This is a genomic window from Serratia sp. L9, from assembly GCF_050632285.1.
GTDB lineage: Bacteria > Pseudomonadota > Gammaproteobacteria > Enterobacterales > Enterobacteriaceae > Chania.
The window spans coordinates 4,144,084-4,259,426 of record NZ_CP192591.1 but is presented as its reverse complement, the minus strand read 5'-3'; the positions used below and the strand labels follow the sequence as shown (position 1 = coordinate 4,259,426).

The window sequence follows — 115,343 nt, the reverse complement described above, 5'->3', positions numbered from 1 at the left end:
CACCGGGGGCGGTACTGAATAATGCTACAACAGTGGGCAAGTCACAGTTAGCCGGGCAGTTGAATGCCAATCCCAACCTGAAAGGCAAAGCAGCAGATCTTATCATCAACGAGGTCACTGGCAACGGTCGTTCAGAGTTGCAAGGTAAGCTTGAAGTATTTGGCAATAAGGCCAACGTGATCGTAGCAAACCCGAACGGGATCACCTGTGATGGCTGCGGATTTATCAATGCCCCAGGCGTGACGCTGACCACCGGCAAACCACAATTCGATAAGCAGGGCGCACTGGAAGCGCTGGAGGTGAAAAAAGGTACGGTCACCATCGGCGGTAAAGGCTTGGACGGCTATGGTGCCGACTATGTTGATATCATCAGCCGTGCTACCGAGCTAAACGGTAATATCAATGCTCAGAGCCTGTCACTGACCCAGGGGGTTAACCGTATCAGTTTTAAAGACGGCACCATCAAGCCGATTGCGGGTGAAGGTGCCAAACCGGTGCTCGCGGTGGACACCAAAGCCTTAGGTGGTATGTATGCCAACAAGATCCGCCTGGTGGCTAATGAGGATGGCGTCGGCGTTAACCTGAGAGACCTCATCACCAATCAACGGGATATCTCGTTAAGCGTCAACGGCAAAATCGCCCTGAACGGCACTACGCACAGCAAAACGGATCTGAACATCAGTGCTAAAGAGGTGACAGTTGCCCCCTGGACCTTCGTTAAGGCAGATCAGGATGTAACGCTGGCCAGTAATGAGTTGACCAACGCCTGGCAAATCAGCGCTAACCGAGATATCCGCGTCTTCAGTGATACGGTACGCAACGTCGGTGCCGATGCGAAAATTCATGCTAAGGATAACTTGTGGATTCAAAAAGATGCGCAAGGAAATAAAAGTAAGCAAGTTGAAAACCGTTCTGCGACCATTAAAACCGACAACGGTGATCTGATTATTCGTACTGATAAATTGGATAATGTGCGTAGTGAGTTTGTTGTAGGAGAACGAGCAGATAGGGCCGATGAAGAAGGTATGCGGCTATTCGGTGAGATTTACAATGCTCGAAAAACAGGCAATATTCGCGATCGAAATGATTATTACAATAATGACCTCGTCATAACCAAAGATTATTTTAAGATAGAATGCAACGATGGATGGGAATGTATTGCTGCTTTGTATACACCTAAAGACATCTGGATAAACAATGAAGTAAAAAGAACGTTTATTCAAAAAACATCGACACCAGGAAAAATTGATGCTGGTGCCAACTTGTATGTGAATGCAACCACTCTCAATAATAACCTGAGCGACATTCGTGCTCAAGAAGACATTTTTTAACTGGTGACAATCTAGTCATAAAGAGTCAAGCTATAGGGGCATTAAAGAGTTATATCCGTTTTACACCTGATAACGATGCCTATCAACAATACGCAAAAATAAATTGGATTCTTCCTCCAACGAGTTATATCCTTGCTGAAGGAAAATCTCAAACTTGGAGCAATGAAGGATATGTAAATTCTATTCTTGCTGCCGGCGGTAATCTGGTAGCCGATTTTAATAACAGCATAAACATCGATACGCCACTTCCTTATAACCCAAGCAAAACGTTGGAAGTGAGCAGCATTCCGCGTACCGACACCGTTACCGCCAACAACATCCTGTTACATGCCAACAATATATCACTAACGGATGGCGTTCGAGCGCGAACGGATCTGATGATTCAGGCAGAAAATCAGGTAAATTTAGACCAAGCGCAGTTGATCGCAGGTAGAGAGTTTTCAATAACAGCAATCAACAATATTGATGCTAAGCAGAGCAAACTACAAGGTGCGCAAGTTAATTTGATAAGCCGAATGGGAGATATCAAGAGCCATTCGACACTAGCAACCCGTTATTTCCATTCTGATGAAAATGTAGCATTTACCAATATTATCGCCAACGACCTAATGGTGAATGCAGGCAAAGATGTCACCCTCAATGATACAGAACTGCATATCGGTTGGAATATCACAGGGACAGCAGGGGGAAATTTTACGATATTCAATAACGAGCGATTACTTCCCCCTCCAACCTTACTCAATGATGGCCCTAAGCAGTCTGCGCAGCAACATTTTAATCGAGCATTTGCCGCGCCGGGAAAAGCAGAAGTAAGAGAAAACATCATTATTGCTGCTGGTGAAAATATCGACTTACCTGGAACCTATCTGAAAGCCGCCCTGGATATGGTGCTAAACGCAGGAAAAAGCGTGCTGTTGAACCTGCGGCCTATAGCGTCGGAATACAACCGTTATATAAGCTCCTTAAGAACACCAGAATTGCGTGCCAGCGTTAACGGCATGCGCAGCTTGCAAATTTCAGCCGGTATGGACATTGCCGGGCAAGGTGCTTATTTCTACTCGAATAATAACGCCACACTCTATGCAGGTCGTCACCTGTGGCTTGGCTCACAGGGTTATTCCTACCTGGATGCCGCCAATGACAATAACAAGGACGATCGGCATCTGACCGCTTTCGTGCATGCCGGAAAAAATTTAACGCTGGCAGCGAACGGTGAACTCTCTACCAGTGGTTCAGCTCTCTCCTCCAGGGGAGATATGGCATTGACCTCTGGCGGTAATATGCGTTTTGACGCAGTGCGAAATTATACCTATAGGGAAGGGGGTAATGAATTTACTGAAACCGTCTCTCAACAAGGGTCTGAACTGAATGCGGGCGGCGTACTAACGGTTATCTCCAACGACAGTATTCTATTCCAGGCCACCAAACTATTAGCCAAAGGGGCCATGGATGTCGCGGCCAAGGGGGTATCTCTACGCCCAGGCCATGGAGGAATCAAGCCATTACGAGAAAAAAGAGGTTAAGCGTAAATGGTGGGGTAAGAAGACCGAAGTTAAACAGGTACGGCATGACGTAACCAACAAGGTGACTGAATTTACTGCAGGTAAAGATATTAACCTGCTGAGCCGCGACGATAGCACCTACGAAGCCAGTAAGATTTCTGCCGGGCAAAATGCCCGACTGACCAGCACTCAAGGCAAGGTCAACTTCCGTGCAGTCAAAAACACCACCTTTGAACAGACCGTCACTTCGTCTAAAGGTTTCTACATTACCCAATCCAATAAGGGTTATGAAGAGAACAAGTGGGTACTGCCCAGTATTTATACCGGCGGTAAACTGACTGTTGATGCGGCACAGGGTATCAGTGCCGATGTGAAGGCAAAAAATGGCCAAACATTGCAAAATGCGGTGGCGGCATTGGGTAACGCGCCAGGAACTACCTGGCTGAAAGACCTTGATACCCGCAGCGATGTGCAGTGGAACGTGGTCAAAGATGCCTATGACAGTTGGGATTACAAAAGCCAGGCATTAAACCCTGCTGTAGCAGCAGTGATAGCCATCACCGCTGCGGCGGTAACCGCAGGAGCTGGCCTGGCCGCAGCAGCAGGCAATGGTGCTATTGCAGCAACGGGGGCCACCGGGAGTGCCGCTTCGGTAGTTTATGGTTCTACCTATGCTGGCATGACATCACTGGCTTCACAGGTCGCGGTAGCTTTGGTGGAAAACCAGGGAAATCTGTCAAAAACCCTGAAAACACTGGGCAGCAGCCAGGCGGTCAAAGTCACAGCTACGGCAATGGCAATAGGTGGGGCGTTGGCCGGTTTTGACCAACTGCTGGAAGCCAACGTAGCGGCAGATAAAGCACGCTTGCCAGCCCTGATAAAAGATCAGGACTGGAGCAAGATTACTCAACGTGTAGCGGGACAGTCGATAATCAGCTCCAGCCTGAATACGGCTATCAATGGCGGTAGTTTTAAAGACAACCTGACTAATGCCCTGCTGGCTAATATCAGTAGTCAGATTAATGCCGAAGGGGCCAAGCTGATTGGCGATAATGGTGAAGTGTTAGGCATTCCAGGTAAGATGTTGAGCCATGCTGTGGTGGCAGGAGTAGCAGCAGAGATTGGGCGCGGGAACAGCAAAGGCGCCGCCGCAGGGGCACTGGCGGCTGAACTGGCAGCCATTACATTAGGCGATGTATTTATTGAGCCATCAATACGAGACAACCAAATCCAGTCAGCAGGAAGGGTAATTGGCGCAATTATCGGCGCGGCAGTAACTAACTCATCCGCAGGGGCAAATAGTGGTGCGTCTGCAGCTGAAAGCGTTCTGCGATATAATTTCCTGATGCACGATGAACCAGCAAGAATGGCAAAGAAACTTACTGACTGTAAGGGAAGTTTCGACTGTGAAACTAGCGTTCGCAAGGAAATGACGTTGCTGTCCGTGCAAAATGAGACAAGATTTGAATCCTGCAGAACCTCGGGCAATGGAGATTGTATCAATGAGATGTTAGTGGGGATCTCCAATGCGAGTGGTTTCAGAGAGTTGGGCACCCAACTAGGGTTTGATATCTCCGGTCAATACCAGCAAATGGGGGAAAATGCCTATGATCGGTTTGATACCTGCGGATGGAGTGCGGGTACCGGATGCGCTTTAAAATTATGGGGAAAAGAAGCGGTAACTGAGGCTGCATTATGGGGTGCCGGTTGGGGGTTAGGTAAAGTTGTAGCTCCTGCTATTGGAAAATATTTCACTAATGTGGGTATCCTTTCACAGAATGGCGCATTTTCTAACATAAAAAGCGCTCAAATAGGCTTAAAAAACCCAGAACAGGTTGACGCCATAAAAGAATCAATGAAATCAAGTGGTTTCAATTTTAGCGAATCTAAAAATGTTATCGGTGGCTATGTAGATAAGAATGGTAAATATTACATACTTGAAGGCAATCACCGAGTGGTTGCAGCAAAAGAACTGTATCAAGAAACAGGAAATTCAAATTATGTTGATCAGTTGATAAAAAATGGTAGATGGACCTATGTTGAAAAGTACGTAGGAGACATATATTCTTTGCCGGTAAGAAAATAATAGGAACACTACTCCAGGGGAGAAACCCTGGAGTAAATGTAAATGGGGGACTCATGAAAAAAAATGATGTATACTTAGAAATATTACAAGTAGCACTTCCACATATACGGTCTGTTACTACATGGCGATTATTTTATCGAATCAGAGATAAGTCTTGCTTCTATGAGTCACAATTGATACATAGTTTTTATATTTTACTCGCATCAGAAGAGTTTGAGAATGCTGATTTTTGGTTTTTAAATCACCATGCTCGCAGTTACTATGAAGAGTGCAATTCCAATAAAAGTATGCTTTATAACGCGCAAGTGAAAAGTATAGCCAAAATTTTCGCATTGATACCAGAGCATCTTAGACATAAACTTGAGTGGAATGGGCCAGACATGTAAAATTAAAATAGCACAAATTTTATAAAAATATGGCATACCGAGTACACAATGAAACTTAGCTCATAGCTAGGAATATCAATTGTGTATTCTGAGGTTGCTTAACAATAAAATTAACCTTGCTATTCTCTGATTGTAGAGAAGGCCTCTATGACCTTTTCATAAAACTCAATCGACCGTGAGAAGCAGGTTGTTTTACGGGCCAGGCGCTTTATACAGGTTCTTAACGTCAGAATGTTACGTTCAATACGTTGAGTAAATATTTTGCCCGTCAGATATTTATCCTTCGGGACTTCCCGGCGATAACTACTCCAGTCATCACTGGTTATCATGCCGATATTGAACGGGGGTCAGTAAAGCAAGCAACTCGCGGTAAGTTTCATCCGTGCGGAGAAAAAATTATTATTTATTGATTTATTTAATGTTGTCTATTTAAAATGACCAGTAAACGGTGTTTCTGGTTCCGTTACTCCTCAAACCCGAATACCCGGACTTTAGGTGAAAGATAGCACCGATCCGGGAACAAGTTAGGATAACGATCTCAATAAAAAAGGAGCAAGGCAATCCAATGAAGGAACTGATGCAAAACCACCCGCTATTCAAGGATTTTCCAGTACGAAACTTCAAGGTTTTCCGGGAAAAATATCGCGAGGAGGGTTACCAGGGTACGCTTAAGGTATTAAGCCCGTTGGCTGCAGTGGTTTCGGTGTTACTCGTTATTCCTACGCTATTGGGGATAGGCCTGTCATTTTTAATGGCAATCGCTTATCAGGATAGCAGCGCAGCATCAGTTCCCTTACTGGTGTTCTGGATTTGGGGCTGCACCGCGTTAGTTATCAGTTTGGTGGTCATTGGTTTCTCCTGGCTACTCAAGACTCCCATGCGTGAGCAGCAGCGATACTATCAACAGGGGAATTTAAATCTGTTAGAAGACAGCAAGCGTCAGGCATTGCGTCTGGATATTGTGCAAACTTATTCACACGGTTTTTGGAGTGAGACGCTCGAACACTATCCAATTGCCGCGCGTCTGCAAAATCCCGCCAGGAAATTCCCATTGCTGGCTCCCTCACAGGCTAAAGATCATCTTAAAGGGCTGTGCGACGACTGGAACATCGTCGATGCCGGGCACTATCGTGAAGCGGTGAATAAGCTTTTGGCCGGTATGCACTCCCCTCATTTTGCTTTCGACATGCGCCATTCGGTCGATGACGATACCTGGGTAAGGAATCTGGCTGCATTAATTGAAGAACCTGTCGATTACATTAATAGCTGTATCGTTCCAGGCCAGGATCAACGCCCGCCAGCACTGATTTGGGCCTTCGATCTGTGGCGGGTGATACCCCTCAGCCGCTCATGTTTTTGTGCCGGTTTAATCACAGAACAAGAAGCCTGGGATAACATATTGAAAACGGCCGATATGGCATACGAACTCTTTGCCAGCTTTGACGAATTTAATAAAAACTACCGCCTCGGGCACGCCTTTTGGAGCAACGACTTCGCCCAGGTAAAAGACAGGCTGGCACAGCTCAACGACTATCAGCAGCACTGCCATTGGCCAATAAAGTCGTTGCACTGGCCAGCACGTCCCGGCATTGAGCTGAGCGCAGATGTCCTCAGTGGCTTTGCTCATCTACAACCTCAACAAACGTTCACCTCATCGATTAAGTCTGAAGACTACGTGGTGTAATGTACTTTGGTTCAGGACGTGGTATCACCTGCTACCAGAGTGTAGCTTACCGGGTTGTTGTCCGTGTCATGCAGTAGCGCCTTCCCTTTGGGAAGGCGTTTTCACTTGCGCGCCCGGTATGTTTACCTGGCATTATCACTCTTGTTACCCGGATCAACCCTACCGGCCAACAGGGATGACTGCGTATGGTTTTGCGCCTGTACAGCAATGGCAATAGGTGGGGCGTTGGCCGGTTTTGACCAACTGCTGGAAGCCAACGTAGCGGCAGATAAAGCACGCTTGCCAGCCCTGATAAAAGATCAGGAAATAGTTAAAAGCATTGTTAGTAAATCTAACGGTGCTATTACCCCTTCATCAATCAGGTTCAAAGACTAATGAAAAATGTTGGAATACATGCAGCAATGACTCTTGCAGAAATTGGGCCCGCCACTGATGTGGTGGCATTTTTCAATGTGGTCGTAGTGTAAGTATCCCGGCAAAACGAACCATTCACTTTTAGAGATCTTCCGACATACTGATTATGTCCCATTGAGGAGATCGCTATGCGCAAAGCTCGATTCACCGAACACCAGATCATCGCCGTTTTGAAGTCCGTTGAAGCCGGACGTACTGTCAAAGATGTCTGCCGTGAAGCAGGGATATCTGAGGCCTCGTACTACAATTGGAAAGCGAAATTTGGGGGTATGGAAGCGTCTGATATCAAAAAGATGAAAGATCTTGAAGACGAAAACCGGCGGCTGAAACAGATGTTTGCCGAGCTGAGTCTAGAGTGCCGGGCACTCAAAGATGTTATCGAAAAAAGCTTTAAGCCCAGCGATAAAGCGTGAGCTCGTCAGCTATCTGACGGCACAGTTTACGATGAGCATACGCCAGGCATGCAGGACGTTATCGCTGAGCAGGACGGTCTATTTTTATCAGCCCGATACCCGGCGCGATGAACCGGTGATCCAGGTGCTGACTGAGCTGGCAGAGCGCTACCCGCGATACGGTTTTAAGAAGCTGTTCCAGATGCTGCGCAGGCAGGGTAATGCCTGGAACCATAAACGCGTTCACCGGATTTACTGCCTGCTGAAACTGAATTTTCGCCGCAAGGGAAAGCAGCGTTTGCCAGTCCGTAACCCGGCACCACTGGTGACACCTGAGGCACTTAACCAGAGCTGGTCGATAGACTTTATGCATGATGCGCTGGTCTGTGGCAGACGCTTGCGGACCTTCAACGTGGTGGATGACTTTAACCGCGAAGCCCTCGCAATAGAAATCGATCTGAATATCCCGGCACAGCGGGTGGTCAGAGTACTGGACAGGATCGTGGCAAACCGGGGTTATCCACTGAAACTGCGGATGGACAACGGCCCGGAACTGGTCTCGCTGGCGCTGGCACAATGGGCAGAAGTTCATGGCGTGATGCTGGAATTTATCAAACCGGGAAAGCCAACACAGAATGCGTTTATCGAACGGTTTAACAGGACATACCGAACAGAAATACTGGATTTTTATCTGTTCAGAACCCTGAATGAAGTGCGGGAAATCACGGAGCGCTGGTTGAGTGAATATAACAGCGAGCGTCCGCATGAATCCTTGAATAACCTGACGCCGGAAGAATATCGGCTGATGGCTGAAAACCTGGAAATCTCAAAAAGTGTGTGGAACTAAAACGGGTGTGCTTACATAACCAGATCGCCCTCAGCCAGATCAGCAACGTAACCGTAGTGGTGACGTCATGAGTGAAACGAAATACCAACGCCTGATAACGTCCTATCACAAGCACAAACCGAAGTTTTACGACCACATCACCCTTATCACGCAGCCATTTATTGATATCCAGGCTGCGACAAGCCAGCAGGTCAACGACTTTGATCTAGACACCGCTATCGGCGTTCAGCTCGATGCAGTGGGGTTGTGAATTGGCATCAGGCGTACGATCAAGACACCCATAGAGGGCGTTTACTTTTCGCTTGATGTCGAGGGAATAGGGTTTGATCAGGGTGTTTGGCGAGGTGAATTCGACGCAGGCGGCCTTACCGTGCTTGACGATGACACCCATCGCACTATTTTGCGCGCCAAAATTGCAGCGAACCACTGGGACGGCACCACGGAAACCCTGAGTGATATCTACCAGGCAATATTTCCCGACCACAAAACGCGGATCTTCGCTGTCGATAACTTTGACATGACAATGGATGTTTTTATTATCGGCGAAACTGTATCTGCTGTCATGAAGGCCGTTATCGCCCAAGGCTATCTCAATGTGAAGCTGTCAACGGTAGGGATAAAAAGTTACATCATCACCAGTGAGCCGGGGCGGTTGTTCGGCTTTGATATCGATAATGACTTCATAGCCGGTTTTGACACTGGGTCTTGGGGCGTTCAACTTAATGGAGCAAATAATGGCTAAGAATGAGTTTTTACCGTTTGGTACAGCGTCTAATGCAAATGTATTAACCAATGCTGAATACACGGCGTTACCGGCGCGTACATCGGGTTTTACGGCAGGGGTAGCCAAGGCTAAAGACATGAATAAAGTCTGGCGGCAGGCATCCGTAATTGCTGCCGCCGTCGCCCAATTCATCGCTGATCAGAGCGAACAGGATGTACTTGATAATGGTGACATGGAGGCGTTAAAGGTTAATTTACAGAATGCTATCAAGGCGTATGCAAACAGTCATTTAACTACTGCAAGCACTACGGTAGCGGGTATCACCAAATTAAGCAGCGAAACCAATAGTACATCTGCAACACTTGCCGCGACCCCGGCGGCAGTAAAAACCGCGATGGATACCGCGAACGCGAAAGCAGATAAGAATACAGCATCAAAAAATACGTCTGGCTGGTGGAAATGCGCAAGCACCGGACTGATATATCAGTGGGGGACATTGCAAGGAAGTTCTCAGTATACTGTTGATTTTTTAATTCCTTTCCCGAACCAACTTTTAAATGGTTTTGCTAATTGCAATGGTTCGATAGAATCTATAGCTAACGAAAGAGCGTGGACTGAAGTGTATATTAATAATAACAAACTATATATTTCATGTGTTCGCCCTGGTTCATCAGGTGGTGCCGAGTTACGTATTAGGGCTGTGCATTGGTTTGCAATAGGGTTTTAAATGTGGTGGGGTGTCTCCCCACCGCCTTAATATTAATTCTCGATGGCTTCTCTTGTTTTTTTCTTTCTAAAAAAAGATATGGCAGGTTTTTCTATGTAAATGTGAATAAACACCCCGGCAACCGTACAGATAATGCAGGAGGCAATAACTGTAATGGCCAAAGGTAGTTGTTGTGTTCCGGGGATTACTTTCATAATAAACTTAATGACCCCTATTATTAAAAAATGGGATAAATATGTAACATATGAAGCACTACCAATTACCTCTACAACTTTTCTAATTGTGGATTTTTTAGAATATGGCGTATTGAAAAAAGATATAAAGATAATTAAAGCAGGGATTCCGAAGTAAATAAATCTAGTGTTGCTTCTAAGTTCGCTTGTGTCAAATCCGGCAATAAAGAAAAGATAATAGAGGGTGATAATAGCAATGACTACCAATACTCCTGATGTTAATGGTGCGATAGATGGTATGCTACTGGAGGTTTTAAATATAATACAGATGATCATGCCAACCAAAAATTCAATTGGCAAGGTCGTGAAAAAGTAGTTTGAAATATAGTTGTCTTGTTGTATAAGGCTGAGTGATGACCATGCAATTAACGCGACAGAAGTAACTACTAGCGCCATACGTCTGTTAAACAGCATTGCAATTGAAAAAATCGCATAAAAGGCAACCTCATAAGATAACGTCCATGCGACCGCTAATAATAATGTAACATCACCATTCGCCATTTTTGATGGTAAAAAGAGCAGGGATGAAAAAAGTAATTCAAAGCTTGATTTAAGGCTAAAAAACAACTGCGGCATCATGAAAAGAGCTAGCGCAGTTATAAGCGTAAATAATAAATACATAGGGTATATTCTAACAAATCTTTTTCTAATAAAACCCTTCACCCCTTGAGCGCCTCGACCAAAATCATTCCAGTGAGCATATGTTATTATAAAGCCACTGATTATGAAGAAAATATCAACGCCTATATTCGTTAAGATGACAAGCTTTGATATTTCATGATTAAAGGATAACAATGCAGAAGAATGCACAATTAGAACTACTGATGCGGCGATAGCCCTTAACGCTGTAATACCATGGAAATTATTTCTTATTTCGTTGGGTTTCATTATTTTTATAGACCAGTCAAATTATTTTTTATTGAAAACTATACATATTCATGTGGCAAATCATAGTCGCTTAGACCTCATCCATCAATCATTAACAACAACTATTTCGGAGAAAAAGTTATGTCAACAGAAGGATTACCAGTAAACAACGTTGTTGGAACTAACGTCGAGTTAGACCCACGCAGTACTGCCGATGCCGCAAACGCAGCCTCGAGCAGCCAAGCGGCGGATAGCGCAGCGGCTTCTGCTGACAGAGCTTGGAAATTTAGTAATGATGCAGCAACGAGTGCAGCAGCGGCAAAGACCAGCGAAACCAACGCAGCAGCCACGCTGACAAACGAACTCAGCAAGGTTACTACAGCAGAGCAAACTGTAGCCAGCCCAGTGAAGTTTAATAACGGAACAACGTCGCTCGGTGATAGTGTTCTACAGTCAAAGACCCCCGGCGCTAATGTTATTATCCGATTTAAAGATAATGATGCAGTTGAGCAGGGAGCACTTTATAACACGGTTGCTACTGGACAAATGACACGCAGGTGGGCAGGTACAGCATACAGTGCATTATTTAAACCTGATGGCACAGTAACGTTTCCATCAACTGTATATTCTGGTACAGCACGATTATTATCTGAAGCTACACAGTTAGGAACGCAGGATTTAAACACTGTTGTCGATGAGAAAAGATATTTCCAGAACTCGACCACAAACGCGACCCTTGCAAGAAATTATCCAGTAGCCCTGGCTGGTGTATTGGAGGTTATCAACTCTCACGCTCAAGCAAGCGGAAGAACAGGTGTTACGCAAAATTATTATGTGTGGAATGTTGTCGGTTATTATTACACTCGTACATATTTTGCGCTATCGGATACGTGGAGTGAATGGGACATTTATGAAGCGAGAACCAAAAGTGATGCGCGTTATCTACAAATTGGAGCCTATGGACTTGGTGCTGATTTTCGGCCATCGTTAACGGGATATACATTAGCATCCGATTATCGAATTAACGGTGCATTTTACGCTAATATCTCAGCGATGACCGATACATTTGATGCAGCGAATAATCATGTTCTAAACGTGTTCGGGTATTCAAATCACACTTACGGTTTTCAGATTGCATTTCCGTTTGGCGCAGACAAAATGGCATTCCGGCGCATTCAGAATAACGCATCTGGAGCATGGAAAGAAGTTTGGCATAACGGAAACACAACAGTAGACGTCAACGGTTTCCTGAAAAAAGCCTCTCCGATTGTTAAGTTGTTTGGCACTGGTGAGAGTGAGCTCAATGCAGAGAGCCAGGGCGTGATAACAGAGCGTATCGACATAGGTGTTTATCGCGTATCTGGTGTGCTCGGGTTTAATGGGGATGGGGCCTGGGGCGGTGCTAGTAACGGTATCGAGATTCCTGTTGATGACAATAAACGTGCGATAGTTTGGGTTGAATCAAAAGTATTACCAGACGGTGATATCGAAATCCGTACATATCACCGCACATATGAAACAGGTCCGTACTCCGCACGAAATATTGAAGCTATGGATACTGGAGAGGTTGATAAGAAGAAAAAACCTATCTATGTGCCAATGCCGGATGGCACTCCGATCGATATCCCTGTCGGACGTTGGATTGATCTGCGTGTGGAGATGCCCGCAGGTGAAGATTCGGTTGAAGAACCTATCATTGACGAGCCAGAGCTGGTGGAACATGAACAGCAGCCAGAAGAATTTAAGCCAGAGCCGGAAACTGAGCCTGAAACGCAGAAGGTAACAGGAGACGCAGAGGAAGAAGTTCAGCTTGATGATCCTGACGACTTGTCAGTCACTGAAGAACCCAAGGAGTAACAAAAAGTCCGGCAGAGATCCCGGCTCGATGGGAGTTTTTTGGTGACAGCTTTACGAATGTTGGGATCGTATGATATTGGGTTTAACCCTCGATTTCTTCTTTTCCAATTTGACAGGAACTTGGCATCATTAATACTTAAAACTCTACAAAAACACAGGAAGGAACACAATTATGAAGAAAGTCTTGTCAATTGCTGTGTTATCGGGCCTACTTTTTGCAATTAATGCTTCAGCCAATTTCACGGGGCCAAGCGTAACGGGCCAAACCAGTACTGTACAGCAAGCTATGAATGCTCGGGTAGGGAGTTATATTACTCTGACTGGCCACATTGTAGCGCACCAACGTGAGAACTATTTTACTTTCCGCGATGATTCTGGAACCCTGCGAGTCGAGATAGAGAATTCCGTCTGGGGCGGTCGGGAAGTGAGCCCACAAACCCGAGTCCGGTTGATGGGTGAAGTTGATACTGGCAGGGCAGGACGTTATCTGTGGGTAAAATCACTGGATGTAGTCAACTAGAGACATAGCTTTTTGAGCAGGCACAAAAAACCCGGCTCGGGGGCCGGGTTGGGGTTTAGTTAAGCTTTGGCGGCTCTGGCTTTTTAACCTGAGATAGTAGTGTTATAGAGTTGATTTGAGGAATTGATCCATCGCGAGCTTTAGACTCAATATATGCTGGGAATTTTGTTGGAAGGTATGATTGTTGCATCCACCGCCTGAATTCACCTAGGGCGTCGTCTGGATAGATCCACGCGTCTATCGGGCCTGCTTTGTGTTGGGGGAACCAATCAGGATAGGTGTGTGCGTGCTTAGCCCTGTCGCCATATTTTTGATTTAGTTCGTTTGCCACCCAGTGCTTACCCCAAAAAATACCCACACTTATATCGGGAACAGAAGTAGGGCCAAAATTGAATCCAGTATTTATCATTTTAAGGGACAAATCGGCCATCTCACTAAAAACTGAGAAAAAGCCAAATGGCACTTGTGAGTTAAGTTGCAGTCTGTCCTGAAATGCTTGCCATGCTCCGCGATGCGGGTTCTCTGGGTCAATCCCTACACTGAGATAAATAAAGCGCTTCAGGGTGCTTTCAGCTAATGCCCTGTAGTTTGCTTTTGCTGTTTCGTTATCAACCTGCTCGGCATCGAAGGCATAATACTCCAAAATTGCCATGCAAACCGAGGCTGGATAAGCACGAATATCGGTGCCATTTTTCTCTAGGTTCCAGAACAACTTTGTTAGTCGAAGTCCCTTTTTTACAAGAATTGCATCTACTTTTTGGCCTCTAGGCTTTTGCTTAACATCAAGCCATTCAGTTGTGAGTAGGTCAATCGCCTTGTGGCTTACCCCGCAAAGGCGAGATAAGCCCCGCATGGTGAGGTATGGCGTACCATCGTTCAGCACCCCCATTTGGATGCCGTCTACTTCCTTCTCCTTTACAGGAAAAAGAACAAGTTCGCCCTGGCGATCAGATGGCATGGATTCGTTGTTATCCATTTGATTTTCCTGGTTTATGTGTGGCGATCTGCCGCCACTTCCCTAGTAAAAAAATGATTATACGCACCAGTCTTTGCTGATTGCGTCTCCTTGTCCACCTACCCGGCCGCTAGTCCCCTACCCAAACGTCTCTTCCGGCCACTGGGCTAAACCAGCCTCATCTCAGCCATCCCTTCTGGGCACAGGGCTGCTCTGATAACTATATGATAAGGCGGATCCTCAAATGCTGCAGTTTCATTCAGTGGTTGCAACTATCTAGATTAGTGGGAGTTCTCGCGTTAATGATAGCGCACAGCCGAAATGATGACGGCGGAAGGGTAGGCAGTGGCTGCCCGTAAGCCACTTCCCAATCCCCGTCACGGCAAGCATATAGTTGCTCATTAAAGTAACGGGTAGAAGTCGCGTAAACCATGGTGTTAGAATAGCCAGTCCGTTATCGCGTCACACCATAGGTACATTTTGAATTGTGTACATATGAGTGTACATATTTGGCAGAGTGAAGCTGAATAGCGTAGATAACATCATGTAAGTAAACGATATTGTATTTCTATATGTGATCTGTCGTGTGGGTCACCACTGTGGATAAGGAATTATTAATGCCTGTTATTACTCTTCCTGACGGAAGTCAGCGTCATTACGACCACGCCGTTTCCCCTATGGATGTTGCCCGTGATATCGGCCCTGGCCTTGCCAAAGCCTGTGTTGCTGGCCGCGTAAACGGTGAATTGGTTGATGCCAGCGATCTGATCGAAACCGATGCGCAATTGGCTATCATCACCATGAAAGACGCCGAAGGCCTGGAAATCATGCGCCACTCTTGTGCGCACCTGCTAGGTCATGCGATCAAACAGCTGTGGCCTGACACCAAAATGGCAATCGGCCCGGTGATCGACAACGGTTTCTACTATGACGTTGACCTTGACCATACCCTGACGCAGGAAGATCTGGATCTGCTGGATAAGCGGATGCATGAATTGGCCGAAAAAGATTACGATGTCATCAAGAAAAAAGTGAGCTGGCAGGAAGCCCGCGACACCTTCGCTGCACGTGGTGAAAACTACAAAGTGGCGATTCTGGATGAAAATATCAGCCATGACGATCGCCCAGGTTTGTATCATCATGAAGAATATGTCGACATGTGTCGTGGCCCGCACGTACCTAATATGCGTTTCTGCCACCATTTCAAACTGCAGAAAACCTCGGGGGCTTACTGGCGTGGCGACAGCAAGAACAAAATGCTGCAACGTGTCTATGGCACCGCTTGGGCAGACAAGAAACAGCTGAATGCCTACCTGCAACGTCTGGAAGAAGCGGCCAAGCGTGACCACCGCAAGATCGGCAAGCAGCTCGACCTGTATCATATGCAGGAAGAAGCGCCAGGTATGGTGTTCTGGCACAACGACGGTTGGACCATCTTCCGTGAACTGGAAGCCTTTGTGCGCATGAAGCTCAAAGAATATCAGTATCAGGAAGTGAAAGGGCCGTTCATGATGGACCGTGTGCTGTGGGAAAAAACCGGGCACTGGGAAAACTACAAAGATGCGATGTTCACCACGTCGTCAGAAAACCGTGAATATTGTATCAAGCCGATGAACTGCCCAGGCCACGTGCAGATTTTCAATCAAGGCCTGAAGTCTTATCGCGATCTGCCGCTGCGTATGGGCGAATTTGGTAGCTGCCACCGCAATGAGCCATCAGGCTCGCTGCATGGTTTGATGCGTGTCCGTGGTTTCACCCAGGATGATGCCCATATCTTCTGTACCGAAGAGCAGGTTCGTGCAGAAGTGAATGACTGCATCAAGATGGTCTACGATATGTACGGCACCTTTGGTTTCGAAAAGATTGCGGTGAAGCTTTCCACCCGTCCAGAGAAGCGCATCGGAACCGACGAGATGTGGACCCGCGCTGAAGATGACCTGGCTGCCGCGCTGACTGAAAACGGGATTCCGTTTGAATATCAGCCGGGTGAGGGGGCCTTCTACGGACCAAAAATTGAATTTACCTTGCATGATTGTTTGGATCGCGCATGGCAATGTGGTACCGTGCAGCTCGATTTCTTCTTACCGGGCCGTTTAGGCGCGTCGTATGTTGGCGAAAACAACGACCGCGTGGTGCCGGTAATGATTCACCGTGCTATTCTTGGCTCCATGGAGCGCTTCATCGGTATTCTTACCGAAGAATATGCTGGTTTCTACCCAACCTGGATTGCTCCAGTGCAGGTAGTGGTGATGAATATCACCGACAGCCAGTCTGATTATGTTCAGCAATTGACCAAAAAACTGCAAGATGCAGGTATTCGGGCAAAAGCGGACTTGAGAAATGAGAAGATTGGCTTTAAAATTCGCGAACATACGTTGCGTCGAGTTCCATACATGTTAGTGTGCGGCGATAAAGAGGTCGAATCAGGCAAAGTTGCCGTTCGTACCCGCCGTGGCAAAGACCTGGGGAGCCTGGACGTCAACGAAGTCGTAGACAAGCTGCTGAAAGAAATTCGCAGCCGTAGTCTTCATCAACTGGAGGAATAAAGTATTAAAGGCGGAAAACGAGTTCAACCGGCGCGTCCAAATCGCATTAACAGAGAAATTCGCGCGCAAGAAGTTCGCCTAACCGGCGTCGATGGCGAGCAGATTGGTATTGTCAGTCTGAATGAAGCTCTTGAAAAAGCTGAGGAAGCGGGCGTCGATTTAGTAGAAATCAGCCCAAATGCCGAGCCGCCAGTTTGCCGGATCATGGATTACGGCAAATTCCTCTACGAGAAGAGCAAGTCGACCAAAGAACAGAAGAAGAAGCAAAAAGTTATCCAGGTCAAGGAAATCAAATTCCGTCCTGGCACCGATGATGGCGACTATCAGGTCAAACTACGCAACCTGATTCGCTTTCTGGAAGATGGCGATAAAGCCAAGATCACCCTGCGTTTCCGTGGGCGTGAAATGGCGCACCAGCAGATCGGTATGGAAGTGCTTAACCGCGTCCGTAAAGACCTGTGTGAAGATATTGATCTGGCAGTTGTCGAATCCTTCCCTACGAAGATCGAAGGCCGTCAGATGATTATGGTGCTCGCACCCAAGAAGAAACAGTAAGGCTTCCAAGTAATTGAACCTGCGCAGCGCTTGCGCTGTGTAGGTTTTGTTCGCCTCACTGATTCGTTGTTTAACAATGCGAAGTGGATTTAATTAACATGCCAAAGATTAAAACTGTACGTGGTGCAGCCAAACGCTTCAAAAAAACCGGCAGCGGTGGTTTTAAGCGTAAACATGCTAACCTGCGTCATATTCTGACCAAAAAAGCAACCAAGCGTAAACGTCACCTGCGTCCGAAAGGCATGGTGTCTAAAAACGATCTGGTCCTGGTTACTGCGTGCCTGCCGTACGCATAAGCCACATTTTTTGAATCAAGAATAAGACTTTAGGAGAGAGCATATGGCTCGCGTAAAACGTGGTGTAATTGCACGCGCACGTCACAAGAAAATTATGAAGCAGGCGAAAGGCTACTACGGTGCCCGTTCGCGCGTTTATCGTGTTGCCTTCCAGGCAGTAATCAAAGCAGGCCAGTATGCTTACCGTGACCGTCGTCAACGTAAGCGTCAGTTCCGTCAGCTGTGGATTGCACGTATCAACGCAGCTGCTCGTCAGAACGGCTTGTCTTACAGCAAGTTCATTAACGGCCTGAAAAAAGCCTCTATTGAAATTGACCGTAAGATCCTGGCTGACATCGCAGTATTCGACAAAGTGGCCTTTGGCGCATTGGTTGAAAAAGCGAAAGCAGCTCTGGCGTAAGAAAGTCAGAAGAGGGAGCTTGCTCCCTCTTTTAACCTTTGTTCCAGAAAGAAATATTGACTTTTATTGGCATCAGTTATAAGACTGGTCGTCAATCAATCGACAAGGTAATACAAGCATGCACGTAGTTATTTTCCGTTTCTTTTTTTACTTTAGCGCCTGACTTCAGGAGGCTTTGCGCGTAAGAAAAGAAACGGAAAATAGCGCCTAAGCCTCCCAATGTGGAGGCTTTTTTGTTTTTGGCCATCTTTGGTGCCTTTCGAGCTGTAACGTTATTAGTTGCAACTTGAAATTCTTTGGGGATGAGCTCAAAGGTGTTCGAACAATAAACAACAATTACTTAGCGGGCCACAAGGCCAGAGGAAGAGGAAAGCAATGTCACATCTCGCAGAGCTGGTTGCCAACGCCAAGGCAGCCGTAGAAGCTGCCCAGGATGTTGCCGCGTTGGATTTGGTGCGCGTCGAATATTTAGGCAAAAAAGGCCATTTCACCTTGCAGATGCAGTCACTGCGGGAAGTGCCAGCGGAAGAGCGCCCGGCAGCTGGGGCAGTGATAAACCAGGCTAAACAGGAAGTTCAGGATGCACTGAACGCGCGTAAGAACGCGTTGGAATCAGCCGTGCTGAATGCCCGACTGGCGGAGGAGACTATCGATGTCTCGCTGCCTGGCCGTCGCCTGGAGAACGGTGGTTTGCATCCGGTTACCCGCACTATCGATCGTATTGAAAAGTTCTTTGGCGAACTGGGTTTCTCGGTGGAAACCGGCCCGGAAATTGAAGACGACTATCATAACTTTGACGCACTGAATATTCCTAGCCATCACCCAGCGCGTGCCGATCACGATACCTTCTGGTTTGACGCTACGCGCCTGCTGCGTACTCAGACCTCTGGTGTGCAGATCCGCACCATGAAAAACCAGCAGCCGCCGATCCGCATCATCGCGCCGGGCCGCGTATATCGTAACGACTACGACCAGACTCATACCCCGATGTTCCATCAGATGGAAGGGTTGATTATCGATAAAGATATCAGCTTCACCAATCTAAAGGGCACGCTGCATGATTTCCTGAACAACTTCTTTGAAGAAGATTTGCAGGTTCGTTTCCGTCCTTCCTATTTCCCATTCACAGAGCCTTCCGCGGAAGTGGATGTCATGGGTAAAAACGGCAAGTGGCTGGAGGTGTTGGGCTGCGGTATGGTGCATCCAAACGTATTGCGCAATGTCGGGATAGATCCGGAAGTTTACTCCGGTTTTGCTTTCGGTATGGGCATGGAGCGCTTGACCATGTTGCGTTACGGTGTCACCGATTTGCGTGCGTTCTTCGAAAACGATCTGCGTTTCCTCAAACAGTTTAAGTAAGGCGGGAATATCTCATGAAATTCAGTGAACTCTGGTTGCGCGAGTGGGTAAACCCGGCCATCAGCAGCGAAGCATTATCCGATCAAATCACCATGGCTGGCCTGGAAGTGGACGGCGTTGAACCGGTTGCCGGTGTTTTCAGCGGTGTGGTGGTTGGCCATGTAGTTGAATGTGGTCAACACCCTAACGCCGATAAACTGCGCGTTACAAAAGTAGATGTGGGCGGCGATGGCCTGCTGGATATTGTTTGTGGTGCGCCAAACTGCCGTATCGGCTTGAAAGTTGCTGTGGCAACCGTTGGCGCTGTGCTGCCAGGCGATTTCAAAATCAAGGCGGCTAAACTGCGTGGTGAGCCTTCTGAAGGTATGCTGTGTTCGTTTTCCGAACTGGCGATTTCTGACGATCATGACGGCATTATTGAATTGCCGGAAGATGCGCAGATCGGAACCGATATCCGCGAATACCTCAGGCTTAATGATAGTGCGATCGAAATCAGCGTAACCCCGAACCGTGCCGATTGTCTGGGCATTATTGGCGTAGCACGCGACGTTGCCGTGCTGAACCAACTGCCACTCACCGAGCCAGACATGAGCCCGGTGGCTGCCACCATTACGGACACTCTGCCAATCCGTGTTGAAGCGCCACAGGCTTGCCCACGTTACCTTGGTCGCGTAGTGAAAGGCATCAACGTGAAGGCACCTTCACCGTTGTGGATGCGTGAGAAGCTACGTCGCAGTGGTATTCGTTCCATTGATGCTGTGGTTGACGTGACCAACTACGTGCTGATGGAACTCGGCCAACCGATGCATGCTTTCGATTTGAATCGCATTGAAGGGGGATCGTGGTGCGTATGGCAGGCGAAGGGGAAACGCTGCGCCTGCTGGATGGTAACGAAGCCAAATTGAATGCGGATACCCTGGTGATTGCCGATCATCAAAAAGCGCTGGCGATGGGCGGCATCTTTGGTGGTGAACATTCTGGCGTGAATGATGACACCCAGAACGTGCTGCTGGAATGTGCGTTTTTCAGCCCGTTGGCGATTACTGGCCGCGCGCGCCGACATGGCTTGCATACGGATGCTTCTCATCGCTATGAGCGAGGCGTAGATCCGGCATTGCAATATAAAGCGATGGAGCGGGCGACACGCTTGCTGATTGACATCTGTGGGGGGCAGGCTGGCCCAATCATTGATGTTACCGACGAAAGCACTTTGCCCAAGCCTGCGACCATCCAGCTGCGCCGTGAAAAACTTGACCGGCTGATTGGCCATGTGGTGGCAAGCGAGCAGGTCAGCGATATCCTGCGTCGTCTGGGTTGCCAGGTGACCGAGCAGGGCGACAACTGGTTGGCGGTGGCGCCAAGCTGGCGTTTCGATATGGAGATTGAAGAAGATCTGGTGGAAGAAGTGGCTCGAGTATACGGCTACAACAATATTCCAGACGTCCCGGTGCGCGCCGATCTGGTGATGACTAAACACCGCGAGTCCGATCTTGAACTGAAGCGTGTGAAAACCATGCTGGTTGACCTCGGCTTCCAGGAAGCGATTACCTACAGCTTTGTCGATCCGAAAGTGCAGGCATTGCTGCATCCGGGTGAAGAGGCATTGATCCTGCCAAGCCCCATCTCGGTTGAGATGTCCGCGATGCGCCTGTCGCTGTGGACTGGTCTGCTCTCCGCCGTGGTTTATAACCAGAATCGCCAGCAAGCGCGCGTGCGACTTTTTGAGAGTGGCCTGCGCTTTGTGCCTGATACTGCGGCGGATCTGGGTATCCGTCAGGATGTCATGCTAGCAGGTGTGATCGCCGGGCATACGCATGAAGAACATTGGGATCTGGCAAGAAAGCCGGTGGACTTCTATGATTTGAAAGGGGATCTGGAGTCTGTATTGGCACTGACGGGTAAATTATCCGAAATTCAGCTCAAGGCAGAAGCCAACCCAGCACTGCATCCAGGGCAAAGTGCGGCAATTTATTTGCAGGGTGAACGCATTGGTTTCATCGGTGTTATCCACCCAGAACTTGAGCGTAAACTGGATCTTAACGGCCGAACTGTGGTGTTTGAACTGGAGTGGAACAAGGTCGCAACCCGCGCTGTGCCTCAAGCGCGAGAGGTTTCTCGCTTCCCTGCAAACCGCCGTGATATTGCTGTTGTCGTGGCTGAAAACGTCGCCGCAGAAGATATTTTGGCAGAGTGTAAGAAAGTTGGCGTAAATCAGGTAGTTGGCGTAAACTTGTTTGATGTGTACCGTGGCAAGGGCGTAGCAGAGGGTTACAAGAGCCTGGCTATCAGTCTGGTATTGCAGGATACCGCTCGTACACTGGAAGAAGAGGAGATTGCCGCTACCGTTGCAAAATGTGTAGAGGCTCTAAAACAGCGATTCCAAGCATCCTTGAGGGATTGAACCTATGGCGCTTACTAAAGCTGAAATGTCAGAACACCTGTTTGAGAAGCTTGGGCTTAGCAAACGGGATGCCAAAGATCTGGTAGAACTGTTCTTTGAAGAGGTCCGTAGGGCTTTGGAAAATGGGGAACAGGTTAAACTGTCGGGTTTTGGCAATTTTGATTTGCGAGACAAGAACCAACGTCCGGGACGTAACCCGAAAACCGGTGAGGACATTCCGATAACGGCGCGCCGCGTGGTCACTTTCCGTCCAGGGCAGAAACTGAAAAGCCGGGTGGAGAACGCCAGCCCGAAAGAGTAAGTTGCGTAATACCAAAAAGGCCGCATTCGCGGCCTTTTTCTTATTGCCTAAGTCGACATTGATATGTCTTTCTAGTACTCCATTATTTACGCAGAAATTAAAAATCTGGGAATATATTCTCTTCGTTGGTAATTTCGGATTTATCCTGTTTTATTTGCGTTTAATTACAGACAATAAATAATTGCGTCCATAACCTGTGGCATTAGTAACTGCTGTTATAATGGCCATGGCCACCACCGCGTGGACCGCCACCATGGCCACCACCGCGTGGACCGCCACCATGGCCGCTATGCGGGCCGAAGCAGCAGGCGGTAAGGCTTGAGGAGAGGAAGGTAACCAGCAATAAAAACCCAATACGCTTTTTCATAAAAATACTCCCTGTTGAATTCCTGAGTATTATAAATAACGGTTGGTTAGCCGATGTGTCAGTTATTCGTTAAGTTCTGTGAGTACCTTTATTAATTAAATAGGAAAAATGACAATGTAGGGATCGTGTAAAGGGCTCGAAAACGATCTGAAAATAGGCTTTTAGGCAATAGGAGGTAAATAGTTGCACTGATATAACCATTCCAGCGTTATATAAAGGGAGAATCACCAATGAAAAAAATCCTGTTGCTAGTGTGTTTACCACTGTTGCTACCTGTGGCGGCGCAGGCCAATGTATCAATGGATATCAATGTACCTGGGGTTTCGCTGCATCTGGGTGATCAGGATAAACGTGGCAACTACTGGGATGGCTACGATTGGCGACCCGCGCAATGGTGGCATGCGCACCAGGGGCACGGTATTGGGGAGCGTAATGACCGCGGCTTATATTGGGATGGTGGCCGTTGGCAGCCTACCGCACCGCGTGTTAATCAAGAACGTGGTGGCAACCCTTTCCATGGCGATCGCCATGACAATGGCAATCATAGCGACAAAGGTAACCAGCACGACAATAACGGCCATGGTAATGATCGCGATGGTGGTAATAATAAGGGTAATTGGCAGGGTAAACCCTATCCGCAAAACAACAACGGCCCACAACGTTAACTGACCCAACGGCGGCTGTTATTGCCATCATCATATCGATGCCCGGCAGTGCCAGCCGCTGTTTTCCTTCATTAAGCCCGACGCAATGCTTCCCCTGACGGCGCTTACCCCTTACTATTTACCCTAAGTTATTACTATCAGGGCAAAATATGTCCTTCTGGGAACCCGTTCTCAATGCCAATCAGCCAAACCTTCACGAGATTACAGCAAAACCAGAACCGGAGGGACAAACGCTATTTATCCCTGTTGACGCTGGGTGTTGCTGTGGCTTTCGCCTTTAGTTTATCTGCCGGGGATATCTGGATCTGGCCGTCCCAATGGTTAAATGAATCTGCACAACTGTTTGTCTGGCAATTGCGCTTGCCGCGCGCGTTAGCGGTTATGCTGGTGGGAGCGAGCCTGGCAGTTTCTGGCGCGGCGATGCAGGCACTGTTTGAAAACCCGCTGGCAGAACCAGGGTTGCTTGGCGTAGCGAACGGGGCTGGTGTGGCGCTGGTGTTAACGGTGTTGTTTGGCCACGGATTGCTGCCGGTGGCACTGATGAGCCTGAGTGCGATCCTCGGTGCGTTAATCATGACCTTCCTGTTACTGAGTTTTGCTCGCCGCCGCCGTTTGAGCAACGCGCGTCTGCTGCTGGTGGGCGTCGCGTTGGGAATAGTATGCAGTGCCGTGATGACCTGGGCGGTCTATTTCAGCTCGAGCCTCGATCTGCGCCAGTTAATGTATTGGATGATGGGGGGCTTTGGCGGCGTGGACTGGCGGCAGAAATGGTTGTTGTTCCTGCTGTTGCCGGTGCTGTTGTTGGTCTGTGCCCAAGGCAACGTGCTGAATTTGATGGCCCTTGGCGAAATTCAGGCCCGGCAGTTGGGCCTTTCACTCCACGTCTGGCGTAATTTACTGGTGCTGGCCATTGGTTGGCTGGTTGGCGTGAGCGTGGCTTTAGCGGGGGTGATCGGCTTTATTGGGCTGGTGATCCCACATATTTTGCGGCTCAGTGGGTTGACCAACCAGCGGTTCCTGTTGCCTGGCTGTGCGCTGGCTGGAGCGGGGGTGTTACTGGTAGCGGATGTGGTGGCGCGGATTGCGCTTTTTTCTGCGGAATTACCGATCGGTGTAGTAACGGCAACGCTGGGAGCACCGCTATTTATCTGGTTACTGGCTCGGGCAAAAAGCGTAAGGTAGTCAGACTGCCGGTGTTAACCGGCCATCATTTTTCCGTATCACCTGCAAAAATAACAATAGGATGAGATCTGATGAGCAACTCCATTTATACCATTCCCCTGCAAACCATCGAAAACCAATCCACCACGCTAAATGCCTATGCCGGCAAGGTGCTGTTGGTGGTGAATGTGGCTTCAGAGTGTGGCCTGACCAAGCAATATGAAGGCTTGGAAAAACTTTATGAAACCTGGCATGAGCAAGGCTTTGAGGTGCTGGGCTTCCCATCCAATGAGTTTCTGGGCCAAGAGCCAGGGAGCAATGAAGAAATCCTGGCATTCTGCCGAGGTACCTTCGGCGTCAGATTCCCCATGTTTGCCAAAATAGAAGTGAATGGCGCCAATCGTCATCCGCTTTACCAGGCACTGATTGCAGCGCAGCCACAGGCAATCGCCCCTCAGGACAGCGGTTTTTTGGCGCGGATGAGCAGCAAAGGCCGGGCTCCTAAACGAACGGGCGATATCCTGTGGAATTTCGAGAAATTCTTGATTGGCCGTGATGGAACGGTGATCCAGCGTTTCTCTCCTGATATGACGCCAGAAGATCCGGCGGTATCAGAAGCCATCGAATTGGCCTTGGCTAAGTAAAGGAATCTATAACTATGCTGCAACTCAGTCAGGTTGGTGTAGAAGGGCGTTTGGCCCCATTTTCGGGGCAGATCGCGGCTGGGTTGCAGGTGCATCTGATTGGCCCCAATGGGGCGGGCAAAAGTACGCTGTTGGCTAGATTGTCAGGCATATTACCGGGGCTTGGCGAGATCCGTTTGGCAGGGCGCTTGCTTGAAGACTTCCCGGGCAATGAGCTGGCGCGGCACCGGGCTTATCTCTGCCAGCAGCAACCTCCGGTGGCGTTAATGCCGGTATTTCAATATCTCGCGTTACATCAGCCTATTGGGGTTGATGAAAACGAGCTGGAAAATACCATTTTTTATCTGGCGCAGTGCTTGAAACTCTCGGATAAGCTGACGCGTATGCTGACACAACTCTCTGGCGGCGAGTGGCAACGGGTTCGCCTGGCTGCTGTGCTGTTGCAAGTGTGGCCGACTGTCAACCCGCACAGCCAGTTACTGCTGTTGGATGAACCAACCAATAGCCTGGATGTTGCGCAAAAAGTGGCGCTTGACCGCCTGTTGAGTGAGTTTTGCCAAAGCGGGCGAAGCGCGTTGGTGTGTGCCCACGATCTGAACCATACGTTACAGCAGGCCGATCGGGTCTGGTTACTGCACGCAGGGCGCTTGGTTGCCGAGGGGGAGACGCTTGAAGTGATGGATCCCGGGTTATTGTCCAAGGTTTATGACGTCGATTTTCATCTGCAGGCGTTAGGGGAACAACGCTGGCTGATGACAAAAACGGCCTGAGGTTATAAATCAAATATAAACGCAAACTAAACGTGGATATTTTTAGTAACCCGCGTTGCGCCAATGAATTCCCTAACTTACTCATCAATATCTTGTTTTCAGGTTGGACACTGTTAGCGGCTAGTGCGCCAAAATGAAATCAAGCAAATAGACATCAATGCATAATCACATGATTTTATTGAGTATTTATATTCAATGCCTGGCGAGGTTTGTCAAAAGGTTTCACTAAAGCAAAAACTTCCTTAAGGTTTAGTTAAGCTTGCTAAAGTAAATTGGCACCTAATCCACCGAGAATCATTCTTTCTGGCGTTTAATATTCGTTAAATGAAAGAGTCTTACAGTGGCTTAAAGAAATTTGCGACGTTTGGGGCTTAACTATGGATCAATTCCTGCCTTTTTCACGCCCAGCAATTGGTGATGAAGAGATTGCAGCGCTAGAAAAGGTATTGCGTTCCGGTTGGATCACCACCGGGCCGCAAAATCAGCAGTTGGAAAGTGAGTTTTGCAAAACCTTTGGATGTAAGCATGCAGTTGCCGTATGTTCTGCGACCGCAGGTATGCATATCACTTTGATGGCATTGGGTATCGGGGCTGGTGATGAGGTGATAACACCATCCCAGACCTGGGTATCCACCCTCAATATGATCGAGTTGCTTGGCGCAAAGCCGGTGATGATCGATGTTGACCGCGATACGCTCATGGTCAGCGCAGCCGATGTCGAAGCTGCCATAACCCCTGATACCAAAGCGATTATTCCTGTTCACTATGCGGGTGCTCCATTGCCAATGGATGCGCTGCGTGAGGTGGCTAAACGCCACAATCTTCCCCTGATAGAAGATGCCGCCCATGCGGTTGGCGCTCGTTATAACGGCGAATGGGTTGGCGCACGCGGCACTGCTATTTTCTCTTTCCATGCGATAAAGAATCTGACCTGTGCAGAAGGCGGCCTGGTTGCCACTGACGATGACGAACTGGCCGATCGCGTGCGTTGTCTGAAATTCCACGGTCTGGGTGTTGATGCTTTTGACCGACAATTGCAGGGGCGCAAGCCACAGGCTGAAGTGGTGGAACCCGGCTATAAGTACAACCTTTCTGACATTCATGCGGCAATCGCTGTGGTGCAACTGGCACGGTTACCCGAGCTGAACGCGCGGCGCAAAGTGCTGGCAGAGCGTTATCTTCGCGCGCTGAAGGATTCTGCTTTCCAGCCATTGGGCTTGCCGGATTATCCGCACGATCACGCCTGGCACCTGTTTATGGTTCGTGTTGATGCACAGCGTTGCGGCATCGAACGTGACCAACTGATGGAACGTCTAAAAGAAGTGGGTATTGGCACCGGGCTGCATTTTCGTGCAGCACACACGCAAAAGTTTTATCGCGAACGTTACCCCGAACTTTCTCTGCCAAATACCGAATGGAATTCGGCGCGCTTATGCACGTTACCGCTTTTCCCAGATATGACCGAAGCGGATGTCGATCGCGTGGTCAATGCCTTGTCTTCTATCCTGGAGTCTTCACGTGTCTCGCGTTGAACCGATCAAGAAAGTATCGGTGGTGATCCCGGTTTTCAACGAGCAGGAAAGTTTGCCTGCTCTATTGGAACGCACCACCGCCGCGTGTAAAAAATTATTGCAACCTTATGAAATTATTCTGGTTGATGATGGTAGTAGCGACAACTCTGCCGAGATGCTGACGGCGGCGGCAGAACAACCAGGCAGCTGTATTATTGCCGTCTTGCTGAACCGTAACTATGGTCAACATTCGGCCATTATGGCTGGCTTTAATCAGGTCAGTGGCGATCTGGTGATCACACTGGATGCCGATCTGCAAAACCCGCCGGAAGAAATCCCAAGGTTGGTCAGCGTGGCCGAAGAAGGGTATGACGTAGTGGGCACCGTGCGTGCCAACCGTCAGGACTCCTGGTTCAGAAAGACCGCCTCACGCATGATTAATATGATGATCCAGCGCGCCACCGGTAAATCCATGGGCGACTATGGCTGCATGTTGCGTGCCTACCGGCGCCATATTATCGAAGCGATGCTGCATTGCCATGAGCGCAGCACCTTTATCCCGATCCTGGCGAATACCTTTGCCCGCCGCACCACGGAAATCGAAGTGCGTCACGCTGAGCGTGAGTTCGGTGATTCCAAATACAGCCTGATGAAGCTGATCAATCTGATGTATGACCTGATTACCTGCCTGACCACCACGCCACTGCGCTTGTTAAGCGTGGTTGGCAGTGTGATCGCGCTGTCCGGGTTCATATTGGCCGTACTGTTGATCGTGCTGCGTCTGATTTTAGGGCCTGAATGGGCCGCAGGTGGTGTGTTCACGCTGTTTGCGGTGCTGTTCACTTTTATTGGTGCCCAATTTGTCGGTATGGGGTTGTTGGGGGAGTACATCGGGCGGATTTACAACGATGTCCGCGCTCGCCCTCGTTATTTTGTTCAAAAAGTGGTCGGCGATAAGCAGGCCCAACATACTCAGGAAGAAGAATGATGAAAGCCATTGTATTTGCTTACCATGATATTGGCTGTGCTGGTTTGAAAGCACTGACAGAAGCAGGCTATGACGTGCAGGCCGTCTTTACGCATACCGACGATCCTGGTGAAAACAACTTCTTCTCTTCCGTGGCTCGCCAAGGGGCTGAGTTGGATTTGCCGGTGTTTGCACCGGAAGACGTAAATCACCCGCTGTGGGTAGAGCGTATTCGTGAACTGCAGCCAGATATCATTTTCTCTTTCTACTATCGCAATATGCTGAGTGAAGAGATCCTCTCCCTGGCGCCTCATGGCGGTTTTAACCTGCACGGGTCGCTATTACCACGCTATCGTGGCCGCGCACCGATTAACTGGGCGTTGCTGAACGGGGAAAGTGAAACCGGGGCAACTCTGCATAAAATGGTTAAACGCCCGGATGCCGGCGATATCGTTGGCCAGCAGAAAGTCGCCATTGCGGAAAACGACACCGCGTTAACGCTGCACAAGAAAGTGTTGGAAGCCGCCCAGGCATTGCTGAAAGCGCAATTGCCAAAGCTGAAGAATGGCAAGGCGACATTTACCGCTCAGGACGAGGCGGATGCCAGTTACTTTTGGCCGCCGCAGCGCAGCGGATGGTGAGATTCTATGGCATAAATCTGCACGCGAGATCAACAATCTGATCCGCGCAGTTACCGAACCTTATCCAGGCGCATTCAGCTATCTAGGTCAGCGCAAGCTGATCGTCTGGCGGGCGAAGGTGCTGGATACCCAGCATGACAAACAGCCAGGTACGGTACTGAGCACCTCGCCACTGGTAATTGCCTGTGGTGAGGGCGCGCTGGAAATCGTAGCTGGCCAAAGTGAATCCGGTTTATACGTGCAGGGGGGCCGATTGGCGCTGGAGATGGGGATCGTGACCGATGTCCATCTGGCACCAAAACCGAACGCAGTGATGGCCCGCAGAACCCGTGTTCTGATCCTGGGCGTCAACGGTTTTATCGGTAACCATCTGACCGAACGTTTGTTGCGTGAAGACCGTTATGATATCTACGGCCTGGATATCGGCTCTGATGCCATCAGCCGCTTCCTGGATAACCCACGTTTCCACTTTGTGGAAGGGGATATCAGCATTCACTCCGAGTGGATCGAGTATCACATCAAAAAATGCGACGTGGTATTGCCGCTGGTGGCGATCGCCACGCCGATTGAATACACCCGAAATCCACTGCGCGTATTTGAGTTGGATTTCGAAGAAAACCTGAAAATCGTTCGTGACTGCGTTAAGTACAACAAACGCATTATCTTCCCATCCACGTCTGAAGTTTATGGCATGTGTGATGATAAAGAGTTTGATGAAGACGGCTCACGTCTGATCGTCGGGCCAATCAACAAACAGCGTTGGATTTACTCGGTTTCCAAACAGTTGCTGGACCGAGTTATCTGGGCTTATGGTGCTAAAGAGGGCCTGAAGTTTACTCTGTTCCGTCCGTTTAACTGGATGGGTCCCCGCCTGGATAACCTGGATGCGGCCCGGATTGGCTCATCCCGTGCAATCACCCAGTTGATCCTCAATCTGGTCGAAGGTTCACCGATCAAACTGGTCGACGGCGGCGAGCAGAAACGTTGCTTTACTGACATCAATGACGGTATCGAAGCCCTGTATCGTATTATTGAAAACCGCGATGGCCAGTGCGATGGTCAGATTGTCAACATCGGTAATCCAACCAACGAAGCGAGCATTCGCGAACTGGCGGAAATGCTGTTGGCAAGCTTTAATGAACATCCGCTGCGCGGCAATTTCCCGCCGTTTGCCGGTTTCAAGGATGTGGAAAGCAGCAGTTACTATGGCAAAGGCTATCAGGACGTTGAGCACCGTACGCCAAGCATCAGAAATGCGCGCCGCCTGCTGGGCTGGCAGCCTACCATCGCCATGCAACAAACCGTTGCCGAGACGCTGGATTACTTCCTGCGTACTACGGTAAAGGAAGGGTAATGGTGCATGAAGAAAGTCGGCCTGCGAATTGATGTAGATACCTTCAGCGGGACCCGAGAAGGGGTTCCGCGTTTGCTGGAGTTGTTGGATAAATACCATATTCAAGCCAGCTTCTTCTTCAGCGTTGGGCCGGATAACATGGGGCGCCATTTATGGCGCCTGCTTCGCCCCCAATTCCTGTTGAAAATGCTGCGTTCAAACGCAGCCTCCCTGTATGGCTGGGACATCTTGCTGGCAGGCACCGCCTGGCCTGGGCGAAATATCTCCCAGGCGCTGGGGCCTCTGATGAAGCGCACCCTTGAGGCAGGCCACGAAGTGGGGCTGCACGCCTGGGATCATCAAGGCTGGCAGGCCCGTGTGGCACGCTGGTCGAAAGAGGAACTGACCCATCAGGTGCAGTTGGGGATCGACGCGCTGGAGGCTTGCACCGGGCAGCCCGTCAAATGCTCTGCGGTAGCCGGTTGGCGTGCCGATCAACGCGTGGTTGAAGTGAAGCAGGGCTTCGCTTTTCACTACAACAGCGATTGCCGTGGTATCCACCCGTTCCGCCCATTATTAGAGAATGGCCAGCCAGGGACGGTACAAATTCCCGTCACGCTCCCCACCTTTGATGAAGTGATTGGCAGTGAAGTCAGCCTGGCCGACTTTAATGATTATATTTTGCGTGCTATCGAAAACGATCGGGGTGTGCCGGTGTATACCATTCACACTGAGGTGGAGGGGATGTCTCAGTCGACCATGTTCGAACAGCTATTGCAGCGTGCACAGCAGCGGGGGATTGAGTTTTGTCCGCTGAGCGCATTGCTGCCGCAAGACACGGCATCACTGCCACTGGGCCGCATCGTGCGCGCGCCGTTTCCTGGCCGTGAGGGCTGGTTAGGTTGTCAAACCGAGATAAAGGGAAAAGACGTTTAAATGAAAGCGCTGAAAGGAACCTGGGCCATCGTATTGGCCATTTTCTTTGCTCTGGTCTATCTGATCCCACTGAATGGGCGTTTGTTGTGGCAGCCGGATGAAACCCGTTATGCCGAGATTAGCCGTGAGATGCTGGCGAAGGGCGATTGGGTGGTACCGAATCTGCTAGGTCTGCGTTATTTTGAAAAACCGGTCGCCGGCTACTGGTTCAATAACATCAGCCAATGGCTGTTTGGCGATAACAATTTTGCTGTCCGCTTTGCTTCGGTATTCAGCACTGGCCTAACAGCGTTACTGGTCTTTGCCCTGGCCTGGCTGATGTGGAAAAATGCTCGTCGGGCCTGCCTTGCGGTGCTGATCTTCCTGTCAATGGTGCTGGTATTTAGCATTGGCACCTACAGCGTGCTTGATCCGATGATCTCGCTTTGGTTGACGGCAGCGATGGTCAGCTATTACCTGACGCTGAAAGCGACCACAACCAAGGGCAAGTTGGGCGGTTATGTCCTGCTGGGGCTGGCATGTGGAATGGGTTTTATGACCAAAGGGTTCCTGGCGCTGGCGGTGCCGGTGATTGCGGTGATCCCGATTGTCATTCAGCAGCGCAAAATTAAAGAGCTATTGTGTTATGGGCCGGTGGCGGTGGTGATAGCCGTGCTGCTTAGCCTGCCGTGGGCACTGGCTGTGGCCTTACGTGAACCAGACTATTGGAATTATTTCTTCTGGGTGGAGCATATTCAGCGCTTTGCCGAAGATAACGCCCAACATAAAGCGCCATTCTGGTATTACATCCCGATCCTGATCGCGGCGGTGCTGCCTTGGCTGGCCTTATTACCAGGTTCGTTACTGAAAGGCTGGCGTGAGCGGGTTCAACGCCCGGAACTGTTCTTCCTGTTGAGCTGGGTGATGATGCCGTTGATTTTTTTCAGCATCGCCAAAGGTAAACTGCCGACCTACATACTTCCTTGTATGGCGCCGTTGGCCCTGTTGATGGCGGCTTACGCCGAGGATTGTGTCGCCCAGTTACGCACCAGAGTATTCAAGATTAACGCCGTGCTGAATGGTCTGTTTGGCCTGCTCGGTATTATCGCTTTGGTGTTGATTGGTTCAGGTTTACTGCCTAAGGTGCATCTGTTCACCGCAGAGGAATGGCCGAAGATTGTTCTAGGCCTGGTGGCTTTTGGCGGTTGGTTGCTGTTTGCCGTAATTTCGGCGCGTAATAATGCTCAACGCTGGACCTGGGCAGCGGCCTGCCCGTTGCTGCTTTGTCTGCTGATTGGTTATGCCATTCCGCAGCAGGTTATTGATTCCAAGCTGCCACAAAGCTTTATCCGCACTAATATGGCCACGCTCAGCCAGAGCAAGTTTGTTCTGACAGATAGCGTGGGCCTGGCTGCGGGCTTGGCCTGGGAACTCAAGCGCAGCGATGTGCTGATGTTCAGCCAGAAAGGCGAGGTGGCTTACGGCCTGAGTTATCCAGATGCGAGCAGCCATTATATCCGTGATGAGGATTTCCCGCAGTGGCTGGAGCAGGCGCGCAAGCTCGGGGATGTGTCACTGGTGCTGCAACTTTCGCGTGGCGAGCACGTTCCACAGACACTGCCTGCAGCGGACAGTGTAAACGAAATGCATCGCATGGCATTGCTGTGGTATAAGCAGCAGCCATGATGGCTTATATTTTGGTGATCCTGGTCAGCCTGTTGACCTGTGCGGGGCAGCTTTGTCAGAAACAGGCGGCCCTTGCCTGGCAACAGGCCGCCGAGCGTCGGTTGAGTATCACTCTACGGTGGCTGGCCGTGGCGTTGTTGCTATTGGGGTTGGGGATGCTGATATGGCTCAACGTACTGCAGCGCTTGCCGCTTAGCCTGGCCTATCCGATGCTCAGCCTGAATTTTGTGCTGGTAACGCTGGCGGCCCGCTGGTTGTTTAACGAAACGACCACGCTGCGCCACTGGAGCGGTGTGGCCTTAATCATGCTGGGGATCCTGCTGATGAGTCTTAACCCATGAAAGGCTACGTTTGGGGAATGGCCAGCGTAGTGTTAGTGACGCTGGCGCAGTTGCTGATGAAATGGGGCATGGCGCAGATCCCATTGCTGCCATTCACCGGCATAACCTGGTCTGTGTTAATCCATTACTGGGTGCCTTTGCTGGCGGCGGGGTGTGGTATCTTCGGTTACGCACTGTCGATGCTTTGCTGGTTTTTGCGCTGCGTTATCTGCCTTTGAACCGGGCTTATCCATTATTGAGTATCAGCTATGTATTGGTGTATCTGGCTGCGGTGATCTTGCCTTGGTTTAATGAATCGGCCACCTTGCTGAAAACGCTGGGGACGCTGTTTATCCTGCTCGGCGTATGGCTGATTAACAGTCATGGGGCGGCAAAATCTCACCAATAACGTAAAAACCAACCTCGATCCCATTATCTCCTTCACAAAGCTTGCCTTTTTCCCTTCTGGAAGGATAAATTAACGCGAAACAGCATTCTCCTTACCCCGCGCCAGCGCTGTGGCAATGCTTCGGGCGGATGTGTCCAGTGAAGGGAACAATGCGATGCGTGTGTGGTTTTTATTAGCCAGTTTAATTCTTGCCGGTTGCAGCAGCCATGCGCCACCGCCGAGTGGTCGTTTGTCCGATTCCATAGTGGTCGTTGCACAATTGAACGAACAGCTCCGCCAATGGTATGGCACGCCGTACCGTTATGGGGGAATGGATCGCGGTGGTGTTGATTGCTCCGGTTTTGTTTATCGCACTTTCCGCGATCGTTTTGATATGCAATTGCCACGTTCCACCGAACAGCAGACCGGGTTGGGGACTAAGGTCGCGCGCGATGAGCTGATGCCGGGCGATCTGGTATTCTTCAAAACCGGTAGCGGCGAGAATGGCCTACATGTTGGCATCTATGACACCAACGATGAATTTATTCATGCTTCTACCAGTAAAGGCGTGACGCGCTCTTCGCTGAATAATGTCTATTGGCGCAAAGTGTACTGGCAAGCCCGCCGAATCTGACTCACCCATTGGCCTGTAGCTTATGTATAATGGCAGCATTGCTTTATTAGCGGTGACTGCCATGAATTCCTTACGTTTATTGATTTCTGATTCCTACGATCCCTGGTTCAATTTAGCGGTTGAAGAGTGCATCTTCCGCGAAATGACCACGCAAAAAATCCTTTTCCTGTGGCGTAATGCCGAAACCGTGGTGATCGGCCAATCGCAGAATCCATGGAAAGAGTGCAATACCCGGCGTATGGAGCAGGATGGCATCCGTCTGGCACGGCGCAGCAGCGGTGGCGGGGCGGTGTTTCACGATCTTGGCAACACCTGTTTTACCTTTATGGCTGGCAAGCCTGGCTATGATAAAACCGTCTCTACCGGCATTATTTTACAGGCGTTGAAACAACTGGGCGTTGATGCATCCGCTTCCGGGCGCAACGATTTGGTGCTCGAAACGGCTGAGGGAGTCCGCAAGATTTCCGGTTCGGCCTATCGCGAAACCCAGGATCGTGGATTTCATCACGGCACGCTGTTGCTCAATGCCGATCTCAATCGCCTGGCGGACTATCTCAACCCCGATCCTAAAAAGCTGCAGGCTAAGGGCATTACCTCCGTGCGCTCCCGGGTTGCCAACCTGGCGGAGTTTGTGCCGGGGATCAGCCACCAACAAGTTTGCGATGTAATTATTCAGGCGTTCTTTGCCCATTATGGCGATACGGCACAGCCGGAAGTGATCTCCCCTGACGTGTTCCCCGATCTGCCCGATTTTGAACAGCAATTTGCCAAGCAAAGCAGTTGGGAATGGAATTTCGGCAAGGCACCTGCGTTCAGCCACTTGCTTAACGAGCGCTTTACCTGGGGCGGCGTAGATATTTTCTTTGATGTCGAAAAAGGTGTGATTGCCCGCGCCCAGATATTCACCGACAGCCTAAATCCCGCGCCTTTGCAGACGTTAGCCGAAAAACTGGTAGGTTGTGCCTATCGCAGCGAGGCCGTAGCTGTCTGTTGTGAACACTTGGCCTTGCAATATCCGCAACAGGAAAGTGAACTTAGCGAGTTGCGCCATTGGCTGTTGGAAACCATCAAGTAACCCTGCCCGAGCCCAGGCCGCCTCTGCCTGTTATCGGCCTGAGGCGTTCTCCCTATAATCCCTCCGTGTTAATCCTGTCGCCCAAGCTCTACACTGAGAGTAATGGAGGGCCTATGCCACAGTTTGAAAACGCTTATTACCAACAACTGCCCGGTTTCTATACCGAACTGAAGCCAACACCGCTTAAAAACGCGAGCCTGTTGTATTACAGCAAGCCTTTGGCGAGTGAGCTGGGTTTAGACGAAAGCTGGTTTACCGAGGAAAAAACGCCAATATGGGCTGGCGAGGCGTTGCTACCCGGTATGCAACCGTTGGCACAGGTTTATAGTGGCCACCAGTTTGGTTCCTGGGCCGGGCAATTGGGTGATGGCCGGGGGATTTTGCTGGGTGAGCAGAAACTGCCAGACGGCCGCAGTATGGATTGGCATTTGAAAGGAGCTGGGTTGACGCCATATTCTCGCATGGGTGATGGCCGTGCGGTGTTGCGTTCGGTGATCCGCGAATTCTTGGCGTCAGAGGCGCTTTATCACTTGGGGATCCCGACAACGCGAGCCCTGACGATAGTCACCAGCGAACATCCCGTGTTTCGTGAACAGCCAGAGCGTGGGGCGATGCTGCTGCGCGTGGCGGAAAGCCATGTGCGCTTCGGCCACTTCGAACATTTTTATTACCGTAAACAGGCCGTTCAGGTCCGGCAACTGGCCGATTTTGTCATTGCCCGCCACTGGCCGCAATGGGTTCAGGAACAGAACCGCTATCAGCTATGGTTCACCGATGTGGTGGAACGCACCGCGCGCATGATTGCTCATTGGCAGAGTGTGGGCTTTGCGCACGGAGTGATGAATACCGACAATATGTCGATCCTTGGCCTGACCATGGATTTCGGGCCTTACGGTTTCCTTGACGACTACCAGCCGGGCTACATCTGCAATCACTCCGATCATCAAGGCCGTTACGCATTCGACAATCAGCCCGCAGTCGGGTTGTGGAACCTGCACCGATTAGCGCAAACGCTGTCAGGCCTGATGACCGCCGAACAACTGCAAGCCTCCTTGGCTGCCTATGAGCCAGCGCTGATGCAGGCTTATGGCGAGCAGATGCGTGCCAAGCTGGGCCTGTTTACTCAATCGAAGCAGGATAACGATCTGCTGACCGGCTTATTAAGCCTGATGGCACAAGAAGGCCGTGATTACACCCGAACATTCCGTCTGTTGAGCGACGTCGAGCAACGGCAGGCAGCAACGCCTTTGCGTGATGAGTTTATCGATCGCGACGCGTTTGACCGTTGGTATCAGCAATATCGCCAGCGTCTGCAGCAAGAGCCGATGAGTGATGCACAGCGTCAGCAATCGATGAAGCAAGCCAATCCGCAACTGATTTTGCGCAACTATCTGGCACAACAGGCGATTGAAGCGGCTGAGCAGGACGATGTCAGCAAGCTTGCGCGCTTGCACCAGGCATTGCTGACACCTTTTGAGGATAATTCTGAATACGAGGACTTGGCCGCTTTGCCGCCGGATTGGGGCAAGCATCTGGAAATATCCTGTTCAAGCTGAATAGGGCAAACCTTGTGGGTTTTGATGTTCACTGCCGCAAATAAACCTGCGGCAGTGCGCTTTCGGGGTGATGCACCACGCCCAGATCGGCCTGATACCAGCGCGTCAGAATGTCGGCCTGTAATACCTCGTGCGGTGTCCCGTAGGCAACCAACTGCCCTTGATGCAGCAACAGAATATGGTCGGCGTACAGTGCGGCCAGATTCAGATCGTGCAGCACACAGCATACCGCCAGCGGCTGTTGGCGTGTTAGAGAACGCAGCAGGCGCAAAGTATGCTGTTGATGATAAAGATCGAGCGCCGAGGTGGGTTCATCCAAGAACAACCAGGAAGGGGCGGCTTGCGGTTGCCATAGCTGCACCAACACTCTTGCCAGTTGAACCCGTTGCTGTTCACCCCCGGAAAGCTGGCGGTAATCGCGCTGGGCTAAGGCAGCGCAATCGGTCTGCATCATTACCTGCCGGACGGCCTGTTCCGTATCGCGCCCGTTGTGGGGAGCGCGGCCCATGGTAACCACTTCTTCCACGGTAAACGGAAAGGCCAACTCGCTATGTTGGCGCATCACCGCCCGCACTTTCGCTAACTGCTGTGGCTGCCATTGCTCAAGGGGTTTGCCGAGCAGGTGGCATTCACCGCTGTTGGGCGTTAAGAAACCGGTGAGCAAGCGCAGCAAAGTCGATTTGCCCGCGCCGTTGGGGCCGATAATTGCCACCATCTTGCCGCTGGCGATGCTGAGAGAGACATCGGAGATCAACCGGCGGCCACCCAGGTTGTAACGCAATTGCTGTGCTATCAGTATTGATGAGTTATCCACCTGAGCGCTCCCGCTGGCGCAGCACCAGCCATAGAAAGTAAGGACCGCCTAGCAGGCTGGTCATCAGGCCTACCGGCATTTCAGCCGGGGCGACCAGGGTACGTGCCAGTGTGTCACTGACCAACAGCAGACAGGCGCCTCCCAAGGCTGAAGCTGGCAATAACCAACGATGATCGCCTCCTAACCGCATGCGCACCAGATGTGGAACCACCAGACCGATAAAACCAATCACGCCGCTCATGGCGACGGCAGCGCCAATCAACAAGGCGCTGAGCAACAGCAATTGCAATTTGGTTCGCTGAACATTAACCCCCAGATAGTGAGCTTCTTCATCGCCAAGCTGTAACAGATTCAATCGGCGGGCCTGTAATAAGGTCAGCAAAACGGCCGGTAGGATCAACGAGGCGGCAACCAGCAAGGTTGGCCACTGCGACTGGCTGAGGCTGCCCATCATCCAGAGCGAAAACTGGCGCAATTGCTGATCACTGCTGAGGTAAGAGAGCACGCCAATGGCTGCCATACAAAGCGCATTGATAGCGATACCTGCCAATAACAGCCGCGACAGGCTGCCATGCCCGCTGCGGCTGATGCCATAAATCAGGATGGAAACCAGCAGGCTGCCAAGAAAGGCCGCCAGCATATGGCTATAGAGAGCGATAAGCGGCGGCAAAGCGATTGGCATGACGATGACCAAAGCCACCAACAATGCGCCACCGCTGCTGATCCCAAGCAGGCTGGGATCCGCCAGCGGATTGCGGAACAATCCCTGCATCACCGCGCCAGACACCGCCAGAGCGCAACCGATAACCACGGCCAGCAGTACGCGTGGCAGGCGAATATTCAGCCAGATATGCCAGGCGGTGTCGCTGAATGGGGCCAGCCACAGAGTGCGAAACGACAGCGTCAACGCCCCCAGATTGGCCGCCCCAACGGACAACACCGCCAGCAGAAACAGCAGGCTGCCGATAGCCAGACGGGGGAGGTGCGGCAGCGCATTACTTTTGCTCCGCCGCGTTACGCAACAGGCTCAAAGCCTTTGGCGTTTCCAGTCCGAAGCCAAGCAGTGCCATATCGTCAACGACCAGCACGCGGCGGTTTTTCCCCGCAGGTGTTAAGGCAATACCGGGTAGTTGCCACAGCTGTTCCAAACCGCCGATTGTGCGCACGCTGTCAGTGGTGACTAACAGTAAATCCGGTGCGCTGGCAATCACGCCTTCTTGCGAAAGCGGGCGGTAACGGCTGAACCCCTGCATGCTGTTGTTCAGCCCGGCAGCACGGATGATGGCATCGGCAGCGGTATGCTGGCCAGCGGCCATCGGTGCAACGCCGCCGTGGCTCATCACGAACAACACGTTTACCGGCAAGGGCGAGCGGGTTACTGCGGCCAGTTGTTGCTGGTAGCGTTCGGCCAGCTTTGCGCCTTCATCGCCACGGTTTAACGCGCCTGCGATTAGGGTGATCTTTTCTGCTACCGCCTGCACGGTAGTATCTCCGGGGATGCGCACCACCTTTACGCCACTTTCTTCCAACTGTTTCAATACCAAGGCTGGCTCGGCGAGTTCGGTAGTCAGCACCAGCGTGGGTTTCAGCGCCAGAATGCCTTCGGCATTCAGTTGGCGCATATACCCGACATCCGGCAATTTTTGTACGGCAGCAGGGCTCTGGCTGGTACTATCGCGTGCTACAACCTCATCACCCATGCCCAGGGCGAATGCGATTTCGGTCACGTCGCCGCCTATAGAGATAATCCGCTCGGCTGCAGAAGTAGCCAATGGAAATGCCAGCGCGATGCACAACGCCAGGCTACGGGACAATGACGTTATCATGCGGCAATGTCCTTAGGTTCAAGCGCAGCAATCTGTTCACGCCATTGAGTCTGCTCTGGCTGACCTTCGGTGCGTTGCCCATACAACTGGGCAATTTGGGTGCCATCGGCGGCAAACAACTCCAGGCTGGTGACCATGCCATCTTTGGTCGGTTTACGTGTGATCCAGCTTTCTGCGATAGCGTCTTCGATCAGGTGCAGGGTAAAGCGGCGGTTGAAGACGTTGATCCAACCTTCTTGTGGCATCAGACGTTCGATCCGGCCGGTAAAGATCTGAACGCAACCGCGGTTACCGACGAAAATCATGATTTCATTCTGTGCGGCCTGAGCGGTTTGCAGTATTTCAGCCAAGGCGCTGTTGTCTACACGATAGGCCAAATCATTGCCCACGGCGCGGAAAGCCTGCTGACGGGTGAGATTGTTGCGGTTCAGCAATTGGAAAAACTGATGTACGTCAGTCATGGCGCGCCACTCGGCATCAATTTTGGCGGTGTCTGCGGTGTCATTATCTTTTTTGATTTCTGCCGTTTGTAATTCAGGCACCGGGTTTTGTGCACTCTGATGGCGTTCAATCAGTGACATCCAGGAACCAAGATCGGTTTCATCAGTGGTGTAAACCTTGTGCAGCGCGTCACCTTGATAATCAAAGAACTGAATGCTGTGGCGTACACCCCGCTTGTTGGTTTCACTGAGTGCAAACACGCTGGCCCACTGGTTGAGAAACAGGCGCAAATCCAGCGCACGTGGGTTCAGGATCAGCCCTGCATGGCCATTCAGGTGCTGATTCTGATAGCGGCCAAGCTGTTCATGCACCGCAAAGCTATTGCGCGTAATGGATTTGGTAACGCCAACCTGTTCCAGCTCGGTTAGCAGCGTGCGTGCATCGGCTTGCAGGCGCAAGGCATCGTGGCCAACGCGTGCGTGAGTCAGTTCTGCTTCACTGACGCCGAGCAACTCCGCCAGATCGCGAGCATATTTGCCTGGATTATCAATTTTTGCCTGTTGGTAGCGTTGATACAGAGTTTCACTCATAACTGAGGTTCCTATTTTTAGATAAACAGCGGGCAAGGGCTGCCCGCCCGCTTTGGTTCAACGGGTTACCACTGATAGCTGAGCAACAATTTGGCGTTACGGCCATCCTGCGGAATGCCTTGTGGTGAATAATATTCTTTGTCGAAGGCGTTACCCAGCACCAGGGTAGTGGTGACGCCTTGCAGATTTTCGCGGCCCTTGTAGCTCAGGTAGAAATCGTTGACGCCATATCCGGCCTGAGTCGCCGTGCCGCTCGGCACGTTATGCGCACTTTGGGCAAAAGTGGCGACCCAACCGGTGGACAGACCGGTTTCTGCAATCGGAATGTCCAGGATGCTGGTGACGGTGTCTGGATTAATGCTGGCTATCCAATTATCAGTGGCTTCATCTTTGCCACGCGTACGGTTGTAGGCCAGATCCCAACCAAACCAGGGTGTCTGATAGTTTAGCGAGGCATCCCAACCCCAGATCTTGGCTCGATCTATATTGGTGGAGAAGGTTGTACAACTGATGCAATACATACCGGTTGGGCCACGCCCCAGCTCCATGGTGACGCCGGTGGTGATGTAATCTCGGGCTTTGGTATCAAAATAGCTGGCTTTGAATTGCAGACTGTCATTGGCCATTAACATGTCATCAAAGCGCAAACCGAAGCCGTATTCCTGCGTGGCATTGGTTTCCGGCTTCAGATTCGGATTGGGTACCCAATAGTTGGTAATGGTGGTCGGGTCCATGGGGATCGAGAAGTGTTTAGAGTCGTTGTACATCTCGCCCATGGTGGGGGCGCGGAACGCTTGGGCATATGAAGCGAACAGCATCAACCATTCGGTAGGGGTCACGCTGACGGCACCGCGTGAGGACCACCTGTTGGCATTTACGTCATCGTAACCGTCGCTGGAGCCTTTATAGTTGTCATAGCGGGTCCCGGCCAGGAAGGAGATCGGGAGATCACGTAAGGTAATTTCATCCTGCAACCAGCCAGAAGCGAAGTTGATTTTCGCCTGTGGGAAGCTTTCTGTCGCGCCGCCAGGTGTTTGTTCTTGCTTATAGGCCTCGGTGCCGTAAGTGAACAGGTGAGAGGCGAAGCTATCGGCAAACAGCCGAGTATGGTTTTCCAGCTTTCCGCCGCTGGTGGTCTGCCTACGCGTTTCGTCTTCGCTACCACGGGTATGGGCGTTGATTTCCACTTCGGAGTAATAAACCTTGGCTTCTGCGTCCAGCCAGTCTTGCCCTGTGGGTTTGAGTTTATAACTGAGCTGGCCGTCACGCTGAATAGTGGAACGATCGGTGGATAGGTTACTGTTAGATACTTCAGGAGATTGCGGGTTTTTGGGTTCCTGCGCCCGGTTGTTGTAATAACGTAAGTTACCGCTCAGCGACTGGCTATCGTCTAAAGTCCAGGTCCCTTTAGCCAGCACGTTGCTGATGGTTTCGTCGTTCGGCGCATCAAAGCCATTGCCCTGCCGCAGATTACCGACATCACGGGTACCAAAGGAGAGCAACCCATCAAGATCGTCGGTTCTGCCGTAGGCACTGGCCCCCATCCCCAGACTATGATCGCCACTGGCCGCAGTGCCGAATACGCGGAAACCGCTATTGCGACCCGGCAGCAGCAGATCGGCTGCATCGACCGTTTCATAGGAGATCACGCCCCCGAGAGCGCCGCTGCCATACAGCAAGGCGGCAGGGCCACGTACAATTTCGATACGTTTTACCAATGCAGGATCCAGGAAAGTGCCGTTGATATGGCCGGTATCGGTACCTTGACGAATGCCGTCGACCAAGGTCAACACGCCGCGATGGTCGTAACCCCGCATTATAACGTCCTGTCCGTTACTGCGACCCGTTCCGGTCACGGTAATTCCGGGAACACCGCGAAGCATATCGCCAGCGGTAGCAGCAGTCTGGCTTTGCGGGCTGGTACCATCAATAACTGTCACCATCATCGGTGCTTCGAAACTGCTGCGCTGATTACCGGTAGCGATTACGGTCATAGGGTCATCTTTATGGGCTTCGTTTTTTACCTTGGTGGTGGTTTGTGCAAAAGCCACCGTAGGCAAAGTGCAGGCAATCGCCAGACTTAGTGCGGATAAACGCAACCGGGTGGAAATAATGGCAGGCATGTGGCAACTCTCCGTATGTTTAAAACATATCAATAGATTTGCTGGCTGCCTGGATCATGGAATCGGGGTGGCTGGCATTCAAAAAATATACCCTTTGGATTTCAAGCCAGCCGCTCAAGTGCATATGCACTTCCCTGTACAGCACCGTTAGTGCAGGTCACAACGCTGTGGCTTGAAAGACGACGGGTATAAGGGTTATTTGGTTAAGATCAATTTCCCCGCTTTGGTCTGGCGCAGTTGATAACGTTGCCCCTGATGCGTGATCACCGCCAAACCTTCGTTACCCAGCAGTTCGGTGCTGTCGAAGCAAGGCGGTAGCGCCGCGTGTGTGCTGGCATTTGGAGCTGCGGCGCTGCCAGGGGAAAGAAGGGGATTATCGCGATTGTTCATATAATCAACCATTAAATGATAACCAATATCAAATTGATAATCATTATCATGTGAACAAAAGGTTACATCAAGGAAAATTTTCTGACCGCAGGAAGTTTTTTGCTGCAGCCAGGTTACTTCAGCAGGGTTTCGATACGGTCGAACAGGCGCTCCGGTTTGGTCACCGGGGCAAAACGGCGGATCCGCTCGCCGTCGGCGGTAAGCAGGAATTTGGTGAAGTTCCACTTGATGCGTTGGCTACCGAGCAGGCCTGGGGCCCGGCGCTTCAATTCAATAAATAAGGGATGAGCGTCAGGGCCGTTAACGTCAATCTTGCTGAATAACGGGAAACTGACACCAAAATTGAGCGTACAGAAGTTGGCAATTTCTAACGGATCCCCCGGTTCTTGCCCACCAAACTGATTACAGGGAAAGCCTAGCACCATCAAACCGCGCGTACGGTAATATTGCCATAAATTTTCCAGGCCAGCATATTGCGGAGTAAAACCGCATTTGCTCGCCGTATTGACCACCAGATAAGCCCGGGCGGGGAAGTCTGACAGGGTTTTGTGCTCACCTTGCAAAGTTATGCAGGGGATGGACAGCAGTGACTGGCTCATGCGGCAAGCTCCGGAATAAGGGGTATCTGGCAAGTATAGGAAGATAGCCAGAATGCGCAGGTCACTCTGGCTGAAACAATCAGAACCGGGTATCTACCGCATCGGCCAACATCGCAAGCAACTGTTCGCTGTCTGACCAACTCAAGCAGGGATCAGTAATGGACTGGCCATAGGTGAGGGGTTGGCCTGCCGCGATTTTCTGCGTGCCTTCTACCAGGAAGCTCTCTGCCATCACACCCGCCACGGCAACAGAACCAGAACGGATCTGTTGGCAGACATTTTCGGCCACGTCCAACTGGCGGCGGTGTAGTTTCTGGCAGTTACCGTGGCTGAAGTCGATCACCAATTGTTCAGGCAGATCGAATTCACGCAGACTATCGCAGGCGGCTACCACATCGGTCGCATGGTAGTTTGGCGTTTTACCGCCACGCATGATGATGTGGCCATAAGGGTTGCCGCTGGTTTGGTAAATGGTCATTTGGCCGGTTTTGTCCGGTGACAGGAACATATGACCAGCGCGGGCGGCACGGATTGCATCAATGGCGATGCGGGTATTGCCATCGGTACCATTTTTAAAACCCACCGGGCAGGAGAGCGCCGAGGCCATTTCACGGTGGATCTGGCTTTCGGTGGTGCGGGCACCAATGGCGCCCCAACTGATCAGGTCGGCAATATACTGGCCGACCACCATATCCAGGAACTCGGTCGCCGTTGGCAGACCAAGCTGGTTCACTTCCAACAGCAGCTTGCGGGCCATCTCGATGCCACGGTTGACCTGATAGCTGCCATCCAGATCGGGATCGGAAATCAATCCTTTCCAGCCCACTACGGTGCGCGGTTTCTCAAAATAGGTGCGCATCACGATCTCCAGACGATCCTGATAACGCTCGCGAAGTGCATTCAGACGGCTGGCATAGTCCATGGCTGCATCCAAATCATGAATGGAGCAGGGGCCAATCACCACTAATAGGCGATTGTCTTCGCCGGTCAGGATTTTTCTATACGCTTACGTGATGCCGTCACGTTGTCGGCTACCTCCGCTGAAATCGGCAGCTTATCCGCCAACGCTTGAGGCGTAACGAGGCTGTCGATGCGCGCGGTCCGCAGTTCATCTGTTTTGTGCATGGTTTTCTCTAAAGCTGTTCTTCGCTACGGCAGGAATGCCGGGAAGTGATGGCGATCACAATAACGCAAAAACCGCTGAATTCAACCGTAGAGATTGTGATCTGTTGACTGAGACCGGCAAAAAAACACAAAAAGAACAGGCGGTGGCGCAATGTTAACCAGATTAGCCGGTGCCCCCTCCAGCAGGAAAGGGCTGGCAGCTGACATCAGAACATCCTGCGGCTCATACCGAGAATATCAAGAATTTTGGTAGAGATTTCCTCAACTGAATAGTTGGTGGTATTGAGGTAACGGATTTGGTTTTTGCGAAATAATGCTTCTACTTCAGCGACTTCCATCCGGCACTGGCGTGAAGACGAATAACGGCTGTTTTCCCGCCGCTCTTCGCGGATGGCGGTCAGGCGCTCCGGGTTGATGGTCAGGCCGAACAACTTATGTTGAAATGACTTCAGCGCTGCGGGTAACTGCAGATTATCCATATCATCAGCGGTAAACGGGTAGTTGGCGGCGCGGATGCCAAATTGCATGGCCAGATAGAGGCTGGTCGGGGTTTTACCGCAGCGAGAAACACCGAGCAGGATCACCTGTGCCTGATCGAGGTTACGCAAAGAAATACCATCATCGTGCGCCAAAGTGTATTCAATAGCTGCGATACGGGCGTCATATTTCCCCAGGTTATTCTCGGTCAAACCGTGTGTGCGGTTTGTCACCGGTGTTGGGTCTACCCCCAGTTCCCCCTGCAGTGGGCCAACCAGTGCCTGCACGATATCCTGGCAGAACCCTTCGCTTTGGACGATCACCTGGCGCACCTCTGGCGAGATGATGGAATAGAACACCAAGGGGCGCACGCCGGTCCGCTGATATATCTCGTTGATCTGCTGGCATACGCCACGGGCTCGCGCTTCGGTTTCCACGAAGGGCAGAGTATAGGTCGTTGCTTTGACAGGGAACTGCGAAAGCACCGCGTGCCCTAACACTTCGGCGGTGATTGCCGTGCCATCTGAAATATAAAAAACGCTTCTTTCCACCCGTAACTCCTTAACTGAAATGCTGGCTAAGCATCATGTCTGTGTGCCTGGCGAGGGTAAAGGGGCACACAAAATTTTTGTGACGGCGCCATTGACCGCTTTCCTATATAGCCACTTTCCATACCTGATGGACAATACCCTATTTAAAAAACTGGTTAAATAAAACCGAATTTCATTTTTAATAAAACTAATAATCTAATTTTTAATAGATTGATATACCCTGGTGGTGTTTATTTGCGGCAAAAAAACACAGAGTAAAGGGGTATTTAATAAAAAGTTTAAAAATTATTTAATTAGTTGAATTGTAAGCCAATAGCCAAAAAGGGAACGATCCCTATTAAAAAACGCCAGGGGTAAATTCTCTTAAAATCTATTTTCTTCATTGGCTTGATCGATTCACCTTTCCATTAACCATGGATGATTGTGCTAGTCTGACTCGGTGCCGTTTTCAGCGGTGCGGGTAATACAACCGTATAAAATCCGTCTATACCCTACTGATAGCAATAAGGATTGTCTTGATGTCTAACAATGGCCCAGACTTGCGTAATGTGCTTTGGTACAACCAGCTTGGCATGCACGACGTTGACCGTGTTGGTGGCAAAAATGCCTCTCTCGGTGAAATGATCACCAATCTTTCCGATCTGGGCGTGGCTGTACCCAATGGGTTTGCCACCACAGCACAAGCATTTAACGATTTTCTTGAGCAAAGTGGTGTCAACCAGCGCATCTATCAGTTATTGGATCAGACTGACGTTGATGACATCGTTCAACTGGCCAAGGCTGGCGCACAAATCCGCCAGTGGGTAATTGATACACCTTTCCATCCGGAATTCGAACGTGAGATTACGCTGGCTTACCAGCAGTTGGCCGAAGGCGAAAGCGAAGCGTCGTTTGCCGTGCGTTCTTCCGCTACTGCTGAAGACATGCCCGATGCTTCTTTTGCTGGCCAGCAGGAAACCTTCCTTAACGTGCAGGGTATTGGCGCGGTAATGGTGGCAATCAAACACGTTTTTGCCTCCCTGTTTAATGACCGTGCAATTTCCTATCGTGTACACCAGGGTTACGATCACCGCGGGGGTGCGCTCTCTGCTGGCGTGCAACGCATGGTGCGCTCCGATCTGGCCTCATCCGGCGTGATGTTCACCATTGATACCGAATCAGGCTTCGACCAGGTGGTGTTTATCACCTCGGCATTTGGCTTGGGTGAAATGGTGGTGCAGGGCGCGGTTAACCCAGATGAATTCTATGTGCATAAGCCGACGCTGCTGAAAGGCAAACCGGCTATTGTGCGCCGGAATATCGGCTCGAAAAAATCCGTATGGTGTACGCGCCTTCGCAGGACCACGGTAAGCAGGTTCGTATTGAAGATGTGCCAGAAGAGCAACGCAATCGTTTCTCTCTGACCGATGATGAAGTGCAGGCGCTGGCGCACCAGGCTCTGTTGATTGAAAAACATTATGGCCGCCCGATGGATATCGAGTGGGCAAAAGATGGCCATACCGGCAAACTGCTTATCGTGCAGGCGCGCCCAGAAACCGTGCGTTCCAATGAGCAGGTTATGGAGCGTTACCAGTTGAATGGTAATAGCGACGTGTTGGTGGAAGGGCGGGCTATCGGGCACCGCATCGGTGCTGGCCCGGTGAAGGTTATTCATGATATCAGCGAGATGGATCGCATCCAACCGGGTGACGTGCTGGTGACGGATATGACCGATCCGGATTGGGAGCCGATCATGAAAAAAGCGGCGGCCATTGTCACTAACCGTGGCGGGCGTACCTGTCATGCGGCGATCATCGCCCGTGAGCTGGGTATCCCGGCGGTGGTGGGATGCGGCCATGCTACCGACCTGCTGAAAGATGGGCAGAAAGTCACCGTTTCCTGTGCGGAAGGCGATACCGGTTTTGTTTACAGCGATATGCTGGAGTTTACGGTACAAAGCTCCGAAGTTACCGAGCTGCCAACGCTGCCGTTGAAAATCATGATGAACGTCGGTAACCCGGATCGCGCTTTCGACTTCGCCCGCTTGCCGAATGAAGGGGTGGGCCTGGCCCGTCTGGAATTTATCATCAACCGCATGATTGGCGTGCATCCTCGCGCTTTGTTGGAGTTTGACCAGCAGACGCCGGAGCTGCAGGCCGAAATCAGGACGCTGATGCAGGGTTATGATGATCCGGTTGAGTTTTACGTCGGTCGTCTGACCGAAGGGATCGCGACGCTGGGCGCGGCATTCTGGCCGAAGCGCGTGATCGTGCGCCTTTCCGACTTCAAATCCAATGAGTACGCCAACCTGGTCGGCGGCGAGAAGTACGAACCCCACGAAGAGAACCCGATGCTGGGCTTCCGTGGCGCAGGCCGTTATGTTGCCGACAGTTTCCGTGATTGCTTCGCGATGGAATGTGCGGCCATGAAGCGTGTGCGTAATGAGATGGGCCTGACCAACGTTGAAGTAATGGTGCCATTCGTTCGTACCGTGGCACAGGCTGAGGCGGTGGTGGCGGAACTGGGCCGTCAGGGATTGAAGCGTGGCGAGAACGGCCTGAAAGTGATCATGATGTGTGAGATCCCTTCTAACGCCCTGTTGGCCGATCAGTTCCTTGAGCATTTCGATGGTTTCTCCATCGGCTCCAACGACATGACTCAGCTAACGCTGGGGCTGGATCGTGATTCCGGCGTGGTTTCTGAACTGTTCGATGAACGTAATGAAGCGGTCAAGGCGCTGCTTTCCATGGCGATCCAGGCGGCCAAGCGTCATGGAAAATATGTCGGTATTTGTGGGCAAGGCCCATCGGATCATGAGGACTTTGCCGAATGGCTGATGGATCAGGGGATCGATAGCCTGTCCCTGAACCCGGATACTGTCGTGCAGACTTGGATTAATTTGTCGCAGAGAAAGTAATGCGGTTACGCAAATAATAACGCTAAAGGTCGCCACTGAGTTGGCGGCCTTTTTATATCTGAATGTAAATATATCGATTAGAAAAATAATAAAGATAAAAAAAGGCCCATCATAGGATGACGGGCAAAGACTACACACAGCAATTTACATGTATGGCATTACATTGTTTGGATGCTTGCTTGAAAAACAATTATTTATAGCGCGATATGGCAATAATACTAGGCACTTACGCGGTCAGCGTCATTAAGATTCATCCTAATAAACCAGCAAAGGAAAATGGGGTTACCGGCAAGCTCGATTAATTAACCCAAAGAACCTGTGGGAATAAATAAGCAACCTGAGCGGTTATTGTGCAGTAAAAATAGGGGGTAGTCTGCCCGTCCGTCGGGCAGACCCAGTGCGAATTACAGCTGTTCTAAATCCTTAACCACTTCTTCCGGATCGGTATTGGGTTCCGGCGCCTCATTCACCCAGGCGCTGACCAAACGATAGGAAACGGCCAGCACAACCGGGCCGATAAACAGGCCTATCATACCAAAGGACAGCAAACCGCCGATAACGCCGGAGAGGATCAGGATTAGCGGCAGATCTGCACCCATGCGGATCAGTGCCGGGCGCAGGAAGTTATCCAAGGTGCCGACGACACAGCTCCACACCAGCAGCAAGGTTCCCCAAGTGGTATCTCCGGTCCAGTACAGCCAGATAATGGCTGGGATCAATACCAGCAATGGCCCAAGCTGCGCCACACAGAATACAAACATCAGCACGGTCAACAAGGTTGCCGCAGGAATGCCGGAAACGGCCAGGCCAATCCCACCCAGTATTGATTGCACCAATGCCGTAACTACCACACCCAATGCCACAGCGCGGATCGCTTGCCCGGCCAGCAACACCGCAGCATCGCCACGCACGGAGGCCAGGCGCACGGCAAAATGCCGGATAGCCATACCCACCTGCTCGCCACGGGCATACAGTAAGGCGCTGAACAGCACCATCAGCATACAGTGCACCAGGAAGCGGCCAATGTGCGCGGCTTGAGTGACAAGCCAGGTTGCCGTCTGGCCGAAATAAGGTTGGATTTTGGCAACCAAGGCGGCACCACCGGTGTTAACCAGCAGATGATAACTGTTGTAGGTTTTATTGCCAATCAACGGTATGGCACGCAACCATTCAAAATCTGGAGCATGGATCTTGGCCGGGGCATTAACCCAATCCACGATTGGCGCGCTGTTATCGACCACGCTGCTGATCAGCAGGGCAACCGGCAGCACAAACAGTAAGAGCAGCAAGATGGTCATGACCAGAACGGCCAGAGAACGCCGGCCCCAAAGCAGGTTCTGGACCTTGATCAATACCGGCCAGGTGGCAATCACCACCATGCCCGCCCAGGCAAAACCAAGAATAAACGGTTGAACAACCCAAAAACTGGCGACGATCAGCATGGCGATAAACAGCACGCCAAAAATAATCGTAGGTAAATCGTATCGATGTTGCGGTTGTTTCATGAATGCGTTTTCATCCTATTTCAGTGATTCCCTGTACCCGTTCATCATGGAGCATTTTCGGCTACTTGCACAGTCAGGCGTACCTTTTGCCGCAAGCGCTTCTGTTGCCGCTACTTTGTGATAATGTGAATGCCTGCACGAAAGGAAGTATGTTAGTTTTTATACCCAATGAATTTCAAGTTGCAGTTAGGCTAGTGCAGGTAACAACGCTGCGGCTTGAAAGGCGATGGATATACTGATAATAAAAAATAGGGGTGGGTCTGAATCCAGGACCTGATAAGCAATTAAAAAATAGACAGACAGGGTCAAAAAAGCGAATGATCCCACAGATTTCTCAGGCTCCCGGCCTCGTTCAACGGGTGCTCGACTTTTTGGAAGCGTTAAAACAAAACGGATTCAGCGGCGATACGGCCACCAATTATGCCGATCGTCTGACTATGGCCACGGACAACAGTATTTATCAGTTGTTACCCGATGCCGTGGTGTTTCCTCGTTCAACCGGTGATGTCGCGTTACTCGCCCGTCTGGCCGATGAGGAGCGCTTTAAGGCGCTGACCTTCAGCCCGCGTGGTGGTGGCACTGGCACCAACGGCCAATCCCTTAACAGCGGCATCGTGGTTGATATGTCGCGCTATATGAATCGCATTCTGGACATCAACGTCGAGCAAGGCTGGGTGCGGGTTGAGGCCGGGGTAATCAAAGACCAGCTTAACCAGTATCTGCGGCCGTTCGGCTATTTCTTCTCACCTGAGCTTTCCACCAGCAACCGAGCCACGCTTGGCGGCATGATCAATACCGACGCCTCCGGCCAGGGTTCATTGGTGTACGGCAAAACTTCAGACCATGTGCTGGGATTGCGGGCAGTGTTGCTGGGGGGCGAAATGATCGACACCCGGGCGATGCCGACGCTACTGGCGGAAACGATTGCTCAGGAAGATACGCCGGAAGGGCGCATTTACGATCGGGTTCTTAACCGTTGCCGCGAACAACGGGCGCTGATCCTGGAGAAATTTCCCAAGCTTAACCGATTCCTCACCGGTTATGATTTGCGCCATGTGTTAAGTGACGATCTGCAAACCTTCGATCTTTCGCGCATCCTCACCGGTTCCGAAGGAACACTGGCCTTTATCACTGAAGCGCGGCTGAATATCACGCCACTGCCGAAGGTGCGCCGCCTGGTGAATATAAAATACGACTCCTTCGATTCCGCGCTGCGTAATGCGCCCTTTATGGTGGAAGCCAAGGCGCTATCGGTAGAAACCATCGATTCAAAAGTGCTTAATCTGGCCCGTGAAGATATCGTTTGGCATTCGGTCAGTGAACTGATCACCAACGTACCGGATAAAGAGATGCTCGGGCTGAATATCGTTGAGTTTGCCGGTGACGATAAAGAACTGATCGACGGCCAGATGGAAGCGTTATGTGAGCGTCTGGATGGTTTGATCTCAGAGCAGCAGGCCGGGGTGATTGGCTATCAAATCTGTGGCGATCTCAGTGGTATCGAACGTATCTACAATATGCGCAAAAAAGCGGTGGGTTTGCTGGGCAATGCCAAAGGGCAGGCCAAGCCAATTCCGTTTGCTGAAGATACTTGCGTACCGCCACAGCATCTTGCCGATTACATTACCGAGTTCCGCCAACTGCTGGACAGCCATAACCTGAGTTATGGCATGTTTGGCCACGTCGATGCCGGGGTGTTGCACGTGCGCCCGGCGCTGGATATGTGCGATCCGCAGCAAGAAATGCTGATGAAGCAGATTTCCGACCAGGTGGTTGCGCTAACGGCGAAATATGGCGGGTTGCTGTGGGGCGAGCACGGTAAAGGTTTCCGCGCAGAATACAGCCCGGCCTTCTTTGGCGAAACGCTGTATGAAGAGCTGCGCCGGATTAAGGCGGCGTTTGACCCGCTTAATCGCCTCAATCCTGGTAAAATTTGCCCACCGTTTGGCGTTGAGGCGCTGATGATGAAGGTGGACGCGGTGAAGCGCGGCACGCTGGATCGCCGTATTCCTATCGACATCCGCACTTCGTTCCGTGGCGCGATGGAGTGTAACGGTAATGGCCTGTGCTTTAACTTTGATGTGCATAGCCCGATGTGCCCTTCGATGAAGATCACCAGTAACCGTATTCACTCGCCGAAAGGCCGCGCGGCGCTGGTACGTGAATGGTTACGCCTGCTGGCTGACCAAGGCGTCGATCCGGTAGCACTGGAAAAACAGCTACCGCAACAGCGCCTCAGTTTCCGTGCCATGATCGAGAAAACCCGTAATAGCTGGCATGCCAGCAAAGGGGAATATGACTTCTCCCATGAAGTAAAAGAAGCGATGTCAGGCTGCCTTGCCTGTAAAGCCTGTTCTACCCAATGCCCGATCAAGATCGACGTGCCGGGCTTCCGCTCCCGCTTCTTACAGCTCTACCACACCCGCTATCTGCGCCCGGTACGTGACTATATGGTTGCTGGCGTGGAAAGTTACACCCCGCTGATGGCGAAAGCGCCGCAGGTGTTTAATTTCTTCTTTAAACAGCCTTGGGTACGCGAACTAAGCCGCAGCAGTATCGGCATGGTGGACTTGCCCCTGCTTTCCAGCCCGACGTTGCGCCAGCAGCTTTCGGGCCATAGCGCTTTTAGCATGACGCTTGAACAACTCGAGGCTTTGGGAGAGGCGCAGCGTGAACAGCATGTGCTGGTAGTTCAGGATCCCTTTACCAGTTATTACGATGCGCAAGTGGTTGCAGATTTTGTGCGGCTGGTGGATAAGCTGGGCTACAAGCCGGTCCTGTTGCCATTCTCACCAAACGGCAAAGCGCAGCACATAAAAGGTTTCCTGACGCGGTTTGCCAAAACGGCACGTAAGACAGCCGATTTCCTCAACCGCGTGGCTAAGCTTGGCATACCTATGGTCGGGGTCGATCCTGCGCTGGTGCTGTGCTACCGCGATGAGTATCAGGAGATCCTCGGTGATTCTCGCGGTGATTTCCAGGTGCAACTGGTGCATGAGTGGCTGCAGCCATTGCTGGCAGAGCGTGCGGAGCAACAGGCAACGGGCGAGGCCTGGTATCTGTTTGGCCATTGCACCGAAAGCACCGCGTTACCGACCAGCGCGCAGCAATGGGCCGCCATTTTTCCCGGTTTGGAGCCAAACTGGAGAATGTCAACGTCGGCTGTTGCGGCATGGCCGGCACTTATGGCCACGAAGCCAAAAACCTGCAAAATTCGCTGGGCATTTATGAGTTATCATGGCACCAGGCGCTGCAACGCTTGCCACGGCAACGTTGTCTGGCGACCGGTTACTCTTGCCGCAGCCAGGTGAAACGCATTGAAGGCAATGGCGTGCGGCATCCGTTACAAGCTCTGTTGGAGATGATTGCGTGAAGCTGTGGAAACGTGAAACAACGCTGGAAAAACTTAACCAGACTGGTGAAGGCTGTATGGTTGGCCATGTGGGGATTGAATTTACCTGCATGGCGGATGACTATCTGGAAGCGGTTATGCCGGTTGATAACCGGACGACACAGCCGTTCGGCCTGTTACACGGCGGGGCTTCGGTAGTGCTGGCAGAGTCGATGGGCTCAATGGCCGGTTATCTGTGTACCGAAGGGGAGCAAAAAGTGGTGGGGCTTGAAATCAACGCCAACCACATTCGGGCGGTGTTCAAAGGGCAGGTGCGCGGCGTTTGCCGTGCACTGCATGTTGGCCGCCGCAATCAGGTCTGGCAGATCGAAATCTTCGACGATCGCGATCGTCTGTGCTGTACCTCGCGCCTGACCACGGCGGTACTTGAGTAAAATAAAACCCGCAGGTTTCGGCTTGCGGGCATTTTATAGCTGAAACGGCACCCGTTTCACAAAATCCTTCTGAAAAGCCGTCGCTTTCTCCCACACGCCTTCCATTGAGTATTTCTGGCAAATCAGTGTCAACGTGTGTCGTGCAAAATGGTAGCTCTGAACGCGGAATAGCTGGCAACGTTGTGGATTATTGATCTCAACGATCAGCCGGTTGTGCAGTTTATTCAGTGCATGCAGATAGCTTTCATCATCGCCATTTTCCAGGCACAGATTGGCCATGCTGAGGCTGACCGCGTTGTATTGCTTCAAATGATTGATGTTGCATTCTGTCCGCCTTAATGCCGCCTCCGCCATATAGAAATCCACCGTGACATCACGGATTTTGAACTTGTAGTCATCAATTTTGCTAAGTAACCAGGCATTCATCGAGATATTCATCTGTCCACGCTCAATTAAAGCTTAATGATAATCATTATCATATTTGTAGATGTGGCGATGATCAATGCTCTTTGGCATTTTTTCTCTAGGGATGATTGGCGGGGGAGTGGGCCAAAAGTGCAGTAACGACTAAACTTAAGGCAGTAAAGCGCATTAATTAGACAGACAAGATTCAGAAATAGGTATTTCCTATGAATGTTTAAAACAGACAGTTTGTCCGGCGGTGTAATGCAGCCGGGCCACCGGGGTGAGGCGTACGGTGAAGCGTGAAGTGTAATAAATTCATGTGGATATAAATAATTCTTTTCTGCTTTCCCGCGCTGGATAACACGGATATCCCGCAAGCTTGCCGCACTGCGAAGCAAAAATCCGTGCTTCTGGCAGATACCCCCGCAAAACAAACGGTTGAAGTGATAATCGTTATCACTAACATATGAGTAACCCAGATTGGCTGTGGTGAAACGCGAGCATGAGGTAGGCCCTATGCAAATGGAAGATGTCGGTACTTTCTCGTTGGAAGACAATGTCTGGCAAGGTATTTCGCTGAGCGACAGTGCCGTGCAACAGATACTCAAATTAATGCAGCAGGATCCGCAGGTTAAAGGGTTGCAGCTTGGGGTCAAGCAGTCTGGCTGTGCGGGGTTTGCCTACGTGCTGGATCTCACCCGCGAGCCTGCCAGCGACGACCTGCTGTTCGAACGCGGTGGGGCAGCGCTGTATGTTCCGCTGAAAGCGATGCCGTTTATTGATGGCACCACGGTAGATTTTGTCCGTGATGGGCTGAATCAGATGTTCAAATTCAACAACCCTAAAGCTCAGAACGCCTGCGGGTGTGGTGAGAGTTTTGGCGTTTAAGCGATGCAATCAATATGACACGAAGCAATGTAGAAGTTCCTGATGATGTACAGGCTTGGGTCAGCGAGGGGCGTTACAAAGAGGGGTTCTTCACCCAACTGGCAACCGATGAGTTAGCCAAAGGCATCAATGAAGACGTGGTGCGAGCGATTTCAGCCAAGCGCAACGAGCCTGATTGGATGCTGGAGTTCCGCCTGGAAGCTTACCGCGCCTGGTTGCAGATGGAAGAGCCGCATTGGCTGAAAGCCAACTATGACAAACTCAATTATCAGGATTACAGCTATTATTCGGCACCGTCTTGTGGCAGTTGCGATGACGCTTGTGGCTCTCAGCCAGGTGCGCAGCAGCAGCCCGGTGCGGCGGCGGAAAACAGTTACCTGACCAGCGAGGTCGAATTGGCGTTCAACCAGCTTGGTGTGCCGGTGCGTGAAGGTAGCGAAGTCGCTGTGGATGCCATCTTTGACTCCGTTTCCGTCGCTACCACCTATCGTGAGAAGCTGGCAGAAAGCGGCGTGATCTTCTGTTCGTTCGGCGAAGCCATTCAGGAACACCCGGACCTGGTGCGCCAGTATTTAGGCCGTGTGGTGCCCTATAATGACAATTTCTTTGCCGCCCTCAATGCTGCCGTGGCCTCTGATGGCACTTTTGTCTATGTGCCGAAAGGCGTTCGCTGCCCGATGGAGCTGTCTACCTATTTTCGTATCAACGCAGCAAAAACCGGCCAGTTTGAACGCACTATCCTGATCGCCGATGAAGGCAGCTATGTCAGTTATATCGAAGGCTGCTCTGCGCCAGTGCGCGACAGTTACCAGTTGCACGCCGCAGTGGTGGAAGTGATCCTGCATAAAGATGCCGAGGTGAAGTATTCAACGGTGCAAAACTGGTTTGCTGGCGGCGGTGAAAGCAAGGGGGCATTCTTAACTTCGTCACTAAACGTGCGTTGTGTGAAGGGGCGGGTTCCAAAATGTCCTGGACGCAGTCGGAAACCGGCTCAGCCATCACCTGGAAATACCCAAGCGTGATCCTGCAGGGCGATAACTCTATCGGCGAGTTTTTCTCTGTGGCACTGACCAGCGGCTATCAGCAGGCGGATACCGGCACCAAGATGATCCACATTGGCAAGAACACCAAATCCACCATCATCGCCAAAGGTATCTCGGCCGGGCATAGCCAGAATACCTATCGTGGCTTGGTGAAAATCCTGCCTGGCGCGGAAAACGCCCGTAACTTTACCCAATGCGACTCCATGCTGATCGGGCCGGACAGCGGGGCGCATACCTTCCCTTATGTGGAGGCGCGTAATAATAGCGCCCAGTTGGAACACGAAGCGACCACCTCGAAAATTGGCGACGACCAACTGTTTTACTGCCTGCAGCGTGGCATCAGTGAAGATGACGCCATTTCAATGATCGTTAACGGTTTCTGTAAAGACGTATTCTCCGAGCTGCCGCTGGAATTTGCCGTAGAGGCGCAGAAATTACTGGCGATCAGCCTGGAACACAGCGTCGGTTAAGCCGCAGATTTTTTGGCGCAGCAGCGCCACCAGAGGACACAGCATGTTAAGTATCAAGAATTTGAAAGTCAGCGCAGAAGGCAACGAGATCCTCAAGGGACTCAGCCTGGAGATCAAGCCTGGTGAGGTACATGCCATCATGGGGCCGAATGGTTCCGGGAAAAGCACGCTTTCCGCGACGCTGGCCGGGCGCGAAGAGTATGAAGTCCTTGAGGGGGAAGTGAGCTTTAAAGGGAAAGATCTGCTGAGCCTGGATCCGGAGGAGCGTGCCGGAGAGGGGGTATTTCTGGCGTTTCAATATCCGGTGGAGATCCCCGGCGTCAGTAATCATTTCTTCTTGCAGACATCGGTAAATGCGGTGCGCAAATACCGTGGGCAGGAAGCGCTCGACCGCTTCGATTTCGCCGATTTTATTGAGCAGAAAATTGAGTTGCTGAATATGCCTGCGGATCTGTTGACCCGCTCGGTGAACGTTGGTTTTTCCGGCGGAGAGAAGAAGCGCAACGATATTTTGCAGATGGCCGCGCTGGAGCCCGATCTTTGCATTCTGGATGAAACGGATTCTGGGCTGGATATCGATGCCCTGAAGATTGTGGCTAACGGCGTTAACTCGCTACGTGACGGCAAGCGTGCTTTTATTATTGTGACTCACTACCAGCGTATTTTGGATTATATCAAGCCGGACTATGTGCATGTTCTTTCTCAGGGGCGGATCGTCAAGTCCGGTGATTTTTCTTTGGTGAAACAGTTGGAGGAGCAGGGTTATGGCTGGCTTTCCGACCAACAATAATTCGCAGGCGCTGCAGCAGATGTACAGCCTGTTTGAAACCCGGGGTGGCGAACGTTCGGCTCACGCTATGGCGCACTGGCAACAGGCCCTGCGCCTTGGCTGGCCGACCCGCAAGCATGAGAACTGGAAATATACTCCGTTGGAAGGCTTGTTGGCCCAACGCTTTCTGGAACCTTCGGGCAAAGTGCTTAGTGTCGCGCAGCGTGATTCGCTCGCGCTGGAAATAGACGCTTACCGCCTGGTGTTTGTCGATGGGCGTTTCTGCCCGCAATTGAGTGATGATGATCTTGGCGGCTATCAGTTGGAGCTGGTTGCGTATGGATCGCAGCAAAGGTTACCGGAAGCTGTCCAGCCAGAGATTTTCCTGCATCTGACCGAAAGCCTGGCAGCGGAAACCACCTTGATTCGTCTGGCAGCGGATAAAGCGCCAACCAAGCCGCTCTACCTGCTGCATATCAGCAGCGGGCGTGAGCAGGAAGGCGAAGTCAACACGCTGCATCACCGACACCACCTGGAGATTGCATCGGGCGCCCAGGCGGAGGTGATCGAGCATTATGCCAGCCTGGGCTCAGCGGCCCATTTTACCGGTGCGCGTCTGACCGCTGCGGTTGGCGATAATGCCGTGCTGCGCCATTGCAAACTGGCTTTTGAAAGCCAGGCAAGTTACCACTTTGCTCATAACGACCTGCTGATTGGCCGCGATGCGCGGGTGAAAAGCGACAGCTTTCTGCTGGGGGCTGGGCTGACTCGCCATAACACCAGCGCTCAGTTGAACGGCGAAGGCGCAAATCTGCAGATCAATAGCCTGGTGCTGCCGGTAGGCAAAGACGTCTGTGATACCCGAACCTATCTTGAACACAACAAAGGTTATTGTGAAAGCCGCCAGTTGCATAAAACCGTGGTCAGCGATCGGGCCAAGGCGGTGTTTAATGGCATGATCAAAGTGGCCAAGTATGCGATTAAAACCGACGGGCAGATGACCAACCACAACTTGCTGCTCGGAAAGGTCGCTGAGGTGGATACCAAGCCGCAACTGGAAATTTACGCCGATGACGTTAAGTGCAGCCACGGAGCCACCGTTGGTCGTATCGACAAGGAACAGCTGTTCTATCTGCAATCGCGTGGGATCGGCAAACATGCGGCGCAACAGATGATTATTTTTGCTTTCGCAGCAGAACTGACGGAAGGGATCGCCAATCCAATAATTCGGCAACAGGTGCTGGCACGTATTGCCGAACGCTTACCGAAGGAGGTGGCATGAGTTATCCATTGGAGCGGATACGCAGTGATTTCCCGCTACTGGCCCGGGAAGTTAACGGGCAACCGCTGGCCTATCTCGACAGCGCCGCCAGCGCACAGAAACCGCAGATGGTGATCGATCGTGAACTGGATTTCTATCGCCAGGGCTATGCCGCGGTGCACCGTGGCATCCATACGCTGAGCGCGGAAGCGACGCAGCAGATGGAGGCGGTTCGTGAGCAGGTCGCGCAATTTATCAATGCGGGATCGGCGGAGGAGATTGTGTTTGTCAAAGGGACCACCGAAGGTATCAACCTGGTGGCCAACAGTTTTGGCCGTCACTTACTGGCGGCTGGTGACAGCATCATTATTACCGAGATGGAACATCACGCCAATATTGTACCTTGGCAGTTGCTGGCTCAGGAGCGCGGTATTCAGTTGCGCGTCTGGCCGTTGCAGCCTGATGGCACATTGGATCTGGCGCAGTTGCCGGAGCTTATTGATACCTCCACCAAGTTACTGGCGATCACTCAGGTATCCAACGTGTTGGGCACGGTTAATCCGCTGAGTGAAATCATCCCGGTAGCGAAAGCGGCAGGGCTGAAGGTACTGGTAGACGGCGCGCAGGCGGTGATGCATCAACGTATTGATGTACGAGCGCTCGATTGTGATTTCTATGCGTTCTCCGGGCATAAGCTCTACGGGCCAACGGGGATCGGTATCCTGTATGGCAAACAGGAACTACTGGCACAGATGCCCCCTGGGAAGGCGGCGGCTCAATGATCCAGCAGGTCAGCCTGACTACAGGCACCACCTTTGCAGCTCCGCCATGGCGCTTTGAAGCCGGTTCGCCCAATACCGCGGCTATTATGGGGTTAGGGGCAGCAATCGACTACGTGAATGCCCTGGGGCTGGAAGCGATCCACGATTATGAGCAATCCTTAATGCACTACGGGCTGGAAGCCTTGCGACAGGTGCCCACCCTGAAAATATACGGCCCGGCACAGCGCTCCGGCGTCATCGCTTTTAATCTCGGTGATCACCATGCTTACGATGTAGGCAGCTTTCTGGATCAATACGGGATTGCCATTCGCACCGGGCACCATTGCGCGATGCCGCTGATGGCGTACTACCAGGTGCCAAGTATGTGCCGAGCTTCTCTGGCGTTGTACAATACACGACAAGAAGTGGATCGGTTGGTTGCGGGTCTACAACGGATCCACAACCTGTTGGGATAATCATCAAAGGATGCCTTATGGCGAATTGGCCAGACAAAGATAAATTGGTGCGCAACTTTTCCCGCTGCCTTAACTGGGAAGAGAAATACCTGTATGTGATCGAGTTGGGGAGCCAGTTGCCCCCACTGGAGGAAAGTGCGCGGCTGGCAACAAATCTGATCTCCGGTTGCCAGAGCCAGGTATGGATCGTGATGAAAAAGGATCGTGAAGGGTGGGTTGAGTTTGATGGTGATAGCGATGCCGCCATCGTTAAGGGGTTACTGGCAGTGGTATTTATCCTGTATCGTCAACTGACGCCGCAGCAGATAATCGAGCTGGATGTGCGCCCATTCTTTGCCGAATTGGCCCTGAGCCAACACCTGACTCCTTCCCGCTCCCAAGGTCTGGAAGCAATGATCCGGGCTATTCGCAGTAAAGCCTCGTTGCTCGCCTGATCGGCTGCCTTGCCAAGGCTGATTGACAACCAGTTATGTCAATGAGCCTTTACAATCCGGCACCAACCCCCGCTTGTACCTGCTAAACCACTGGTATTTCAGCGGGTTAGTCATTGACGTTTCATTGACAATTCACCCGATTAATTACGTTATAACATGTTGATTTTTAGACAACTTATTGCCTTTGAATGGGTTCTTGCTAGTATTGATCGAGGATTTTTCTGATTTACCTACCCGCAGGCGCCAGATAGCCTTGCCATGAACTGTAATAAAAATAGGGATGAGAATGAAACGTGCGTTGATTTTACTGGGCGTGCTATTCGCCACCGTGCTGACCGGCGCCCAGGCCGCCAGTATGAACGAATATCCACTACCGCCGCCAGGCAGCCGTCTGATAGGTGAGAATACGATCTATAACGTACCAAACGATGGCCGCTCACTGGAGGCTATCGCTGCTGATTACAAGATTGGTTTGTTGGGCATGCTGGAGGCCAACCCGGGTACCGATCCTTATCTGCCAACGCCTGGCACTGCGCTGACGATCCCAACCCAAATGTTACTGCCAGATACGCCAAGGGAAGGGATCGTGGTCAATCTTGCCGAGCTGCGGCTTTATTATTACCCGGCAGGGGAAGACAAAGTGATCGTGTATCCGATCGGCATCGGCCAGACCGGCATGCATACGCCGCTGAAGGTGACTTCGGTAAGCCAGAAGATCCCCAACCCGACCTGGACCCCAACGGCTAACATCCGCAAACGCTACGCCTCGCAGGGGGTGACTCTGCCAGGAGTTGTTCCGGCAGGGCCAGAGAACCCGATGGGGCTGTTTGCCATGCGTCTGGCTATGGGGCATGGGGAATACCTGATCCACGGCACTAACGCCAACTTTGGTATCGGGATGCGCGTCAGCTCTGGCTGTATCCGTTTGCGCCCTGATGATATCGAAGCGCTGTTCAATATGGTGCCGAAAGGCACGAGAGTTCAGATCGTCAATGAACCGGTGAAAGTATCGGTTGAGCCGGATGGTAAACGCTATGTTGAAGTGCATCAGCCACTGTCAAAAGTGGCTAGTGACGATCCGCAGACCATGGCAATCGCACTTTCTAAAAATCAGAAAGCGTTCGTTGCTGATGAGCAGACCGATAAAGCCATGTTCGACAGCGCCATTGTAAGGCGTTCAGGCATGCCAGTGTTGGTGAGTGTCGGGCAGGACCCTTCGGCGGCGTCTATGGCGCCTACAGAGCCTCAGAGTGAGGGTAATGACACGACGGGTGGAGCGCCTATCACTTCGGTGAACTAAACCTGGAATAGCAGGTGAGAATGACCAGGCCTGGCGTTAAGCCGGGCTTTTTTTATTTTTGATAATAGGCAAGACTAAAAAATAGGGCGCTGGCGGTAAGCAAATATTTGAACAAAAAAAACGGTGCACAATGTGCACCGTTTTCAATAACCGAAGCTATCTTACTTTTTGTAAGCGTGTGCTTGGTTGTCCAGACGCTGGTTAGCGCGCGCTGCGTCGTCTTTAGCTGCTTGAACGTCAGAACGGATTGCGTTCACGTCGTTGCTCAGCTGATCAACTTTAGCGTTCAGAGTCTGAACGTCAGAAGACAGTTGATCGATTTTAGCGTTGCTTGAGCAACCAGCCAGCATAGTAGAAGCCAGGATTACCGCGCCCAGTACCAGTTTAGTACGATTCATTATAACACCCTCTAGATTGAGTTAATCTCCATGTAGCGTTACAAGTATTACACAAACTTTTTTCGAAAGAGAATAATTTTTTTGTATTAGGGCTCTTTATTTTGATCGTTCGCTCAAACTTGCATCTTGTTTTGCAAAATAGTTAAAAAACGAAGGAAAACAGCCGGATTCCATGGGACAACTCTTAATTGAAATTAGCTAAATAATGAGCAGTAATGGTTGCGTTTTTCAGAAAACAGTTTATAGAAGATAAAAAAACGCCGCTAAGCGGCGTTTGGGTCAAAAACTTTTGTCACGTTTATTTATTACAGAACGTGGACCGAAGCAGTATTGGTGGTACCACTTGCTACCAGAGCACCAGAAACCATGACTACAACGTCGCCTTTCTGTGCCAGGCCACTCGCCAGAGCCGCTTCTTTCCCGATACGGTAGAAATCGTCTGTAGAGGCGATTTCTTTAACTATCTGGGTAACGACGCCTTTACTCAGAATCAACTGACGTGCAGTAATTTCATTGGTGGTCAGCGCCAGGATCACGGCGTTAGGGAAGTATTTACGCACGGATTTGGCAGATTTACCGCCGCTGGTGGCAACCACAATCAGTGGCGCGTCCAGTTTTTCGGCGGTTTCAACCGCACCACGGCACACCGCTTCGGTGATACGCAGTTTACGGTTGTCGTTCAGGGTGTCGATGCGGCTAGGCATCACGCGATCGGTACGCTCGCAGATGGTTGCCATGATGGTAACGGCTTCCAGCGGGTATTTCCCCTTGGCACTTTCACCAGACAGCATAACCGCATCGGTACCGTCCAGGATGGCGTTTGCAACGTCACCGGCTTCTGCACGAGTAGGGCGCGGGTTTTTGATCATCGAATCCAGCATCTGGGTAGCCGTGATAACCACTTTACGCGCACGGTTACATTTCTCGATCATCATTTTCTGGGCGAAGATAACTTCTTCAACCGGGATCTCTACGCCCAGATCACCACGGGCAACCATGATGCCGTCGGAAGCCTCGAGGATCTCGTCAAAGTTGTTCAGGCCTTCCTGGTTCTCAATTTTTGAGATGATCTGGATGCTCTCGCCGCCGTGGGTTTTCAGGTGCTCACGGATTTCCAGCACGTCGGAACGTTTACGGATGAAGGAGGCAGCCACAAAGTCCACGCCTTGCTCACAACCGAAGATCAGGTCACGCTTGTCTTTTTCAGCCAGGGCTGGCAGCTGGATGGAAACGCCAGGCAGGTTAACGCCTTTGTTCTCGCCCAGATCGCCGCTGTTCAACACCTTACAAACAACTTCGCCTTCCGTTACTGAGGTGACTTCCATACCAATCAGGCCGTCATCAACCAGCACGGTATTGCCAATTTTCAGGTCGGCAGCAAAACCAGGATAGGTGACCGCGACGCGCTCTTTGTTGCCGATAACGCTCTGATCGGTAGTAAAGGTGAAGGTCTGGCCAGCAACCAGAGCGGCATCAGCACCGCCTTCCAGCTTCATGGTACGGATTTCCGGGCCTTTGGTATCGAGCAGGATGCCAGCAGTTTTGCCTGTTTTTGCCATCACGGCACGCATATTCTTGATACGGTTGCCGTGCTCTTCGTAATCGCCATGAGAGAAGTTAAGGCGCATTACGTTCATGCCTGCGTTCAGCAGGCTGGTCAGCATTTCTTCCGACTCGGTTTTCGGGCCGATGGTACAAACAATTTTGGTCTTTTTCATGACGATTTTTTCTGCAAGTTATGTTGAATAATAAAACTAAAGGTACCGGCGGCTAGGCCATCGGTAAGGGATTTGAGTGTTGCCTGGTAGTGAAAAACATAGTTAAGAATAGGTGACCACAGTTGAAAGGATGTAGAAAAAATTGGCCAATGCCCGGATACGGGGATGCTGCGCAAAAAGAAGGGATGAGAATTTGTTGTTATTGCGTTTTCGCAGATCAAGGGCTGAAACCATTCAACTGAAAGACGTTGCGCATTATAAAGGCTCTGCCGCAGGAAACAAAATAAAAAACCGATGTGCGCTGCAGCTTTAGATAAAAAAGGGGAAAATGTGGCGCAAATAGAGGCTGCTGGCAAGGGTTTGTTGCGCAAATGACATTTCTGTAAATGAATATGATAGCCGTTAGCGGGCGGTTCAGCGCCAGACCATGAATTTTGCTTCAAGTGCGCGGTTGGATCTCCAGCAAGGAACCGGCCACCAGGCAAAAACAACCAAATAAAGTGGCTGCAGGGATCGCTAACGTTTCTCCGGCAATAGCAATATGGACTGTGCTGCCGATGGTGAATTCGAACTCGCCGGAAATAATGCGGATTTGCTGTGGGTAAGGCTGTTTCTGCAACTGACCAAAGGCACCCGTTTCGAATTTCACTTCACTGGCAGGGGAGTTATCGCTCATCATCCCTTGGCAGCGGGAAAGGCCATTGTCGAGATCTTTAAACGGTGTCTGCGCTTTAAATACCAACATCAAGTTTACCTCTGTCAGGATCCGGCGCTGATAATATCTGATGCGCGTTTGCTCTGGCTATAGCTGATGTCACAGTGATTTTTAACAAGGGATGAAACACGAGAAAACGGTAAAAAGAATTGGTGCGTCCGAATGGACTCGAACCATCGACCCCCACCATGTCAAGGTGGTGCTCTAACCAACTGAGCTACGGACGCACTGAACTGCTACAGGAATCTGGTGCGTCCGAATGGACTCGAACCATCGACCCCCACCATGTCAAGGTGGTGCTCTAACCAACTGAGCTACGGACGCATCTTTTTCCTGTCTGTCATGGCTGACAGCGGGGACGAATATTAACGAGCTACCCGCCTGCTGGCAAGGGGTAAAGCGCAATTTTATTTGGTATTTCACGCGATTGCTGAGCTTATGTGCAGTAAGGCGATTTTTTCTGCAAGGCTTGGCAGAGAACTCGCCGGTCTGCAGTCATCAGACCGGCGAAAGGTTTTAACGGGTGGCGCGTTGTAAGATCAAGGCCGGTGGCTGGCGTTGTAACCAACGCATACGCAATACCATCATGATGGCAGCGAAGGTCAAACCGATAATAAAGCCAATCCAGAATCCGCTTGGCCCCATGGCCGGGACGATATAATCGGTCAGAGCCAACAGATAGCCGCTCGGTAATCCAAGCACCCAATAGGCGACAAAGGTGATGTAGAAGATCGCTCGGGTATCTTTATAACCCCGCAGAATACCACTGCCGGTCACTTGGACGGAGTCGGATATCTGGTAGATAGCGGCCAGCAGCATCAGATGCGAAGCCATGGAGACGACCGCCGGGTTGTCGTTATACAGCAGGGCGATAGACTCACGGAAGGTGGCGGTGAACAACGCCGAGCAACTGGCCATCACAATACCCACAGCAATTGCTGCATAGGCTGCAACTCGAGCACCTTCAACGGAACCTTCACCTAAACTGTGCCCGACGCGAATGGTTGCCCCGACCCCCAGCGATAGGGGCAGAACAAACATCAGTGAGCTGAAGTTCAGCGCAATCTGGTGTCCGGCAACGGCGACGATGCCAAGTGGTGACACCAATAGCGCCACCACGGCAAACAGTGTGACTTCAAAAAACAAGGCCAGCGCTACCGGCATACCTATGGCTATCAGGCGCTTCAGGGCTTGCCAGTCCGGGCCACGGTGTGCACCTTCTTCCAGCTTGATATCGCGTTGTGAAGGCGCACGTTTGGCATACCAGCGCATCATCAGGAACATCATCCAATACACGCTGGCAGTGGCGACGCCACAGCCAATCCCGCCTAATTCCGGCATGCCGAACTTGCCGAAGATAAGAATGTAGTTGATGGGAATGTTGATCAGCAGACCGATAAAGCCAATCACCATCCCGGGTTTGGTTTTGGATAAGCCTTCGCACTGGTTACGTACCACCTGGAAGAACAGATAGCCAGGTGCGCCCCACATGATGGCATGTAGAAAACCCACGGCTTTATCGGCCAATACCGGGTCGATGTTGTGCATCATGTCGAGCACCAGCCTGCTGTTATAGATCAGGGCGATAATCAACACCGAAACCCCCGATGCCAGCCAGAAACCCTGGCGCACCTGGTGGGCAATACGATCGCGGCGACCGGCTCCGTTTAGCTGGGCGATCACCGGGGTCAGGGCCAGCAGCAAACCATGGCCAAAAAGAATGACCGGCAACCAGATGGAGGTGCCGACGGCAACGGCGGCCATATCCGTGGCGCTGTAGGCTCCCGCCATAATAGTATCGACCACGCCCATTGCGGTTTGAGATATTTGCGCGATGATGACTGGAATAGCGAGGGCGAGTAAACTACGCGCCTCAATGAAGTACTTCTGCACGTATACACCTTTTTAATTATTTATGGGGAAGGGTTGTTGCCATCAATAGGCAACAAATACAAGTTGCGGAGATGAATCAAAAAAATATTGTACCTGCTCATTGTAGTTAAGCAAATATTGTAATGAAATCGTTATACCACCGTATATCAAAAGGCGGCGTGTTTGTCTGCCTATATCTGTTCCGTACTCTACCCGAGATAGTCTGGCCGAAGGGGCATATTTAATGCGCAAATGCCACTTTTTTGGTTTTGCGGGTTTGGTTTTCTACGATAACTGGGGCAAACTGCCAGCAGCGTTTTGAACATATTCAAAAGAAGAGGCCAACATGTTTACCGGTATCGTACAGGGCACCGCTCCGCTGGTTGCCGTTGATGAGAAACCCAATTTTCGCACCCACGTCATTGAAATGCCGGATGAACTGCTGCCGGGGCTGGAGCTGGGCGCTTCGGTGGCTCACAACGGTTGCTGCCTGACCGTTACGGCCATTGCAGGCAACCAGGTCAGTTTTGACCTGATCAAGGAAACCCTGCGATTGACCAATCTTGGCGATCTGAAGCTCGGGAACGTCGTCAACATCGAGAGAGCAGCCAAGTTCAACGATGAAATTGGCGGGCACCTGATGTCTGGTCATATTATTTGTACGGCGGAAGTCGCCAAAATTTATACCTCGGAAAATAACCGCCAGATCTGGTTGCGGATGCCGAATATTGATCTGATGAAATATGTGCTGCATAAAGGGTTTATCGGTATCGATGGTATTAGTCTGACCATCGGTGAAGTGGTAAATAACCGTTTTTGTGTACATTTAATCCCAGAAACGCTTGAGCGCACCACGCTGGGCAAAAAACGTCTGGGGGATAAAGTGAATATCGAGATCGATCCTCAGACTCAGGCGGTAGTTGATACCGTGGAGCGTGTGCTGGCCAGCCGTGAAGCGGCCATTGCCGCGGCGAGTGCGTTAGCATCCAAGGCTTGAACATCCTGACGTAACAATGCAGTAAAACACCAAGAGGAGCCAAACGTGAAGTTTTATGGGAAAACGTTGATGTTAGCAGCGCTGTTGGCGCTAGCGGCCTGCTCGAGCACATCTGAGCAAGCTGAACCGCAGTCGGCAGACGTTGAAAATGATAGTTGTGGTGCTTCGCAGTATCAAAGCTATGTTGGCAAACCGCTTTCCGCACTTGATGGGGTCAATATCCCACACCAGGTTCGTACCATTCCTTATAACTCAGCCGTAACCATGGATTTTAATTTGCAGCGCCTGAACTTCCTGGGTGACAGCGATGACAAAATCATTCGCGTTTATTGCGGTTGAGTTTTAAAAAAACAACCCCGGTTTACCCGGGGTTGTTCATCAGTAGACTTGGAATAGTTTAGCGTGGAACGCGAAGCCCACCTTCGATACCTTTCGGGCTGAACACCACTTGCCACAATTGGATATCACGCGCACGGAACGACCCCGCGCAGGCATTCAGATAATAGCTGAACATCCTCTCGAAGCGCTCAGAATAGTTGGCAGCCAGTTGTGGCCAGCCGCGTTTGAAACGTTCATACCAGGCCATCAGGGTACGATCGTAATCTGCACCGATATTATGCCAGTCTTCCATGACAAACAGGCCTTCACTGGCACGGGCAATATGTTTAACCGAAGGCAGACAGCCATTCGGGAAGATATATTTGTTGATCCACGGATCAACATTCATATCTGTCCGATTTGAACCGATGGTATGTAACAGGAATAGGCCGTCCGGTTTTAAATTACGTTCAACCACGTTGAAATAGGTCTGGTAGTTTTTTGGCCCGACGTGTTCGAACATGCCTACGGAAACAATGCGGTCAAATTGTTGGTTGAGATCGCGGTAGTCCTGCAACAGTATTTCCACGTCCAGACCAGCACAACGTTCCTGCGCTAATTTCTGCTGCTCGGCGGAAATCGTTACCCCCACCATGGAAACCCCGTAATTTTTGGCTGCATAGGCAGAGAGACCACCCCAGCCACAGCCGATATCCAATACACGCATACCGGGTTGCAGATGAAGTTTTTCGCAAATCATACGCAGCTTGGCAATCTGAGCCTCTTCAAGCGTGGTAGCTTCTTTCCAATAGGCACAAGAATATTGCATATAAGGATCCAGCATCAGGGTAAATAGATCGTTACCCAGATCGTAATGTTCCTTACCCACAATCCAGGCACGTTTTTTGATTGCAGGTTGGTCAGGCGAGCGGCGGCAATACGCAGAGTATCTTTCAGATGGCGGGGCAGTTTAGTTTCAAGACCCGCAGCGATAACGCGCTGAAAGAATACGTCCAGCCTTTCACATTCCCACCAACCATCCATATAACTTTCGCCCAGGCCCAAAGAACCTTGTTGCAAAACGCGTTTAAAAAAATTGGGATTGTGAACCTGAATATCAAAAGGGCGTGCGCCATTGATCTCTATATCGGCCAAACCGAGCATCTCATGCACGATACGATACCAATGGTTATCCTGTATGCTCAGATCTTCTATACACGATGAACTCATAGCTTCTCCATCACCTTCTTCTGACTTATGCCCCAGCAGAAAATAGCGTAGTCGATCTCTACTGGTACATACGTTTACCTACGGCAAGATTTCACCGTGGCGTCTGATATCCGACTATGAACAGAGGAAATTTAAGAGACTCCCAGCGCAAAAGGGCGCAGGTAAAATGATTCCTTAAATAAAGCGTGACAACTCCCACTTACATAATCACCGTTTGTGATAAATGCTGGGTAAAGATGTTATTTTAAAAGGTCGTTTTGAGTATAGGCTTGCCGAGGCGGAGACTCAATAATAAATCGCACTCGGCAAGAACTTTCATTAACTAACTATTTACCAAGGTAATTATGACATAGAGTCCGCAGGCTCCTGCCGCGTTACCTGCTCGTTGTCCGCACCTTTCCCGCGTTGGATCATATACCCCAAAGCAGCCAAAAATACGGTGGCAAGCATGACGGTTGCCGTTGCCAACAGCGGCTTGGTGATAAAAGCCGAAACCAGCAGACTGGCGATAAAACACAGCCCCAGCTGTAAGGTATTTTGCAACGCTGCGGCCTTGCCACTGCTGTTCGGGAATGGCATCAATGCATTGGCCACCAAAATAGGATAGCTGGCACCATTGACCAACGCCATAAAACAGAACGGGATTAACAAAGTTGTCAGCGTCGGCTCGCTCAACGTAGCGATCAGGTATAGCGCCAGCATACTGACGCCATAAGCTAACAGCAGCCACGGCAGCAACGTTTTGCCAGAAATGCGGTTTAAAGCGCTACGGCAGCTAAACCCCCTAACAAGAAAGCCAGCGTTTGCGGGACATAGCTCAGACCAATATCGTTGGGGCTGTAACCCATTTCGCCGAGAATAAAGGGGGAGCCTGTAAGCCAGGCAAAGAATCCGGCAGAGCAGGCGGCAAATACCATCACATTACCGCTGAAGACCGGAGATTTTAAAATCTGGTAAAAGCTGATACTCGGTTTTTTATCCGCGCAGGGTACCAGCCGGCTGCGATCTTTCAGCAACAGGGTTGGGATAAGCAGCAACGCAGTGATAGCAAGCAGTACCATGAAGATGGCTCTCCATCCCATATGGTTCAGCAGCCAGGCTCCCAACAGCGGGGCGAGTGCCGGGGAAAGGGCAACCAGCGGCATAATGGAGGCAAAAACACGGTTGGCTTTGCCATCGCGGTAACGATCCACAACAATGGCTTGCCAGGTCACTGCGGCAGAGCAGACCCCAACGGCCTGAATGAAACGCATTGACCACAACTGCACCACGTTCTGCACCCACAGCATCCCCAGACAACCGAGAGCAAATAACACCAGGCCCATCAACAACACCGGTTTGCGCCCCAGACGGTCCGACAGCGGCCCCCACAACAGTTGAGCAAAGGCGAAGCCCGCCAGGAAGATACTCAGGCTGGCGCTGATTGCCCCGGCAGAGATCTGTAAGTCCTGTTGCATGGCGCCAAACGCCGGCAGATACATATCGGTGGCCAGGTAACCCAACATACTCAGGCCGGCAAGGTAAAACATAAATCCAAAGTTTCGCATGGTATTTCTCGTTAAAATTATGTTGTCGCAGGTTTTTTAGCGCCGGCAAGTTTATCCGGCTGGATCTCTGCTTGTGAAACGGTAATATTTGCAAGATGCTATTAAAAAATTTGAAGGCAAGCTATGTGGTCTGAATATTCGCTTGATGTGGTTGATGCGGTGGCTCGAACGGGGAGTTTCAGTGCGGCGGCGCAGGAATTACATCGGGTACCCTCTGCGGTGAGCTACACCGTGCGGCAATTGGAACAATGGCTTGCCGTGCCGTTGTTTGAACGACGCCATCGCGATGTGGAACTGACGCCTGCCGGGGTCCTGTTCGTTAAAGAGGCGCGGCTTGTTATCAAAAAAATGCTTGATACGCGGCGGCAATGTCAACAGGTCGCTAATGGTTGGCGTGGTCAATTGAGGATTGCGGTCGACTTGATTGTGAAACCGCTGCGTAGCCGCCAACTGGTACTGGATTTTTATCGTCATTTCCCCGATGTGGAATTGGTGGTGCAGCCGGAAGTATTTAATGGCGTGTGGGATGCGTTGGTAGATGGTCGTGCGGAGATGGCGATTGGTGCCACGCGAGCGGTGCCGGTCGGCGGTGGGTATGCTTTTCGTGATATGGGTTTTATGAACTGGCTGTGCGTGGTGCATGCCAGCCATCCTCTGGCAGCTTTGAAAGGGGAGTTGCATAACGATCAATTGCGGCCTTATCCCTCATTGCTGCTGGAGGATACCTCCCGCAATTTACCCAAACGTGTGACTTGGTCGCTGGATAACCAGCGGCGGTTAAACGTGCCTGATTGGGTTTCGGCGGTAGACTGCCTGCGGGCTGGTTTGTGTGTCGGCATGGTTCCCGCACATCGGGTTCTGCCGATGGTGCAAAGCGGAGAGCTGGTGGCGCTGCAACTGCATGAACCCTTCCCACCCAGCGCCTGTTGCCTGACATGGCAGCAAAATGCCCAATCACCGGCAATGGCGTGGTTATTGGATTATCTGGGTGACAGCGACACGCTCAACCAGGAATGGCTAAGCGAAGAACTGCCGGGCAACACACTGCTGCCCGGCATGGGCAGTTAGCGGCGGTAATCGATAAAAGGGCCATCCGCAACGGAACGGCGTTCGATCAGCTTAGGATGTACTTCGATAACCTGTGACTCTTCACGCTTGCTGATAATGCGGTCCAGCAACATGGTGAAGGCCATTTCCCCCAGTCTTTCTTTAGGCTGGTGAATGGTGGTCAGTGCCGGGGTAAAGTAACGGGCATTACGCACGTTATCGTAACCGATCACCGAAATATCCTGCGGTACGCGCAGCCCCAATTCGTCGGCAGCACAGATAGCCCCCATCGCCATGATGTCGCCTCCGCAGAACACCGCGGTAGGGCGGTGTTTTTGCGAAAGAATTTGATGCATGGCCTTGTAACCGGACTCAGGCTCGAAATCCCCCTGAACAATCCACTCTTCGCGTACTTCGATATGAGCCTCTTCCAACGCCTTCAGGAAGCCCTGATGGCGGCCGCCGCCGGTGTTACGCGAAAGTTGACCAGGAATGGCGCCAATATCCCGATGACCACGCTCGATCAGGTAACGGCCAGCCTGATAGCCCCCTTCGAAGGCATTGTCGATAATCGTATCGGTGAAGTCCCCACGCGCGCTGCCCCAATCCATAACGACCATGGGAATATTGCGGTAATCCTCCAGCATCCCCAGTAACTGGTCTGGATATTCAGAACACATCACCAGCAATCCATCGACGCGCTTTTGAGCCAGCATGGCCAGATAAGCTTGCTGCTTATCGAGGTTATTGTGCGAGTTACATAAGATGAGTGTGTAACCCTTGCTGTAACAACTGTTTTCTACCGCTTCGATCACTTCGGCAAAGTAGGGCGCTTCGCTTGATGTGGCCAGCAGGCCGATAGATTTGGTGTGGTTGACTTTCAGGCTGCGGGCCACGGCGCTAGGGGAATAGTGCAGCTCTTTTATCGCAGCCCAAACGGCTGCTTTGGTATCTTCGGCGACGAAACGCGTTTTATTGATAACGTGGGAAACGGTAGTGGTAGAAACGCCAGCGCGTTTGGCCACATCTTTAATCGTTGCCATGTAAAGAATGACTCCTGAACCCACATGTTACAGCATGTAAGTATGATGTTAATCGTTTGCCTGCGTAGATCCTTTCCCAAATAAGCGAAAACTGAGTTTTTAGTGCTGAAGTCGTAAGTCGCTCGAACAGGAGGGGCATTTTGCCGGTACGCAGTTGTGAACTGCGGATTTTGTCGCATATTGAAGAAAAGTGGAAGAGCTAATCAGCATTTATAAGCAGGAGTTTGATAACAAGATTTTATACCCGCCGTCTTTCCTGTTGGGCACTTATCGGGAACTTGAAATTCATAGGGTATAATCACGAACTGTGGGAAAATGATTTGACGTATTAACTGTGTGGCTTATGCTCTTGGGAAACCAATCGAAAAGGGAGTTGTTTATGGATACCGATTTGAAAATGTCTTTGCTGACCACCATTGGTGCCTTGGCAATGATTATTATCTTTAGCTTTATCGCAGCATTGAACTGATAAGAAAGGCGCAGCATGCTGCGCCTTATCATTGGTTAATCCCCCGCCGTCACGCCAGGTTCTTCTCCACAAACGCCCAGTTCACCAGTGCCCAGAAGTTTTCCAGGTATTTTGGCCGCGCATTGCGGTAATCGATGTAGTAAGCATGTTCCCACACGTCAACGGTCAGCAACGGTTTGTCTTCACCGGTCAGCGGAGTTGCCGCATTTGAGGTGCTGACGATCGCCAGTGAGCCGTCTGCTTTTTTCACCAGCCAAGTCCAGCCAGCACCGAAGTTTTTCACTGCGGCATCGGTGAACTGTTCCTTGAAGGCAGCGAAAGAACCGAAGGATTTGTTAATCGTCTCGGCTACTGCCCCTGTTGGCTCGCCGCCGCCTTGCGGGGACAAACAGTGCCAATAGAAAGTGTGGTTCCATACTTGTGCGGCATTATTGAAAACGCCACCGGTAGAGGTTTTGACGATCTCAACCAGGGATTTGCCTTCGAACTCGCTACCTTTCACCAGATTGTTCAGGTTTACCACATAGGTGTTATGGTGCTTGCCGTAGTGGTATTCCAGCGTTTCTGCGGAAATGTGTGGCTCAAGGGCATTTTTCTCATACGGTAATGCAGGTAATTCGAACGACATTGCTTTCTCCTTTTTATATACAGCACTTTTCTTCCGATACCTTCAGCCGGAGTGGCGGAGGGCGGAAAAACCGAATTGTTATATTATTTTTATGGTTATTAATCTTAGCAACTTTCCGGGTGAATAAAAGATCCAAACCGTGTTAAGCGTCTGATTGTTTAAAGTATCGGCAGGAAAATGAGGGGGCTGAGGTTTAGGGGCTCAGCCGGGTTGGATCAGCGAATGGTTTTTGGGGTCACGACACGGCGGGCGCCGATGTAATGGTTCTGCCAGTAGTCGTTATCCAGTTGGCTTATGCGGATTTCTTCGCCGGTGCGGGGTGACTGGATAAACTTACCGTTGCCAAGATAAACGCCAACGTGATCGGCAGTGCCGCGATTGTTGATACGGAAGAAGACCAGATCGCCCATTTCCAGCTCATTTTTCTTGATCGGAGCGGCATCGCGAAGGTGATACATTTCGTTGGCGGTGCGGGGCATTTTGATCTTCACAACATCTTTATAGGCGTAATAGATCAGGCCGCTGCAGTCGAACCCGGTTCTGGGGGAGGAGCCGCCCCAGCGGTAAGGTTTACCCATTTGTCCCATCAGCTTGGCCATGGCGGTTTGCTTGGCGTGTTGGTAGCGCTTCTTGTGAGCAGGGCTGAGTTTCAGCGGTTTTTCACGGCCTGCCAATTTGGCTGTCGCTTTGCCTTCTTCACGATGGCGGCCGTAACCTTTCTTGTAACCCTTTTTCGGTGGGGTCACTTTCATTTTGGCCGTTTGGGCAGATGGGGTTTTCGATTTGGCGCTGGTGGTTTTTTTGCTGTTTTCACGGCCTGATGTTTAGTTTTTGCCGTTTTTTGCGGGGTAGTTACTTTTACTTTCTTGCTGGCTTTATCCGCTTTCTTTTTCTTGCGATCGTCAGGCCGGGCTTCATTAACATGGCTTTTGCGCTGCTCGGCAGAAACACGAGCCTGCGGCGCAGCATGCGCCAAATTTAAAAATAGCTGCGTAAACAACAGCACAAAAAGCGTAATAATTAACCGCATCTTGACATTACCAACCTTGGCCCCGAATACAAATCGAATGAATCACAGTATTCCCGAAATTCGCCATATAAAACAGCGTGGATCTCATAAATACTAATTCATATTGTGAGAAAACGTTAATGGCGTTTTTTTGGTTAAAATTCAAGCCGTTGATGTGTAAGAAAACACCCGATTTATAGGCCAGGCTTATTATTCCCCAGGCAGTAACGGTAAAAATATAATAGTGAAACGCCAGGATTAAAAATGTTATCCTGAGGGCAAGTTTTAGCCTGGGTGATGCTTTAATCGCAACATTCCGGTAACCGGAAAATACCCCTTTAAAAAATGGCGTTTTCCTGGCACTGTTCCAGCCGCTACAATAGCGAGTGTGATGCATATTGTAGCCACGATGTGGCTTGAGGAAGCAATAATGACGACGATTGAAAAAATTCAGCAGCAGATTTCTGCTAACCCGATCCTGTTGTACATGAAAGGATCACCGAAATTGCCAAGCTGCGGTTTCTCTGCTCAGGCCGTTCAGGCACTGACGGCTTGCGGCGAGCGCTTTGCCTACGTTGATATTCTGCAAAACCCGGATATCCGTGCCGAATTGCCAAAATATGCCAACTGGCCAACTTTCCCACAATTATGGGTAGACGGTGAACTGGTTGGTGGTTGCGATATCATTATCGAGATGTATCAGCGTGGTGAGTTGCAGCAGTTGATCAAAGAAACGGCTGAGAAATATAAAGAACAGGAAGACCAGCAACCGTAAGGGCGAGCAGGTTTACTGAATAAAAAGGGGGCACGATTAAAAGTGCCCCTTTTTTATGGGTGTTAAGCGGTGCTAACGCCAGTGACCGGCCAGCCGCCAAGGCGTTTCCAGCGGTTTACCAGTTCACAGAACAGCAGGGCTGTCTGCTGGGTGTCGTAGAGCGCCGAGTGGGCCTGGCTGCTGTCAAAAGGCATCCCGGCGGCGATACAGGCTTTGGCTAACACCGTCTGCCCCAATACCAGCCCGCTGAGTGCGGCGGTATCAAAAGTGGCAAACGGATGGAATGGATTACGCTTCAGGCTGGCGCGTTCGGCGGCTGCCATAAGAAAACTGTGATCGAAATTGGCATTATGCGCCACGATTATTGCTCGATTACAGCCTTGGTCCTTCACACCTTTGCGCACGGCTTTGAAAATCGCATGCAACGCATCATATTCACTCACTGCCCCACGTAGCGGGTTATGGGGATCGATACCGTTAAAAGCCAGCGCTTCTGGTTGCAGATTCGCCCCTTCAAACGGTTCTACATGAAAATGCAGCGTTTCATCCTGCTGTAACCAGCCGTTCTCATCCATTTTCAACGTAACGGCGGCAATCTCCAGCAGCGCGTCGGTCTGGGCATTAAAACCGGCGGTTTCCACATCAATAACAACGGGGTAAAACCCACGAAAACGGCCACTCAGGGCGTTAAGATCACTTTTTCGGGCATCAGTTTCTTATCTTCATCGAATACAGCGCGCATTATGACAAATTTATTGTCTTGGTGCAGCGGAGATAAAAAGAAGGGCGCGTGAAGCGCCCTGGGGAAACTTCAGTTGCCGAGGCCATGACCAGCATGCGCATTCTCGATCAGTTCGATTTTGTAACCATCAGGATCTTCGACAAAGGCGATCACGGTCTTTCCACCTTTAACCGGGCCAGCTTCGCGGGTGACTTTCCCCCGGCCTGACGGATGTTGTCGCAGGTAGCAGCAACGTCGTCAACGCCCAACGCCAGATGGCCAAAGGCGGAGCCCATATCGTAGCTATCGACACCCCAGTTATAGGTGAGCTCAATCACTGAACCTTCACTTTCATCGGTATAGCCAACGAATGCCAGCGAGTATTTGTACTCGGTGTTTTCGCTGGTACGCAGCAAGCGCATGCCTAATACCTTGGTGTAGAAGTCGATGGAGCGTTGCAGATCACCGACACGGAGCATGGTATGGAGTAGGCGCATAATTTCCTCTGATTGGATATGCCGTGGTTAACGGCAGGTGGATTGAAGCGGCAAACAGTATAGCCTTGTCAGATAAGGCAATTCAACGCAGGGTTATGTTACAGTGTCACAAAATGGTGGTATGATGACAACATTAGGGATGGAGTGAGGGAAAATCGGCTCTCTAATGCATATCTTGTTATGCTCAAAAGAAAAGCCAGCTGTAATTTAACTACCACTGGCTGATTCAGATTAATTCAATATTGAGTCATTTGCTAAGAAAGGGTAATCAGTGTAACCAGCCGCGCCGCCGCCGTAGAAGGTTTCTGAATGCGGTTCATTCAGTGGCGCATTCTGTTTGAAGCGCTCAACCAGGTCCGGGTTGGCGATATAGCTGCGGCCAAAGGCTACGGCATCGATAAAACCTTTCTCGATCAGGTCTTCTGCCTTCTCTGCCGTGTAGGCTCCGGCACCAATAATCACACCTTTGAAGTGTGCACGAACGGCATCACGGAAGGCGGTTGAATAAGGCTTGCCACCGGCCCAGTCTGGCTCAGAAATATGCAGATAGGCGATGTCACGCTTATTCAACTCGTCAATCAGATACAGCGCGGCTTCTTCCTGATCTTCACCGTTATCCAGACCATTGAACGGGCCAAGAGGGGAAATGCGGATGCCAACGCGATCGGCACCAATTTCAGCGATGCTGGCGTCGACGACTTCCAGCGTCAGGCGAGTACGGTTTTCGATACTGCCGCCGTACTGGTCGGTACGTTGGTTAGAAGCCGGGGACATGAATTGATGTAACAGATAACCATGTGCCGCGTGCAGTTCAATATAGTCAAAACCGGCTTCACGCGAGTTGGCCGCAGCCTGGCGGAAATCGTTAATGATCCCAGGGATCTCCGCAGTTTCCAGTGCGCGGGGTGTGGAGGTTGGCACACGCACCCAGGCGCCGGTTTCATCACGAACCGTGGTACGGGTTTCTGCATTGATCGCTGAAGGCGCTACCGGGGCTTGTTGTCCTGGCTGCAAGCTGGAATGGGAGATGCGGCCAACATGCCATAGCTGTACTGCGATATGGCCTTGCTTATCATGAACGGCCTGGGTGATTGTTTTCCACGCGGCAATCTGTTCTGGCGTATGCAGCCCTGGAGCACCGGCATAGCCTTTCGCCTGGAAAGAAATCTGGGTCGCTTCGGTAATCAACAACCCTGCGCTGGCGCGCTGAGCGTAATACTCGGCCATCAATGGCGTCGGGATATCACCGGGTTCAATGCTGCGCAGACGAGTCAGCGGTGCCATAAAAACACGGTTGGGTAATGTGGTATGGCCAACTTTAATCGGGGAGAACAACTTTTGAATCTTCATAGTGCATCCTATATTAATAGACCAGTCGACTAGTGATGATAAACAATATCGCTACAAGGGTTTCAGGGTAATAAATAAAAGAGGAGGTCAGGGCTGAGCAGGTCGCAACAGCAACTCAATACTTTCCAGCGCACCGGTTAACGGGGCAACCGAACGGCGAATTTTGGCCCGCAGTGAAGCCCCTAACCACAATGAATACAGCGTTTCGGCCGTGGCTGCCGGGCTCATGGCAATGGCCAGTGACCCTTCACCTATGCCACGCTCAATCGCGTCCTGCAGATGGCCGATAACGCGTGCTGAGCCGGTTTCCAGTGCGTGGCGCATCGGTTCGGACAGATCGCTGACTTCGGCGGAAAGCTTAACCGCCAGGCAGGCGTTATGGCATTCACTGCGACAGTGGGAACTGATTGCCTGGGCGTAATAACTTAATAACTGATGACGGGCGTCAGTGTTGGCATCACCAAACAGCGCCTGCATAGTGGCATCATAATGTTCAAAATAGCGTTGCAACATCGCCTCACCAAAGGCTTCCTTCGAGCGGAAATAGTGATAAAACGAGCCTTTAGGCACGCCCGCGGTAGCCAGCAATTCGCTCAAACCCATGCCGGTAAAGCCAAGGCGCAGGCTGAGAGTTTCGCCAGTAGCGAGCAGATGTTCTCGGGTGTCCCCGTTGCAATGCATCAGTTTTGTCATAATGGAAATGAGCATAATAGACCGATTGGTCTAGGTCAAGCACGAGATAAAAAAGCCGGTAAAAAATACCGGCCGATGGATAATGTTGGCGGTGCCAGAGGGGCGTTAAAAATCAAGCTTTGCCTGCGGGGGCGTTGCGGCAACTTTGCAGGATATCCAGACCGGGTTGATACTGCTGCGTCTGCACGTTTAACATCCCCAGCACCGTATGGAACAGGTTATCTTGCGAAATATTATTCGTCTCAGCCTGTTTTTCCAGGCATTGGCGGTTGATACCGAAATTGCGCTCATAATCGGCTGACATCCACATCAGGAAGGGCACATGAGTCTGCTGTGAAGGGGCGAACAGATAAGGTGTGCCGTGCAGGTACATACCGTTTTCCCCCAGCGACTCACCATGATCGGAAAGGTAGATCATCGCGGTATTAAACTTGTCACTATATTGCTGCAGTAACTTCACCGTTTTATCGAGCATGGCATCTGTATACAGCAACGAGTTGTCGTAGGTATTTACCAACTGCTCATGCGTGCAATCCTGGATCTGATTGCTGTCGCAGGTTGGCGAAAACTTATGGAACTCTGGCGTGCTACGGCGATAATAAGCCGGGCCGTGGCTGCCCATCTGGTGCAACACAATCACGCCGTCACCCTTCAGGCCGTTGATGTAGTCATCTAGCTTATGCAGCAAAACGTCGTCCATACAGATATCACCATCGCAATACTGCGATAGTTGTAGTTTGGTCATATCTACGTGCGGGATACGGTCACATGCCCCCTTACAACCGCCGTCATTTTCCCGCCACAACAGGTTCACCCCGGCATGAGCCAGAATATCCAGCATGCCTTCCTGATGGGAGGCTAAAGTGGCGTCGTAATCACTGCGTGGCATATTTGAAAACATACACGGTACGGAAATCGCGGTTTCGGTGCCACAGGAACTGGCGTTTTTGAAATAAATGACATTGTCTTGTTTGAGGCGTGGGTTGGTTTCCCGTGGGTAACCGCCAAGCGAGAAATTTTCTGCACGAGCAGTTTCCCCAACCACCAGGATCATCAGCGTTTTCTTGGGCTGGCTGCTGATTACCGGGCCGAGATGCGCGTCTTCACCGATCCTGACCAACGGCAGATTTCGGTGGAAATAGCGGTGTTGCGTGAAATTGATCGTGCCGGCAACAAAGTTGGACGGTGTGATCATTTTCACTATGCTTTTATTGTTGCGGATCAGAGAAGCATAATCTTTATAGAAAAACGCTGCCACCAGCAGGATCACCACCACAGAAAGCATTATGTTGGCCACACGCAGGCCAAGCATGTACCACCAGGGGCGGGTTTTATTGATCTGCAGGAAACAGACAAAGACAGACGGCACAATCCCGATGACCAGCAACCATAGCCCCATGCGTGGTGTCAGCAACGCGGTGGCTTCCTGTACGTTGGTTTCGAAGGCGTTCTGCATCATATTGCCGTCGATCACCACCCCGAAACTGGACATAAAATAATTGCTGGAGGCGCTGCCGATCAGCAACAAAATAATTATTGGCTTGCGCACGAAAGGGATGGTTAACACGCTGAAAATGATATTCAAGGCGCAAAAAATGACCAAGGGCATGGTCGCTGCAAAAATTACGCTGTGAACGCTATCGAAGGTGATATACGACCAGGCTTTGCGAAAAAATAACGCGTTATAGATGACGGTAAAAAACAGGGCGCAGGCGAGGATAAACTCCAAACCGTTACACCGTAACAAATGACGTAAGCGCATTGCCAAATCTAAATCCTGCAATTGGGTAATGCGCCGAAATCTACCAGATGAAACTTAAGATAACCTTAGAGATTATGAGTGCTGCAACGGTAGCCGAGTTAGTAGGCTGCGGTAAACTGCGCCTGGATAAACTGCGGTTTTTCAATTTCGTCGATAATGGCTACGGCGAGATCTTCCACGGAAATACGGGCAGGGGCCGCACCATTCATCAGCAACTTGGTGGTGCCTAGCCGGAACTGCCCGGTGCGTTTACCAGGCTCCAGTAATGCAGCAGGAGAAAGGTAAGTCCAATCCAACTGGGTTTCCTGTTGTAATTTATTACGCAAATCACGCACGGCTTGGGCTCCTGGGCGAATATTTTCCGGGAACTGCGGGGTATCTACCAGTTCTACACCCGGCGCGACTTCCAGGCTGCCAGCGCCTCCCACATACAGCAGGCGCTTAACGCCGGATTGTTTTACCGCATCCAGGATCTGTTGAGCGCCCCTGGCTGTTTTCTCATACAGATTATCTTCCCCCCAGCCTGGATTATAAGTACTGATCACCACGTCATGGCCCCTTAGTTGCCGTGCCAACCACTGGCTGTCAGCCACATCACCCAAGGCAACGGTAAGATTGGCGTTGTCCGGTAAATCTTTTTTCTGGCGGGCGATAGCGGTAACCTGCAGGCCACGGGCCAAGGCTTCTTCAACTACACGGCGGCCAACAAAGCCGGTTGCACCAATAATGACTGCTTTCATCAAATTTCTCCTGTAAGGCGGGGTTTGCGGTTTGTCGAGTCATTCATCCTCGGCGGTAGGAGATACTGTAGTACTTAACAATGGTGCTGATTAGTGCCATATTCATGCTTTCTTGATTAAGTAAAACTTCATAATCATGGATAAGCTAAATCGAATGGCGGTATTTGCTACCGTAGTGGCGCAGGGATCCTTTGTTGCTGCGGCCCGCCAGTTGGGGATGACCCCTCCGCCGTCAGCCAACATATGCGTTCGCTGGAAGAGGCGCTGGGGGTAACGCTATTGCACCGTTCGACGCGACGTTTAGCGTTGACGGAAGCGGGAGAAGCGTTTTACCCAGGTTGCGAGGCGATGCTGCAAGAGGCGAAACAGGCAGAACAACGTCTGGCCGAACTGCGCGACACGCTGGTGGGGGAACTGCGCATTGCCACCACGGTCGGCATTGGCGGGGGCCACTGGCAGAAGCATTAACACCGCTATTGCTGGCACACCCCAAACTGACGCTGCGCATCCTGGCTGACGATCAGGTGGTGGACATGATTGAGCAGCGGGTAGATATTTCCCTGAGGGTGAACTTGCAACTGGCGGATACCAGCCTGATTGCCCATCCTCTGACGGCCTGGCCGATGGTACTTTGCGCGGCACCTCGCTATCTCAGCCAATACGGTGTGCCAGAAACCCCGCAAGAACTGGTTCAGCACCGCTGGATCACCGGCAGTAATCATGGCTTTCACCTCGATCTGCATCACCAATCTGGTGAAACCTTCAAATTACGGTTGGCTGCCGGGCAGATAGTCAGTGGCAGCATGAATGTAATGCGCGCTTTTACTCGCATAGGATTAGGGATCTCCGGCCAGCCCCTGTATGAGATTTCCGATGAATTACGGCGGGGTGAATTAATCACCTTATTGCCGGAGTGGCGACCTGCGCCATTCCGGCTGCACGCTTTGACTCTGGAGCGGGTGTTGCCAGAGAAAACACGCCAGGCGCTGCACTATCTGCGTGACTATTTTCGCCGTCATGCTGAAAAGCCACTTGCCATTGGCGCTGATGGCGTCTTCAATTAGCCATACAACGCAGGAGGAAGTGTGGCCCAGCAACTTGAGTTCTTTGACATCCCCAGCCCGTGCCGTGGCATTTGCCAGGCCGATGAGCGTGGTTTCTGCCGCGGTTGCCTGCGTAGCCGTGAGGAGCGCTTTGGCTGGATGCAAATGAACGATGCACAAAAGCGTGACGTTTTGCGCCTGTGCCGCCAACGTTATCTGCGGCTGCAACGAGCTCAAAAACAACCGGATGAAATACCGCCAGAGCAGCCCTCACTTTTTTAAATTTTTTTCATTTTTGCCGAGCAGCCGCACGTTAAGGCTGTTTTGCTGTTTCACTCGTCCTGGGCGCTTGTGTATGCTGGCGCTAAATATTGTCATGAGGTTTTAAAATGCTGAATCGTATTAAGCTATCACCGCAGGGTCCTGAATTTTCCAGCATGATTTGTGGTTACTGGCGTTTGATGGAATGGGGCATGTCACCGCAGCAGTTGCTGGCGTTTATTGAGCAACATATCGAACTGGGTGTAACGACGGCGGATCATGCGGATATCTATGGCGGCTATGCATGTGAACAAGCATTTGGTGAAGCAATCAGGCTGAAACCTTCAGTACGCCAGAAGATGGAACTGGTATCGAAGTGTGGTATTGCGACAACGGCCAAGCCAGGCAACCCTATCGGCCATTACATTACCGACCGCGATCATATTGTGCGCAGCGCAGAACAATCGCTGTCTCATTTGCATACCGACTACCTGGATTTACTGCTGATCCATCGCCCGGATCCCTTGATGGATGCTGACGAAGTGGCAGAGGCTTTTGTCGCGCTGCACAAGAGCGGTAAGGTGCGGCACTTCGGTGTTTCAAACTTTACGCCTGCGCAGTTCAGCTTATTGCAATCACGCCTGCCATTCTCGCTGGCGACCAATCAGGTGGAGATTTCACCTATTCACCAACCGGCAATTCTTGACGGCACCCTTGATCAGTGCCAACAGTTGCGTATCAAACCGATGGCCTGGTCTTGCCTGGGCGGTGGGCGGTTATTCAGCGATGCTGAATTCCAACCGTTGCGTAATGAGCTGCAAACTGTCGCCGAAGAGATCGGGGCCGAAACCATTGAACAAGTGGTTTATGCCTGGGTTATGCGTCTGCCATCAGCACCTTTGCCGATTATCGGATCTGGCAAGATTGAGCGCGTGCGTTCTGCACTGAAGGCGCAATCGCTGGTATTGAGCCGCCAGCAATGGTTCCGTATCCGTAAAGCGGCATTGGGTTACGACGTGCCATAAGGCGTTGGCTGCCAATCTCCCTATGCTTTCGGGTAGGGGGATTATCAGCGTCATTTATTAGCTTTTCTTTTTGATTCATAACAAAATTTTGTGATGCCATAACGTGTAAGTGAATTGATTATTTTTGCATCGGTTCTATACTGCAAGTTCGATTACAACTATCGCAAGGAGGTTGATTGATGAAACGTTATTGGTGTGCGGCATTAGGCCTGATGGCCTGTGGCGTTGCGCAGGCAGCAACGGTGGATGTCGAAATGAATCTGGTGACCGGCCAGGGAATTGGTCAGGACATTGGTAAAATCACGATCAGCGAAACGCCATACGGTTTGCTGTTCACCCCTCAGTTGAAAGCCTTGCCAGCGGGCGTCCACGGTTTTCATGTTCACGAGAAGGGCAGTTGTGAACCGGGAATGAAAGATGATAAAGCTGTGGCCGCTCTGGCCGCGGGTGGTCATTTTGATCCGCAGAAAACCGCTAAACACCTCGGCCCTTATGATGCCAATGGGCACCTGGGGGATTTGCCAGCCATCTACGTGACCGACGATGGCATGGCGAATACCCAGGTATTGGCTCCGCGCTTGAAGAAAATCAGCGAAATCGAAGGTAAAGCGCTGATGGTTCACGCGGGTGGTGATAACCACTCAGACCAGCCGAAACCCTTGGGCGGTGGCGGCGATCGCTTCGCCTGTGGCGTAATCAAGTAAGAAAAGCGCCCGTATCAAGCTGGTGCGGGCGTCGCTGCCGTTTTTTCCGGTAATCTAATCGCTTGCTGTAACTGCTGCAGCGAACAATAAAGCCGCCAAATCAATCCTGCCAAATCACGGGCGGCCTGTTCAGGATGATGCGCCAGAGCGTCGCTCATACGCAGCAACTCCTGCAAGGTTGCGTCTAATGACGTATGCTGCACCCCTTTTTCGCTCATAATACCTTTCAAACAGTGAATGCAGACGTCACGTACCGCCGAGAGGGGATCTGAACGGGTTTCCCATTCACGTAATTGCCAGACAATATGGCTGCAGTTCAATAACACGACTCCCCAACGTAATAACCACCCACGTGCATCCTGATCCAGGCTTTGATTCAGTTGGCTGATGCGATGATAAATACGTGACTCGAACTGGCTTTCGCTCTGCTGCGGTTTCTTACTCAGTTGATCGATAAAATCGCGGCGTAGCGCTCGAATAATACGTCGGCTTTTGCGTTTATCCGAACTTGGCCGCAGGATCTGGAACGCCAGTCCGGCCAGCAGGACGCCAGCAATCTTAGCTATGTTGTCATTCATAAACGACAGATAGTCGTAGCTGGGCGGGTTGGTGACCGCGAGAAACGATCCCATAAATACGATCAACTGACCCCATAGCGGAGCATAAGGGGGATTTTGCAGTTTCATCATCTGCATGGTCACCAGGATCGGGAACAGGAAGGCGCAAAATAGCCAGAAGTCATCAATCTGAATCATCAGGCCGAACTTCATGACAAAGCAGAAGGCAAACAGCAGGAAAATGGCCTTCAGCAAAGTGGTGATGGATTTTATCGGTGAGGGGGTTGATGAATAAAGTACGCAACTGATGGCTGTCAAGGTCAGAGCGGCGCTGCCAGAGTCCCACTGGGTGGCAATCCAGAAAGCGCAGCCGATCACAATGCACAGGAAAGTGCGCAGCCCATTGTAGGCGGCTTCGTAGCTATCGGTATGACGCGCCAATGCGGTGACGTGCGGGGGTTCCATTTCGCTGGCTGGCGTTGCGCTCTCCAACCTTTGCAGCCAGCGGCTGCAGCGCAGATAAAGCCAGCAGAAATGACGTAGCCGCAAGAAGAAGGCGCGATGGCGGTAATCTGCCGGATCCGTGGGGGAAATAGCCACCAGGATCCTGGCCAGCCGGTATTTATCGGTGGTGGGGTTACGCAGCTCATTCAGGAGCTGATCCAGGACGGTCGCCAGGTTTGCCGGGGGATTTTGCCAGTTCAGCAACATACGGCGCAGGCTAGAGATCACGCTGGTAATACGCAACTGCTGATGCAGCATATAGTTGAGAACGTTGTTCTGCCGGCGTAACCGGTAATGGCTCCAGAACGCCTGAATACGTAATACATTCATCGTCAGGATCTGGCCGATAACGCCTTCGTGCGAGGTTCGCATCTGCAGATTGATTTCCGGCTGCCATAACATGGCGGCATGTTCCAGCAGGCGCAAATGCATACGGCGCAATGACACCAGCAGAGCCTCCCCGTCGGAGGTGCTTGGCAGGATCATCATCATCAGACCACCGCACAGGATCCCGGTGATCACCTCACAGACGCGTGCTTGGGCAATATCAAAAATCTGCAGCGTATCGGTGACATTAACCGTGCTGAAAGCGATGATCGCGGCGGTATAGCCCGCCAGGGCAAAGGCGTAGGAAACGTTGTTCTGGTAGTGGTTGGAAATATAGGTACACAAGCCGAGCCAGGTGGCAATCGACAGGGTGAATAGCCAGGGGTCATTCAGACAATGGCCGGCGATGATCAGTGAGGCCATCGCGCCAATCAGGCTGCCGAAAATCCGGCCAATACTCTTGCTGATCACACCGCCAACCGTTGGGAAACTGACTACGGCGGCGGAGGTGAGGGCCCAATAAGGCTCATCCAACTGCAAAACGAAGGCGATCCACAGCGCGAGGCACATGGCCAGAGAGTTACGCAGCGCATAACGCCATTGCCCCGCGGTGGCTTTCCCCCAGGGCGAGCGGTTCCATTCAAGAAAAGGCAGGTTCACACATTAATCCTGCTGATGAATTGATATGGTGCAAGTGGTGCCGGCTACCAGGGATAAATCAGCCGGAACATCGACGAGTTTTATCCGCACTGGCACCCGTTGTGCCAACCGCACCCAAGGGACGTTGGGCTTCACATCCATTAGCAAGTCACCACTGTTGTTAGCGCTTTGATCGTAAATCGCCCGGCCAATGCTTTCGACCACGCCTTGTAGGCGAGTATTACCGTTATATAAAACGATATCGGCTTTACGGCCCTCTTTAATATGTCTCAACTTGGTTTCTTCAAAATAACCGAGCACATAGAAAGAATGGGTGTCAACAAGCGCCACCAGCGGTGTACCCGCAGTGGCATAATTGCCGACACGAGCCTGAAGGTTGGTGATATAGCCATCTGTTGGGGCATAAATGCGCGTTTTACTCAGATTCCATTTGGCCTGTTCCAGATTGGCCTGAGCCGCCTGATACGAGGCTTTCATGGCCAGGGCCGCCAGGTTTGATTCGTCCAGGTCCTCAGAGGAAATTACGTTACGCGGCAGGCTACGGCGGCGGGCCGCTTCATGATCGGCTTTTGCCATATCTGCCTGGGCTTTGGCCAGTGCCGCTTCGGCATTGTCCAACGCAATCTGATACGGAACGGGGTCAATGGTGAAAATCAGATTACCTGCAGAAATGAACTGATTGTCATGAACCATTATTTTCTCTAATCTTCCAGAGACTTCCGGCGTGATATTGACGAGTTCTGCACGCACTTTGCCATCACGTGTCCAAGGAGATTGCATGTAGTAATTCCACAGCATCCAACCTGCGTAAAGTGCGATAGCGCAAACAATAACCGTCGAGAAGTATTTTAATGTCTTATGCTTCATGATCTACCAACTCGCTAAAATCCACAGGGAGCCGCTGACGGCGATGACGAAAATGGACAGATCCATCAACATCGGGTGCCAGACTTCGCCAGAATAGATCCAGTCGCGCAGCAGATGATGGACGAGTAACCAGAATACTGACCCGAGTAAAAAGGCTTTAAATATGGGAGGGAAATAAAGCGATGCGCCAAGCACCAGATCGGGCAAGGGGGATGCAGAATGAAACCAAGACGAATTCACGTTAACAATACCTATGAGTGAATATAAAAAGTATTTGCGTAAAGGATAACCAATTACTGATAAATTTGATGGTTATTTTTGCAATATAGCCTATATACATTTGTATTTTTAATATGAGTTACCCAAAATAGTCTACACTCTGGGAAGCAATGTTAGCATGCTAATTATAAGGAGGGGGAAGTGGAGTCAACATTAGGTTCAGATTTAGCACGATTAGTTCGTGTTTGGCGTGCGCTTATCGATCACCGGCTCAAGCCGCTGGAGCTTACTCAAACGCATTGGGTTACATTGCACAATATTAATCGGTTACCGCCAGAGCAATCGCAAATCCAACTGGCTAAAGCGATTGGTATTGAGCAACCTTCACTGGTTCGCACGTTGGATCAACTGGAAGACAAAGGGCTGATCACACGCCATACCTGCGCCAACGATCGGCGAGCGAAACGTATCAAACTCACCGAGGCTGCGGAGCCAATTATTCGGGAAGTGGATAGCGTGATCACTTCCACAAGGGGTGAAATTCTCAGCGGTATTTCGGCAGAGGAAGTAAAACTGTTAGTGGGATTGATTAGTAAACTGGAACAAAACATCATTGAGCTGCAAGAAAAATAATAAAATAGTACTTTCTTTAAATCATTTATCTCACGGCAGCAAACAGAAACCGGAGGCTCAGGGCCTCCGGTTTTGCATTCAGCAAAAATTAAAGCGGGGAAACGGTAGTCGTACTGCCGTTTTGCGCCATACGTACACGCTGACCTGGGCTGAACTGAGTTGAACCAGCTCTTTGTACTACCACGATATTTTCTTTATTGTCGGTTCTGATTTCCAGCTCGACACCGTTGGTGCGGCCAGCTGCGCTCCCCACGCTGTTACCGACAACGCCACCGGCTACTGCGCCAGCGGCTGTCGCCAAGCTGCGCCCAGTGCCACCACCAATGGTATTACCCAGGAAACCACCCAGAACTGCACCGCCAATCGCGCCGATCGTGTTTGAACTTTCACTGCCCTGAATTTGAACCGGGCGTACAGACACCAGAGTACCAAAGGACACGGTTTGTACACGCTTGGCATCAGCGGCCGAATAAACATCTCCGGACGTGGTAGGGTCTGCGCATCCTGCCAGCGTGACTGCGGTGAGGGCAACGACGAGAAGACGCTTGATCATATTAAGCTCCTGCAGTTAGTAATCCCGATTTGGAAATCAGCCCAAATCAAGCTCAATGAAATGTTTTAACAAGTATGGCCGAATCGTTTTGATATCTCCATGACCTGCCACTGTGTACAGCTTAACTTTTCACTGTTCAACCAATAATAAACGGTGGTTTAGGTTTATAACAGCGCCAGAAACAAATAAGCGATATTTCTTAGCGTTGGCCATTGTCGAAGATGTAACCAATTATCAGCATAAAATAAACAACTTCGCTCACAGGTTGTAAAAAAGGCATCATAATTCATGGCGTTAATTATGCAATTCTGGTTTATTTAACTGGTTGAAAACGGTTGTTACCCGGAATGGGGAAAGGATATTGCTATGAAGTCAGGCCGCTATATCGGAGTTATGTCTGGCACTAGTCTGGATGGGGTCGACGTGGTGCTCGCCGCGATTGATGAACGCATGGTGGCGCAGCAGGCCAGCTATAGTCATCCAATGCCAATCCAGCTGAAGAAAGATATTCTGGGGATGTGCCAGGGGCAGCAAACCACGCTGTCTGCGGTGGGGCGGTTGGATGCGCAACTGGGCACGCTGTTCGGCGAAGCGGTGCAGGAGTTACTAAAACAGACCGGTGTCCCGGCCCATGAAATCACCGCTATCGGCTGCCATGGCCAGACTCTGTGGCATGAGCCAGAGGGCGAAAACCGATTCTCCATGCAACTGGGGGACAATAATCGGGTGGCTGCGTTGACCAATATCACCACCGTAGGGGATTTCCGTCGTCGGGATATGGCTTATGGCGGCCAGGGCGCGCCACTGGTTCCCGCGTTTCATCAGGCTTTATTGGCGCATCCTACCGAACGGCGGATGGTGCTGAACATCGGCGGTATCGCCAACCTTTCACTGTTATTGCCAGGTACGCCGGTTCGCGGTTTTGATACCGGGCCGGGCAATATGCTGTTGGATGCCTGGATATGGCGCCATCGCTCACAACCCTATGATAAAGACGGCCTGTGGGCGATGGAAGGGCGCGTCCGTTTACCCTTGTTACAACAGATGTTGGCCGATCCCTATTTTGCCCTGCCAGCCCCGAAGAGTACCGGGCGGGAATATTTTAATATCAGTTGGCTCGAAAAGCAGTTGGCCACTTCGCCGGGACTCAGCCCGGTAGATGTGATGACGACACTGGTTGAATTGACGGCAACGACCATCAGCGAACAGGTTCTGCTGGCGGGCGGTTGTGAACGGCTGCTGGTATGCGGCGGTGGGGCACGCAACCCGTTGCTGATGGCTCGGATGTCAGCCTTGCTGCCGGGTACTGAGGTTGCCACTACGGATAACTTCGGTGTCAGCGGTGATGATATGGAGGCGTTGGCCTTCGCCTGGCTGGCATTTCGCACGATTTCCGGGCTGCCAGGCAATTTGCCTTCGGTCACCGGCGCCAACTGCGAAACTCTGCTGGGTGGGATTTATCCGGTTTTGCCATTAGGGCCTCGTTAGCTCTGTTAGGATAGAAATGAAGTCAATTTCTTAAGGAGCAACATCATGAATAAAATGCTTATTGCCGCCGGGATCCTGTTGTTGGCCGGTTGCAGTTATGTCATGCCGCAGAAGAGTCAGACGCTGCATTATCAATGCGGGACCACGCCGCTTACCGTGTCACTTAATGGGGAAGAGAGTACGGTCAGTTTCCTGATGGACGGAGAGCAGTTGAAACTGAAACAGGTGCTGGCAGCGTCCGGTGCCAAATACAGCGATGGCAAATATACCTTCTGGTCGAAAGGGCAGAATGCGTTTGTTGAACGCAATGATAAAGTGATCATGAATGATTGCATGCTGATTAACTAAACCCCGTGAATGTCAAGTTGGCCGCTAAAGCGCCTCCCGGCCCCCGCGGCATTGATACATCCCTAAGCATCACCGCCAGTCGCCCAGCTAGGGGATGTGATAGCGCAGGTAACAACGCTGCAGCTTGAAAGGCGACCGCTATAAACCCACCTCCTGTGGCATCAGAACTATTGAGATCCTGGTGCCACAGGCGCAGAATGTAACAACGATTTTTCCGGTTGGTTGGTAACCCAGATGGCTGATAATAATGAATTTGATGTGGCGGATCTGCGCCGTGAATACACTCGGGGTGGGCTACGCCGTCACGATCTGACCGCCAATCCCCTCGATTTGTTTGACCGCTGGTTGAAGCAGGCCTGCGAAGCCCGCCTGGCCGATCCAACGGCGATGTGTGTTGCTACCGTGGATGAACAGGGTCAACCTTTCCAACGCATTGTGTTACTCAAGCATATCGACGATAAGGGTTTGGTGTTTTACACCAACCTTGGCAGCCGTAAGGCGCAGCAATTGGCTCAAAACCCGCATATCAGCCTACTGTTTCCGTGGCATATGCTCGATCGCCAGGTGATTTTCCTTGGTCAGGCCGAGCGTTTATCCACGTTGGAAGTCATGAAGTATTTCAGCAGTCGGCCTAAAGACAGCCAGATTGGTGCCTGGGTTTCGCAACAATCAACCCGCATCTCTGCGCGTGGCATATTGGAAAGCAAGTTCCTTGAGCTGAAGCAAAAATTCCAGCAGGGCGAAGTGCCACTGCCCAGTTTCTGGGGTGGGTTCCGCGTCAGATTTGACTCCGTTGAGTTCTGGCAGGGGGTGAGCACCGTTTGCACGACCGTTTCCTCTATCAGCGTGAGGGAAATGACTGGAAAATTGACCGACTGGCACCCTGACAGACGGAAAATCCCCCTTAAGCGCTGGCACTGATGCCGCTGGCGCTTTATTCTATGCGCTACCCCGATTTTAATTTTTCGCCAATGGGCGAAGGCCGTGTACCGGTAAAGGTGCATTCGTTTATACATGGAGAAATTGATGGCTAGCATCAACCTGATTCAACAATTGCAAGAGCGGGGCCTGGTGGCCCAGGTGACGGACGAGGAAGCGCTGGCAGAGCAACTGGCGCAAGGGCCAATTGCTCTGTATTGCGGCTTCGATCCGACCGCTGACAGCTTGCATTTGGGCCATCTGGTGCCTCTGCTGTGCCTGAAGCGTTTCCAACTGGCCGGTCATAAGCCGGTAGCGTTGGTTGGTGGTGCAACCGGTATGATTGGTGACCCCAGCTTTAAAGCCGCTGAACGCAAACTGAACACCACAGAAACAATCAATGAATGGGTCGGGAAAATCCGTAAACAGGTTTCTCCGTTCCTCGATTTTGACTGCGGTAGCAATAGTGCCATTGCGGCCAACAACTACGACTGGTTTGGCAGCATGAACGTGCTGAGCTTCCTGCGGGATATCGGTAAACACTTCTCCGTGAACCAGATGATTAACAAGGAAGCGGTAAAGCAGCGTCTGAATCGTGATGACTCCGGTATCTCTTTCACCGAGTTTTCCTACAACCTGCTACAAGGGTTTGACTTTGCCGAACTGTACAACCGCCATCAGGTGGTGCTGCAGATCGGGGGTTCCGATCAGTGGGGCAACATCACTTCGGGTATCGATCTCACCCGTCGTTTACACCAGAAACAGGTATTTGGCCTGACGGTTCCGTTGATAACCAAAGCGGACGGCACTAAATTTGGCAAGACCGAAGGCGGCGCGGTATGGCTGGCTCCGGAAAAAACCAGCCCGTACAAATTCTATCAGTTCTGGATCAATACCGCGGATGCTGACGTTTACCGCTTCCTGAAGTTCTTTACCTTCCTGAGCCTCGAGGAAATCAACGCGCTGGAAGAAGAAGACAAGAACAGCGGCAAAGCTCCACGTGCCCAGTATGTGCTGGCAGAAGAAGTCACCGGTATGGTGCATGGCGCAGAAGGTCTGGCGGCAGCCAAACGCATCACGCAGAGCTTGTTCTCAGGTGCATTGCACGAAATGACCGAAGCCGACTTTGCCCAACTTGCACAAGACGGTATGCCAACCATCAAGCTGGAAAGCGATGCCGACCTGCAACAGGCATTGGTGAATGCTGAACTGGTGCCATCGCGTGGTCAGGCGCGTACCATGATCGGCTCCAACGCGGTGACCATCAACGGCGAGAAGCAGGCCAATCCGGAATATCTGTTCACCGACAGTGACCGCCTGTTTGGCCGTTACACGCTGCTGCGTCGCGGTAAAAAGCACTATTGCCTGGTGGATTGGAAATAATCTGCTTTGCGCCATAAAGAAGGGGCCATGTGGCCCCTGTTTTTTTATTTCAAGCCTTCCGCGCTTAAGGTGGCCTCCACCGCCGGGCGGGCCGCTACGCGATCGAAATAAGCCGTCAGATTTGCATGCTTCGTGAGGTCAAACTGTAAAGCCTTGGCCCAACGCAACACGGTGAACAGATAAGCATCCGCTACGCTGAAACGGTTACCCAACAGGAAGTGCTGTTTTTCAAGTACAGAATCCAGATAGCTGAACTGGCTGGCCAGTTTCTCCCGGGCAATGGCCTTGTATTCATCTGGGGTTCTTGGATTAAACAGCGGGCTAAACCCTTTGTGCAGCTCGGTTGCCACAAAGTTCAGCCATTCGATGGCGTGGTAACGGGAAAGCGTTCCTGCCGCCGGGATCAGGTTACGATCCGGTACGCGATCCGCCAGATATTGCACAATCGCTACGCCTTCGGTCAGCAGGCTGCCATCGTCAAGTACCAACGCCGGGACTTGTCCCTTTGGATTGATAGCCAGATAGTCGGCACCACTTTCTGTTTTCTTCTGTGCCAAATCGACTGTTTCTGCCGTAAAATCCAGCCCAGCCTCACGCAATACGATATGGGGTGACAGGGAACAGGCGCCAGCTTTATAGAACAATTTCATCGAAAACTCCTTGATAGTGATGAGTGACAGGCATGTTTAACCTCTCATCCTAGTTCTCCGGCAATAAAATTACAGCGGTTTTGCCAACAATATTTCAATATCGCTGGCAGTGGCTGGCTTACATACCTTATGAATTCAGCGGCCCCGTGAGGGGCGACAGCGATGGATGGGTTTTGTGGTAGCGGGTAATAACGCTGTAGCTTGCAAGGCGACGGGTATAAACAAAACAACCCCGCCTGTGGCGGGGTAAGGTATCAACGATGTGGACGGGTGCTGATGGAGGCGGTCCAACTGAAGGTGGCCCCTGTCGGCTTTGCCCGGTTGGCCTTGCGCTCTGCACGAGCCGCTTTGGCAATTTTTTCTCGTGCAGCCATGATGCGATCAATGGCTTCGTCTTTAATTCTGTTCTGTTCGGCGTTGGTCAGCGGGCGTTCCAGGTTTTTGCGTGCCCTGTCCAGCTCGGTTTTTACTTCACGTTGTTCGCTTTCGGTCATTTCTTTCAGCGTTAATCTCTTCATTTTGGCAACCTGTGTTGTGAAGTTGATTTTCAGTGTACAGGATTTATGTCGAAAATATTGCTGTGTGGTCACCAAACTTTTTCAAGAGATGTAACCTACTCGCGGCGATTATTACCGTACTTGTTATCATACTCACGGCGATAGCCGCGTGCCTTGTTGCGATCACGGATCCATAAATAACCGCAGACCAGAGCCACCACGCCAGAAAATGAAACATTGCGCATATCCCGGTCATACCAGAAGACCAGCATCGCATCCAGCGCAGCCACCAGAGCAATCCATTTATACATGTGTGACTGGCGACGCGTGGCGGCGTTAAGGCGCTTTAACTGTCTGGCTTCGTGCAGAACCGGTTTTTGCTGCATGGTCATCCAATGTTGATCGATATCTCAAGAATAAATTACCAGAATATCTCCACTGGCGTTGGTCTGAGAGGTTGTTTTTCTTCGCTTGTTGTTGTTGTTTAAAAATCATTCGGTGTTGGATTGAAATTGCCTAAAAACGTGATAGGTTATTTATTCACTATTTACGTTTAATTATTCAGTAGGTAACAATGATTGTCAGAACCTGGCACGGCTGCGTGCCGCTGCAACATCGGCAGGGATTTGCCGATCATCTGTCTGTCACAGGCGTTCAGCATGCTAAAGCGATAGCGGGTAACTGCGGGGCTTTTGTCAGGCAGGAGGTGCAGGGGGATTATGCACATTTCTTCTTGGCCACCTACTGGGAATCTCTGGACGCGATCACGCGTTTTGCCGGAGAAGCCTATCAGGTAGCGGTAACTTATCCGGATGATGAAGCCTTTGCGCTGATCTCCGATCCTTACGTCTTTCATCATCAGGTTGATGAGATCGTAGAGCTCTAGTCTTTGGTTTAAGTGATAAGCAGGAGATTATGATGAACAGCAAAACGGTACGCCCCGAAGAGGTCATTCAGCAACAACTCGATGCGTACAACGGTCGCGATATTGAGGCCTTTATGGCCTGCTGGGCTGATGATGCATTGTATTACGAACATCCGGATACGTTGCTGGCCAGTGGTAAAGGTGAAATCCGCGAACGGCATATCAGCCGTTTTAAGGAGCCAAGCCTGTTTGGCGAGCGAGTAAAACGAATGATGGTAGGCAATCTGGTGATTGATCAGGAAGTGGTGACGCGCAATTTTCCTCAGGGGCGTGGGAAAATGGACGTCATTGCCATTTACCAGGTCGAACAGGGGAAAATCGCCAAAGCGTGGTTCAAGACAGGGCCGTGCGAACCGGACGAGGGCGCGTTATAGCGCCCCGCGATTACAGTGCCAGAATGGCCTCGATCTCCACATTCAGATCGGGTGAGAACAGGGCGCTGACGGCAACCAGTGAACTGGCTGGCAAGGCGCCATCCAGATAATCGAACAGCACGTCACGGATGACGACCAGATCGGCCATATCCGTCAGGAAAACGGTAATTTTGATCAGCGATTTGAGATTAGTGCCTTCGACGGCGGCAATGGTTGCCAATTGTTCCAGGATGGCGCGGGCCTGGTGCTCTGCCGTTTGCCCCTGAGCTTCGCTGGCAAAGGCGGTCAGGCCAGAAACATACAGCGTATCTGCATGCCGTACCGCGTGTACATAAGGCCCACCCGGGGTGGGTAATTTTGAATAGTTGGTGCGTTTTAATGATGACATGCTAACCCCACGACATTGCCAAGAGCACGCATTAACCAAGGCGTGCAGCCAAAAGTTTTGCAGGATGCTGCCTGACAATACTATCATTCCTGCCTGTGGTTCATGTAATAAGGATGCATAAAGGTGATAAACCAGACATTTATTCCTTATCTGCAACGTTGGCAGCTTGAGCCTGACGGACCGGCATTCGAGACCCATAGCAGCCTGTTGATGCCAGTGCGATACCAATCGCTACCGGCAATGTTGAAGATAGCCCGCGAGCAGGAAGAGAAATTCGGTGGTTTGCTGATGTGCTGGTGGCAGGGGGAAGGCGCTGCCAAGGTGCTGGCCTGGCATGAAGATGGCATTTTGTTGGAGCGGGCAATGGGCGCTCAGTCATTGGCGCAGATGGTTCGCCGTGGTGAAGACCAACAGGCAACGGCAATTCTGTGCCAGGTGATTGCCCGATTGCATGCGCCCCGTGTGGAGCCGACGCCAGAGTTGATCCCGCTGCATCAATGGTTTAATGCGTTGTGGCCTGCCGCGCAGGCACATGGCGGCATGCTGCGCCTGAGCGCTACCGCCGCGGCGGAGTTGTTGACCAGCCCGCGTGAGCAGGGGGTGTTGCATGGAGACATCCATCATGACAACGTGCTGGACTTTGCCGAACGCGGCTGGCAGGCGATCGATCCCAAACGCCTGCATGGCGAACGTGGATTTGATTACGCCAATATCTTCTGCAACCCCAATTACGGTATTGCCACCGATCCGGATATTTTTCATCGCCGTGTAGAACAGATCTGTGCGCTTGCCGGGCTGGAACGGTGCCGTCTGCTGCAATGGATATTGGCCTGGGCTGGGCTTTCTGCTGCCTGGTTCCTGGAGGATGGCCAAGCGGCCGATATCGATTTTCGCGTGGCGGAACTGGCAGCGCGAGCCTTGGGTATTGCGCTGCCAAAGGGGGATACCGGGTTTATCTTGCCGGTGATTGAGCGGTTTTAAAACCACGCTGGCAGGCCGGTAAGCAAGCTCACCAGCCACGTTAAAGCTCGGGTTTAGGCTAACGCCTGGCTAACAATACGTGCTGCAGAGGCGATCACCTCACTGTTGGACGCAGCATCCTGTTTAGGCTGCGTAAAGTAAACGACGATCACCTGCGGTGCCCGCCCTTCAGGCCAGACAATTGCGATATCGTTACTGGTACCGTAATCGCCGCCACCGGTTTTATCGGCGACGATCGAACCTGCCGCCACGCCCGCACGAATACGTTTATCCCCGGTCGTGTTCCCTTTCATCCAGGTCACCAACTGTTGGCGCTGAGCCTCCGGTAACGCGCTTCCCAGCGTCAGCTTCTGCAGGCTGGCTGCCATGGCTTTCGGCGTGGTGGTGTCGCGTTCATCGCCAGGAATGGCGGAGTTAAGTTCGGTTTCCCAACGATCCAGGCGGAAAGTGGTGTCGCCAATGCTGCGGGCGTAGGCCGTGATGGCGGCAGGCCCACCAATCTGTTTCATCAGCATGTTAACCGCGGTGTTATCGCTGTATTGCAACGCTGCGGCACAGAGTTCGGCAACGGTCATACCGTTGTTGAGATGCTTTTCCGTGATGGGTGAATAGGCCACCAGATCGCTTTTCTGGTAAGTGATACGTTTTTCCATAAAGCCACTGTGGCTCAGGCTGTGGTGCAAAATGGCGCTGGCGGCAATCACCTTAAAGGTGCTGCAAAATGGGAAGCGTTGCTCGCCATTAAGTTGTAGCGTTTTTCCGTTAGCGGTATCGAGTGCAAAGACACCCAGGCGACCACCAGAGGCTTTTTCCAACTCAGCAAGCTGTTGTTGAGCTTGCTGTAATTTATCACCCGCGGCATAAGCCAGCAGCGGGTTAAGAGCGCTTAGCGCAGGAATTGCGGCAGCGGCGATGATCAATTTACGGCGCAGAGGGGAGAAGGGCATGGCAAACCATCCTAAGGAGTTTTTCGGCAGCTTACTATATCGAATTTCAATGGGTTATGCGCCGTGGCAGCGAAAAAATAGCGTGAGCGATAACACCACCGAGAAGCCCCCAGAATGCCGACCCTACGCCCAGTAACGTCAGGCCCGAAGCGGTGATCAGGAAGGTGATCACCGCGGCGTCACGCTGTTTTTCATTCTGAAGTGCACGTTGCAGACTGCCAGCGATGGTTCCCAGCAGGGCTAATCCGGCGATGGTGTGGATCAACGCCACCGGCAACGCGCCGAACAACATGCCGATTGTGCCGCCAAATACACCAGCCAACAGATAAAACCCGCCAGCGGCGGCAGCAGCCATATAGCGGCGCTTAGGATCAGGATGGACGTCCGGACCCATGCAGATGGCAGCGGTAATGGCGGCAATACAGACGGTGAAACCACCGAAAGGCGCCAGCAGCAAGGCTGTCAATGCCGTCCAGCTTATCAGTGGAGAAGTTGGCACGTCATAGCCAGCCGCCTTGAGGGTGGCAATACCGGGGGCGTTCTGCGAAGCCATCGTCACCACAAAAAGGGGATGCCAATACCGAGCAGTGTCGATAACGTGAAGCGCGGTGCTATAAACTCCGGTATAGCGAAGAGTGAAGTCTGTTGGCTGAAATGAATATGGCCCTGTAACGCCGCGATCGCCAGCCCACACAGCAACGTCAAAACGATCCCGTAGCGCGGCAGGTAGCGCCGAGTGAACAGATATACCAGACACATGCTGGCGCTGAGAGCAAAATTGATCTGCAAAGAAGCAAAAGCATCCAGCCCGAAGCGCAGCAATATGCCTGCCAGCATCGCGGCAGAAATGGCCTGCGGGATGTAATTCATCAACCTGGCAAACAGACCGGTTACGCCGCACAACAAAATCAGCCCGCTGGCGAAGACAAATACCCCGATAGCCTCATTGAGTGGCGTACCGGGCAGGCTGGTCACCAGCAATGCGGCGCCAGGCGTTGACCAGGCGGTGAGGATCGGCGTGCGGTAATACAGCGAAAGCCCGAGTGAGGTGATCCCCATCCCTAGCCCAAGCATGCTCAGCCAACCGCCAATCTGGAGCGGGCTGGCTCCTGCAGCGGCGGCGGCCTGGAAAATAATGGCCGCAGAACTGGTATAACCGACCAACACGGCGACAAACCCTGCTACCAGAGCAGAAAAAGAGAAATGGCGTAATGATAAAGCTGGGCGCATAGCCGACCCCGATGCAATGTGCGTTATAACGCACGTGGTATCGCAGCATAGCATCGTGCGTTATAGCGCACAAGGGGTTATAATCCACCAATTACAGCCGGGAGAACAGGATGCAGGATCTTTCCAGCCATTTGGCACAAACCCTGAAAACACTGCGGGAGCAGCGCGGTTGGAGCCTGAGCCAGGCTGCCGATAAAACCGGCGTCAGCAAGGCAATGCTGGGGCAGATTGAGCGGCGGGAGTCCAGCCCGACGGTGGCCACGTTGTGGAAAATTGCCACCGGATTTAACGTGGCTTTTTCCGCCTTTCTGGAGGCCGCGCCATGGCAACAGACCGCGATGTTACACCGCTATGGCGAGTTGCCGACCTTCAAACAGGACAACGCCGATATGCGCGTGGTGCCATTGTTCCCTTTCGATCGACAACTGGGCTTCGATATGTTTGTGATCGATCTGGCTCCGGGGGCGCTCAGTGAGTCATCGCCACATGAGGCGGGAGTGATTGAGCATGTGATCGTTATCAACGGGCAGTTGGAGTTGGCTATTAATGGGGTTTGGCACAGCCTGACCCAAGGTGAGGCCATGCGTTTTCAGGCGGATTGCCCACATGGTTATCGCAATGCCAGCTCAGCACCGGTGCGATTTCATGACCTGATTCATTATCCGCAGGGTTAGTCCATGGTTCCGAGGGGAGACGGGTAATAAAAAACGCCGAGGATTGCTCGGCGTTTTTGTGGTCGCAGCGGGATCAGTTAGCGGCAGCAGCCTGCGCTTTTGCTTGCGTATCTTCTGCTGTGTCCAGCGTCATGCGGTGGAGTTTTGGTGCGGTCAGCATCATCAGTATGGCGATAACGGCGGTGGCGATACCGATCTGCATAAACACATGGCTATAAATCGCCAGCGAGGCATGCGCATCGTTGATATCGCTTGGAACCGCGGTCAGGCCGGCAACTTTACCAGCGATTAACGCGGCGGCAGCGGTCGTCAGGAACCAGGAGCCCATGATAAAGCCCATCAGGCGTTGTGGCACCAACTGAGCTACCATCGCCAGGCCCAGGCCGGAGATCATCAATTCACCGATACTTTGCAGCGCATAGCTCAGGATCAGCCAGTTAACGGAAACAATGCCTTGCTCGTTAGCGAAGCTTGCGCCCCACGGCAGCACCAGGAATGCACCGGAGCAGAGGATCATACCGAAGGCAAACTTGTGCGGCATCGGCAGGCGATCGCCCATCTTGTTATACAAAGCTGCAAGGATTGGGCTGGCCAGCATGATCCAGAATGGGTTCAGAGCCTGATATTGCTCTGGTTCAAAGGCGATACCCAGAATGCTGTGTTCAACGTTATGGATGGCGAAGAAGTTCAGGGAGGTTGGCATCTGGCTGTACAGCACGAAGAATACCACCGCTTCCAGCATCAGCAGGAAGGCCACGATCATCTTGCGGCGAGCCGCACCGTGCATGGCGAAGGCTTCCTTGGCAAAGATGATGACGATCCCCACAGAGACGATAGCCAACGCCCAGCGAGCGATAACCTGGTTGTGCAGTAACCAACTGGAGATCGCGATCAGCGCGACCACACCAACCAGTACCATCAACAGCTTTTGAACCTGCAACGGCTTGAAATCAGGTTTGGAACCGTATTGCTTAACCCAGCCATGGCACATCATAAAGTTGATCAGAGTGATCAACATCCCAACGACGCTGAGTGAGAAGGCTACGCTCCAGCCGTATTTTGCCGCCAACCACGGGGTGGCCAGCATAGAGAAGAACGAACCGATATTGACGGACATGTAGTACATGGTGAATGCACCGTCCAGACGCGGATCGTCTTTCTCATAACAGGTAGACAGCAGGGAAGAAGGGTTGGCTTTGAACAGACCGCTACCTACGGCGATAGTGGCCATCCCCAGGTAGACCCAGAAAATATCATGGCCAGAATAGGCCACCATGGCGTAACCGGCGGCCAGGACGATGGCACCTAATACGATCACACGCTTGGAACCGAGAACTTTGTCCCCTAACCAGCCGCCGATAGCCACAAAACCGTAGACCAGCGCACTGAAGGAAGAAAACAGCGTAATGGAGTCGGCTTCGCTCAGACCCAGCATTTTGACCAGATAGACGGCCATAATGCCTTGCAGGCCGTAATAACCGAAACGTTCCCAGAGTTCGATCGAGAATATCAGGTAGAACGCCTTTGGCTGCTTAAAAGCATTAAGGCTAACGTTTTCCGATGAGTTGTTGTTTGCAGTTGACACTGGTACCTCTGGTTTTTTCACTGCCCGTATTATCAAGACGGGAAATTGCAAAAGGTGATGCAGGACTGCATCCTTCTGCGTTGTTATAGGATGGGATGACGGCCGATAATGTTCACTATCTTTGTCAACGAGGCAAGCTGTTTTACATATTCCGTTACATATAACTTCGGCAACGCTATGCAACCATGTTACAAATGTTATGCAGTATTAACGTTTGATAATTTTCGATTTGCCAAATTTTTGTTTTGATTAAAAGATGCTCTGAGTTTAAACGGGCATATGTTCTGCTATTTTAATCATATCCAGCCCATATCATTGCTCATTAGCATATATGCCTTGGTTTGTTGTGCATAACCTTGTTTGTGTAAAATTTTAGAAATTAGAGAAATAGCAAGCAGTCTTTGTGAACGGGTTGTGATCGCCAAAGCGTGAAGTTAGCCACAATTTCTGACTAATTTTTCTATTGAAAATATCTCAGAGAGGCCTTTCCTGCCAAAATTCCAGTATTGACCAAGGTTAATGCTGCTTGACGTCACATTTTTGATAAAAATGAAGTCATAAAGAGGGGAGAGCCATGGGCACCTGAAAAGGGTACCCGGCAGGTTCAATCCAGCGGATAAACCTTTTCTTTAAATTCGCACAGGTCTTCAATAATGCATGATCCGCAGCGGGGCTTACGGGCGATGCAGGTATATCGCCCATGCAGGATAAACCAGTGATGGCAATCAACCTTAAACTCGGCAGGAACCACCTTCAGCAGCTTCTCCTCCACCTGTTCGACGTTTTTACCCGGCGCGAAATGGGTGCGGTTACAGACCCGGAAGATATGCGTATCTACGGCAATGGTGGGCCAGCCAAAAGCGGTGTTCAGCACCACATTGGCCGTTTTACGGCCCACACCGGGGAGGGCTTCCAGCGCGGCACGGTCCTCTGGCACTTCGCCTCCGTGTTTTTCCAGCAGCAGACGGCAGGTTTTAATCACGTTCTCAGCCTTGCTGTTGAACAGGCCGATAGTCTTGATGTACTCCTTGACGCCATCGACCCCCAACGCCAGCATGGCCGCTGGCGTATTCGCCACCGGATACAGTTTGGCGGTAGCCTTGTTAACGCTGACATCGGTGGCCTGCGCCGATAACAATACCGAAATCAACAGTTCAAAAGGCGTGGTATAAACCAGCTCGGTAGTTGGATGCGGGTTGTTATCCCGCAGGCGGATCAAAATCTCCTGGCGTTTCTCTTTATTCATTACGCTTTCTCTGCGTGTCCCTGTTCCATATTAGGTTCAGCCAGCAAGGCCTTGGCTTTGCGTGCCTTCATTTTTTCATCGATCACATATTTGGTCGCCAGCATCAACCCCAGGCCGATAAAGGCGCCCGGTGGCAGCATGGCCAGCAGGAAAGGGCTGTCAAAATGCACGATTTCGATTCGCAGTACCTTGGCCCAACTGCCCAGTAGCATATCTGCGCCATCAAACAGCGTGCCGTTGCCAATCAGTTCGCGCAGGGAGCCCAGCACGAACATGGCGCCGGTAGCGCCCAACCCGATAGCCATCCCGTCAATTAGCGCCAGCCCAACCGGTTTTTTTGCCGCTACCGCCTCTGCGCGGCCCACCACGATACAGTTGGTGACGATCAACGGGATAAAAATCCCCAAAGACTGATACAGGCCGAAGGCATAAGCGTTAATCAGCATCTGCACGATACTGACTGCGGCCGCAATGATCATCACGTAAATCGGGATACGCACTTCACTTGGCACCCAGCGGCGCAAGGCAGAAATTGAACCGTTGGTGATGATCAGCACCAGCGTCGTGGCCAATCCAAGCCCCAGGGCGTTAGTCGCGGTTGAGGTGACAGCCAGCAGTGGGCACAGGCCCAATAATTGCACTAACGCGGAGTTGTTTTTCCACAACCCCTGCACGATTAACTCTTTGGCTTCACTCATTCGCTGGCTCCGCAGACAGGCAAGGTATCAAGTTTAGACGGCAGCGTTTCCATATACAACGCTGTACGTCTCACCGCGTTGACCACGGCGCGGGGTGTGATGGTGGCACCCGTGAACTGGTCAAACATACCTCCATCTTTCTTCACTGCCCAACGCGTATCCTCCGGACCATCGATTTTTTTACCGCTAAAAGCGGTGATCCAGTCGGAAATACGCAGTTCAATCTTGTCCCCCAAACCCGGCGTTTCATGGTGTTCCATCACGCGACTGCCCAGCACCGTGCCGTTGAAATCGGCGCCTACCAGCAGTTGAATGGCGCCGGAGTAGCCATCTGGCGCGGTCGTTTCCAGCGCAGCAGCAACCGGCTGGCCATTTTTGCGCGCCAGATACAAACGATGAGGTGCGGCGTTGCCTAAAGCGGGATCGCTGATGACAAAGCATTCGCTCTGCATGTCGTTATCATAAATTTCCGCCGGCACGACCTGATCCAGCAACGCTTTTTGCTGCAACGCCGCCTGGTGGGCAATGGTGGTTTTGGTCAATTGATACACCACCGCGGTCAGGCCGGTGGTTACTGCGGCAAACACGGCCAGGGTGATGCCATGCTTTCTCATGGAATTAAGCATGTAAGGTCCTCAGCGGTGGCCATAAACACGCGGTTGCGTGTAGTGATCGATCAACGGCACGGTAATGTTGGCCAGTAATACGGCAAAAGCTACGCCGTCCGGATAACCGCCATATACCCGGATCAACCAGACCAGCAGACCAATTAACGCACCGTAAATCAGCCGGCCTTTAGGCGTAGTCGAGGCGCTGACCGGGTCGGTGGCAATAAAGAACGCACCGAGCATGGTGGCCCCGGAGAATAAATGGATCAGCGGCGATGCCTGATGCGCAGGATCCAGCGTCCAGGCCAGTCCTGAGCACAAGGCGATAACCGCCAGCATGCTGAAAGGGATCTGCCAATGGATCAGCCTACGGCCCAGCATAAACAGCCCGCCCAGCAGGAAGCCCAGGTTAATCCACTGCCAACCGATACCGGCCAGCACGCCACCAAACAGCGGTTGCTGTAATACCTGTTCAACAGAATGGCCGCTGCGCAGGCCGGTTTTAAATCCGTCGAGCGGCGTGGCCTGGCTGATGCCATCAACGCCCATCTGCAATTGATGGAGGGTTGCCCCTTGGGTGGTGTGGCCGCTGAAAATGGTCAGCAGAGTATCCTGAAATGACAGAGCGGTGGCGCGCAGTTCATCCGGCGGTAACCAACTGGTCATCTGCACCGGGAAGGAAATCAGCAGCACCACATAACCCACCATGGCCGGGTTGAAAGGGTTTTGCCCCAGGCCGCCGTACAGCTGTTTGGCGATCACAATCGCGAAAAAGGTACCGATGACAATCATCCACCAGGGGGCCAGCGGGGGCAGGCTGATGCCAAGTAACAAGGCGGTAAGCAGGGCAGAGTTATCTGCCAGGCGGGATTTTACCGGCTGTTTACGTAAGGTGAGAATTGCGGCTTCGGCCAGTAGCGCAGTCATCATGGCCAATGCGGTCTGGATCAGGCTGCCATAACCAAAGAACCAGACCTGGGCAATGATGCCGGGAATGCAGGCCAGCATAACCCAAAGCATGATGCGACTGGTGCTTTGCTGGTTATGTGTAAAAGGAGAACTGGCGATGTGTAAGCCTTTGGGGGCGGTCTGTTGTACCGGCCTGAACTTCATAGGATAACTACCATTTCTTTGCCACGTTAGCTGCGCGTTCACGGTGCGGGCACCGGGGAAAATTATTGCGCCGTATTCTACCGCAATCCCACTCCAGGTAATACGTGCTAATCATAAGGATATTCAGGTTTCAGCAGCAGTTTTTTGATCGCCAAGCACGATTGGAGTTTTTGACGCTCACTCGTTGAATAGCGCTAATCTGATATTCCTCAGTTTAGTGTGTAAAAATACCGCGGGGATTGGTATCCTCAACGCTAACCTGTTATTTTTGGACTGTTTATTCGCACAAAATAACAACATTTGTATAATCGATTTAGGTTATTATTCCGAATATTAATAAGTTAGTGATAAATAATAATGACTAATGAAGACATTTTTTTATTGAAGAACTGATTGAATGGGTTGAAATTCATCTGGAGTCGCGCCCAAACCTTGACGAAGTGGCACGCATATCAGGCTATTCCAAGTGGCATCTGCAACGTAAATTCAAACGTATCACCGGTGTCCAACTGGCTACTTATATCCGTTCACGCATTCTGACCCGTGCCGCAGTGGCGCTGCGTATCACCAACCGTACGATTATTGATATTTCGGATGAACTGGGCTTCGATTCGCAGCAAACCTTTACCCGCATGTTCAAACAACGCTTTGGCACCACACCAAATCGTTATCGAACCATGGACAAATGGGACGTGAAGAATTTGATACCACGCTTTAACTTTGAGGCGGTTTACGAGGCCGGTTTTTATCCTGAGGTCAAGCGGCAGACGCTGCCGGATATGCAACTGGTAGGGTTTACCCGCCAGTTAGAGTTTGAGACAGAGCAAAAGATGGAGCTTTCTTCCTGCATCGCCATGAAGGGGGAGATTTTTAATAACTTCTTCAGAGGGTTGAATGTGGATTGCCACAAGGTTTTCAGTATTCATACGGCAAATGAGCGTACCGATGGTGAATGTTCGGCTACGCATATCATGGCGGTGGAGCCGGAACACAAGAAGGACATTCTTTCTGGTCACCAGATCGACAATATTCATGTCCCGGGGCGCGAATATATCTCTATCTCTCATCAGGGAACGGCTAAAGAGTGCGGGCAATTTATTTCTTACCTGCTTACGCATGTGATGCCGGGGCTACGTAATGAAGTCGGTGGGAGCGTAGAGATGGAGATGCTGGAAACCAACGCCTGGAATCAGGAGGCTAAACTGCGCCAGATCGATGTGAATTACACCTATCTGATTTCTATCGACTAAACCGGTGCTTTGCGTTCGCAAAGCACCGTCCGGATCACTCTTTCTCTACTGTCGCCAATTGCTGCGCGGCTTTTTTGCTTTCACACGGGCTAAAGCGGCGGCCACGGCGGCCTTGCGGGGGTCTTCCTGCTCATCCGGTGTTGGCGCTTCAGGCTGTAGCTGCGCGGCTTTTTTGCTTTCACACGGGCCAAGGCGGCGGCCACGGCAGCTTTGCGGGGGTCTTCCTGCTCATCCGCTGTTGGCGCTTCCGGCTGTAGCTGCGCGGCTTTTTTGCTTTCACACGGGCCAAAGCGGCGGCAACGGCGGCCTTGCGGGGGTCGTCTTCAAGAACCGTTGAAGCAGGCTTCTGATCCTCTGTCAGCGCAGCCTTCTTGGCTTTGACTCGTGCCAAAGCCGCTGCAACCGCCACTTTGCGGGGATCTTCATCCGTTGGCGCAGTGACGGTTGGTGCTTCTTGAGCCATTTGTTGAGCCTTACGCTCTCTGGCCTGTGCTTTTCGCGCTTCACGGGCCGCGATAGCCGCACTGTTATCCGGCTCCTGGCCGTTAGCAATGACGGCAACGGCCTCATTATTCTTGCTGCGAACCCGCAACAAGGCAGCCTGAACGGCTCCCTGATCGCTATCGGTCAGCTTCACTGCCGCCTTTTTATGGCGTTCTTCTCGTGCCAGTTTTTCCCGCTCTAAACGGGCTAGCTTGGCTTCATAACGCGCCTTGGCCTCTGCGGTACGTGCCGCTTCCTGATCCAGTGCGTTAATCTCGGCCTTTTCCTGGCGATAATACTGTACCAGCGGAATATTGCTGGGGCAGACATAGGCGCAGGCACCGCATTCAATGCAGTCAAACAGATTGTGGTTGCGGGCTTTCTCGTGTTCTTCGCCACGGCTGAACCAATAAAGCTGTTGTGGCAGCAGCCCGGCGGGGCAGGCATCGACACATAACCCGCAGCGGATACAGGACTGCTCCGGTTCTTGTGGCGTCATCTCGCTGACCGTGGGTGCCAGCAAACAGTTACTGATTTTGACTATCGGCACATTCAACGCAGGCAGGGTGAAGCCCATCAACGGGCCGCCCATGATCACCATTTGCTGAGGCTGTGGCTGGAAACCGCCAAAGTTCAACAGATGCCGGACCGGCGTACCCAGGCGTGCCCAGACATTACCTGGCTTACTCATGGCTTCGCCGGTCAAGGTGACCACGCGTTCAATTAACGGCTCACCATCAACAATGGCCCGCTTGATGGCAAAAGCGGTACCGACGTTTTGCATTAACACGCCGATGGTTGAAGAACGCTTGCCATGGGGCACTTCTTTACCCGTCAGGATCTTGGTTAACTGCTTGGCGCCACCGGAAGGATACTTGGTGGGGATCACCCGCAGGGTAATGTCGTTGTGATCGCGCAAGGCGATTTTCAATGCAGCAATCGCTTGCGGTTTATTATCTTCGATACCGATCAGCGTGGTTTTCGGTTGCAGCAGGTGGCGCAGGATCTGGGTGCCTTCGATTATCTGATCGGCGTGTTCCTGCATCAGGCGATCGTCAGCGGTGATATAAGGCTCACATTCGGCCGCATTGAGGATCAGGGTTTCCACCTCTTGGCGGCCACCCTGCAGCTTACTGGCGGTTGGGAAACCCGCACCGCCCAAACCGGCGATGCCAGCCTGATGAATTCGCTGGATAATCTCCGCCGGGTCCAGTTGGCGATAATCCGCCACCGGCATCAGTTCGCACCAACGGTCTTCCCCATCCGGCTCGATAAATACGCACAACTCAGCCAACCCCGAGGGATGTGCGGTTACGTGCGGCTCAATAGCACGGATGGTTCCGGATGTCGGGGCGTGCACTGGCAAAGTACGGCCACGGCCAAAGGTCAGCGGCTGGCCTTTTAATACGCTATCGCCAGTTTTAACGCATAGCTCGCCTTCAGGCCCCAGATGCTGCTGTAAAGGGACAATAAAAACCTCGGGCAAGGGAAGCACGCGCAGCGGCACACCGCTGGACTGGATTTTCATTTCCGGTGGATGAATGCCACCATCAAAATCCCAGATCCGATCTTTTTTAAAGGCGGTGAACAGATTAAACATGTTGCTCCACGTGGATCACTTGCACCGGAATGGTTTTCATATCCCACTTCCAACTGGCGGTAGTGGTGGCGACCGGTATCATTTCAATACAATCGGTTGGACAAGGCGCGACGCACAGATCGCAGCCGGTACAAAGATCGGTTATCACCGTGTGCATGGCGCGGGTAGCGCCAACAATGGCGTCGACCGGGCAGGCCTGAATGCATTTGGTGCAACCGATACAGTTGGCTTCGTCGATAAATGCTACTTTGCGCACCGGCTCAGCGATAGCTTCATCACCCTCCAAGGGTTGAGGTTCCACGTTAAGCAACTCTGCCAGTTTGAGCATGACCTGCTCCCCACCGGGGGCACATTTGTTGATCATCTCGCCATTGGCAACGGCTTCGGCATACGGGCGGCAGCCTGGGTAACCACATTGGCCGCACTGGCTTTGCGGCAGGATCTCATCTACCTGCTCGGCAACCGGATCTTCCTCCACCTCAAAGCGGCGCGCGGCAAAGCCCAGCAACACGCCAAACAGCAACCCCAATGCGCTTAATGCGGCAATCGCAATCCACAAGGCCGTCATTAGAATTTCACCAAACCGGTAAAGCCCATAAAGGCCAGGGACATCAAGCCTGCGGTGATCAGCGCGATGGAAGAGCCACGGAAGGGGGCCGGCACGTCGGCAACCGCCAGGCGTTCGCGGATGGCGGCAAACAGTACCATCACCAACGAGAAGCCAGCAGCGGCGCTGAAGCCATAAACCGCAGACTGCAGGAAGTTATAGCCCAGATTCACGTTAAGCAAGGCAACGCCCAGAACGGCGCAGTTGGTGGTGATCAGCGGCAGGAAAATCCCCAGCAGACGATACAACGCCGGGCTGGTTTTGCGCACAACCATTTCGGTGAATTGCACCACAACCGCGATCACCAGTATGAAGGACAGCGTGCGCAGATACACCAGATCCAGCGGGATCAGGATAAAGCTGTTGATCAACCAGGCGCAAACTGAAGCCAGCGTCATGACGAAAGTGGTAGCCATGCCCATACCGATGGCACTTTCCAGTTTTTGGAAACACCCATAAATGGGCACAGGCCCAGAAATTTCACCAGGACAAAGTTATTCACCAGCACGGTGCCGACAAACAGGAGCAGGTATTCGGTCATTGCAATGCCTAAAAAATAAAAGCCGCCTATTATCGGGAATCGGCGGCATAACGACAACATATGAATCGCAGGGGTATTGCGATTTCTTGTCTATTTTGATGAAAATTTACACAGCGAGGCGTGCAAATCGTGCCTTACAGCCCTTATTTTTCGGTAAAAGTACCTTTAACCCGCTTGGAACGCTTCATATAGGGCACCAACAGTGCTGCCATCACCAACGGCCACAGCAGGCTGCGCACTGCCAGTTCATCAGACACCGGCGAAAAGGCAAAAGCTTTGATGGCCAATAATACGGTGATCAGCAACCACACCAGAAACAGCTTGGGAAAACGCTGGGAACGCTGGCAGAACAGCCACAATAAATACAGCGTGAAACACCACATAATCAGCGAAGTGAGCACCGAGAGATACCATTGCAGGGTGAAGGCTTCGGCATTGGTGATCAGGTAATCGCGCGATTCCGGCATAAAAATGGCCATGCCGTACAGCATCAGCATCAGGCTTGCGCTGAGCAGGGTGACGATCAGATAGGCCATGGGGGCCAGTAGCCAACCGCCGATGCGGGAAAATTCGGCTTGGTTCATAACGATTTCCTAAGTGGTATACCCGTCGTCTTTCACGCTGCCGCGTTGTTAGCTGCAACTCGAAATTCACAGGGTATAGATTAAAGCAATGTGCGAGAGTAAGGGGAAATCAATGTCTGAATCAAGGTTATGAGCATTTTGGCAACAAAAAATGCCAGTCAGGTTCAGTTGACTGGCAGGGGAGCTGAAAAAGCTCTGGGGTTACAGGATCAACGTTGCGCAGCGTTGCTGGCGATCAGTTTCTGATACCAGAAGAAGCTCTTCTTACGCTGGCGCGCCAGCGCCTTATTATGGTCGACGTAGACAAAACCATACTGTTTCTGGAAACCATTGAGCCAGCTCAGCAGATCGATAAACGACCAAGGATAGTAGCCGCGCACGTCTGCCCCCTGTTTGATGGCATCTTCGATCGCGCCAATGTGCTGGCGCAGATAATCGATACGATCGTCATCCACCACTTCGCCATTGATGATCGGGTCTTTGGCTCCCAGGCCGTTTTCGGTGATATAGATAGGGATATCACCATAGCGCGCCTTGATATTCATAATGCCTTCGGTAAGACCCTGCGGGTAGATCTCCCAGTCCCAATCGGTATACACGCCGTTAGGGTTACGAACAAACTTGAACAGCCCTTTAAAGCCGAATTCATTACCCTGCTGGTGGCCACTGCCTTTCTCGCCGGTGGTATTAATGGTCAGGTGTGATCCCTGGTTGTTGGCCGCGATGGTTTCACGCTTGTAGTAGTTCAGGCCGATAAAGTCACAGATATTGTCACGCAGCAGTTGCTCATCACCCTGGGCAAATTGCGGAACGCCCCACAGTGCCTGAGTCTGTGCCAGCAGTTCAGCCGGGTATTCACCTTTCAGCACCGGATCGTACAGCCAGTGGGTAAAGATCCCTTCGGCCAGTTGATAGGCCGCCAGATCTTCAGGGGATTGGCTGAGTGGAGTATGGGTCTGCAATACGTTTACAAAGCCGATTTGCCCTTGGATACCACTGGTGCGGAATGCCGCTACCGCTTTGGCGTGGGCTACAAATACGTGGTGGCAGGCCTGGATGGCGCGCGCCGGGCTTTGCACACCCGGTGGGTGGCCGCCGGTGATATAACCAAAACCGATAAAGCATACGGTTTCATTGAAGGTTGACCAGAGTTTGACACGATCGCCGTAACGCTGGTAACACAGGCGGGCGTACTCCTCGAAGGCCTCAGCGGTGCTGCGTGCTTCCCAACCGCCTTCATCCTGCAATGCCTGTGGCAGATCCCAATGATACAGGGTGATCATCGGCTCAATGTTGTGTTCCAGCAGCGCATCAATCAAATCACTGTAGAACTTGACCCCGGCTTCATTGATCTTGCCACGGCCTTGCGGCAGCAGGCGAGGCCAGGAAATAGAGAAACGATAGCTCTGCATCCCCATTTCAGCCATCAGTGCCACGTCTTCACGGAAGCGATGATAGTGATCGACAGCAACGTCACCGTTGGTGCCCTGATAAGTGGTACCGGGCAGGTGGGAGAAGGTATCCCAGATAGAAGGGCCTTTGCCATCGGCATCGTGTGCGCCTTCAACCTGATACGCCGCGGTAGCCGCGCCCCAGAGGAACGATTTCGGGAAAGCAGACATAACTATTCTCTCTCTAGATGAAAAACACTGAGCATAGTTTAGGCTGAGTCGAAATGTGTTTGCAACCGGTTTCTGAAACCGGTTGCAGTATTGTGAAATGCTTAACGACGGTTCAGTTGGTAATAGGCTTCATTCCAACGGATTTCGTTTTTGAAGGCTGGCAGGGTGGTGTCATTGTCGATCAGCAGGAACTCGATATTGTGCATCTCGGCGTACAGGCGCAGATAATCGGCATTCAGCGATTGTGAGAACACGGTATGGTGTGCGCCACCCGCCAGGATCCAGGCCTCTGCCGCGGTTGCCAGCGTTGGCTGAGCGTGCCAGATAGCCCGCGCCACCGGCAGTTTTGGCAATGGGTGCGGCTGCTCAATGGTGTCAACCTGGTTGACCAACAGGCGGAAACGATCGCCCATGTCGATCAGGCTGGCATTGACCGCCGGACCTGCCGGGGTAGAGAAGATCAGACGAGCCGGGTCGGCCTTGCCGCCAATACCCAGGTATTGAATATCCAGCAGCGGTTTTTTCTCTTTGGCGATCGACGGGCAGACTTCCAACATGTGTGAGCCCACAACCAGATCGTTACCCGGCTGGAAGTTGTAGGTGTAATCTTCCATAAATGAGGTGCCGCCGTTTAACCCGCTACCCATCACTTTCAGGATGCGCAGCAGGGCCGCCGTTTTCCAGTCGCCTTCGCCGCCAAAACCGTAGCCTTGCTGCATCAGGCGCTGTACCGCCAGGCCCGGCAACTGTTTCATGCCGTGCAGATCTTCAAAGTTGGTAGTAAACGCCCGGAACTGACCCTGCTCAAGGAAGCGTTTCATCCCCAGTTCAATACGCGCCGCATCGATCAGGTTTTCGCGTTTGGCTCCCTGGCTTTTCACTGCATCGGTCAGCTCATAGCTGGCTTCGTACTCTTCGATCAGGGTATCAACCTCGCCCTTGCTGACTTCGTTGATCACGCTGACCAAATCGCCGATACCGTAAGCGTTGACGGAATAGCCAAACTGGATCTGTGCGCCGACCTTATCGCCTTCTGTGACTGCGACCTGGCGCATGTTGTCGCCAAAACGGGCGACTTTCAGCTGTTGGCTTTCCTGCTTGGCGTTGGCGACACGCATCCACTGGGCGATACGCGCCTGAGCCTGTTTGTCCTGCCAGTGGCCAGCGATAACGCTATGCTGCTGGCGCATACGGGCACCGATAAAGCCGAACTCGCGGCCACCGTGAGCGGTCTGGTTGAGGTTCATAAAGTCCATATCCATGCTGTCCCAAGGGATCTCGGCATTGAACTGGGTGTGGAACTGCAACAGCGGTTTATGGAGGATCGACAGACCGGCAATCCACATCTTGGCCGGTGAGAAGGTATGCAGCCAGGTAAGGATACCGATACAATCCTGGTGATAATTGGCATCACGGCAGACGGCGGTGATTTCATCTGGTGTAGTGACCAGCGGTTTCAGCACCAGCTTCACCGGCAATCCGGCTTCACGGTTCAGGCTGTTGACCACCAGCTCGGCGTTTTCTTTTACCTGTTGCAGGGTTTTGGGGCCATACAGATGCTGGCTGCCAATCACGAACCACACTTCACGCTGTTTAAACACGTCCATCAGAGACTCCTGAATATTTCGGTTTGTTGAGCTGGGGCGGTTGCGCCCCGGCGTATTAATCTTTGGCAAAGCGTGGCTCTGCGGTCTGGCACCATTGCTGATAGCGTTCATATAATTGCTGATAGCGCGCAACGTTTTGCGGTTCGGGTTGCAAGGTGCGCTCGATGCTGCAGGCCATATGCTGCTGCGCCAATGGTACATTGCTGAAATGCCCGGCGGCGACGGCGGCGAAAATGGCAGCCCCCAGCGCGCAGCATTGGTCGGAAGCCACAATCTGTAGCGGGCGGTTCATCACATCGGCACAAACCTGCATGATGACCGGGGATTTGCGGGCAATGCCGCCTAATGCCAGCACGTTGTCTACAGGAATATCCTGCTGCTCAAAACATTCCATGATCGCGCGGGCGCCAAAGGCGGTAGCGGCAATAAAGCCACCGAATAAGGTCGGGGCGTCAGTACCGAGGTTGAGATCGGTGATCACGCCTTTCAGGCGCTGGTTGGCATAAGGGGTGCGGCGGCCATTGAACCAATCCAGCACGACCGGCAGATGGTCAAGCGAAGGGTTCCTGGCCCAGGCCGTGGTCAGTGCGGCCAGCATGCCGCTTTCAATTTGCTGCAGTTGCGCCTGCAATTGCGGCTGGGTTTTGGCGGCTTCACGCAATGGCCAGCTCAGCAGGTGGCTGAACCAGGCATACATATCGCCAAAAGCGGATTGTCCCGCTTCCATACCGATGGTTTGCGGCACCACGCTGCCGTCCACTTGGCCGCAAATCCCGGCGATGGCACGGTCACCCACGCGTTCGCGATCGGCTATCAGGATGTCGCAGGTTGAAGTGCCAATCACTTTTACCAGCGTGTAAGGTTGCGCGCCCGCACCGACGGCTCCCATATGGCAATCGAAGGCACCGCCGGAAAGCACTACGCTTTCTGGCAGACCGAGCCGTTCGGCCCAGGCTTTGGTCAGGTTACCTACCGGCAGATCGGCGGTGTAGGAGCCGGTAAACAGCGGGTAGGGCAAATCTTCGATCAGCAAAGGATCCAGAGCCGCAAAGAAAGCTTTCGGCGGCAAGCCACCCCAATCGGGATGCCACAGGGTTTTATGGCCTACGCTACAGCGGCCACGTTTCAGCCGATGTGGGGCGGTGGTGCCGGATAGCAATGCAGGTACCCAGTCGCACAGTTCCACCCAGGAGGCTGCCGCTTTGCGTACTGCCTCGTCCTGGCGTGATACGTGCAGGATCTTGGCCCAGAACCATTCGGAAGAGTAGACCCCGCCGATATAGCGGGAATAGTCAGGGAAGGTTCCGCTGCGGCACAACTGATTAATGGCATCAGCTTCTTCAATGGCGGTGTGATCTTTCCACAGCACAAACATGGCGTTCGGGTTACTGCTAAATTCCGGCCGCAGCGCCAGAACATCGCCGTTTTCGTCGATGGGGGCAGGCGTCGAGCCGGTGGAGTCTACCCCGATCCCGACTACCGCCAGGCGTTGCTCGGGGCTCATGCGTTGCACCACGGCAACGATGGCCTGTTCCATCGCTTCTATATAGTCGAGTGGGTGATGGCGGAACTGGTTATCCGCGGCCTGGCAGAAATCGCCCCGCTGCCAGCGGGGGTAGTAAACCACTTCGGTGTCCAGTTCATTGCCGTTATGACATTCGACAGCCAGTACTCGCACTGAATCGCTGCCGAAGTCCAGACCCAGGGCAATTGCGCCTGCCGTCATGATGCTGACTCCTTATTTGTTAGGTTATGGTTAACGATAGGAGTGTGGCGAGCAGTCAGGTGAGGAGTCATTAGCTGGAAGTATGTACTTTTCTGCTTCCTGCAGTGATTTTGTGATGGCTGTCAAAAGTTGGTGCTTGGCCTAAGTGGCTAAATATATGCACATACCTGCTGTAATTCTTGGATGTGATAGCGCTCTACATTTAAGTAACAAATAACCGCTAAAACTGTTCCCGTCTTACCCACTGTAACGACATAAAACGCGAAAACAGGCGCTTGTCGTTACAGCACCAACTAATGATAACGCTTTCATGGCAGACGGACCCCCCTGCCGAAAAGAGCAAAACAGCGGAGAGTACCATGCATAAATTCACTAAGGCATTGGCAGTCATCGGCCTGACGGCAGTTATGTCACATTCGGCTATTGCCGAGTCCATGAAGCT

Annotated in this window: 93 protein-coding genes, 2 tRNA genes, 22 pseudogenes and 1 other annotated feature (2 of these 118 only partly in view); of the genes and pseudogenes, 62 read left to right on the top strand and 55 right to left on the bottom strand. The window is 51.7% G+C overall.

Going from position 1 to position 115,343, the window contains the following annotated elements; translation table 11 throughout:
* Positions 1–4,919, top strand: a pseudogene (locus ACQ86O_RS20280) (DUF637 domain-containing protein); it begins 214 nt to the left of the window's first position.
* Positions 4,920–4,972: 53 nt separating this feature from the next.
* The gene (locus ACQ86O_RS20275) at positions 4,973–5,305 is read left to right on the top strand and encodes a hypothetical protein (RefSeq protein ID WP_431222594.1); all 333 of its coding nucleotides are present in this window, start codon (positions 4,973–4,975) and stop codon (positions 5,303–5,305) included.
* Positions 5,306–5,424: 119 nt separating this feature from the next.
* Here the strand turns inward: ACQ86O_RS20275 and ACQ86O_RS20270 are convergent.
* Positions 5,425–5,692: pseudogene (locus ACQ86O_RS20270) on the bottom strand (IS1 family transposase); the annotation flags it as partial.
* Between the two features lie 178 nt (positions 5,693–5,870).
* Between ACQ86O_RS20270 and ACQ86O_RS20265 the strand changes: the two are divergent.
* From ACQ86O_RS20265 to ACQ86O_RS20245, 5 genes and pseudogenes are all read left to right on the top strand, one after another.
* Positions 5,871–6,989 (top strand): DUF1266 domain-containing protein, encoded by a 1,119-nt coding sequence (locus ACQ86O_RS20265; protein ID WP_431222593.1) that lies wholly within the window; start codon positions 5,871–5,873, stop codon positions 6,987–6,989.
* A 207-nt stretch (positions 6,990–7,196) separates the two neighbouring features.
* Positions 7,197–7,364 (top strand): hypothetical protein, encoded by a 168-nt coding sequence (locus ACQ86O_RS20260; protein WP_431222592.1) that lies wholly within the window; start codon positions 7,197–7,199, stop codon positions 7,362–7,364.
* A 167-nt stretch (positions 7,365–7,531) separates the two neighbouring features.
* Positions 7,532–8,642, top strand: a protein-coding gene (locus ACQ86O_RS20255) for an IS3 family transposase (RefSeq protein ID WP_431222591.1) whose coding sequence is annotated in 2 segments (ribosomal slippage) — positions 7,532–7,785 and positions 7,784–8,642 — 1,113 coding nt in all. Because the reading frame shifts where the segments join, the coding sequence is not laid out codon by codon here.
* 67 nt (positions 8,643–8,709) lie between these two features.
* Positions 8,710–9,384, top strand: a pseudogene (locus ACQ86O_RS20250) (DUF2612 domain-containing protein).
* The gene (locus ACQ86O_RS20245) at positions 9,377–10,093 is read left to right on the top strand and encodes a phage tail protein (protein WP_431222590.1); all 717 of its coding nucleotides are present in this window, start codon (positions 9,377–9,379) and stop codon (positions 10,091–10,093) included. Before ACQ86O_RS20250 ends, ACQ86O_RS20245 begins: the two are co-directional and overlap by 8 nt.
* Before the next feature lie 32 nt (positions 10,094–10,125).
* On the opposite strand, the gene ACQ86O_RS20240 is transcribed toward ACQ86O_RS20245, so the two are convergent.
* Positions 10,126–11,214 (bottom strand): acyltransferase family protein, encoded by a 1,089-nt coding sequence (locus ACQ86O_RS20240; protein ID WP_431222589.1) that lies wholly within the window; start codon positions 11,212–11,214, stop codon positions 10,126–10,128.
* A 120-nt stretch (positions 11,215–11,334) separates the two neighbouring features.
* On the opposite strand from ACQ86O_RS20240, the gene ACQ86O_RS20235 reads away from it, so the two are divergent.
* Complete coding sequence (locus tag ACQ86O_RS20235; RefSeq protein WP_431222588.1) at positions 11,335–13,050, top strand: pyocin knob domain-containing protein; 1,716 nt, start codon at positions 11,335–11,337, stop codon at positions 13,048–13,050.
* Between the two features lie 172 nt (positions 13,051–13,222).
* Entirely contained in the window at positions 13,223–13,570 is a 348-nt protein-coding gene (locus ACQ86O_RS20230) for a YgiW/YdeI family stress tolerance OB fold protein (protein ID WP_431222587.1), read from the top strand.
* 55 nt (positions 13,571–13,625) lie between these two features.
* Here ACQ86O_RS20230 and ACQ86O_RS20225 read toward each other — a convergent pair whose 3' ends face one another.
* Positions 13,626–14,546, bottom strand: a complete 921-nt coding sequence (locus ACQ86O_RS20225; RefSeq protein ID WP_431222586.1) for a hypothetical protein — start codon at positions 14,544–14,546, stop codon at positions 13,626–13,628.
* A gap of 596 nt (positions 14,547–15,142) precedes the next feature.
* Between ACQ86O_RS20225 and thrS the strand changes: the two genes are divergently transcribed.
* The 8 genes and pseudogenes from thrS to ihfA all read left to right on the top strand — a co-directional run bounded on the left by thrS (position 15,143) and on the right by ihfA (position 22,383).
* Positions 15,143–17,071 (top strand): threonine--tRNA ligase, encoded by a 1,929-nt coding sequence (gene thrS / locus ACQ86O_RS20220; RefSeq protein ID WP_431222585.1) that lies wholly within the window; start codon positions 15,143–15,145, stop codon positions 17,069–17,071.
* A gap of 3 nt (positions 17,072–17,074) precedes the next feature.
* Positions 17,075–17,626 (top strand): translation initiation factor IF-3, encoded by a 552-nt coding sequence (gene infC, locus ACQ86O_RS20215; protein ID WP_071882841.1) that lies wholly within the window; start codon positions 17,075–17,077, stop codon positions 17,624–17,626.
* Positions 17,627–17,724: 98 nt separating this feature from the next.
* The gene (gene rpmI, locus ACQ86O_RS20210) at positions 17,725–17,922 is read left to right on the top strand and encodes a 50S ribosomal protein L35 (protein WP_004931418.1); all 198 of its coding nucleotides are present in this window, start codon (positions 17,725–17,727) and stop codon (positions 17,920–17,922) included.
* A 43-nt stretch (positions 17,923–17,965) separates the two neighbouring features.
* Positions 17,966–18,322: a 50S ribosomal protein L20 gene (gene rplT / locus ACQ86O_RS20205; protein WP_004931417.1), complete on the top strand. Its 357-nt coding sequence runs from the start codon at positions 17,966–17,968 to the stop codon at positions 18,320–18,322.
* Positions 18,323–18,435: 113 nt separating this feature from the next.
* Positions 18,436–18,560, top strand: a sequence feature (Phe leader region).
* A complete protein-coding gene (gene pheM, locus ACQ86O_RS20200) occupies positions 18,441–18,485 on the top strand; it encodes a pheST operon leader peptide PheM (protein ID WP_120978403.1) in 45 nt (14 codons plus the stop codon). It overlaps the preceding feature by 45 nt.
* 137 nt (positions 18,561–18,697) lie before the next feature.
* Positions 18,698–19,681, top strand: a complete 984-nt coding sequence (pheS, locus tag ACQ86O_RS20195) for a phenylalanine--tRNA ligase subunit alpha (protein ID WP_431222584.1) — start codon at positions 18,698–18,700, stop codon at positions 19,679–19,681.
* 92 nt (positions 19,682–19,773) lie between these two features.
* Positions 19,774–22,082: pseudogene (gene pheT, locus ACQ86O_RS20190) on the top strand (phenylalanine--tRNA ligase subunit beta).
* A gap of 4 nt (positions 22,083–22,086) precedes the next feature.
* Entirely contained in the window at positions 22,087–22,383 is a 297-nt protein-coding gene (gene ihfA / locus ACQ86O_RS20185) for an integration host factor subunit alpha (protein WP_004943604.1), read from the top strand.
* Positions 22,384–22,585: 202 nt separating this feature from the next.
* On the opposite strand, the gene ACQ86O_RS20180 is transcribed toward ihfA, so the two are convergent.
* A complete protein-coding gene (locus ACQ86O_RS20180) occupies positions 22,586–22,750 on the bottom strand; it encodes a hypothetical protein (RefSeq protein WP_431222583.1) in 165 nt (54 codons plus the stop codon).
* A gap of 230 nt (positions 22,751–22,980) precedes the next feature.
* Here ACQ86O_RS20180 and ACQ86O_RS20175 point away from each other — a divergent pair, with 230 nt between their 5' ends.
* From ACQ86O_RS20175 to ACQ86O_RS20110, 14 genes and pseudogenes are all read left to right on the top strand, one after another.
* A complete protein-coding gene (locus ACQ86O_RS20175; protein ID WP_431222582.1) occupies positions 22,981–23,415 on the top strand; it encodes a DUF2502 domain-containing protein in 435 nt (144 codons plus the stop codon).
* Between the two features lie 174 nt (positions 23,416–23,589).
* The gene (gene btuC / locus ACQ86O_RS20170) at positions 23,590–24,597 is read left to right on the top strand and encodes a vitamin B12 ABC transporter permease BtuC (RefSeq protein WP_431222581.1); all 1,008 of its coding nucleotides are present in this window, start codon (positions 23,590–23,592) and stop codon (positions 24,595–24,597) included.
* A gap of 71 nt (positions 24,598–24,668) precedes the next feature.
* Positions 24,669–25,220 carry a glutathione peroxidase gene (locus tag ACQ86O_RS20165; protein WP_431222580.1) on the top strand — a complete coding sequence of 184 codons (552 nt, stop codon included), beginning with the start codon at positions 24,669–24,671 and terminating at the stop codon, positions 25,218–25,220.
* Positions 25,221–25,234: 14 nt separating this feature from the next.
* Positions 25,235–25,990 carry a vitamin B12 ABC transporter ATP-binding protein BtuD gene (gene btuD / locus ACQ86O_RS20160; protein WP_431222579.1) on the top strand — a complete coding sequence of 252 codons (756 nt, stop codon included), beginning with the start codon at positions 25,235–25,237 and terminating at the stop codon, positions 25,988–25,990.
* A 377-nt stretch (positions 25,991–26,367) separates the two neighbouring features.
* Positions 26,368–27,522: a UDP-4-amino-4-deoxy-L-arabinose aminotransferase gene (gene arnB, locus ACQ86O_RS20155; RefSeq protein WP_431222578.1), complete on the top strand. Its 1,155-nt coding sequence runs from the start codon at positions 26,368–26,370 to the stop codon at positions 27,520–27,522.
* A complete protein-coding gene (gene arnC / locus ACQ86O_RS20150) occupies positions 27,509–28,489 on the top strand; it encodes an undecaprenyl-phosphate 4-deoxy-4-formamido-L-arabinose transferase (protein WP_431222577.1) in 981 nt (326 codons plus the stop codon). Before arnB ends, arnC begins: the two co-directional genes overlap by 14 nt.
* Positions 28,489–30,463 (top strand): annotated as a pseudogene (gene arnA, locus ACQ86O_RS20145) (bifunctional UDP-4-amino-4-deoxy-L-arabinose formyltransferase/UDP-glucuronic acid oxidase ArnA). Before arnC ends, arnA begins: the two are co-directional and overlap by 1 nt.
* Before the next feature lie 6 nt (positions 30,464–30,469).
* Positions 30,470–31,378 (top strand): 4-deoxy-4-formamido-L-arabinose-phosphoundecaprenol deformylase, encoded by a 909-nt coding sequence (arnD, locus tag ACQ86O_RS20140; RefSeq protein WP_431222576.1) that lies wholly within the window; start codon positions 30,470–30,472, stop codon positions 31,376–31,378.
* A complete protein-coding gene (gene arnT / locus ACQ86O_RS20135) occupies positions 31,379–33,043 on the top strand; it encodes a lipid IV(A) 4-amino-4-deoxy-L-arabinosyltransferase (protein WP_431222575.1) in 1,665 nt (554 codons plus the stop codon). It abuts the gene before it with no gap.
* Positions 33,040–33,384, top strand: coding sequence for a 4-amino-4-deoxy-L-arabinose-phosphoundecaprenol flippase subunit ArnE (arnE, locus tag ACQ86O_RS20130; protein WP_431222574.1), 345 nt, complete (start codon positions 33,040–33,042; stop codon positions 33,382–33,384). Before arnT ends, arnE begins: the two co-directional genes overlap by 4 nt.
* A pseudogene (gene arnF, locus ACQ86O_RS20125) lies at positions 33,381–33,772 on the top strand (4-amino-4-deoxy-L-arabinose-phosphoundecaprenol flippase subunit ArnF). Before arnE ends, arnF begins: the two are co-directional and overlap by 4 nt.
* Positions 33,773–33,926: 154 nt before the next feature.
* Positions 33,927–34,385, top strand: coding sequence for an NlpC/P60 family protein (locus ACQ86O_RS20120; RefSeq protein ID WP_431222573.1), 459 nt, complete (start codon positions 33,927–33,929; stop codon positions 34,383–34,385).
* Positions 34,386–34,446: 61 nt separating this feature from the next.
* The gene (locus ACQ86O_RS20115) at positions 34,447–35,460 is read left to right on the top strand and encodes a lipoate--protein ligase A (protein ID WP_431222572.1); all 1,014 of its coding nucleotides are present in this window, start codon (positions 34,447–34,449) and stop codon (positions 35,458–35,460) included.
* Positions 35,461–35,573: 113 nt separating this feature from the next.
* Positions 35,574–37,016, top strand: coding sequence for a protein adenylyltransferase SelO (locus ACQ86O_RS20110; RefSeq protein ID WP_431222571.1), 1,443 nt, complete (start codon positions 35,574–35,576; stop codon positions 37,014–37,016).
* A 28-nt stretch (positions 37,017–37,044) separates the two neighbouring features.
* Here the strand turns inward: ACQ86O_RS20110 and ACQ86O_RS20105 are convergent, their stop codons facing one another.
* From ACQ86O_RS20105 to ppsR, 9 genes and pseudogenes are all read right to left on the bottom strand, one after another.
* Positions 37,045–37,830 carry a heme ABC transporter ATP-binding protein gene (locus tag ACQ86O_RS20105; RefSeq protein ID WP_431222570.1) on the bottom strand — a complete coding sequence of 262 codons (786 nt, stop codon included), beginning with the start codon at positions 37,828–37,830 and terminating at the stop codon, positions 37,045–37,047.
* A complete protein-coding gene (locus tag ACQ86O_RS20100; RefSeq protein ID WP_431225785.1) occupies positions 37,823–38,821 on the bottom strand; it encodes a FecCD family ABC transporter permease in 999 nt (332 codons plus the stop codon). The genes ACQ86O_RS20105 and ACQ86O_RS20100 overlap by 8 nt, the downstream gene beginning before the upstream one ends.
* 4 nt (positions 38,822–38,825) lie before the next feature.
* The gene (locus ACQ86O_RS20095; protein ID WP_431222569.1) at positions 38,826–39,656 is read right to left on the bottom strand and encodes a heme/hemin ABC transporter substrate-binding protein; all 831 of its coding nucleotides are present in this window, start codon (positions 39,654–39,656) and stop codon (positions 38,826–38,828) included.
* On the bottom strand, positions 39,653–40,687 hold the full coding sequence (locus tag ACQ86O_RS20090) for a hemin-degrading factor (protein ID WP_431222568.1): 1,035 nt from the start codon (positions 40,685–40,687) through the stop codon (positions 39,653–39,655). Before ACQ86O_RS20090 ends, ACQ86O_RS20095 begins: the two co-directional genes overlap by 4 nt.
* A gap of 65 nt (positions 40,688–40,752) precedes the next feature.
* Positions 40,753–42,810: a TonB-dependent hemoglobin/transferrin/lactoferrin family receptor gene (locus tag ACQ86O_RS20085; protein ID WP_431222567.1), complete on the bottom strand. Its 2,058-nt coding sequence runs from the start codon at positions 42,808–42,810 to the stop codon at positions 40,753–40,755.
* Between the two features lie 195 nt (positions 42,811–43,005).
* Positions 43,006–43,200: a hemin uptake protein HemP gene (gene hemP / locus ACQ86O_RS20080; protein WP_431222566.1), complete on the bottom strand. Its 195-nt coding sequence runs from the start codon at positions 43,198–43,200 to the stop codon at positions 43,006–43,008.
* A 113-nt stretch (positions 43,201–43,313) separates the two neighbouring features.
* Positions 43,314–43,799 (bottom strand): glutathione peroxidase, encoded by a 486-nt coding sequence (locus tag ACQ86O_RS20075; RefSeq protein WP_431222565.1) that lies wholly within the window; start codon positions 43,797–43,799, stop codon positions 43,314–43,316.
* A gap of 79 nt (positions 43,800–43,878) precedes the next feature.
* Positions 43,879–44,924, bottom strand: a pseudogene (locus ACQ86O_RS20070) (3-deoxy-7-phosphoheptulonate synthase).
* A gap of 206 nt (positions 44,925–45,130) precedes the next feature.
* Positions 45,131–45,952, bottom strand: a complete 822-nt coding sequence (gene ppsR / locus ACQ86O_RS20065) for a posphoenolpyruvate synthetase regulatory kinase/phosphorylase PpsR (RefSeq protein ID WP_431222564.1) — start codon at positions 45,950–45,952, stop codon at positions 45,131–45,133.
* A gap of 518 nt (positions 45,953–46,470) precedes the next feature.
* Between ppsR and ppsA the strand changes: the two are divergent.
* A pseudogene (gene ppsA, locus ACQ86O_RS20060) lies at positions 46,471–48,848 on the top strand (phosphoenolpyruvate synthase).
* A gap of 404 nt (positions 48,849–49,252) precedes the next feature.
* Here ppsA and ydiK read toward each other — a convergent pair.
* Positions 49,253–50,353, bottom strand: a complete 1,101-nt coding sequence (gene ydiK, locus ACQ86O_RS20055) for an AI-2E family transporter YdiK (protein ID WP_431222563.1) — start codon at positions 50,351–50,353, stop codon at positions 49,253–49,255.
* Between the two features lie 317 nt (positions 50,354–50,670).
* Here ydiK and ydiJ point away from each other — a divergent pair.
* Together ydiJ and menI are read left to right on the top strand one after the other, a co-directional pair.
* Positions 50,671–53,726, top strand: a pseudogene (gene ydiJ, locus ACQ86O_RS20050) (D-2-hydroxyglutarate dehydrogenase YdiJ).
* Positions 53,723–54,139, top strand: coding sequence for a 1,4-dihydroxy-2-naphthoyl-CoA hydrolase (gene menI, locus ACQ86O_RS20045; protein ID WP_431222562.1), 417 nt, complete (start codon positions 53,723–53,725; stop codon positions 54,137–54,139). Before ydiJ ends, menI begins: the two are co-directional and overlap by 4 nt.
* A gap of 33 nt (positions 54,140–54,172) precedes the next feature.
* Here menI and ACQ86O_RS20040 read toward each other — a convergent pair whose 3' ends face one another.
* Positions 54,173–54,577 carry a hypothetical protein gene (locus ACQ86O_RS20040; protein ID WP_431222561.1) on the bottom strand — a complete coding sequence of 135 codons (405 nt, stop codon included), beginning with the start codon at positions 54,575–54,577 and terminating at the stop codon, positions 54,173–54,175.
* Positions 54,578–55,060: 483 nt separating this feature from the next.
* Here ACQ86O_RS20040 and sufA point away from each other — a divergent pair, with 483 nt between their 5' ends.
* From sufA to ACQ86O_RS20005, 7 genes and pseudogenes are all read left to right on the top strand, one after another.
* Positions 55,061–55,432 (top strand): Fe-S cluster assembly scaffold SufA, encoded by a 372-nt coding sequence (sufA, locus tag ACQ86O_RS20035; protein ID WP_431222560.1) that lies wholly within the window; start codon positions 55,061–55,063, stop codon positions 55,430–55,432.
* A 14-nt stretch (positions 55,433–55,446) separates the two neighbouring features.
* Positions 55,447–56,945, top strand: a pseudogene (gene sufB / locus ACQ86O_RS20030) (Fe-S cluster assembly protein SufB).
* Positions 56,946–56,988: 43 nt separating this feature from the next.
* Positions 56,989–57,735, top strand: a complete 747-nt coding sequence (sufC, locus tag ACQ86O_RS20025) for a Fe-S cluster assembly ATPase SufC (protein ID WP_431222559.1) — start codon at positions 56,989–56,991, stop codon at positions 57,733–57,735.
* A complete protein-coding gene (gene sufD / locus ACQ86O_RS20020; RefSeq protein ID WP_431222558.1) occupies positions 57,710–58,996 on the top strand; it encodes a Fe-S cluster assembly protein SufD in 1,287 nt (428 codons plus the stop codon). The genes sufC and sufD overlap by 26 nt, the downstream gene beginning before the upstream one ends.
* A pseudogene (gene sufS / locus ACQ86O_RS20015) lies at positions 58,993–60,212 on the top strand (cysteine desulfurase SufS). Before sufD ends, sufS begins: the two are co-directional and overlap by 4 nt.
* Before the next feature lie 17 nt (positions 60,213–60,229).
* On the top strand, positions 60,230–60,646 hold the full coding sequence (sufE, locus tag ACQ86O_RS20010) for a cysteine desulfuration protein SufE (protein ID WP_431222557.1): 417 nt from the start codon (positions 60,230–60,232) through the stop codon (positions 60,644–60,646).
* Positions 60,647–60,932: 286 nt separating this feature from the next.
* Positions 60,933–61,946 (top strand): L,D-transpeptidase family protein, encoded by a 1,014-nt coding sequence (locus ACQ86O_RS20005; RefSeq protein ID WP_431222556.1) that lies wholly within the window; start codon positions 60,933–60,935, stop codon positions 61,944–61,946.
* A 161-nt stretch (positions 61,947–62,107) separates the two neighbouring features.
* Here the strand turns inward: ACQ86O_RS20005 and ACQ86O_RS20000 are convergent, their stop codons facing one another.
* From ACQ86O_RS20000 to ACQ86O_RS19970, 7 genes are all read right to left on the bottom strand, one after another.
* Positions 62,108–62,344: a major outer membrane lipoprotein gene (locus tag ACQ86O_RS20000; protein WP_005165631.1), complete on the bottom strand. Its 237-nt coding sequence runs from the start codon at positions 62,342–62,344 to the stop codon at positions 62,108–62,110.
* A gap of 305 nt (positions 62,345–62,649) precedes the next feature.
* Positions 62,650–64,062: a pyruvate kinase PykF gene (gene pykF / locus ACQ86O_RS19995; protein ID WP_431222555.1), complete on the bottom strand. Its 1,413-nt coding sequence runs from the start codon at positions 64,060–64,062 to the stop codon at positions 62,650–62,652.
* Positions 64,059–64,505, bottom strand: coding sequence for a hypothetical protein (locus tag ACQ86O_RS19990; protein WP_431222554.1), 447 nt, complete (start codon positions 64,503–64,505; stop codon positions 64,059–64,061). The genes pykF and ACQ86O_RS19990 overlap by 4 nt, the downstream gene beginning before the upstream one ends.
* Entirely contained in the window at positions 64,502–64,807 is a 306-nt protein-coding gene (locus ACQ86O_RS19985) for a cupin (protein WP_431222553.1), read from the bottom strand. The genes ACQ86O_RS19990 and ACQ86O_RS19985 overlap by 4 nt, the downstream gene beginning before the upstream one ends.
* A gap of 120 nt (positions 64,808–64,927) precedes the next feature.
* Positions 64,928–65,004, bottom strand: a tRNA-Val gene (locus tag ACQ86O_RS19980).
* Between the two features lie 20 nt (positions 65,005–65,024).
* Positions 65,025–65,101 (bottom strand) — tRNA-Val (locus ACQ86O_RS19975).
* 192 nt (positions 65,102–65,293) lie between these two features.
* Complete coding sequence (locus ACQ86O_RS19970; protein ID WP_431222552.1) at positions 65,294–66,670, bottom strand: MATE family efflux transporter; 1,377 nt, start codon at positions 66,668–66,670, stop codon at positions 65,294–65,296.
* A 325-nt stretch (positions 66,671–66,995) separates the two neighbouring features.
* Here ACQ86O_RS19970 and ACQ86O_RS19965 point away from each other — a divergent pair, with 325 nt between their 5' ends.
* Positions 66,996–67,646 carry a riboflavin synthase subunit alpha gene (locus ACQ86O_RS19965; RefSeq protein ID WP_431222551.1) on the top strand — a complete coding sequence of 217 codons (651 nt, stop codon included), beginning with the start codon at positions 66,996–66,998 and terminating at the stop codon, positions 67,644–67,646.
* Positions 67,647–67,691: 45 nt separating this feature from the next.
* On the top strand, positions 67,692–67,985 hold the full coding sequence (locus ACQ86O_RS19960) for an I78 family peptidase inhibitor (RefSeq protein WP_431222550.1): 294 nt from the start codon (positions 67,692–67,694) through the stop codon (positions 67,983–67,985).
* 58 nt (positions 67,986–68,043) lie between these two features.
* Here ACQ86O_RS19960 and cfa read toward each other — a convergent pair.
* Positions 68,044–69,194 (bottom strand): annotated as a pseudogene (gene cfa, locus ACQ86O_RS19955) (cyclopropane fatty acyl phospholipid synthase).
* A 342-nt stretch (positions 69,195–69,536) separates the two neighbouring features.
* Positions 69,537–70,741: pseudogene (punC, locus tag ACQ86O_RS19950) on the bottom strand (purine nucleoside transporter PunC).
* A 123-nt stretch (positions 70,742–70,864) separates the two neighbouring features.
* Between punC and punR the strand changes: the two are divergent.
* Complete coding sequence (punR, locus tag ACQ86O_RS19945; protein WP_431222549.1) at positions 70,865–71,809, top strand: DNA-binding transcriptional activator PunR; 945 nt, start codon at positions 70,865–70,867, stop codon at positions 71,807–71,809.
* Here the strand turns inward: punR and purR are convergent.
* Positions 71,806–72,831 carry an HTH-type transcriptional repressor PurR gene (gene purR / locus ACQ86O_RS19940; RefSeq protein ID WP_431222548.1) on the bottom strand — a complete coding sequence of 342 codons (1,026 nt, stop codon included), beginning with the start codon at positions 72,829–72,831 and terminating at the stop codon, positions 71,806–71,808. The genes punR and purR overlap by 4 nt on opposite strands.
* Before the next feature lie 379 nt (positions 72,832–73,210).
* On the opposite strand from purR, the gene ACQ86O_RS19935 reads away from it, so the two are divergent.
* On the top strand, positions 73,211–73,300 hold the full coding sequence (locus ACQ86O_RS19935) for a YnhF family membrane protein (protein ID WP_431222547.1): 90 nt from the start codon (positions 73,211–73,213) through the stop codon (positions 73,298–73,300).
* 49 nt (positions 73,301–73,349) lie between these two features.
* Here ACQ86O_RS19935 and sodB read toward each other — a convergent pair whose 3' ends face one another.
* Positions 73,350–73,928, bottom strand: coding sequence for a superoxide dismutase [Fe] (gene sodB / locus ACQ86O_RS19930; protein ID WP_431222546.1), 579 nt, complete (start codon positions 73,926–73,928; stop codon positions 73,350–73,352).
* 215 nt (positions 73,929–74,143) lie between these two features.
* Positions 74,144–74,958 (bottom strand): annotated as a pseudogene (locus tag ACQ86O_RS19925) (C40 family peptidase).
* Positions 74,959–75,364: 406 nt separating this feature from the next.
* Here ACQ86O_RS19925 and ACQ86O_RS19920 point away from each other — a divergent pair.
* Positions 75,365–75,712: a Grx4 family monothiol glutaredoxin gene (locus tag ACQ86O_RS19920; protein ID WP_431225784.1), complete on the top strand. Its 348-nt coding sequence runs from the start codon at positions 75,365–75,367 to the stop codon at positions 75,710–75,712.
* A 62-nt stretch (positions 75,713–75,774) separates the two neighbouring features.
* Here ACQ86O_RS19920 and rnt read toward each other — a convergent pair.
* The 6 genes and pseudogenes from rnt to ACQ86O_RS19890 all read right to left on the bottom strand — a co-directional run bounded on the left by rnt (position 75,775) and on the right by ACQ86O_RS19890 (position 81,475).
* Positions 75,775–76,454, bottom strand: a pseudogene (gene rnt, locus ACQ86O_RS19915) (ribonuclease T).
* A 69-nt stretch (positions 76,455–76,523) separates the two neighbouring features.
* Positions 76,524–76,930, bottom strand: a pseudogene (gene gloA, locus ACQ86O_RS19910) (lactoylglutathione lyase).
* A 231-nt stretch (positions 76,931–77,161) separates the two neighbouring features.
* Entirely contained in the window at positions 77,162–78,280 is a 1,119-nt protein-coding gene (locus ACQ86O_RS19905; RefSeq protein WP_431222545.1) for an alkene reductase, read from the bottom strand.
* An 87-nt stretch (positions 78,281–78,367) separates the two neighbouring features.
* Positions 78,368–78,988 carry a TetR/AcrR family transcriptional regulator gene (locus ACQ86O_RS19900; RefSeq protein ID WP_431222544.1) on the bottom strand — a complete coding sequence of 207 codons (621 nt, stop codon included), beginning with the start codon at positions 78,986–78,988 and terminating at the stop codon, positions 78,368–78,370.
* A gap of 97 nt (positions 78,989–79,085) precedes the next feature.
* Positions 79,086–80,735 carry a phosphoethanolamine transferase EptA gene (gene eptA, locus ACQ86O_RS19895; RefSeq protein WP_431225783.1) on the bottom strand — a complete coding sequence of 550 codons (1,650 nt, stop codon included), beginning with the start codon at positions 80,733–80,735 and terminating at the stop codon, positions 79,086–79,088.
* Positions 80,736–80,833: 98 nt separating this feature from the next.
* Positions 80,834–81,475, bottom strand: a complete 642-nt coding sequence (locus ACQ86O_RS19890; RefSeq protein ID WP_431222543.1) for an NAD(P)-dependent oxidoreductase — start codon at positions 81,473–81,475, stop codon at positions 80,834–80,836.
* 136 nt (positions 81,476–81,611) lie between these two features.
* On the opposite strand from ACQ86O_RS19890, the pseudogene ACQ86O_RS19885 reads away from it, so the two are divergent.
* The 5 genes and pseudogenes from ACQ86O_RS19885 (at position 81,612) to sodC (ending at position 84,508) form a co-directional block, all read left to right on the top strand.
* Positions 81,612–81,943, top strand: a pseudogene (locus tag ACQ86O_RS19885) (LysR family transcriptional regulator).
* An 8-nt stretch (positions 81,944–81,951) separates the two neighbouring features.
* Positions 81,952–82,539, top strand: coding sequence for a substrate binding domain-containing protein (locus ACQ86O_RS19880; RefSeq protein WP_431222542.1), 588 nt, complete (start codon positions 81,952–81,954; stop codon positions 82,537–82,539).
* Positions 82,540–82,560: 21 nt separating this feature from the next.
* A complete protein-coding gene (locus tag ACQ86O_RS19875; RefSeq protein ID WP_431222541.1) occupies positions 82,561–82,800 on the top strand; it encodes a DUF1289 domain-containing protein in 240 nt (79 codons plus the stop codon).
* A gap of 107 nt (positions 82,801–82,907) precedes the next feature.
* A complete protein-coding gene (locus ACQ86O_RS19870; protein ID WP_431222540.1) occupies positions 82,908–83,804 on the top strand; it encodes an aldo/keto reductase in 897 nt (298 codons plus the stop codon).
* A 179-nt stretch (positions 83,805–83,983) separates the two neighbouring features.
* On the top strand, positions 83,984–84,508 hold the full coding sequence (gene sodC / locus ACQ86O_RS19865) for a superoxide dismutase [Cu-Zn] SodC (protein WP_431222539.1): 525 nt from the start codon (positions 83,984–83,986) through the stop codon (positions 84,506–84,508).
* 14 nt (positions 84,509–84,522) lie between these two features.
* On the opposite strand, the gene ACQ86O_RS19860 is transcribed toward sodC, so the two are convergent.
* The 3 genes from ACQ86O_RS19860 to ACQ86O_RS19850 are packed head-to-tail and all read right to left on the bottom strand — an operon-like array spanning position 84,523 to position 87,663.
* The gene (locus tag ACQ86O_RS19860; protein WP_431222538.1) at positions 84,523–86,556 is read right to left on the bottom strand and encodes an FUSC family protein; all 2,034 of its coding nucleotides are present in this window, start codon (positions 86,554–86,556) and stop codon (positions 84,523–84,525) included.
* Positions 86,557–86,559: 3 nt separating this feature from the next.
* A complete protein-coding gene (locus ACQ86O_RS19855) occupies positions 86,560–87,423 on the bottom strand; it encodes an efflux RND transporter periplasmic adaptor subunit (RefSeq protein ID WP_431222537.1) in 864 nt (287 codons plus the stop codon).
* Between the two features lie 3 nt (positions 87,424–87,426).
* A complete protein-coding gene (locus tag ACQ86O_RS19850; RefSeq protein ID WP_431222536.1) occupies positions 87,427–87,663 on the bottom strand; it encodes a DUF1656 domain-containing protein in 237 nt (78 codons plus the stop codon).
* 180 nt (positions 87,664–87,843) lie between these two features.
* Here ACQ86O_RS19850 and slyA point away from each other — a divergent pair, with 180 nt between their 5' ends.
* Complete coding sequence (gene slyA / locus ACQ86O_RS19845) at positions 87,844–88,275, top strand: transcriptional regulator SlyA (RefSeq protein ID WP_431222535.1); 432 nt, start codon at positions 87,844–87,846, stop codon at positions 88,273–88,275.
* Between the two features lie 88 nt (positions 88,276–88,363).
* Here slyA and ACQ86O_RS19840 read toward each other — a convergent pair whose 3' ends face one another.
* Complete coding sequence (locus ACQ86O_RS19840; RefSeq protein ID WP_431222534.1) at positions 88,364–88,828, bottom strand: glycine zipper 2TM domain-containing protein; 465 nt, start codon at positions 88,826–88,828, stop codon at positions 88,364–88,366.
* Positions 88,829–89,194: 366 nt separating this feature from the next.
* Between ACQ86O_RS19840 and anmK the strand changes: the two genes are divergently transcribed.
* From anmK to tyrS, 4 genes and pseudogenes are all read left to right on the top strand, one after another.
* A complete protein-coding gene (gene anmK / locus ACQ86O_RS19835) occupies positions 89,195–90,316 on the top strand; it encodes an anhydro-N-acetylmuramic acid kinase (RefSeq protein ID WP_431222533.1) in 1,122 nt (373 codons plus the stop codon).
* Between the two features lie 45 nt (positions 90,317–90,361).
* A complete protein-coding gene (locus ACQ86O_RS19830; protein ID WP_431222532.1) occupies positions 90,362–90,664 on the top strand; it encodes an MliC family protein in 303 nt (100 codons plus the stop codon).
* A 234-nt stretch (positions 90,665–90,898) separates the two neighbouring features.
* Positions 90,899–91,551 (top strand): annotated as a pseudogene (gene pdxH, locus ACQ86O_RS19825) (pyridoxamine 5'-phosphate oxidase).
* Between the two features lie 139 nt (positions 91,552–91,690).
* Positions 91,691–92,965, top strand: coding sequence for a tyrosine--tRNA ligase (tyrS, locus tag ACQ86O_RS19820; protein WP_431222531.1), 1,275 nt, complete (start codon positions 91,691–91,693; stop codon positions 92,963–92,965).
* Between the two features lie 44 nt (positions 92,966–93,009).
* Here the strand turns inward: tyrS and gstA are convergent, their stop codons facing one another.
* The 3 genes from gstA to ACQ86O_RS19805 form a co-directional block, all read right to left on the bottom strand.
* The gene (gene gstA, locus ACQ86O_RS19815) at positions 93,010–93,615 is read right to left on the bottom strand and encodes a glutathione transferase GstA (protein ID WP_431222530.1); all 606 of its coding nucleotides are present in this window, start codon (positions 93,613–93,615) and stop codon (positions 93,010–93,012) included.
* A gap of 254 nt (positions 93,616–93,869) precedes the next feature.
* Complete coding sequence (locus ACQ86O_RS19810) at positions 93,870–94,133, bottom strand: DUF3811 domain-containing protein (RefSeq protein ID WP_431222529.1); 264 nt, start codon at positions 94,131–94,133, stop codon at positions 93,870–93,872.
* Between the two features lie 95 nt (positions 94,134–94,228).
* Positions 94,229–94,498, bottom strand: coding sequence for a hypothetical protein (locus tag ACQ86O_RS19805; RefSeq protein WP_431222528.1), 270 nt, complete (start codon positions 94,496–94,498; stop codon positions 94,229–94,231).
* A 188-nt stretch (positions 94,499–94,686) separates the two neighbouring features.
* Here ACQ86O_RS19805 and ACQ86O_RS19800 point away from each other — a divergent pair, with 188 nt between their 5' ends.
* Both ACQ86O_RS19800 and ACQ86O_RS19795 read left to right on the top strand, forming a co-directional pair.
* Positions 94,687–94,998 carry a hypothetical protein gene (locus tag ACQ86O_RS19800; protein WP_431222527.1) on the top strand — a complete coding sequence of 104 codons (312 nt, stop codon included), beginning with the start codon at positions 94,687–94,689 and terminating at the stop codon, positions 94,996–94,998.
* Between the two features lie 32 nt (positions 94,999–95,030).
* On the top strand, positions 95,031–95,411 hold the full coding sequence (locus ACQ86O_RS19795; RefSeq protein WP_431225782.1) for a nuclear transport factor 2 family protein: 381 nt from the start codon (positions 95,031–95,033) through the stop codon (positions 95,409–95,411).
* A 10-nt stretch (positions 95,412–95,421) separates the two neighbouring features.
* Here ACQ86O_RS19795 and ACQ86O_RS19790 read toward each other — a convergent pair whose 3' ends face one another.
* Positions 95,422–95,799: a RidA family protein gene (locus tag ACQ86O_RS19790; RefSeq protein WP_431222526.1), complete on the bottom strand. Its 378-nt coding sequence runs from the start codon at positions 95,797–95,799 to the stop codon at positions 95,422–95,424.
* 126 nt (positions 95,800–95,925) lie between these two features.
* Here ACQ86O_RS19790 and ACQ86O_RS19785 point away from each other — a divergent pair, with 126 nt between their 5' ends.
* Positions 95,926–96,780, top strand: a complete 855-nt coding sequence (locus ACQ86O_RS19785) for an aminoglycoside phosphotransferase family protein (protein ID WP_431225781.1) — start codon at positions 95,926–95,928, stop codon at positions 96,778–96,780.
* 53 nt (positions 96,781–96,833) lie between these two features.
* Here ACQ86O_RS19785 and bla read toward each other — a convergent pair whose 3' ends face one another.
* Positions 96,834–97,727, bottom strand: a complete 894-nt coding sequence (gene bla, locus ACQ86O_RS19780; protein ID WP_431222525.1) for a class A beta-lactamase — start codon at positions 97,725–97,727, stop codon at positions 96,834–96,836.
* A 46-nt stretch (positions 97,728–97,773) separates the two neighbouring features.
* Positions 97,774–98,957, bottom strand: a pseudogene (locus ACQ86O_RS19775) (benzoate/H(+) symporter BenE family transporter).
* A 110-nt stretch (positions 98,958–99,067) separates the two neighbouring features.
* Here ACQ86O_RS19775 and ACQ86O_RS19770 point away from each other — a divergent pair.
* Positions 99,068–99,631, top strand: coding sequence for a helix-turn-helix domain-containing protein (locus ACQ86O_RS19770; RefSeq protein WP_431222524.1), 564 nt, complete (start codon positions 99,068–99,070; stop codon positions 99,629–99,631).
* A 73-nt stretch (positions 99,632–99,704) separates the two neighbouring features.
* Here the strand turns inward: ACQ86O_RS19770 and dtpA are convergent, their stop codons facing one another.
* The 5 genes from dtpA to rsxD all read right to left on the bottom strand — a co-directional run bounded on the left by dtpA (position 99,705) and on the right by rsxD (position 104,881).
* Positions 99,705–101,216, bottom strand: coding sequence for a dipeptide/tripeptide permease DtpA (gene dtpA / locus ACQ86O_RS19765; RefSeq protein ID WP_431222523.1), 1,512 nt, complete (start codon positions 101,214–101,216; stop codon positions 99,705–99,707).
* A 604-nt stretch (positions 101,217–101,820) separates the two neighbouring features.
* Positions 101,821–102,462, bottom strand: a complete 642-nt coding sequence (gene nth, locus ACQ86O_RS19760) for an endonuclease III (RefSeq protein WP_431222522.1) — start codon at positions 102,460–102,462, stop codon at positions 101,821–101,823.
* Complete coding sequence (locus ACQ86O_RS19755) at positions 102,462–103,160, bottom strand: electron transport complex subunit E (protein ID WP_431222521.1); 699 nt, start codon at positions 103,158–103,160, stop codon at positions 102,462–102,464. Before ACQ86O_RS19755 ends, nth begins: the two co-directional genes overlap by 1 nt.
* Complete coding sequence (gene rsxG / locus ACQ86O_RS19750; protein ID WP_431222520.1) at positions 103,157–103,786, bottom strand: electron transport complex subunit RsxG; 630 nt, start codon at positions 103,784–103,786, stop codon at positions 103,157–103,159. The genes ACQ86O_RS19755 and rsxG overlap by 4 nt, the downstream gene beginning before the upstream one ends.
* Positions 103,787–103,795: 9 nt before the next feature.
* Positions 103,796–104,881: an electron transport complex subunit RsxD gene (gene rsxD / locus ACQ86O_RS19745; RefSeq protein WP_431222519.1), complete on the bottom strand. Its 1,086-nt coding sequence runs from the start codon at positions 104,879–104,881 to the stop codon at positions 103,796–103,798.
* A 357-nt stretch (positions 104,882–105,238) separates the two neighbouring features.
* Here rsxD and ACQ86O_RS19740 point away from each other — a divergent pair.
* Positions 105,239–106,131 (top strand): annotated as a pseudogene (locus tag ACQ86O_RS19740) (helix-turn-helix domain-containing protein).
* Between the two features lie 45 nt (positions 106,132–106,176).
* Here ACQ86O_RS19740 and rsxC read toward each other — a convergent pair.
* From rsxC to ACQ86O_RS19705, 7 genes and pseudogenes are all read right to left on the bottom strand, one after another.
* Positions 106,177–108,214: pseudogene (gene rsxC, locus ACQ86O_RS19735) on the bottom strand (electron transport complex subunit RsxC).
* Positions 108,207–108,782 (bottom strand): electron transport complex subunit RsxB, encoded by a 576-nt coding sequence (rsxB, locus tag ACQ86O_RS19730; RefSeq protein WP_431222518.1) that lies wholly within the window; start codon positions 108,780–108,782, stop codon positions 108,207–108,209. Before rsxB ends, rsxC begins: the two are co-directional and overlap by 8 nt.
* Positions 108,782–109,362: pseudogene (rsxA, locus tag ACQ86O_RS19725) on the bottom strand (electron transport complex subunit RsxA). Before rsxA ends, rsxB begins: the two are co-directional and overlap by 1 nt.
* A gap of 143 nt (positions 109,363–109,505) precedes the next feature.
* Complete coding sequence (locus ACQ86O_RS19720; RefSeq protein ID WP_431222517.1) at positions 109,506–109,946, bottom strand: DUF2569 domain-containing protein; 441 nt, start codon at positions 109,944–109,946, stop codon at positions 109,506–109,508.
* A gap of 209 nt (positions 109,947–110,155) precedes the next feature.
* Complete coding sequence (locus ACQ86O_RS19715) at positions 110,156–111,568, bottom strand: glycoside hydrolase family 1 protein (RefSeq protein ID WP_431222516.1); 1,413 nt, start codon at positions 111,566–111,568, stop codon at positions 110,156–110,158.
* Between the two features lie 101 nt (positions 111,569–111,669).
* Complete coding sequence (gene araA / locus ACQ86O_RS19710) at positions 111,670–113,175, bottom strand: L-arabinose isomerase (RefSeq protein WP_431222515.1); 1,506 nt, start codon at positions 113,173–113,175, stop codon at positions 111,670–111,672.
* Between the two features lie 55 nt (positions 113,176–113,230).
* The gene (locus ACQ86O_RS19705) at positions 113,231–114,901 is read right to left on the bottom strand and encodes a ribulokinase (RefSeq protein WP_431222514.1); all 1,671 of its coding nucleotides are present in this window, start codon (positions 114,899–114,901) and stop codon (positions 113,231–113,233) included.
* Positions 114,902–115,260: 359 nt separating this feature from the next.
* Here ACQ86O_RS19705 and ACQ86O_RS19700 point away from each other — a divergent pair, with 359 nt between their 5' ends.
* On the top strand, positions 115,261–115,343 hold the 5' portion of the coding sequence (locus tag ACQ86O_RS19700; RefSeq protein ID WP_431222513.1) for an arabinose ABC transporter substrate-binding protein. The gene runs 901 nt beyond the window's last position; 83 of the gene's 984 nt are visible here — the first part of the coding sequence; the start codon lies at positions 115,261–115,263; the stop codon falls past the right edge of the window.

What these genes read in the sequence shown, in the direction of transcription:
- ACQ86O_RS20275 (WP_431222594.1), top strand. Translation starts at nt 4,973, where the DNA reads ATGAAAAAAAATGATGTATACTTAGAAATATTACAAGTAGCACTTCCA.
- ACQ86O_RS20265 (WP_431222593.1), top strand. Translation starts at nt 5,871, where the DNA reads ATGAAGGAACTGATGCAAAACCACCCGCTATTCAAGGATTTTCCAGTA.
- ACQ86O_RS20260 (WP_431222592.1), top strand. Translation starts at nt 7,197, where the DNA reads ATGGCAATAGGTGGGGCGTTGGCCGGTTTTGACCAACTGCTGGAAGCC.
- ACQ86O_RS20245 (WP_431222590.1), top strand. Translation starts at nt 9,377, where the DNA reads ATGGCTAAGAATGAGTTTTTACCGTTTGGTACAGCGTCTAATGCAAAT.
- ACQ86O_RS20240 (WP_431222589.1), bottom strand. Translation starts at nt 11,214, where the DNA reads ATGAAACCCAACGAAATAAGAAATAATTTCCATGGTATTACAGCGTTA.
- ACQ86O_RS20235 (WP_431222588.1), top strand. Translation starts at nt 11,335, where the DNA reads ATGTCAACAGAAGGATTACCAGTAAACAACGTTGTTGGAACTAACGTC.
- ACQ86O_RS20230 (WP_431222587.1), top strand. Translation starts at nt 13,223, where the DNA reads ATGAAGAAAGTCTTGTCAATTGCTGTGTTATCGGGCCTACTTTTTGCA.
- ACQ86O_RS20225 (WP_431222586.1), bottom strand. Translation starts at nt 14,546, where the DNA reads ATGGATAACAACGAATCCATGCCATCTGATCGCCAGGGCGAACTTGTT.
- thrS (WP_431222585.1), top strand. Translation starts at nt 15,143, where the DNA reads ATGCCTGTTATTACTCTTCCTGACGGAAGTCAGCGTCATTACGACCAC.
- rpmI (WP_004931418.1), top strand. Translation starts at nt 17,725, where the DNA reads ATGCCAAAGATTAAAACTGTACGTGGTGCAGCCAAACGCTTCAAAAAA.
- rplT (WP_004931417.1), top strand. Translation starts at nt 17,966, where the DNA reads ATGGCTCGCGTAAAACGTGGTGTAATTGCACGCGCACGTCACAAGAAA.
- pheS (WP_431222584.1), top strand. Translation starts at nt 18,698, where the DNA reads ATGTCACATCTCGCAGAGCTGGTTGCCAACGCCAAGGCAGCCGTAGAA.
- ihfA (WP_004943604.1), top strand. Translation starts at nt 22,087, where the DNA reads ATGGCGCTTACTAAAGCTGAAATGTCAGAACACCTGTTTGAGAAGCTT.
- ACQ86O_RS20180 (WP_431222583.1), bottom strand. Translation starts at nt 22,750, where the DNA reads ATGAAAAAGCGTATTGGGTTTTTATTGCTGGTTACCTTCCTCTCCTCA.
- ACQ86O_RS20175 (WP_431222582.1), top strand. Translation starts at nt 22,981, where the DNA reads ATGAAAAAAATCCTGTTGCTAGTGTGTTTACCACTGTTGCTACCTGTG.
- btuC (WP_431222581.1), top strand. Translation starts at nt 23,590, where the DNA reads ATGCCAATCAGCCAAACCTTCACGAGATTACAGCAAAACCAGAACCGG.
- ACQ86O_RS20165 (WP_431222580.1), top strand. Translation starts at nt 24,669, where the DNA reads ATGAGCAACTCCATTTATACCATTCCCCTGCAAACCATCGAAAACCAA.
- btuD (WP_431222579.1), top strand. Translation starts at nt 25,235, where the DNA reads ATGCTGCAACTCAGTCAGGTTGGTGTAGAAGGGCGTTTGGCCCCATTT.
- arnB (WP_431222578.1), top strand. Translation starts at nt 26,368, where the DNA reads ATGGATCAATTCCTGCCTTTTTCACGCCCAGCAATTGGTGATGAAGAG.
- arnD (WP_431222576.1), top strand. Translation starts at nt 30,470, where the DNA reads ATGAAGAAAGTCGGCCTGCGAATTGATGTAGATACCTTCAGCGGGACC.
- arnT (WP_431222575.1), top strand. Translation starts at nt 31,379, where the DNA reads ATGAAAGCGCTGAAAGGAACCTGGGCCATCGTATTGGCCATTTTCTTT.
- arnE (WP_431222574.1), top strand. Translation starts at nt 33,040, where the DNA reads ATGATGGCTTATATTTTGGTGATCCTGGTCAGCCTGTTGACCTGTGCG.
- ACQ86O_RS20120 (WP_431222573.1), top strand. Translation starts at nt 33,927, where the DNA reads ATGCGTGTGTGGTTTTTATTAGCCAGTTTAATTCTTGCCGGTTGCAGC.
- ACQ86O_RS20115 (WP_431222572.1), top strand. Translation starts at nt 34,447, where the DNA reads ATGAATTCCTTACGTTTATTGATTTCTGATTCCTACGATCCCTGGTTC.
- ACQ86O_RS20110 (WP_431222571.1), top strand. Translation starts at nt 35,574, where the DNA reads ATGCCACAGTTTGAAAACGCTTATTACCAACAACTGCCCGGTTTCTAT.
- ACQ86O_RS20095 (WP_431222569.1), bottom strand. Translation starts at nt 39,656, where the DNA reads ATGATAACGTCATTGTCCCGTAGCCTGGCGTTGTGCATCGCGCTGGCA.
- ACQ86O_RS20090 (WP_431222568.1), bottom strand. Translation starts at nt 40,687, where the DNA reads ATGAGTGAAACTCTGTATCAACGCTACCAACAGGCAAAAATTGATAAT.
- ACQ86O_RS20085 (WP_431222567.1), bottom strand. Translation starts at nt 42,810, where the DNA reads ATGCCTGCCATTATTTCCACCCGGTTGCGTTTATCCGCACTAAGTCTG.
- hemP (WP_431222566.1), bottom strand. Translation starts at nt 43,200, where the DNA reads ATGAACAATCGCGATAATCCCCTTCTTTCCCCTGGCAGCGCCGCAGCT.
- ACQ86O_RS20075 (WP_431222565.1), bottom strand. Translation starts at nt 43,799, where the DNA reads ATGAGCCAGTCACTGCTGTCCATCCCCTGCATAACTTTGCAAGGTGAG.
- ydiK (WP_431222563.1), bottom strand. Translation starts at nt 50,353, where the DNA reads ATGAAACAACCGCAACATCGATACGATTTACCTACGATTATTTTTGGC.
- ACQ86O_RS20040 (WP_431222561.1), bottom strand. Translation starts at nt 54,577, where the DNA reads ATGAATATCTCGATGAATGCCTGGTTACTTAGCAAAATTGATGACTAC.
- sufA (WP_431222560.1), top strand. Translation starts at nt 55,061, where the DNA reads ATGCAAATGGAAGATGTCGGTACTTTCTCGTTGGAAGACAATGTCTGG.
- sufC (WP_431222559.1), top strand. Translation starts at nt 56,989, where the DNA reads ATGTTAAGTATCAAGAATTTGAAAGTCAGCGCAGAAGGCAACGAGATC.
- sufD (WP_431222558.1), top strand. Translation starts at nt 57,710, where the DNA reads ATGGCTGGCTTTCCGACCAACAATAATTCGCAGGCGCTGCAGCAGATG.
- sufE (WP_431222557.1), top strand. Translation starts at nt 60,230, where the DNA reads ATGGCGAATTGGCCAGACAAAGATAAATTGGTGCGCAACTTTTCCCGC.
- ACQ86O_RS20005 (WP_431222556.1), top strand. Translation starts at nt 60,933, where the DNA reads ATGAAACGTGCGTTGATTTTACTGGGCGTGCTATTCGCCACCGTGCTG.
- ACQ86O_RS20000 (WP_005165631.1), bottom strand. Translation starts at nt 62,344, where the DNA reads ATGAATCGTACTAAACTGGTACTGGGCGCGGTAATCCTGGCTTCTACT.
- pykF (WP_431222555.1), bottom strand. Translation starts at nt 64,062, where the DNA reads ATGAAAAAGACCAAAATTGTTTGTACCATCGGCCCGAAAACCGAGTCG.
- ACQ86O_RS19985 (WP_431222553.1), bottom strand. Translation starts at nt 64,807, where the DNA reads ATGTTGGTATTTAAAGCGCAGACACCGTTTAAAGATCTCGACAATGGC.
- ACQ86O_RS19965 (WP_431222551.1), top strand. Translation starts at nt 66,996, where the DNA reads ATGTTTACCGGTATCGTACAGGGCACCGCTCCGCTGGTTGCCGTTGAT.
- punR (WP_431222549.1), top strand. Translation starts at nt 70,865, where the DNA reads ATGTGGTCTGAATATTCGCTTGATGTGGTTGATGCGGTGGCTCGAACG.
- purR (WP_431222548.1), bottom strand. Translation starts at nt 72,831, where the DNA reads ATGGCAACGATTAAAGATGTGGCCAAACGCGCTGGCGTTTCTACCACT.
- ACQ86O_RS19935 (WP_431222547.1), top strand. Translation starts at nt 73,211, where the DNA reads ATGGATACCGATTTGAAAATGTCTTTGCTGACCACCATTGGTGCCTTG.
- sodB (WP_431222546.1), bottom strand. Translation starts at nt 73,928, where the DNA reads ATGTCGTTCGAATTACCTGCATTACCGTATGAGAAAAATGCCCTTGAG.
- ACQ86O_RS19905 (WP_431222545.1), bottom strand. Translation starts at nt 78,280, where the DNA reads ATGAAGATTCAAAAGTTGTTCTCCCCGATTAAAGTTGGCCATACCACA.
- ACQ86O_RS19900 (WP_431222544.1), bottom strand. Translation starts at nt 78,988, where the DNA reads ATGCTCATTTCCATTATGACAAAACTGATGCATTGCAACGGGGACACC.
- eptA (WP_431225783.1), bottom strand. Translation starts at nt 80,735, where the DNA reads ATGCGCTTACGTCATTTGTTACGGTGTAACGGTTTGGAGTTTATCCTC.
- ACQ86O_RS19890 (WP_431222543.1), bottom strand. Translation starts at nt 81,475, where the DNA reads ATGAAAGCAGTCATTATTGGTGCAACCGGCTTTGTTGGCCGCCGTGTA.
- ACQ86O_RS19870 (WP_431222540.1), top strand. Translation starts at nt 82,908, where the DNA reads ATGCTGAATCGTATTAAGCTATCACCGCAGGGTCCTGAATTTTCCAGC.
- sodC (WP_431222539.1), top strand. Translation starts at nt 83,984, where the DNA reads ATGAAACGTTATTGGTGTGCGGCATTAGGCCTGATGGCCTGTGGCGTT.
- ACQ86O_RS19855 (WP_431222537.1), bottom strand. Translation starts at nt 87,423, where the DNA reads ATGAAGCATAAGACATTAAAATACTTCTCGACGGTTATTGTTTGCGCT.
- ACQ86O_RS19840 (WP_431222534.1), bottom strand. Translation starts at nt 88,828, where the DNA reads ATGATCAAGCGTCTTCTCGTCGTTGCCCTCACCGCAGTCACGCTGGCA.
- anmK (WP_431222533.1), top strand. Translation starts at nt 89,195, where the DNA reads ATGAAGTCAGGCCGCTATATCGGAGTTATGTCTGGCACTAGTCTGGAT.
- ACQ86O_RS19830 (WP_431222532.1), top strand. Translation starts at nt 90,362, where the DNA reads ATGAATAAAATGCTTATTGCCGCCGGGATCCTGTTGTTGGCCGGTTGC.
- tyrS (WP_431222531.1), top strand. Translation starts at nt 91,691, where the DNA reads ATGGCTAGCATCAACCTGATTCAACAATTGCAAGAGCGGGGCCTGGTG.
- gstA (WP_431222530.1), bottom strand. Translation starts at nt 93,615, where the DNA reads ATGAAATTGTTCTATAAAGCTGGCGCCTGTTCCCTGTCACCCCATATC.
- ACQ86O_RS19810 (WP_431222529.1), bottom strand. Translation starts at nt 94,133, where the DNA reads ATGAAGAGATTAACGCTGAAAGAAATGACCGAAAGCGAACAACGTGAA.
- ACQ86O_RS19805 (WP_431222528.1), bottom strand. Translation starts at nt 94,498, where the DNA reads ATGCAGCAAAAACCGGTTCTGCACGAAGCCAGACAGTTAAAGCGCCTT.
- ACQ86O_RS19800 (WP_431222527.1), top strand. Translation starts at nt 94,687, where the DNA reads ATGATTGTCAGAACCTGGCACGGCTGCGTGCCGCTGCAACATCGGCAG.
- ACQ86O_RS19795 (WP_431225782.1), top strand. Translation starts at nt 95,031, where the DNA reads ATGAACAGCAAAACGGTACGCCCCGAAGAGGTCATTCAGCAACAACTC.
- ACQ86O_RS19790 (WP_431222526.1), bottom strand. Translation starts at nt 95,799, where the DNA reads ATGTCATCATTAAAACGCACCAACTATTCAAAATTACCCACCCCGGGT.
- bla (WP_431222525.1), bottom strand. Translation starts at nt 97,727, where the DNA reads ATGCCCTTCTCCCCTCTGCGCCGTAAATTGATCATCGCCGCTGCCGCA.
- ACQ86O_RS19770 (WP_431222524.1), top strand. Translation starts at nt 99,068, where the DNA reads ATGCAGGATCTTTCCAGCCATTTGGCACAAACCCTGAAAACACTGCGG.
- nth (WP_431222522.1), bottom strand. Translation starts at nt 102,462, where the DNA reads ATGAATAAAGAGAAACGCCAGGAGATTTTGATCCGCCTGCGGGATAAC.
- ACQ86O_RS19755 (WP_431222521.1), bottom strand. Translation starts at nt 103,160, where the DNA reads ATGAGTGAAGCCAAAGAGTTAATCGTGCAGGGGTTGTGGAAAAACAAC.
- rsxG (WP_431222520.1), bottom strand. Translation starts at nt 103,786, where the DNA reads ATGCTTAATTCCATGAGAAAGCATGGCATCACCCTGGCCGTGTTTGCC.
- rsxD (WP_431222519.1), bottom strand. Translation starts at nt 104,881, where the DNA reads ATGAAGTTCAGGCCGGTACAACAGACCGCCCCCAAAGGCTTACACATC.
- rsxB (WP_431222518.1), bottom strand. Translation starts at nt 108,782, where the DNA reads ATGACGGCCTTGTGGATTGCGATTGCCGCATTAAGCGCATTGGGGTTG.
- ACQ86O_RS19720 (WP_431222517.1), bottom strand. Translation starts at nt 109,946, where the DNA reads ATGAACCAAGCCGAATTTTCCCGCATCGGCGGTTGGCTACTGGCCCCC.
- ACQ86O_RS19715 (WP_431222516.1), bottom strand. Translation starts at nt 111,568, where the DNA reads ATGTCTGCTTTCCCGAAATCGTTCCTCTGGGGCGCGGCTACCGCGGCG.
- araA (WP_431222515.1), bottom strand. Translation starts at nt 113,175, where the DNA reads ATGGACGTGTTTAAACAGCGTGAAGTGTGGTTCGTGATTGGCAGCCAG.
- ACQ86O_RS19705 (WP_431222514.1), bottom strand. Translation starts at nt 114,901, where the DNA reads ATGACGGCAGGCGCAATTGCCCTGGGTCTGGACTTCGGCAGCGATTCA.